Origin of the sequence: Williamsia sp. 1138, from assembly GCF_002095435.2 — a bacterium.
Taxonomy (GTDB): Bacteria; Actinomycetota; Actinomycetes; order Mycobacteriales; family Mycobacteriaceae; genus Williamsia.
The window spans coordinates 227,560-311,134 of record NZ_MJEJ02000051.1 but is presented as its reverse complement, the minus strand read 5'-3'; the positions used below and the strand labels follow the sequence as shown (position 1 = coordinate 311,134).

The following is an 83,575-nucleotide window of genomic DNA, read 5'->3' as shown; positions in this document are numbered from 1 at the left end:
TTCTGGGTGTGGGTCTGTGGCGATGGGCTGCCGTTGGTGGTGAGTTGGCGGGCTGGGGCTTTTGGCCCCGGCCTTTCAGGCCGTTCCTGGGGTGAGGTGTCCGCCTCTGATGGCTTTGAAGAGGTTGTGTACGAGGGCGTGAAACGCGAACTCGGCTGTGGCTCTGTCTAATCCACGGCTGGTGAACCGCCGGAACCCGAGGTTGTGTTTGGCGTGTCCGAACGGGGTTTCAGCGATGTGACCGCGTTGGGCATAGAGGGCGTGGCCTTCGGGTGTGGCCAAGCGGTGTCTCATGGCCTCGATGGGGGTGGCCCCAGGCGGTGGAGGTCCTGTGGTGGGCTGCTCGCGGGCGGTTTTGTTGATACGCCGCGCTTTACCGATGGCGATCAACCGGTCCGGCCCTTGACTGGTCAGGTTCTCGTTGGAGAGGTAGCCGGCGTCGGCGAGGAACACTCCAATTCCCGCGGCATCGCCCTCTGGTGCTGAGGTGGGTCGGTGGTTGGCGATGTCGTCGGCGGCGGCCACTGCTTTGTCGAGCATCGCGGCGAACGCGACGACATCGGCGGGGTTGTTGCCGACGCCGGTCGCCAAGAACAGTCCATCGGAGCTGGTCACGGCCTGGCAGTTGAACCCTTGAATCCAGCCCCCGCCGCGCAGCATCATCAGCCTCGACTCGGGGTCGGTGATGTTGCGTTTGGGATCGGTCAACGTGCGCGGGTGCGTGGCTGCGGCCCGCCGATCAGCCTCCTTACGTGCAGCGGCGTCACGGGTTCGGGTGCCCTCGGCGGCCTGGCGGGCGACCCGCTCGGCAGTGGCCCGCTCCAGCGTGTTTCGCGCGCGCACGACGTCGTAGTGGTCGTCGACCGGCACCGGTCGCGGGCCGGGCTGCCCAGGCCGCCACCGGTCGATCTTGGCCTGTTGGGCAGCGCGTATGCGCTCCAGATTCGCGGTGTGGACCTCGACCCGGATTTCAGTGGGCACCCGGGCTGAACGAGAGCCCGGTGGGTGCTGTTCACGCCACCGCGCGACCTTCTCGGCGCGGGCCTGGCGGGCCTGCTCGGCCGCCGCCTCCCGCGCCTGAGCACGCTCATCGGCGGCGTTGTTCTCGGCGGCCTGCTTGGTGTTGTGGTCCTGCAGATCAGCCAGCGCTGCGGCGATCCGCGCAGACCTCGACCGGGGATCGACCAGATCGCCGGGCACCTCATCACCGCGATCATCGGCGCCGAACATCTCGTCTTCGGCGGCATCGACATCGGCATGCTCGGATGCGGCGCGGGCCGCTTGCGCGGCCATCGCCGCCCGCAGACCGTCTTCGGTGCGGTTGGCGCTCATCGAGGCATTCGAGGCGATCTTGACCCCGTCGAGAGCAACGACCCCGATATTGACCATCCCCAGCCGTGCGCACAACACCAGGACCTGCGCAAACAGGTCTTCAACTGCAGTGGCGCAGTCGGCGCGGAACCTCGAGATCGTCACATGATCAGGTGCATCACCAGCACAGATGATGCGATAAGCGATATCGCGGTGGCACAGCCGCTCGAGCTGGCGTGAAGAACGTTGCCCGTGGGCCCAGCCCCAGATCAGCAGGGTCAGCAACATGTCCGGGTCATACCCGGCCCGCCCCACCCCGCCGGTCTTGCGTTGGGCGTGCAACACGCTGGTATCGAGCGAGGCGACGGTCTCGATCACCAACCACACCGGATCCGAATCGGGCAACCAGTCCCGCATACTCGGCGGCAACAGAAAGTACTGATCACGATCCACTGGACGATAACCCTTGGCCACCAACATATTATCGCCCACAAACCACCACAAACCGGCTAGACAAGCCGACGCCGTACCGGCAAACTACGTTCAAATTGCAACAGCCCGAATGATCCCTCGGCAACCCACCTTGGGGACGAACATTCCCGCCAACTCACTCTGACCGACCAGGTCGGCAACGAAATGCGAAACGGGAGGCAGGCCGCGGTGGCCTGCCTCCCGTCGCTGTCGGCTCTTGCCTACTTCGTGTAGAGACCTTCGATTTCGTCGGCGTGTGAATCGTGGATGACGTTGCGCTTGAGCTTGAGCGTCGGCGTCAGCTCTCCGGATTCGATGGTGAAGTCGGTCTCGATGATCCGGAACTTCTTGATCGCTTCAGCCTTGGACACCAAGGTGTTGGCGGTCTTGACGGCGCCATCGATCTCGGCGAGGACGTCCTTGTTCTCGAGCAGGTCCGCGATCGCTGTGTCCGCAGGAAGTTCGTGCCGCTCGAGCCAGCCCGGAAGTGCTTCGGGGTCCAGGGTGATCAGGGCCGCGATGAACGGCTTGTTGTCACCGACGACCAACGCCTGGCTGACCAGGGGATGAGCGCGGACGGCGTCCTCCATCTGGGCCGGTGAGACATTCTTGCCGCCGGCGGTGACGATCAGTTCCTTCTTGCGCCCGGTGATCGATAGGTATCCGTCATCGAGCTTGCCGATGTCGCCGGTATGGAACCAGCCGTCCTTGATTGCTTCGGCGGTCGCCTGCTCGTTCTTCCAGTAACCACCGAATACGACCGGCCCCTTGAGCAAGACCTCGCCGTCGTCGGCGATAGCGACCGACTGGCCATAGATGGGGCGGCCGACGGTTCCGATCCGTTGTGCGCCTTCGGCGTTGACGGTCACCGCGGCCGTGGTCTCGCTGAGGCCATAGCCCTCGTAGATCGGGATGCCGATGCCGCGGAAAAAGTGTCCGAGGCGCGCGCCGAGGGCCGCGCCGCCCGACACCGCACTGGTGCATTCGCCGCCGAGGGCAGCACGCAGCTTGGAGTAGACGAGGGCGTCGAACACCTTGTGCTTCGCCTTGAGTACCAGTCCTGGGCCGGACGGGGTCTCCAGAGCCTTGGAGTACTCGATCGCGGTATCGGTGGCCTTGCCGAAGATCTTGCCCTTACCGCCGTCTTCGGCCTTCTGCTTGGCGCTGTTGTAGACCTTCTCGAACACGCGCGGCACCGACAGCAGGTAGCTGGGTTTGAAGGCGGCAAGATCATCCATGAGCGTCGGGCCGACAGTCGTGTGGCCGAGTTGGACCAGGTGCACGATCGATGCGACAGAGATGATGCGCGCGAAGACGTGGGCCAGGGGCAGGAACAGCAGGGTGGAGCTGCCCTCGGACATCAGGTCGCCGAGCGTCACCCGCACGGCGTGGCACTCGTGCAAGAAGTTGGCGTGGGTCAGCGCAACGCCCTTGGGCTTGCCGGTGGTGCCGGAGGTGTAGACGAGGGTCGCGATGTCGCTCGACAGCGTGTTCGCATGTCGCTGGTCCAGTTCCGCATCGTCGATCGTCTCGCCGCGCTTCTTCAGTTCGTCGATCGCACCCGAATCGATGACGAGGGTCTCTTTCAGGCTCGCCGCCTCTAGGAGAGCGGGCGAGTGCTCCGACTTCTGGCCCTCGGTCTCGACCACGAGTAGCGAGGTTTCCGAGTTCTCCACGATGTACTGGACCTGCGACGAGGACGAGGTCTCGTAGATGGCGACCGTGGTGCCGCCGGCGCGCCACACGGCGTAGTCGATCACGGTCCACTCGTAACGGGTTGCGCTCAAGATCGAGACCCGGTCTCCGGGGCCGACGCCGGAGGCGATGAAGCCCTTGGCCACCGCGTCGACGAGGTCCGCGAATTCTTTGGTGCTGATGTCGGCCCACGCGCCGCCATCAGTGCGTCGTTTGAAGAGCGCCTTGGTCGGTGATTCGTCGCGGTGCCGCAGCATCGAATCGACGATGGATGCCTTGTCCGGCACTACGAAGTCGGACGGGACGGTGATCTCTTGCACGTAGGCCTCCTGCGGCATGGAATGCGGAGAACCGGTGACTGACCAAATCGGACACCGGCAACTGTGCGATAGATTACCTTTTGTCATTACTCGTCAGTAAGGGACCTGCGAAGCCGCTACCGCCGGTTGCGGCACCCTACGCTGCGAATAACGGATTTGGGCTGTTCACGGCTACAGTGGACAGTAATGACCGACAGTATTGATGCGGCCGCCGCGAGTGATGTGGCCGCTGCGAGTGAAGAAACCATCACGTTTGCAGACCTCGGGATGGATGCCCGGGTACTACAAGCGCTCACAGATGTGGGTTACGAGACCCCGTCACCGATCCAGGCAGCGACGATTCCGCCGCTGCTCGAGGGTCGGGACGTCGTCGGTCTTGCCCAGACCGGAACGGGTAAGACCGCGGCGTTCGCCGTTCCCATCCTCTCGGGGATCGATGCGTCCGCCCGCAAACCGAAGGCCCTGATCCTCGCGCCGACCCGCGAGCTCGCGCTGCAGGTCGCCGAAGCGTTCGGCCGATACTCGGCGCACCTGCCCGGCGTGAAGGTGCTGCCGATCTACGGCGGCCAGAGCTACACCGTCCAGTTGTCGGGGTTGCGGCGCGGGGCACAGATCATCGTCGGTACCCCCGGTCGCGTGATCGATCACCTCGACAAGGGCACGCTCGACATCTCCGAGCTCGATTACCTCGTGCTGGACGAAGCCGACGAGATGCTCAACATGGGTTTCGCCGAGGATGTCGAACGCATCCTCAAGGACACCCCCGACACCAAGCAGGTCGCGCTGTTCTCCGCGACGATGCCGAAGACCATCGGCCGGTTGTCGCAGAAGTATCTGAAGGACCCCGTCGAGGTCACGATGAAGGCCAAGACGGGCACCGCGTCGAACATCACGCAGCGCTACCTGCAGGTTTCGCACCAGCGCAAGCTCGACGCCCTGACGCGCGTGCTGGAGGTCGAGCAGTTCGACGCGATGATCGTGTTCGTCCGTACGAAGCAGGCCACCGAGGATCTCGCAGAACGTCTGCGTTCGCGCGGGTTCTCGGCGGCTGCCATCAACGGTGACATCGCGCAGGCTCAGCGTGAGCGCACCATCGCGCAGCTCAAGAACGGCCAGGTCGACATCCTCGTCGCCACCGACGTGGCGGCGCGTGGACTCGACGTCGATCGCATCTCCCATGTGCTGAACTACGACATCCCGCACGACACCGAGGCCTATGTGCACCGCATCGGCCGCACCGGCCGCGCCGGTCGGTCCGGTACCGCGCTGCTGTTCGTGTCACCGCGCGAGCGCCACCTGTTGCGCGCCATCGAGAAGGCGACTCGCCAACCGCTCGACGAGATCGGCCTGCCGAGCGTCGACGACGTCAATGCTCAGCGCAAGACGAAGTTCGCCGAGTCGATCACCCAGAATCTGGGCTCCGAACACCTCGACATGTTCCGCAAGCTGATCGAGGGCTACGCCCAAGAGAACGACGTCACGATGGCCGACATCGCGGCTGCCCTCGCACTCGAAACACGCGACGGTGGCTTCCTCATGTCGCCGGATCCGCCCGCGAGCGAACGCAAGGATCGCGACCGCAAGGAGCGTGCCGAGCGCTCCGGTCGCGGCGGCGACACCGAGTTCGCGACCTACCGGCTCGCCGTCGGTCGCCAGAACAACGTGACCCCGGGCGCCATCGTCGGCGCGATCGCCAACGAGGGCGGCCTCTCGCGGGGCGATTTCGGCCACATCAGCATCCGTGCAGACCACTCCCTCGTCGAGCTTCCTCGCAATCTGGACCGTGAGACGCTGACGCGCCTGCGCGGTACCCGCATCGGCGGCGTTCCCATCGGCATCAAGAAGGACGACGGGGCTCCGCGCTCGCGATCCTCGTATGGGAACAAGGGCGCAGGCGGCGGGAAGTCGTACGGGCGAGAGCGCCGTGGGTCACAGAAAGTTGCAGGCCGGGCCCGTCCGTAGGGCTCGAACTGGGCAGATCACTTCTCCTTATCACCTCTTGTGAGCTGTGAGATCGTCGGGGTGGAATACCTCCCCGGCGATCGGTAGTATCGCCGTCGGCGTGAATCTGGTGTTGCGAAATTAGATTCGGCGTCATCCTCCCGTAACAATTCGGGTGTGGTGAACGACATAACCAGAGCGCACACAAGCTGTAGGTAAGAGGAACGGTGATGAGTCCAGTAGTGATGGCTGATCCGATCTCGGCGCAAGAATGTGCCGAGCATCGCGATCGTGGAGATGCAATTGTGGTCGACATGCGACCCCAGGTTGTCCGGCACCAGGGCAGTCTGCCGGGAGCGGTGGTGGTCGAACCGCATGAGCTGCTTGCAGCCTTCGACCCTTCTTCGCACCGTCGCATCCCTGTGATCGACGATCTGGACACCGAGATCGCGGTTGTGTCGGTGAGTTCTCAGGCGCCACAGATCGCCCAGCGGATCGCCGCGTTGGGATACACCAACGTGCACTATGTCGACGGCGGTTTCCGCGCCTTACGCTCCGCGACAACTGCCTGAGGGGGGTTTGGCGCGGGCGTAGCCAAGTCGAGTCCGACATTCGGCAGCCATCTCGTGAAGACGGTCGCTGCAACGGGTAGCGTTCTGGGTTAGTAATTATCAACCTGAGGCTTAACTCGAGGACATGATGACCGATTCTGTGCCCGGCGACGACCGGCGCGGCAGGGTACTGCGCCTGTTGCAGTTCCTGCATGAGCTGGTCCGGGCCAAATCCTCGGTCATCCGGGACGTCTCAGAGCACGCCGGGGTCGTCTGGCTCGGGCCCGACTACGACATCCCGATCGACCGCGATGCAGCCGTCGGTCAGGTGATCACCGAACTGTCCCGCGGCAATGCACTGCAGAACACCGCGTACGACCTGCTGGCCCAGGCCATCGACGAGTTGGCCGAGCGCCCCGAATCGCTGGAACTCGTGGTCGCGTCGGGGCTGCTCACGGCACACGGGCCTACGTCGATCCGCGAGCATCTTCTCACCCAACCGGTCATCGCCGACCATGACCATGCGACCGGGGTCATCAGCGTCAGGCTCGCCGGAGGGACGCAACCGGAGCTGCACGCAGGTCATCTCCTCACCGGCCTCGACGGGTTCGACCTCGCTGCGTCGACAGAGCTCTCGGACACTCTCGGCACCACGCGCTCGCCGATCGCCGAATCGGTCGAGAAGTTCTTCACGAAATGGCGACGTGCGGTCGTCGATGACCCCGCCTCCGTGACAGTGGACCTGGCACCTGCTCTCGTCCTGCGGCGTCGCGGTTCGGCGCCGCTGCTCGACTACTACGAGGCCATGATGGCCACGGTTCGGGATGAATCCAACGACATCCCCATCGGCCTCGCGCAATTGGTCGAGCCGGTCGAGGCGTCTGAGCGGGTGGCCCGGCTACGCGAGACGGGCGCGATGTCCGCGGCCGAGCTCGTCGAAGACGCGCTGTATCCGCTGCCGTCTAACGTCGAACAGCGCGACATCCTCGCGCAACTCGGTCTCGACAGCGGAGTCGTCGTCGAAGGCCCGCCAGGAACAGGTAAGACCCACACGATCGCGAACCTGATGTCTGCGCTCCTGGCCAAGGGCCAGCGGGTGCTGGTCGTCTCGGAGAAGGCCCAGGCCCTACACGTACTCCGAGACAAGCTTCCCGCCGAACTGCAGGAACTGGCGGTCTCGATCACCGACGTCACCAAGGACGGTTCCCAGTCGCTGATCGACAGCGTCGAGGCGATCGCCACCCGTAAGGGCAGCTTCCAGTCGCGAGTGGCGACCAGTGAGATCAAGAACCTGCGGTCCAAGCGTGATCAGGCGCGCGCCAAGCGTGAGCAGATCTTGCGGGAGATCTGGCAGCTCCGGGAGTCGGAAACCGAGAAGCACGAATGGGTCGCGGCCGGCTACAGCGGAACCGCAGCCCACATCGTGCGCCAATGCAATGAGGTTGCGCACCAACACGATTGGCTACCAGGCCCGTTGAGCAGTGCGCTGCCCCCACTGGAGCCCGCCGAGTTCGAACGGCTACTGGAACTGCTGCGTGCCCGGGGCAGCGGGTGGTCTGATCGACTGGCTCAGCATCTGCCCCCGCTCGACGACGTGCTGCCGGGCACCGTGGAACTGGAGCAGATCTGCAGGCGGGTGCAAGAACGTCCCACCGAAGGCATGGTCGGCAGCGGTTCGCTTCTCGCAATTCTCGCCGATGTGGACAGTGCGCGACTGCTGCGGGTCAAGACCAGGTGTGACCGTCTCGGCGCCGCGGTGCGCGAAGTCCGGACGTTCCCGCCGCACCTGCAGCAGATGGCGCAGCGACTGCTCTCCGGTGAGGCGTCATATCTGTGGAATCGCGTGACGGCGCTATCGGAGGTCATCGATGACGCGACCGAGCGGGACAAGCGCATCGGGACACACACCGTGGAGGTCGACGGTGCTGCCACGGGCGATTCAGTCCTGTTCGAACACGCCGCGGAGTACCTGGAATCGGGTGGTGTGTGGCGCGGTCGATTCCGGAAAGCCCCCCAGCAGAAAGCTGTCGAAGACCTGGGAGCGTCCTACACGGTCGACGGCCGGGTGCCGACTGATGCCCCGTCGCTGAGGCTCGTCGCCGATCACCTCGGAGTGCTCGATGCGGTGGCGCGGGTGCAGTCGATCCTCGCCGAGGTCAACGTTCCGATGGACACCAGCGGAACCCGTTCGGTTCAGCTCGGACGTCTCGTGCGGCTCGACGGACAACTCGCCTGGGTGTCCGAATTGCTCACGGGCCGAGATCAATTGGTTCGCGAGCTGAATTCGATCAGTCCGGGCGGTCCACGTCCGAAGAGCATCGATGAGGTCGAGGAGGTGGCGCGGCAGGCAGGTGCCATCGCCGCTGCGAACGACGGCACGCTGGCGCGCCGCGAACTCGACGACATCGCCCGTGTCTTGTCAGCGGAGATCGAGAAAGGCCCGTCGAGCGAGGGCGATGCGCTGCTCGCGGCCGTGCGTGCCGCCGACCCCGACGCCGTTCTCGAGGCCCGCCGTGCCTTCAACTCAGCTCGTATCGAGCGCGAGAGCCAGGGAGCGTTGGACCTGCTCGAGCTGCGCCTGAAGCACAAGGCCCCGGGCCTCGTGAAACTGCTGAACGAGACCTCCACCGAGGCGATCTGGGATGACCGTCTCACGGACATGGACGCCGCGTGGTCGTGGCGGCGGGCCTATCAGTGGGCGCAGGACCGCAGTGACCCGGAACGCGAGATGAGGCTCGAAGCCGACCTCGATGAGGTCGAAGCCGACATCACGCACTTCACTGCGCGGTTGGCAGCTGCCTGCGCGTGGCGTGAATGCCTCGAGCACATGACCGTCAGCCAGGTTCAGGCGCTGCAGTCTTACAGAGATCACATAACGAACATCGGTAAGGGCTCGGGTAAGCACGCAGAGCGCTTCAGGCTCGCCGCCCGTTCCGCGATGGCGCAGGCGCAGACCGCCGTGCCGGCATGGATCATGCCCATCTCGCAGGTGCTCAGTTCTGTCGCACCGCAACAGAATTCATTCGATGTGGTGATCGTGGACGAGGCCAGCCAAGCCGACATCTCCAGTCTGTTCCTGCTGTGGCTCGCGCCCCGGGTGATCGTCGTCGGCGACGACCGACAGTGTGCTCCCGGCGGTTTCGGGGGTTCGGGCATGGACGAGGTCTTCACCAAACTCGACACCTACCTGTACGACATCCCGCAGTACATGCGGGACAGTCTCACGCCGCGTTCGAGCCTGTTCTCGATGCTGCGCACCCGATTCGGGCACGTGGTGCGGCTCCGCGAGCACTTCCGGTCGATGCCCGAGATCATCGAGTTCTCCAGCAGGCAGTTCTATCCCGATTCCCCGCTGATCCCGGTGCGGCAGTTCGGTGCAGATCGGTTGCCGCCGTTGCAGACCCGGCACATCGAAGGAGCGAGGAGTTCTGGGTCGAACTCGTCGCTCGTGAATCCGGACGAAGCTGCCGCACTGGTGCAGTTGTTGAAAGAGGCCGACGTCGATCCGCGATATGCGGGCATGTCCTTCGGCGTGGTGGTGCTGCAAGGGCAGCGCCAGGTCGACCTCGTCAGCCAGTCGCTGCGCGATGCGCTCACTCCTGAGATCTGGCGCGAGCGGGCCCTTCGGGTGGGAACACCGCCCGACTTCCAGGGCGACGAGAGACACGTGATCTTCCTGTCCATGGTGGTGTGCCCGGAGACGAACGTCAACGCGCTGACCCGCAGCGAATCCCAGCGCCGGATCAACGTGGCGGCCTCCCGGGCCATGGAACAGCTTTGGCTGATCCATTCGGTCGAGGCAGGTGACCTCAAAACGAATGACTTGCGGTACTCACTGCTGACGTACATGCAGAAAACCGAAGGCGCACTGGTTGATCCGATGCCCGTCGGCATCACGACCACCTCGCGCAACGAACCGTTCGACTCGCTGTTCGAGCAGCAGATCTTCGTCGATCTCACCGAGCGCGGTTTCTACGTGAATCCAAAGGTGGTCGTCAACAACCGCGTCATCGACCTCGTCGTCACCGGCAGCGACGCCAGGCTCGCCGTCGAATGCGACGGTGACGAGTTCACCAGCACGCCCGAACAGGCGCGAGCCGACATGGAACGCGAACGCGAACTGCGCCGCTGCGGCTGGCGTTTCTGGCGAGTGCGCGAGTCGGAATACCTGCTCGACCCAGAACTCGCGATGCGCGGACTGTGGGATGAACTGGAAAGACGTGGCGTCTCACCGAACTCGGTGGCACCAGAGCTGGCCGGTTCCTCAGATGTCGAGCCCTGGCAACCTCTCGAATTGAGCGGCGGGGACTAGACCTCCGCCAAGCGCGCCCATATCGCCGTCGACCGTGCCGTTGTTCGCGTCGATCGTGCCGTTCGGCTCACCGATCGTGCCTTTGTGCGGCAAAGGTTTTCGGAAGGGCACGGTCGGCGTCTAGAAGGGCACGGTCGGCGTCTGGAAGGGCACGGTCGGCGCTTGGAAGGGCACGATCGGCGCCTGGAAAGGCACGATCGGCGGTCAGTCCGCGGGCGGGACGTGCTCGAGCAGGGCCGGTAGACCTCGGCCCGCAGTGGTCTGCAGGAAATGCGTGACGGATGAGCTCAGAGGTGTCGGGTCCGGGTTGATCTCGATCACCGGGATGCCGGCGGCCAGAGCCCGTTCCGGGAGCGAGGCGGCCGGGTACACCAGTCCCGATGTCCCCACGACGATCAACAGGTCGCATCCGGCTGCGGCATCGGCGGCCCGGTCCCAGGCACCCTGCGGTAGCGGTTCGCCGAACCACACCACGCCCGGCCGGACAGGGGAGAGGCAGCGCGGACAGGCCGGCGGTTCGACGCGCAGGGTCTCCGTCGCCGTGTCCGGGTCGGCATCAGTGCCCTCGTAAGGGGTTTCGCAGTTCGAACAGCGTGGCGCGAAGAGACTTCCGTGCAGATGAGCGGTGACGGCGCTGCCCGCGCGTTCGTGTAGGTCGTCGACATTCTGGGTGACCACCATCAGAGTGCGCCGCTCGGCCCACTGCGCCAGCGCGCGGTGGCCTGCGTTGGGTTCTGCGCCGCGAACGAGGCGGGCGCGCCACTGGTACCAGGCCCAGACGAGGGCGGGGTCGGCCGACCACGCCTCGGGCGTCGCGAGCTCGGTGGGGTCGAAACGCTCCCACAGCCCGGTCTCCGCGTCGCGGAAGGTGGGGATCTTGCTCTCGGCCGACATGCCGGCGCCCGAGCACACGGTCACCCAGTGCGCCTCGCGGACCAACGCAGCGACGGCCGGATCGAGGTGCGTGGCGCCCATCGGCGTCAGGATCCCTGCAGTTCGGAACGCAGGATCTCGGCCGTACCCGGCAGGTCGTTGTCGCGCCGGGTGAGCAAACTCTTCGCGAGGACCAGCTTGTCCCCGTTGTGTCGCGGCACCACATGCAGATGTGAGTGGAAGACGGTCTGGAACGCTGCGCGGCCATCATTGACGAGCAGGTTGACGCCATCCGCGGCGATCGCGGAGCTGCGTTGGGCGGCGGCGACGCGTTGGCCGGCCTGGAACAGTTTGCCGCCCTGTTCAGGACTGAGTTCGGCGAGATCGGCGGCGTGGCGTTTGGGGATCAGCAGGGTGTGGCCAGGTCGTACCGGACGGATGTCGAGAAAGCCGAGAACATCGTCGTCCTCGTAGACGACGTGGGCCGGAGAGGATCCGGCGACGATCGCGCAAAAGACGCAGTCACTCATACAGGCCACCCTAGTGCCGCCTCTTCGGAGAGCCCGCGCACCGGGAGTGACATATTTGTTTGTCACGATTGGGTAACGGTCGCGACAGCCCGTCGTTTTCCCAGGTGAGCGCTCGTTCGGTCGGTGTGATCTGCCTATTCAACGATCGCTTGCGGTACTTCGCGTACTGCTGGACCCCCTGTGGCGGATGTTACTGACGGGTATACCCACGGGTCACTTTGAAACATGAGGAAAACCTCATTTTTGTGTGCCAACATGGTGTTCGAGCGCATCTGGAGAGGGCGGGCAATGTTGCCTGTCTGTCGAGATGAAACGTAGTGGGCCGCAGGGGAATTCGCAATGCGAGTTCGTCAGGCCCACCAGCGGATGGGAATCTCCGGGCTGCGCCGTCCACAGACAGCGCGGTCCTCACATCCGCAGAAACACACGCAACCAGCTACATGAGGGAGCCTCGTGACCATTCACCAGTTCCGCACCGGATCCGAAGAAAACTCTGCTTGGGCCACCCGGCCCGATGGATCCCTGATCGACCGACTGCGGGATGGTGAGTCGTACGCAGTGAGCTTCGGTGGACAAGGTGGCCCCTGGTTGCCCGTCCTCGCCGAGTTGGTCATCGACGCCGATCTCGATCGCAGCACTGCCAAGATCGTCGAAGCTGCCGAGCGGCTCATCGAGCCGGTGGCCGACCGCTTGTCCGCAGTGCGCCCCGACGGCTTCCATCCGCTGAGCTGGGTGCGCGCCTACAACGCCGAAGAAGCCACTCCGGGCGACTCCGCGCTGGCTGCCGCCCCCGTCTCCGTGCCGGGCATCCTGCTCGCCCAGTTGGCCGCTGTGAGCGCGACGCGCAAGCAGGGTCTCGACCTCGCCGCAATGCCTCCCGTCGCCGCCATCGGACACTCTCAGGGGGTTCTCGCCACCGAAGCGATCAAGGCGGCCACCATCGAGAGTGGGCTGGGTGACGGAGCCCTGCTCGCGGTCGCGCATCTGATCGGTGCCGCGGGCGCACTGGTGGCTCGTCGTCGCGGATTGACCGCCGAGGCCGCCGGAAGCCCGATGCTGTCGATCGCGAATGTCGACCCGGCCCGGATCCAGGCACTGGTGCACGACTATGCCCAGACGCTGCGCGAAGGCGACCGCGAGTCGGCCCCCGTGCTCTCCATCCTCAACGGTCGCCGCTCCGTGGTTCTGTCGGGCGCTCCCCGGCACCTCGCCGCGTTCGTCGCCCAGTGCGAGACCATCGCCGACGCCGAGGCAGCCGAGCGCAAGAAGAAGACCACCGGCGGGTCCGCCTTCGCGCCGGTCTTCGACCCCCTCGCGGTGTCGATCGCGTTCCACCATCCGGCGCTCGACGCCGCGGCCGACCTGGTCGCCGAATGGGCGCAGGCCTGCGACATCGATCCGGTGGCCGCGCGTCGCCTGGCGGCAGCCGTGCTCGTCGACCGCGTCGACTGGGTGGATGCACTCGACGACGTCGTCAGCGCCGGCGCCAAGTGGATCCTCGATCTGGGTCCCGGCGATGTGGCCACTCGTCTCAGCGTTCCCGTGGTTCGCGGCCAGGGTGTCGGACTCATCTCGGTGAGCCAGCGAGGCGGACAGCGCAACCTGTTCGCCCCCGGCGGTATCCCCGACGTCCAGCGGCCGTGGAGCAGCTACAGCCCCCGCATCGTCGAACTGCCGGACGGACGCCAGGTCGTCGAGACCTCGTTCACCCGGTTGACCGGCCGGTCCCCGATGCTGCTCGCAGGCATGACGCCGACCACTGTCGATCCCGCGATCGTCGCTGCTGCCGCCAACGCAGGCCACTGGGCCGAGCTCGCCGGCGGCGGTCAGGTGACCGAAGCGATCTTCGCAGACAACATCGCCAAGCTGACCGAGCTGCTCGAGCCCGGTCGCCAGGCGCAGTTCAACACGCTGTTCCTCGACCCGTACCTGTGGAAACTGCAGATCGGCGGCAAGCGTCTGGTGCAGAAGGCGCGTGCGAACGGCGCGCCCATCGACGGCGTCATCGTCTCGGCCGGCATCCCTGAGCTCGACGAGGCGGTGGCCCTGGTCTCGGAGCTCGCCGAGGCCCAGATCCCGTACGTCTCGTTCAAACCCGGCACCATCGGTCAGATTCGATCGGTGATCCGGATCGCCGCCGAGGTCCCGCACTACCCGGTGATCGTTCAGATCGAGGGCGGCCGCGCGGGCGGGCACCATTCCTGGGAAGACCTCGATTCGCTGTTGCTCGCGACCTACGCCGAGCTGCGTGCGCGGCCCAACGTCGTGATCTGCGTCGGCGGCGGTATCGGCACGGCCGAGCGCGCCAGCGAGTACCTGACCGGTGTCTGGTCTGCCGCACACGACTACCCGCTGATGCCCCTCGACGGCATCCTCATCGGGACCGCGGCGATGGCGACCAAAGAAGCGACCACCTCACCGGCGGTCAAGGAATTGCTCGTCAACACCCCGGGTTGCGACGAGTGGATCGGCGCGGGCTACGCCAGCGCCGGAATGGCCTCGGGTCGAAGCCAACTCGGTGCAGACATCCACGAGGTCGACAACGCCGCGTCACGTTGTGGCCGCCTGCTCGACGAGGTGGCCGGCGATGAGGACGCAGTGGCCGAGCGCCGCGACGAGATCATCGAGGCCTTGACCGGAACCGCGAAGCCGTACTTCGGCGACGTGGCGCAGATGACCTACCGCGAGTGGCTCGACCGTTACGTCGAGCTCGCCGTCGGGGAGGCCACCGGACCCGACACCTGGGTCGACATCACCTGGCGTCAGCGCTTCATCGAGATGCTGCAGCGCGCCGAAGCCCGTCTGAACGACGCCGATCGCGGCCACATCCCGACGCTGTTCGGGCACACCGCGGCCACCGACAACGCCGGCGCCGCCATCGACGCGCTTGTGGCGGTCTACCCGGCTGCGGACACCGATGTGCTGCACCCGGCCGACTTGCTCTTCTTCCTCGAGCTCTGCCGTACGCCCGGCAAGCCCGTCAACTTCGTGCCCGTCATCGACAAGGATGTGCGGCGTTGGTGGCGCAGCGACTCGCTGTGGCAGGCACACGATGCCCGCTATGGCGCCGACGAGGTCTGCATCATTCCCGGCCCGGTTGCCGTTGCGGGCATCACCCGCGTCGACGAGCCGGTGGGCGAACTGCTCGACCGCTTCGAGGCGCAGGTCGTCACCGACCTGCACGGGATCGGTTCTGAACCGTTCGCAATAAGTGCACGGCTGCGGGCCGGGCTGGTCGATGTAGACGGTGTCCTGGGCAGCGCGATCGAGGCACTCAGCGTGCAGTGGTCGGGCCGGCTCGTGCCGAACCCGATTGCGCAGCTGGGTGATCGCGATGCGTGGGAGTTCCCGTCCACCGAGCGTGGCGAACACGAACCGACCGGTGCCGTTCTGGAGCGCACCGACGACGGCGTGCTGCTGAGCGTGCCGATCGGTAAGGCCACGGTCTCGATTCCGATGATCGTCGACAACTCCATCTTCGACGGCGGAGCACCGACGGTGACCGTCGATGCCGCGGCCGGCGCCATGCGTCAGCTCCTGGCCGTTGCGGCAGGCGGATCGCTGGCGGAGGTGACCGATGGCAGCGCAACACGCACCGCCACCTGGGATCCCGACCTGGTCGCCGACCATGCGGCCGTCACCGCCTACACCCTGCCCGAGCACCTGAGCGCATCGATTCCCCAGGGCGTCACCGGTTTCGCCAACCCGGACACGCTGGTCGGCCTCTGCTGGCCCGCTGTGTTCAGCGTGATCGGCGCGGCGACCAGCACTGATGGCGCACCGGTCGTGGAGGGTCTGCTCGACCTGGTCCACCTCGATCACGTGGCGACCACGGTCGGTGAGCTGCCCCGCACGAAGGCCGAGTTCACCGTCACCGCGGCGCTGTCCGACGTGACCGACACCGACCTCGGTCGGGTCGTGACCGTCGATGTCACCCTCGCCGAGGGTGATCGTCAGGTCGCCACCATGACCGAGCGCTTCGCGGTTCGCGGACGCACCGGCAGTGGCGAACTCGGCGACCCGAAGCGTGCGGGCGGCGCACTGAGTGCCCGCACCGGCGAAGCCACCCGCAAGAAGATCCGTCAGGCGACCATCACGGCGCCGTCGCGGATGAACGGGTTCGCGCTGGTGTCCGGTGACCACAACCCCATTCACACCGACCTGTCGGCTGCGAAGATGGCCGGCCTGGGCAGTCCCATCGCCCATGGCATGTGGCTCTCGGCCGCCGCCCAGCACGTCGCCACCGCCACCGATGCGAAGAACGCCATCCCGGTGCCGCGCGCACTGATCGGCTGGACCGCCCGCTTCCTCGGGATGGTCCGTCCGGGCGACGAGATCACCGTCCGCGTCGACCGCGTCGGCATGGACGCCGGCCGCGACGTCATCGAGGTGAGCGCCAAGGTCGGCGACCAACTCGTGATGAACGCCACCGGTCTGCTGGCCCCGGCCAAGACCGTCTACGCATTCCCGGGTCAGGGCATCCAGAGCAAGGGCATGGGGCTCGACGCCCGCTCGCGGTCCAAGGCCGCCCGCAAGATCTGGGACCGCGCAGACAAGCACACCCGCGACGCCTTGGGCTTCTCGATCCTGGCCGTCGTCCGCGACAACCCGACCACGCTGTCGGCCGGTGGTACCACCTACCAGCACCCTGACGGCGTGCTGTTCCTGACCCAGTTCACCCAGGTAGCGATGGCAACACTCGGCGTCGCGCAGATCGCCGAGCTCAAGGAGTCCGGCGCATTCGTCGAGAACGCCATCACCTGTGGTCACTCGGTCGGTGAATACAACGCACTGGCTGCATGCGCGGGCGTTCTCCCATTGGAGGCAGTCCTCGAGGTCGTGTTCCAGCGCGGCGAGGCCATGCATCACCTGGTTCCTCGAGATGCCAAGGGACGCAGCGACTACCAGATGGCTGCCATTCGTCCCAGCCAGTTCGGTCTGGCTGACGACGATGTCATCGATTTCGTTTCCGAGATCGGTGAGCGCACGGGCGAGTTCGTCGAGGTCGTCAACCTCAACCTGCTGGGCTCGCAGTATGCGATTGCCGGCACGGTCAAGGGCCTGGAGGCACTCGAGGCCGAGATCGAGATCTTGCGCGCGAAGACCGGTGGCAAGCGGTCGTTCATCGTCATTCCGGGCATCGACGTGCCTTTCCACTCCACCGTGCTGCGGGCCGGCGTGCCGGACTTCCGGCTCCGTCTGCAGGACCTGTTGCCCGAGCACATCGACCCCGAGATCCTGGTCGGGCGCTATGTCCCCAACCTGGTGCCCCGGATGTTCAACCTCGGCCGTGACTTCGTCCAGGAGATCGCCGACCTGGTGCCGTCCGATCCGCTGAACGAGGTTCTGGCTGACTGGGATACCTGGAGTGCCAAGCCCGGTGAGCTGACGAGGGTCATCCTCGTCGAGTTGCTGGCCTGGCAGTTCGCCAGCCCGGTCCGCTGGATCGAGACCCAGGATCTGCTGTTCACACCCGCCGAACGTGGCGGCGCGGGCGTCGAGCGATTCGTGGAGGTCGGTGTCAAGTCGGCTCCGACGCTCAGCGGTCTGGCAGGCAACACCCTCAAGCTCGACGACTACGCGCAGTCCGCTGTGCAGGTTCTCAACATCGAGCGTGATTCCGACGTCATCCTGGCCAAGGACACCGCGCCCGACGTGGACGAGGACGAGGCGACCGAAGAAGCGCCCGCAGCAGAGGCAGCTTCCCCGGCTGCCGAAACCGCCACCGCGGCACCGGCTCCGGTCGCTGCGCCGGTGGATTCGGGCCCACGTCCCGACGACATCTCCTTCACCCCGGCCGACGCCGTGGACGCGGTGATCGCATTGTGGACCAAGATCCGCATCGATCAGATCGGCGCGGCCGACACGATCGAAGCGCTGTGTGACGGCGTGTCCTCGCGGCGTAACCAGCTGCTGCTCGACATCGGCGGCGAATTGGGTCTCGGTGCCATCGACGGCGCCGCGGAGGCCGAGATGCCTGCGCTCGCGTCGACCGTGAATGCACTTGCCCGCGGCTACAAGCCGTTCGGTTCGGTGCTCACCGATGCGATCGGCGACCAGATTCGCAAGGTCTTCGGACCGGTCAACAAGCGCGCGTCGTACATCGAGGACCGGGTCACCTCGGTCTGGCAGCTCGGACCCGGCTGGGCGCTGCACACGAGCCTCGCGGTCGCTCTCGGCAGCCGCGACGGTGTAAGTGTTCGCGGCGGTGACCTCGGCGACCTGATCTCCGCGGCCCCGGCCAACGCCGACGCGATCGATGCGTTGATCGACGCTGCGGTCTCGAAGGTCGGTTCAAACAAGGGCATCTCGGTGTCGAAGCCGGCAGTCGGCGGAGGCGCCGGTGGTGGCACGGTCGACGCTGCAGCCCTGGGTGAGTTGACCGAGCAGTTCATCGGTCGCTCGGGCGCTCTGGCATCCGCTGCACAGACGATCCTGACCAAATTGGGTCTGGCCGAAGAGCAGGAGGTCGGCGCTCCGGCTGAAGACAACACCGCAGTCCTCGAACGCGTCAGTGCCGAACTCGGTTCGGATTGGCTCCGGGTCGTGGCACCGGCATTCGACGAGCGCCGCGCGGTGCTGATCGACGACCGGTGGGCCAGTGCCCGCGAGGATCTCGCCCGGATCTGGCTCGAGGACGAACACGTCGTCGACAACGATTTCTACGACATCAGCGCCCGCTTCATCGGCGCCGGCGAGACGGTGTGCCACCAGGCTTCCTGGTGGCAGGGCAAAGCGCTGGCGAACGGACACCGGGTGCATGCCCGGGTCTACGCCCAGATCGCTCACGCCGCACAGGATCCGCAGCCCGAGACCTATGCCAAGGACGTTGCTGTCGTGACCGGCGCCAGCAAGGGTTCGATCGCCGCCGCGGTGGTCGAGCAGTTGCTGGCGGGTGGCGCGACAGTGGTGGCAACCACCTCGCGTCTCGACGACAACCGACTGGCGTTCTTCAAGGCGCTGTACCGGCGAAGTGCTCGCGGCGATGCGGCGCTCTGGGTCGCCCCGGCGAACCTGTCGTCGTATACCGATGTCGACGAGCTGGTCGAGTGGATCGGCAGTGAGCAGACCGAGAACCTCGGTGGCAAGACCGGAGTCGTCAAGCCTGCCCTCAAGCCGACCCTGCTCTTCCCGTTCGCGGCACCGCGGGTCGCCGGTGACCTCACCGACGCCGGTGCTCGCGCCGAACTGGAGATGAAGGTCCTGCTCTGGTCGGTCGAGCGGCTGATCGCCGGACTCGGCGACATCGCGGCCAATCATCACCTCGCCGCTCGCCTCCATGTCGTGCTCCCGGGTTCACCCAACCGCGGGATGTTCGGTGGCGACGGTGCGTACGGCGAGTCCAAGGCAGCCCTCGATGCACTGGTGAAGCGTTGGGCGGCAGAGGATTCCTGGAACTCGAAGGTCACCCTGGCGCACGCTCTCATCGGCTGGGTCACGGGAACCGGCCTCATGGGACACAACGACGGTCTGGTCGAGGCGGTCGAGGCCGCAGGCGTGAAGACCTGGTCGACGAACGAGATGGCGACGGAGTTGCTCAAGGCTGTCACCCCCGACAGCCGCACGCAGGCGCGCACCGAGCCGATCCAGCTGGATCTGACCGGTGGGCTCGCCGACGCGACGCTCGACATGAAGGCGCTGGCGCAGGCTCAGGCCGATGCGGTCGCACGCACGGAGGACGACGACACCGACGACGAGCCGACGCTGGCAGCTCTGCCCGCACCGGCCCGCGCGCCGGAGGCGACCACCCCGAACTGGGGCGAGATCGATGCTCGACCGGAAGACCTGGTCGTCATCGTCGGTGCCGGCGAACTCGGCCCGTACGGCAGCTCGCGTACCCGTTTCGAGATGGAGGTCGAAGACGAACTGTCGGCCGCCGGTGTCCTCGAATTGGCGTGGAGCACCGGGCTCATCGTCTGGGAGTCCACGCCGAAGCCGGGCTGGTATGACGCCGAGACGTCGGACCCGGTGGCGGAGGCGGACATCGCCGACCGCTATCACGATGCGGTCGTCGAACGCTGCGGCATCCGGAGGTACGCGGACGACGGCGACATGATCGACAACACCTCACCGTTGCTCACGTCGGTGTTCCTCGACGACGACCTCACCTTCACGGTGTCGTCGGAGACCGAGGCCCGCGCGTTCCAGTCGTCGAGCCCCGACAAGACCAAGATCAAGGTCGACGCCGAGAGCGGTGAATGGCAGGTGACCCGCCTGGCGGGCACCGAGATCCGCGTTCCGCGCCGATTCAACCTGACGCGCACCGTGGGTGGTCAGATTCCGACCGGCTTCGATCCCACCCGCTGGGGCGTCTCGGCCGACATGGCCGAGTCCGTGGACCGGGTTGCGCTGTGGAACCTGATCGCCACCGTGGACGCGTTCCTGGCCTCGGGCTTCGAACCGTCGGAACTGATGCGCTGGGTGCATCCCGGACTGGTCGCCAACACTCAGGGCACCGGTATGGGCGGCATGACGTCCATGCGATCGCTCTACCTCGACACCTTCACCGGCGAGGCCAAGGCGAACGACATCCTGCAGGAGGCACTGCCGAACGTCGTTGCCGCACATGTCGTCCAGTCGTACATCGGTAGCTACGGCGCGATGATCCACCCGGTCGCCGCGTGCGCCACCGCCGCAGTGTCGGTGGAAGAAGGTGTCGACAAGATCAAGCTGGGCAAGGCATTGTTCGCGGTCGCCGGCGGGTTCGACGATCTCGGCATCGAGGGCATCGTGGGCTTCGGCGACATGTCCGCCACCGCGGAGTCGGCGAAGATGGAAGCACAGGGCATCGACGCCCGCCGGTTCTCCCGCGCCAACGATCGCCGCCGCGGCGGCTTTGTCGAATCGCAGGGTGGCGGCACGATCTTGCTGGCCCGCGGTGATGTCGCGGCCGAGATGGGTCTGCCCGTCCTCGGTGTGGTCGGCTGGGCGCAGAGCTTCGGTGACGGCGTCCACACCTCCATCCCGGCGCCCGGTATCGGTGCCTTGGGAGCGGCTCGTGGACAAAAGGATTCCGGCTTCGCCAAGTCGTTGCGTCAACTGGGTGTGAGCCCTGACGATGTGGCGCTGGTGTCCAAGCACGACACCTCCACCAAGGCGAACGATCCCAATGAGGCGAACTTGCACGAGCGCCTCGCCGAGGCACTCGGTCGTAGCGAGGGTGCACCGCTGTTCGTGGTGTCGCAGAAGTCGCTCACCGGCCACGCCAAGGGCGGCGCCGCGGCCTTCCAGCTCATCGGGCTGTGCCAGGTGCTGCGCGACGGGGTCATCCCGCCGAACCGCAGCCTGGACTGTGTCGACGAGGCGATGGAGGAGTACAAGCACCTCGTGTGGCCGACCGCCCCGTTGCGTTTCGGAAAGCGGTTCGCGCTCAAGGCCGGTCTGCTGACCAGCCTCGGATTCGGGCACGTATCAGGCCTCATCGCGGTGGTCCATCCGGAAGCCTTTGTCGCAGCCCTGGATCCGGCGCAGCGCGAGCAGTACCGGGCGGCTGCGGCCGAACGGTCACGACTCGGACAGCAACGTCTTCTCGAGGCCATGTTCGGTGGCAAGCCAGCCTACCAGCGTCCGCCGAACCGTCGGTTCGACGACAGCGCCTACGAGGGTGATCAGGAAGCGGCCATGCTGCTCGACGGTGACGCACGGTTGTCGGCGACGGGCCATTACGGCGCCGGCGAATGAGCGCGTGCCACGCATATATGAGAACGTCTGACGTATGACGGTAATCGGAGTGGGGATCGACCTCGTGTCGATCCCCGGCTTCGCCGAGCAGTTGAAGCAACCGGGCACCACGTTCGCGGACCGGTTCACGGTGGGGGAGCGGCGCGACGCTGCCTCCGGTACCGGCAGCGAGGCGAGGCATCTGGCGGCCCGCTGGGCGGCGAAGGAAGCGGTCATCAAGGCCTGGTCGGTGAGCAGGTTCGCGCGTAAGCCGTTGCTGCCCTTGATTCGTCACGGCGACATCGAGGTGGTGACGGATACGTGGGGACGGCCTGCGATCAGGCTCGGCGGCGAGATCGGAGATCTGCTCGCGGGCACGGTCGTCCATGTCTCGCTGACCCACGACGGTGACATGGCCGGTGCGGTCGCGATCATCGAGGATGCGCCGCCGGAAAGCTGAGAGGTCAGCGGCTGTTCTCGGGGTCCTCGAGCATCATGTAGCGACCGAGCATGAGCTTGAGTTCGGCGACGGTGTCGGTGTGATTCTGACCTTCCTGCACCGAGAAGCTCAGCAGTGAATAGGCCGTGTGGACCAGCAGCTCGGACATCAGGGCCCGACGGCTGCGCTCTGGCGTCAACGGGGCGATGATCCGGGCGACCAGTGCGGCCAGTGCCTTCTCGTGCACCATTGCGGTCGCCCGCGTCGCCGGGGTCGACTGCACAGCGAGCCATACCGCGCGCCTGGACGGATCGTCGTGCCACAGCTGGGCCAGGTGGTCGATGAACTTCTCGAGCAGGCGCGGCCAGTCGAGCGACGGAACCTCCGCCGCGAAGGTCGCCAGCTCGCTCTGCACGCCGGTGGCGTCCTGACGATCGAGTTCGCAGACCACCACGTATTTGTTGGCGAAGTACTGGTAGAGCGTGCCGATGGGGACATCGGCGCGCTGTGCGATGTGCTCGCAGGTGAGCGACTCGAATCCGACTTCGATCAGGAGATCTCGCGCCGCCGCCAGCATCGCGTCGAAACGTAGTTGGCTGCGCTGCTGGGTCGGCCGTTTCCGGGGTACCAGCGGCTCTGAACTGAGCAACCGCGACGCCCCCGGCTTCAGGGCATCGCGAGTCCCGCTGTCGGGTTCGGAGTGCACCTGTGCCATGGGGGTCGCACGCTTCCGATCAGACGGAGAGGTCGCGGCGGAGTTTCGCCACGTGGCCTGTGGCCCGCACGTTGTACTGGGCGAGTGCGATCTTGCCGTCGGCATCGACCAAGAACGTCGACCGGATGATCCCGGTGACGGTCTTGCCGTACATCTTCTTCTCTCCGAAAGCACCCCACGCGGTCAGCACGGACTTGTCGACGTCGGACAGCAGCGGGAAGGTCAGCTCTTCCGCGTCGCGGAACTTGGCGAGCTTCGCCGGCTTGTCCGGCGAGATCCCGACGACATCAATGCCCTCGCCGCCGAGTTCGGCGAGGTTGTCGCGGAAATCGCACGCCTGCTTCGTGCACCCCGGGGTACTGGCCGCGGGATAGAAATAGACGATCACCTGCCGTCCGCGGAAATCGTCCAGCGAAACGGTGTTGCCGTCGGCGTCGGGGAGGGAAAAGCCTGGGGCGTTGTCGCCTACCGCGAGTCGTGTGTTCTCAGTCATCGACTTCAGGCTAGCGGAGTGGGCAAACGTGTGGCGGAGCACTGCCGATCGCCGCGGTGAACTACCGTAGAGCCGATACTGACCGGCCGAACACGCACCTGGCCACCGGCGAGGCGGCGCAGCACTAGATGGAGGACCTGTGGGACGCGACACCGACGGAATCGAACGCGACATCGAGCGGGCCCGCGACGAACTCGCCGGCACCCTCGATGCCCTGGCCACCCGGGCCAGCCCAGCGCGGCTGGCCGAGGACGCCAAGTCCACGGCGCTGACAACACTGCGCAAGCCTGCGGTGGCGGGATCGCTCATCGCGGTCGGTGTCGTCGTGCTGGCCGTGGTGTTCAAGAAGATCGCGAGCTGATCGGACGAGTTCGTCGAATGGGGGTCGCGATGTCGCGGCCCCCATTTTCAGCTCTGTGACCGAGCGAATCCGCGTGCGTGGCAGCTTGTGTCGTCATCCGAGTGGATGAAATGTTCGGCACACAGAAAAATCCCCGGAGCATGCTCCGGGGATTCTCTTTCGTTGTGCGCCATCAGGGACTCGAACCCCGAACCCGCTGATTAAGAGTCAGCTGCTCTGCCAATTGAGCTAATGGCGCTCGTTCTTTCGAGTTGGAACGGTAGCAGGCCGAACCCGAGAAATGAAAATCGCGTGGTTCGCGCACCGTGAATCCAGGGCTTTTGCGGTGGTTCGCGGTTCCCGGTTGTCCGGCTTTGCACGTAGACTCTCGCGCAGATGGTTTCTTGCCCGCGTCGTCGGGCCTTAGGCAGATGTTTGGAGTGAGATGGGGTTCCGGCAGGCCTCCATGGGCAGCAGGGTTGGCAAGCCCGCTGTTCTGGTGATTTTCCTCGTGACACTCGCGGGTGTCATGTCAGCGTGTTCGTCGGATCCGACTCCGCCGAAGTACAGCGACCAGGTGGTCAGCACGACACCGTTCGATGATCTCTTGCAGCCCGCGGTCGAGGTCACCGGGTTCGCAGACAAGCCGGTGGTGGACGGCGACGTCGGGTTCGCGCCCGGTGCACCGGTCAAGGTCACCGCCAAAGACGCACGCCTGACGGACGTCACGATCACCAATGCCGGGGGAACCCCGATCCAGGGGACCCTCTCGGAGGACAAGAAGACCTGGACGGTGCCGGCAGGCTCCTTCGGCTACAACAAGAAGTACACACTCGTCGCCGACGCCAAGGGCATCGGTGGCAGCACGCAGTCGACGACCACGTTCACCACCAGTTCGCCCAACAACCTGACGCAGGCCTACCTGCTGCCGGAGAACAATTCGACCGTCGGTGTCGGCATGCCGGTCTCGATTCGCTTCGACGAGGCGATTCCGAACCGCAAGGCAGCGCAGGACGCGATCACCATCACGACCGACCCGCCCACCGAGGGTGCTTTCTACTGGCTCAGTGACACGGAGCTGCGCTGGCGACCGGAGAACTACTGGAAGCCAGGCACCAAGGTGAACGTGGCTGTGAACACCTACGGCATCGATCTGGGCGACGGGCTGTTCGGCCAGGAGAACCTGAAGACCGACTTCACCATCGGCCGCGAGCTCATCGCGACGGCCGATGACAACACCAAGACGATCACGATCACCGAGAACGGCAAGGTCATCAAGACCATGCCGACGTCGATGGGCAAGGACTCCACGCCTACCGACAACGGCACCTACATCATCGGTGACCGTCTCGACTCCATCGTGATGGATTCATCGACATATGGTGTGCCCGTCAACTCTTCGGCCGGCTACCGGCTCGACGTCGATTACGCGACCCAGATGTCCTGGAGCGGGATCTACATCCACTCCGCGCCGTGGTCGGTCTATGCGCAAGGCAGCGAGAACACCAGTCATGGCTGTCTGAACGTCAGCCCGGAGAACGCGCTCTGGTGGGTCCAGAACTCGCTTCGGGGGGACATCGTGACGGTCAAGAACACCGTGGGGCCCGAGCTGTCGGGCACCGATGGGCTCGGCGACTGGAACATCCCGTGGGAGACCTGGAAGAAGGGCAACGCCTAACCAGGTCCGGATCTGCTCCACTTACGTCAATCCGCTCCGCTTCCAGAGCCCTGGAAGCGGAGCGGATTGCTGTAAGTGGAGCATGTTTCGTGATGAAAAGAAGAAGGCCCGCCCCGCGCGATGCGGGACGGGCCTTCTGTGTCGGGGTGGACGACGGGACTCGAACCCGCGACAGCCAGAATCACAATCTGGTGCTCTACCAACTGAACTACGCCCACCATCGGTACCGCTAGCGGAACCAGGGACTTACTCTAGCGGCATGCCGGGCCGGAATTCCAATCGGTTATCTGGCCAGGCGAAATCATGCTGGACCGAGCGTTTTGGTGACCTCTTCGATCGCTGCCGACTCGGGTCCGGGCTGGGGCACGAAGGCTGTCGCCCGGTAGTACTTGAGCTCCCGGATCGACTCGCGAATGTCGGCGAGCGCCCGATGGGACAGGCCCTTCTCCGGCTGACCGAAGTAGATCCGCGGGTACCAGCGCCTGCACAGCTCCTTGATCGAACTGACGTCCACCATGCGGTAATGCAGGTACCCGTCGAGCTTGGGCATATCTCGCGTGATGAAGCCCCGATCGGTGGCGATCGAGTTGCCCGCCAAGGGGGCTGCGCCTGAGCTACCGATCTCTTTGCGCAGGTAGTCGAGGACCATCTTCTCGGCCTCTTCGACCGTCACCGTGGATTTGCGGACCTCCTCGGTGAGGCCCGAGGCCGCATGCATTTTCTTCACCACCGCGGGCATGGCAGCGAGGGCGTCGTCGTCGGCGTGGATGACCACGTCGACACCGTCCCCGAGGATGTTCAGTTCGCTGTCGGTGACAAGGGCTGCGATCTCGATGAGTTTGTCGCTGCCCAATTGCAGCCCGGTCATCTCGCAGTCGATCCACACAAGTTTGTCTTGCACCCTTGCACCTTAGTTCAGCGATAGTCTTTGCCAGCAGACCAGTCACCTGAGAGGACGGCCCACCGTGACCGAGCCAGTTTCGCCTGCCCGAGAAATCGCAGCCGGGTATGCCACCGACGGTGTCGCCCTCGAATTGGGGACAGTGGTCGTCGAGGGCAAGGCCGATGCCTCGGCGAAGGTCCGGATCCCGCTGGCGATGATGAACAGGCACGGGCTGATCGCCGGGGCCACGGGTACTGGCAAGACCAAGACGCTGCAAGTGATCGCCGAACAACTCTCGGCCGCCGGGGTTCCGGTGGTGATGGCCGACATCAAGGGAGATCTCTCCGGGTTGAGCCGGCCGGGCACGACCAACGACAAGGTTGCTGCCAGAGCTGCCGACACCGGCGACGACTGGACGCCGACGGCGTCTACTGTCGAGTTCGTCTCGCTGGGCACCGAAGGCATCGGTGTACCGATCCGAGCCACGATCACATCTTTCGGTCCGATCCTGCTGAGCAAGGTCCTGGGGCTCAACGCGACTCAAGAATCGGTTCTGGGCCTGATCTTCCACTGGGCGGACTCGCGAGGCCTGGCGCTGCTCGATCTGAAGGATCTGCGGGCGGTGATCGCCCACTTGCTCAGCGACGAGGGCAAGGCCGAACTCAAAGGCATCGGTGGGGTGTCCGCGGCGACGGCGGGGGTGATCCTGCGCGCGTTGACCAATCTGGAAGCAGACGGCGGTGACACTTTCTTCGGTGAGCCGGAGATCGACCCCGCTGATCTGCTGCGGGTGACCCCTGATGGGACCGGGGTGATCACACTGTTCGAACTGGGGCAGCAGGCCGCGCGGCCCGTGCTGTTCTCGACGTTCCTGATGTGGATCCTGGCCGACCTGTTCGAGTTCCTGCCCGAGGCGGGTGACATCGACAAACCCAAGTTGGTGTTCATCTTCGACGAATCCCACCTGCTCTTCACCGACTCTTCGAAAGCCTTCGAAGAGCAGGTGGTGCAGACCGTCAAGCTGATCCGCTCCAAGGGAGTGGGGGTCTTCTTCTGCTCGCAGCAGCCCACCGACATCCCCAACGATGTGCTCTCACAACTCGGTGCCCGGATCCAGCACGCGTTGCGCGCATTCACTCCAGATGACCAGAAGGCACTGTCGAAGACGGTCCGGACGTACCCCACCACGAAGACGTACGACCTCGAAAAGGCCCTGACGTCTCTGGGTACAGGAGAGGCGATCGTGACCGTCCTGTCGGAGAAGGGGGCGCCGACGCCGGTGGCGTGGACGATGTTGCGCGCACCACGATCGTTGATGGACACCATCGGGCCCGAGGCGATCGGTGCCGCCGCAACGTCGAGTGCACTGCAGGCCAAGTACGGGCAGACGATCGACCGTGAATCAGCCTACGAGAAGCTGAATGCGAAAGTGCTCGTCGAGCAGGCTGTGCCGCAGGCTCCGGTTCCGGCTCCGCACGCTCCGGCTCCCACGGCAAAGAAGGAGAAGGAAGAACCCGGGATGGTGCAAGAGGTGCTGGGCAACTCTGCGGTGAAGAGTTTTCTGCGCTCGGCAGCGTCGGCGGCGGGCCGGGAGATCACGAGGTCGATCTTCGGCACCGCTCGCCGCAAGCGCTGAATCAGTCGCCGAACTTGCGGTAGAAGCGGCCGACGATCGGGGCGGTCAGGTTTCTGGGAATGTAGCCCCCGGCGACGGACATCGACTTCGACAGCGCGCCAGGGACCACGCGCATCTTGTTGCGCTCCAGGGCATCGAGACTCGACTTCGCGACGTATTCGCTCGAGTTCCACAGGAAGTCGGGGACCACACGGTCAACGATGCTGGCTTCCTCGGGGGTGGGTGTCTGGGTCCGGACAGGGCCGGGTGCGAGCAGTGTGACGTGGACACCGTGGGCGGCGACCTCGCCGCGCAGAGATTCTGACAAGCTGTTCACGAACGCCTTGGACGCCGCATAGGTGGCGTTGTTGGGGATGGGCATGTTGCCTGCGGCCGAACCCACCATCAGGATCCCACCGGAACCCCGCTTGACCATCTGGGGGATCACCGCGAGGGTGAGATCGTGCACCGCAATGGTGTTGAGGCGGACCTGCGCCCGCTCGTATTCCGCGTCGAGCTCGGCCAGGGGGCCGAACGTGGCAATGCCGGCGTTGTTGCACAGGATGGAGATCTCACGACCGGCCAGCGCAGAGCACAGAGCGGTCGTGGCGTCCGGGTCGGACAGGTCGGTTGCCATCACCTCGACCTCGACGCCGAATCGTTTGGTCAGATCGACGGCCGTGTCCTGCAGGATCTCTTCCCGGCGGGCCACGAGGATCAGTGAATGACCACGGCGGGCCAATTCGGTGGCCAGAGCTTCACCGATTCCCGATGACGCTCCGGTGACCACGGCCCTGGCCGACGATGACGGTGCTGGAATACCCATGTCGCAGATCGTAACCGGCGGCGCGCCCACAAAGTCATCGCAATCGCTCTGGAAACCGGTACGAAAGGCCTCCGAGGGTCTATCCGCCCCCGGAGGCCTCCGGCATCACCAGTCTTGGAAAGACCGGTCAGACGATACTTGCCGCTACCTCTGTGCCCTGCCGGATCGCGCGCTTCGCATCGAGCTCTGCAGCGACATCGGCCCCGCCGATGACGTGGGTGTTGACGCCGCCCAGTGTCAATGGATCGACGAGATCGCGTACAGATTCCTGACCTGCGCAGACCACCACGGTCTCGACGTCCAGCACTCGGTGGATGCGCTCACCACCCTCTTCCTTGGGCGCGAAGCTCAGGTGCAGGCCCTCGTCGTCGATCTTGTCGTAGCTGGCGCCCGAGATCTGTTCCACGCCCTTCATCTTCACGGTCGCACGGTGCACCCAACCTGACGTCTTGCCGAGTGTTTTACCCTGGCGGCCGGGTTTGCGCTGCACCAAGAACACCGTGCGAACGGCGGGGGTGGGTCGCGGTCTACCGACGAAACCGGGGACGGTCAGATCGTCGGTGATGCCCCATTCGTGCTCCCACTCCTTGATGTTCAGGGTGGGGGAGTCGTCGACCGTCAAGAACTCCGTGACGTCGAAGCCGATACCCCCGGCGCCGATGACGGCGACGGTCTTACCGATTTCCTTGTGCCCCAAAACCGCTTCGGCGTAGGAGAGCACCTTGGGGTGATCGATACCCGGGATGTCGGGCATGCGCGGCGTCACGCCGGTGGCGACGACGACGTCATCGAACTTCTGCGCGATGAGGTCGTCGGCGCTCGCCCACGTGTTGAGGTGAACCTGCACTCCGGTGACAGTCAGCGCGGTGGTGAAATATCGAATCGTCTCCGAGAACTCTTCTTTACCCGGGATGCGAGCGGCGATCGAGAACTGACCTCCGATGCTCGGACCCGCTTCGTAGAGATGCACTTCGTGCCCACGTTTGGCCGCGGAGACTGCAGCGGCGAGTCCGGCGGGGCCCGCACCGACGACCGCGACCCGCTTGGAACGCTTGGTGAGGCCGAGGGTGAGTGTGGTCTCGCGGCCTGCCCGCGGGTTGAGCAGGCACGACACCTTCTTCCCGACGAACGCATGGTCGAGGCAGGCCTGATTGCAGGCGATGCAGGTGTTGATCTCGTCGCCGCGCCCTTCCTTGGCCTTGTTCGCGAACTCAGGGTCGGCCAGCAGTGGCCGGGCCATCGAGATGGCGTCCACCCGCCCGCCTTCGAGGATCTGCTCGCCGAGTTCGGGGGTGTTGATGCGGTTGGAGGCGATCAGCGGGATCGACACCTCTTCACGGAGCCGCTCGGTGTAGCTGACGAAGGCGCCGCGGGGGACAGAGGTAACGATGGTCGGCACCTGCGCCTCGTGCCAGCCGATGTCGGTATTGATCGCGTCGACGCCGTGCTGCTCGAGTTTGCGCGCGAGCAAAGCGATTTCGTCCCAGGTCTGGCCATCCTTGACCAGGTCGGCGATGGACTGGCGCATGATCACCATGAAGTCGGGCCCGACTCGCTTGCGAATCTCTTTGACGATCTCGACGACGATTCGCTGGCGATTCTCGGTGCTGCCGCCCCATTTGTCGGTGCGATTGTTGGTGCGAGTGCACAGGAAGGTGTTCAGTAGATAGCCTTCGCCGCCCATGATCTCGATGCCGTCGTAACCTGCGTCCTGGGCGAGTTTTGCGCACCGGCCGAACGACCAGATCGCGTGTTTGATGATCGCGTTGGTCATCTTGATCGGCTGGAACGGGTGAACCGGTGATTTCTCCCAGCTCACACCGAACTTGAACGGTGTGTAGCCGTAACGGCCGGCATAGAGGACCTGCATCGCGATCTTGCCGTCTTCTTTGTGCACTGCGCTGGTCAGTCGGCGATGCCGGATCACGTCGATCTTGTTGGTCAGCTTGCCGCCGAAGGGCATGAGCAGGCCGGCGCGGGTCGGGGCGATGCCGCCGGTGATGATGAGTCCGGCTCCGCCGCGGGCGCGTTCGGCGTAGTACGCGGCGAGTTTGTCGACGTCCCAGATCCGGTCCTCGAGGCCGGTGTGCATCGAACCCATGATGACGCGGTTCTTCAGTTCGACTTTGTTGATCGTCAACGGTTCGAACAACTTCGGGTATGGACTAGTCATGTGAGACCTTTCTTCGTCCGCGGGGGCTGGCCGCGATGTTCAGACTTGAGGCGTTCGGCTGACGACACTCTCGAGCGCGCTGATCACTTCGTCGCACCACTCGATGAAGCCGGCTTCGATGCGCACGCCACCGCGCAACACGAGGTACTGCTTGAGCTTGCGCAAGTTCAGGGAATCGGGATCGGGATAGTCGTCTTTCTCGAATTCTTGGTACAGACGCAGGCGCTCCTCATGGAGCGCGCGGTGACGCCGTAGTTCGGCGATGAGGTCAGGGAGGTCGGCGGCTTCGGCGGCGCGGATCTTCACGCCCAGCTCGTCGCGCAACTGGCGGGGTTCGGTGGGGGAGCTGACCCATTCCCTAAGGGCCACACGACCTTCCGCGGACAACGTGTAGACCTTCTTGTCCGGCCTTCCGTCTTGGGCGACCGATTCGTAGCTGACCAAACCATCGGCGTGCAGCTTTTTGAGCGTTCGGTAGATCTGCTGATGGGTGGCAGACCAGAAGTGGCCGATCGACCGGGTGAACTGCTGACCGATTTCGTAACCGGTCCCGGGTCGCTCAGCCAGCGAGGTCATGATCGCGTGTTCGAGGGCCACAGCAGCACCATACCAATGCAACAGGGCACTATGCAACAGTGTTCATATGCCCGAGGTGCATAGTTAGCGCGGTCGGTTCTACGCGGCGACCAGCTCACGCAGATGGGTCTCGACCTGGCTGGCCGAGGACGTGGTCAGCGTCAGAGATCTGACGCTCATCGGTGGGGCCAGCGACGTGTGCCGATGGCCGGTCGGGGTGGTGACGATCACCGAATGCCGGCTGCCCCCTGACGACGTGCTCTCGGAATGCCAACCCGGCGCCTGTTTGGCGTAATTGCATGGTTCACAGAGGCCCTGGCCGTTTTTGCCAGTGGTCGGACCGCCGCGTGCGTGCGGTTCGACGTGGTCGATATGCCGGATCGGAGCATCGCAGAATGGTGTTCGGCAGGTTTGGTCACGAAGCTGGATCAGAAGGGCGAGGGCTTTGGGGAATGTGCGCGCGACTGATTCCATCGCGACCAGGGCGCCTGTCGAGGGTCGGGCGTAGAGGCGACGCAACGCGAGTTCGGTGTCGCGCCCGGCGGCGGTGGCTATGAGTTGGCGCGCGATCTCGGCAGGGATGGGCCCGTAGTCCTGGACATGTGCTGCGCCGTTCGTCTTGCCCATCAGCGCAGAGTCCGACAACACCAGGTTCACCGTGATGGGAGGTCCGTCGACCGCGGCGCATCCGGTGACTCGCTCGAACAGGACGTCGGCCATGATCTGATCTCGCGAGCGTCCATCCCCCTCGGCGGTGTGGAGGTCGGCGGCACGGCGCAGCGCGGCGATCACCCCGACTCCTTTGGTGACTGGCAGCAAGGCGGTGACCGAGGCCATGCAATCAGGTGCGGGGCGTGAGGTGACCCTGCGGTCTTTCTCGGCTTTGCCGACGCGGGCGACCACTGCGTGTGGATCGAGCTCATACGCCAGGGCTTTCGCTCGCGCCTCGAGTTTCTTGTCGCCGATCCCGTGGAGGGCGGCTGGATCGCGGCACAGTTCCGCGTCGATGGCCTGTCGGTCGGCGAGGTCGAGGTATGCGGTTTCCCTGACGAGAATGGTGGCGCGCCATTCCGAGAGCAGGCCGGATCGGAGTGCGGCCATCGTGTAGGGCATCTCGTCGACCAGGGCGCGGGCGAAGCCCAGCATCCGACTCCCACGGCTGGGTGAGACGCGCGCGGCGAGTCCGACCTCTGAGGCCACACCCATTCCGATCTTGTTCTCCGGAAGTCCCTGCGCGCGATGCTCTGCGCGGCGTTTGACATCCAGATTCATAACCGCGCCGGCTTGCGCCGCCGCACATGATGCCTTGAGTTCTTCGGGGGCGGTGAGCTGGTCGACCGACTCCGTCGGCGATACGTCGAAGTCCAACTCTTGCAACAGCGTTCGCAGCCGCGATACCTCCCGTACATCGATCATGTTGCCCCCTGATGCTCGACATCGAATCTTTGTTCGAAGCCTAGATCAGTGGTCTGACAACACGTGCTATCCGGGAGGGGCGGCCATCAGGAAATGGCGTGATGGTGCTCGATGACACGGACCTCGTCGGTCCGCTCGCACGTGGCGTAGCCGCGGCGCTTGGCGAACAGTTCCCAGGATGGACGATTCGGGTCGGTGGGCAGGTCGATCGAGCTGCCGTCACCGAACTCGAGATGTAGTGCGCCATGATCGTCGCACTCGGCTACCTCGCAGTGGTGGCCGAGCATGGTGAAAATGGGGCGCTGCTCGGGGATCACCTGTGCGGGATCGATGTCGTCGTGGTCGATGCCGCGCCCGCCGACCGGTGGTGAGGTGAGTGAGAACGGCACCCACAACACCAGCTCGTGATGACCGTTGAAGAACAGGGTCAGATTGTCGTCGAACGTCAGGCGCTCGACGAAATGGCCTTGTATCCACAGTTGCATGGCAACCTCCGTGTGGTGGACGTCACATCCGACGGTATCACCGCAGTTCGGTTGTTCGTACTCGTGAGATCTCGCCGAGGTTGACCACCCGTGGACGGGTAGTCGTCGAACGCGGTGCCCCCGGCAGGACTCGAACCTGCGACCTAGAGATTAGAAGGCTCTTGCTCTATCCACCTGAGCTACGGAGGCATGCCGGTACAACCGGCGCGAGTGAGTATATCGGCCCCCGCTCGAGCGGGCGGACGCAAGTCACACCGGCGTGGTGCCTACCCTGAAAGAGTGAGTACGCCGAGCGCCGATTCGATCGACATCCGCCGTAGTGCCGCGGCGAGCATCGGTTGGGTGCTGGCCTGGGTCGCGGCCGCCGTTGCCATTGCTGTCACCGCCATCTCCGCGAGCAAGGCGCTGGATCTGGCCGGCGTCGGTGACCCCGGCGCGCTGACCCGCTACGGACTGCCCACCGTGCAGACGATCGGCGAGATCGGTGCCGTGGTGGCCGTGGGCGGGGCGCTGTTCGCAGCGTTCTTCGTTCCGCCGCAGCCCGACGGGGTTCTCGACGTCGGCGGGTACCGCGCAATCCGGTTCGCATCGGTGGGCGCGCTGGTCTGGGCTGTGGCGGCCCTGCTCATGATCCCGCTGACGATCTCGGATGCGTCCGGGTTCCCGTTGTCGGAGACCCTGACCGTCGATCGCATGACCACCGCCTTCGATCAGGTGGCCGACGCGCGATCGTGGTTGTGGACGGCGATCTTTGCGCTGATCTGCGCGATCGTCGCCCGGATCGCGTTGCGATGGACCTGGACCCTCATCACATTGCCCTTGGCGTTGCTGACGCTGATGCCCATAGCCATCGCGGGACACTCGTCGACCGGTGGAAGCCACGACGTCGCCACCAACAGCCTGATCCTGCACATCGCCGGCGCCTGCCTCTGGATGGGTGGGCTGTTCGCCCTGCTGGCCTACGCCCGCGGAGGCGGACAGTTCACCGCGCTGGCTGCACGGCGGTACTCGCGGGTCGCCTTCTGGTGCTTCATCGTCGTCGGAGCCAGTGGTGTGATCAACGCTCTGGTTCGCGTGCACCTCGACCAGCTGTTCACCGAGACCTATGGACAACTGGTGCTCGCCAAACTCGCTGCATTGATCGTCCTGGGCGGATTCGGAGCGTGGCACCGTCGCACGACGATCCCCGCCTTGTCCGGAGCCGACGACCGCAAGCCGCTCGTCAGATTCGCCTTCGTCGAATTACTCGTGTTCGCCGCGACCTTCGGCATCGCTGTCGGTCTCTCACGCACCCCGCCGCCGGCCAACGTCAACCCTGCCGACATGCCGGCCGCCGAACTGGTGCTCGGTTACCGGATCAACGAGGCGCCGACCTTCGGTGCCCTGTTGACCGACTGGCGCTTCGATCTGCTGTTCGGCACCCTGGCGATCGTCATGGCGGTCGTGTACCTGCGCGGCGTGATCAGGCTGCGTCGGCGCGGCGACTCGTGGCCGATCGGACGCACGATCACCTGGATGCTCGGCTGCGCAGCGTTGTTGTTCGCCACCTCGTCGGGGCTGGGGAAATACGCACCCGCGCTGTTCAGCATGCACATGATCGCGCACATGGTCTTGTCGATGCTGGTGCCGGTGCTGCTCGTGCTCGGAGGTCCGGTGACCCTGGCGCTGCGGGCGCTGTCGCCTGCCGGCCGGAACGCACCCCCGGGCCCTCGCGAGTGGATCCTGACCCTCCTGCACAGTCCGTTCTCCAGATTCATGACTCACCCGTTGGTTGCTTCGGTGCTGTTCGTCGGGAGCTACTACGTGCTCTACCTGGGTGGTTTGTTCGAGCTGCTGGCGGACTATCACGCGGCGCACGTCGCCATGAACTTGCACTTCATGGTCAGCGGCTACCTCTTCTACTGGGTCGTCATCGGGATCGACCCGGCGCCGCGGACGCTGTCCCCGGTGGCGAAGCTCGCGATGGTGTTCGGCTCACTGCCGTTCCACGCGTTCTTCGGTGTCGCTCTGATGAGCACCGACAACATCATCGCGCGCAACTACTACAACAGCCTGATGCTGCCGTGGAACCCCGACCTGATGAGTGACCAGCGCCTCGGTGGTGGCATCGCCTGGGCGGCGGGTGAGATCCCGCTGGTGTTGGTGATGCTCGCGCTGTTGGTGCAATGGAGCCGGCAGGATCAGCGTCAGGCGAAGCGATTCGACCGACGCGAAGAACGCGACGACGGTGCCGAGCTGGCAAGCTACAACGCGATGCTCGCCCAACTCTCCGGCCGGTCTCAGACCGCTGAGCAGACCAGCGCCCCTGATGAAGCGCAAACCCCCGGTCAGCCCCGGTCTACCGATCCCGCCGACGAGGTCGCGGAGACCGATGTCGACTCCTCGGGGACCCGCACCTGACGTCGCGATCTGCCGAGTTGTCCACAGTCGTGCGGACTTTCCACAGCAGACCTTGTTGGGCCCTCTGACCTCTCCGCGAGCGGTCATGCTGATCAGGCGAGTCAGTTCGTCGACCGGTGCAAGCCGGGACAATCACCAGGGGGAGAACATGTACGAGACATATACGACCGTGATCGGCACCGTCATCTCGCAACCGCGTCGTCGTCAGACGGCGGCGGGGGAGGACGTCTTCTCGTTCCGGATGGCGTGCAATTCACGGAGGCTGGACAAGCGCAACGGTGAGTGGGTAGACGGTCCCACCCTGTATCTGACAATCAGTTGCTGGAGGAAGCTCATCGACGGGGTGGTGTCGGTGGTGGCCAAGGGCAGACCGGTCATCGCCCATGGGCAGATCAAGACCAACGAGTACGTGGCCGACAACGGCGAGCGGCGGGCCGATCTCGAGATGACCGCGACGACCGTGGGGTTGGACCTCAGTCGCTGCGAGGTGACCTACGTCGGGGCCACCACCCGCGGCGGTCCGGGTCAGACTGTCACCGGACCGCCGGAGGCTGTGACGCAACCCGCTGCCGGGCACACCGACGCGGCCGCCGCCTGATCTCACTCCGCAGCGACCGGTACTTCCGGAGACAGTCGCCGCAGGCCGAGTGATCCGAACCCGACCACGTAGAGCAGGGTCCACAAGACCAGCCAGTCGATGAAGCCCAGGGCGTTTCCGCTGATACCGGGTGCTGCGGCCGGTTCGTGCAAGATGTGTTCGGCGGCGAATCGGTAGTAGAAGACGAAGGTCGCGACGGCCAGCGCCAACGTGACGCCGGTCCGGATCGCGAGGTTGGTGGCCGTGCCGAATCCGGTGGGACGGTTACCGAAAGCGTTGGCCCAGAAGATCATCCAGAAAGCCCAGCACACGCCCAGTTGGGCGGGATATTGGTGGAGGGTGTCGCCGAGGCCGTCCACGGTGAGAGAACCGAGCAGCACCCTGACCAGTGGTAGGGCGGCGAAATAGAGGAGCGTGCCGAACGCGACGTTGCCGATGGTCGCGGCCAGCGCAACGCGACCGGGACTGCCCGCGAGTCGCCACGGCCAGTTGTCCAGGGTCTGTCCGGTGAGGATGACCGAGACGATGATCGCGTAGAACCAGCCGAGCACGGTGTCGACCGACATCAGGGGGTCACCGCTACTCAGGGACACCGACGGTAAACCGATGACGAAATACAAGACCATGGTCGGTCCGGCGACGGCCGCGATCTCGGCGAGGCCTACTGCGGGTTGTTTCAGGCCGAGCTGGGGCCAGGGCCAGTGCTGCCAGTTCAGAACGGCCATCACGAAGGTCCCGAAACCGAACAGCACGAACAGTGCTCCCGTGAAATAACCGAGTCCACCGTCACGGCCGACTGCGAAGTCGGGATCGATGTGTCCCAGACCCTGGGCGAGCACCAGCGTCATACCGACTGAGAACAGCCCCGTCGCTGCGGCGATCGCGAGGCCGCGCCACGGCTGCCGAATGCGGTCGAAGCCGGCGAACTCGGCGTTGAAGCCGATGAACACCACGAACAGGATTGCCCAGAACAGTGCGGCGTTGAACGGGAGGGGATAAAAACTCCACGGACTGAGCTCGGGGTCGGCCAGCAGGTACCAGCTCGCCACCGACACCACCACCACAACCACAAGATTTGCGAGTCCGAACAAGACCCAGCGCGAAGGGACCTCGGCGCTGCCTTCCGGCGCGGGCGGATCGGGTGTCGGGTCCGCAGCGGGTGCGGGTGATCCCGCCGCCGGTGGTGTTCTTGTCGCCATCTCGATCTCCTTTGGTTGGTCAGATCAGCGCCGTAACCATGATCTGGATCACACCCGGGCCGGCAGGGTTGCGAGGGGTTGCAGTGGCGACGTCGTGCCGGACCGGTCGAATGCAACGCCCTGCAACCCTGTTGGGTTGTGCGCTGGCTCACATACCTTCAGCCCATCGATGGCATCCGCCATCGCCGAGCAAGGAGGCAGTGATGCAAGCAGCCGTCTACTACGGGCCGAACAAGCTCGAGGTCAACGACGTGCCGGAGCCGCACCCAGGGCCAGGTGAGGTGAAGATCAAGGTCGGATTCAACGGGATCTGCGGAACCGACCTGCACGAGTACTACGCCGGCCCGATCTTCATCCCGACCGAGCCCCATCCGTTGACGGGTCAGCAACTGCCGCTGGTGATGGGTCACGAGTTCTCGGGCACGATCACCGAGGTGGGCGAGGGGGTCACCGGCCATTCGCCGGGTGATCGGGTCGCCGTCGAGCCGCTTTACCGTTGCGACAACTGTCACTCGTGCCGTGCGGGCAACTACAACATCTGTGCGCAGATCGGCTTCCACGGTTTGATGTCCGACGGCGGCATGGCCGAATACACGGTGGTGCCCCAGCGGATGCTCCACAAGCTCCCCGACAACGTCTCGCTCGAACTCGGCGCTCTCGTCGAACCGATGTCGGTGGCGTACCACGCAGCGTCGCTGGGCGATGTGCATCCGGGTGAGACCGCGATGGTCTTCGGGGCCGGCCCGATCGGCATCGGTCTGTGGTTTGCGCTTACCGGGATGGGTCTGGAGGACGTCTACGTCGTCGAGCCATCGTCGACCAGACGTGCGGCGATCGAGGTGCTGGGAGCCCGGACGCTCGACCCCACGGCGGTGGACGTCCCCGGATTCATCGCAGACACCACAGGTGGCCGTGGCGCGGACGCCGCCTACGACGCCGCCGGTGTGGAGCCTGCCGTGCAGACGGCTCTCGCCTGCATCGGCGCCCGATCCCCGATGGTGAGTGTCGCCATCTACGAAAAGCCCCTGACCACACCGCTTCTCAATCTGGTGATGAACGAGTCCCGGATCCAGGGTTCGTTGTGTTACACCTCTGCCGACTATGAGGCCGTGATCGGCCTCATGTCCCAGGGCCGTTACGACACCACCGGATGGGTCAGCACGATCGCTCTGGAGGACGTGCTCGACGAGGGCTTCGAAGCTCTCCACGCCGGCACCAAGATGAAGGTTCTGATCGATCCGTCTGCGCAGGTGCTCCGATGAGCCTGGACGGAAGGGTCGCCCTGATCACGGGCGGGGGCCAGGGGATTGGTCGCGGTATCGCCCTGCGTCTCGCCCGCGATGGCGCCGACATCGCTCTGGTGGACGTGAATGCCGAAGGCATCATGTCGGTGGCCGCCGAAATCCGCGAAATCGGCAGGAAAGCGGAAACGATCGAGGCGGATGTGGCCGACCGCGATCAGGTGTTCGCGGCGGTCGATTCCGCTGCCGTCGCGCTCGGCGGTCTCGACATCGTGGTGAACAACGCTGGCATCGCCCAGGTCTCACCGCTGGACGACGTGACACCGGCGCAATTGTCGAAGATCTGGGCGATCAATGTCGACGGTGTCCTGTGGGGTATCCAGGCTGCGGCGGCGAAGTTCCGACAACTCGGCCATGGCGGCAAGATCATCAATGCGTCGTCGATCGCGGGCCACGACGGGTTTGCGATGCTCGGTGTCTACAGCGCGACGAAGTTCGCGGTTCGAGCGCTGACCCAGGCCGCAGCGAAAGAGTATGCCTCGGAGAAGATCACGGTGAACGCCTATTGCCCTGGCGTGGTGGGCACGGACATGTGGGTGACCATCGATCAGCGCTTCGCTGATCTCACCGGTGCACCGGTCGGCGCCACCTACGAGAAGTTCGTCGAGGGTATTGCACTCGGGCGCGCGGAGACCGCCGAGGACGTCGCGTCTTTCGTGTCGTATCTCGCCGGAGCCGACGCGGACTACATGACGGGACAGTCGGTGATGATCGACGGCGGACTGGTCTACCGCTAGGTGGGTACCGACATCGAACCGGCAGTTCCCGCAGGCGAGGACCCGCGCAGTTACGCGCAGGTCCTCGCCGAGGTCTACGACGCGACGATGGCCGGCGGCAAGTCGCCGGCACGGCCGCGGGATCTGATCAGCGCCTCCTGGCTCCGGCTGCGGCGCGGAGGGGTCGATCCCGACGCGGTGCGGCCGCGACCGATCGTCGCCGACCTGGAGCTGCGACGACGCGAATCGGGGTTGGCGCCGCTGCTGCCCGATCTGATCGGAGGCCTCGCCGCTGCGACCGCGGGCGGTGACAACATCGTGGTGGTCACCGACAGTCATGGAAAGGTGCTGTGGCGTCGTGGTGCTCGGGCAGTCCTGCACCGGGCCGATCGGCTCGGCTTTGTCGAAGGAGCCGATTGGGCCGAAGACTCCGCGGGAACCAACGCGATCGGGACGGCGCTGGTGTCCCGCACAGCTGTCCAGATCTTTTCTGCCGAACACTTTCTGCGAAGTCATCATGCCTGGACCTGCTCAGGTGCACCCATCCGGGATCCGCGCGATGGCCGGCTGCTGGGTGCGATCGACGTGAGCGGGCCGGCGAACACGGTGGCGCCGATCGTGCTGGCCCTGGTGGACGCGGTGGCCCGACTCGCCGAGTCGAGCCTTCGAGAACAGCACCGTCGTCAGCTGGACGGTCTGCGGTCGGTCGCTGCGCCGCTGCTCGCCTCGGCACACCGGCCGGCGCTGGCCGTGGACAACCATGGGTGGGTCGCGGCGGTGGGTAGGACCGTCGATCGTGGTCGCATTGCGCTCCCGACACTCGTGCAGGCCGGTACGGCGTGGCTGCCGGAGCTCGGCGTGTGTGATGTGGAGCCACTTCCCGGGGGTTGGCTCGTGCTGCCCACCGAGGACGATCCGGGGACGATCGGCGCTCGTTCCCGGGTGCGTCTGGATCTCCGCGATCCCCACCACAGCAGCGTCCACGTCCAGACGGAACTGGGGTCGTGGTCGCACGAGCTGTCGCCACGGCACGCGGAGATCCTCTTCCTGCTGGCGGTGACGCCTGGCGGGACCTCGGCCGCCGAACTCGCCGCGGACATCTTCGGCGACCGGGGCCGGGCGATCACCGTACGCGCCGAGATGTCGCGGTTGAGGAAGTACCTGGTCGGCGTTCTCGCTGCGCAGCCCTACCGGTTCGCAGACGAGGTGGCAGTGGATCTGGTGTTTCCAGCCGACCGTTCGCGCCTGCTCCCGCACTCCCTGGCAGTGACGATCGGGCGCCACCGATCTGTCATGGCCGACGAGTAGGCTCGCCCGGGCCGGCGGGGCAGCGATGACCCACTACGCTGGAGGAGTTGCCGATTGCTGCAGGCGCAGTCGATCGGCCCGCCAAACCGCGGTGACACTTGCGATCAGGTAGAGAGGCCATAACGTGGCAGAGTTCATTTACACAATGAAAAAGGTGCGAAAAGCACACGGCGACAAGGTGATTCTCGACGATGTCACCATGTCGTTCTATCCCGGCGCCAAGATCGGGGTGGTGGGTCCCAACGGTGCCGGTAAATCGTCCATCCTGAAGATCATGGCCGGCATCGACCAGCCGTCCAATGGTGAGGCGTTCCTCGATCCCGGCGCGAGCGTCGGCATCCTCATGCAGGAACCCAAGCTCAACGAAGAGAAAACTGTCCGGCAGAACGTCGAAGAGGGCATGGGCCTGATCAAGGAGCAGCTCGATCGGTTCAACGAGATCGCCGAACTGATGGCCACCGACTACTCGGACGAGCTCATGGAAGAGATGGGCAAGTTGCAGGAGGCGCTGGACCACGGTGACGCCTGGGACCTCGACTCCCAGCTGGAGCAGGCGATGGACGCTCTGCGGTGCCCGCCCGCAGACGAGCCCGTCACCCACCTGTCCGGTGGTGAGCGTCGCCGTGTCGCCCTGTGCAAGCTGCTGCTGCAGAAGCCTGACCTGCTGCTCCTCGACGAGCCCACCAACCACTTGGACGCCGAGAGCGTGCTGTGGCTCGAGCAGTACCTGGCGTCATACCCCGGCGCGGTGCTGGCCGTCACTCACGACCGTTACTTTCTCGATCACGTTGCGCAGTGGATCTGTGAGGTCGATCGCGGCAAGCTGCACCCGTACGAGGGCAACTACTCCACATACCTGGAGAAGAAGGCCGAGCGCCTCGAGGTCCAGGGCAAGAAGGACCAGAAGCTGCAGCGCCGCCTCAAGGAAGAGCTCGCCTGGGTACGTTCGGGATCGAAGGCACGTCAGACCAAGAACAAGGCGCGCCTGGGTCGGTACGAGGAGATGGCCGCCGAAGCCGACAAGATGCGCAAGCTCGATTTCGAGGAGATCCAGATCCCGACGCCGCCGCGTCTCGGCGATGTGGTCGTCAACGTCAAGAACCTCGACAAGGGATTCGACGGCCGGGTACTCATCAAAGACCTGTCGTTCACTTTGCCCCGAAACGGCATCGTCGGCGTCATCGGACCGAACGGTGTCGGTAAGACCACGCTTTTCAAGACCATCGTGGGTCTGGAAGAGCCGGATTCCGGCGAAGTGAAGGTCGGCGAGACGGTCCGGCTCAGCTATGTCGACCAGAACCGCGCCAACATCGACCCCAAGAAGAACGTCTGGGAGGTCGTCTCCGACGGACTCGACTTCATCGAGGTCGGCCAGAACGAGATGCCTTCGCGCGCCTACGTCAGTGCGTTCGGCTTCAAGGGCCCGGATCAGCAGAAGAAGGCCGAGGTGCTCTCCGGTGGCGAGCGGAACCGCCTGAATCTCGCCCTGACCCTCAAAGAGGGCGGAAACCTGATCCTGCTCGACGAGCCCACCAACGACCTCGACGTCGAGACCCTCGGCTCGCTGGAGAATGCCCTCGAGCTGTTCCCCGGGTGCGCCGTGGTCATCTCGCACGACCGCTGGTTCCTCGACCGGACGTGTACCCACATCTTGGCGTGGGAAGGCAACGTCGAAGAAGGCAAATGGTTCTGGTTCGAGGGCAACTTCGAGGCGTACGAGGCGAACAAGATCGACCGTCTCGGTGCGGATGCGGCCCGTCCTCATTCGGTGACACACCGGAAGCTGACCCGGGATTAAGCATCCCGGGCCGGTGGCCATCACTACCATTTGAAGTCAGACCCCACGGAGATCCCGTGGGTGACCGATCAACTGCGGGAGTGACGGCGATGACCGGATCGACACAGTCTGATCTGACGGATTCTGTTCTCGAGAATTTGTCGGCGCCTGTGAAAGGCCTTCTGCCACAAGCGATCAGGGGGTACTTTCACAGGCCTGGCGCTCGCAGCGGCATGGGATGGGACGAACTGGAGCCCACGCAACGATCCCAGCTCGTCCGCCATCTCGACGTCGCGTACGCGCGGACCGATGGCGCGGCCATCGATATGATCATCGATCGCGGGATCCTGTCGCTGGTTCTCGTCGCGGACGACATGCCGCTGCTCGTGGAGTCCGTGGTTGCGGTGCTCGAAGCCGCGGGTCTGACGGTGGTGCGCATCGATCACCCGATCATGGACGTCCGGCGTGGCGCCGACGGAGTGCTGCTCGAGGTCGGCGAGCAGCAGCAGGCCGAGGCCCCGCAGTTCTCTGCCGAATCGTGGATTCACGTCGAGGCGACACCCACCGTCTCTGCAGTCGACGTCGACGAGATCTCCCGTGAGCTCGACATCGTCGTGGGGCGTATCGCGGACGTCCACCGCGACCGCACCGCGATGTTGTCGGTGATCACCGATCTGGCCGGTGTCTTCACCGCGTACACCGGGGAGACGGCGCCCGACGGCCTGGACCCGGTGGTGGCAGGCGATTACGGCCGCATGTTGTCGTGGCTTGCCGAGTACCACTTCGCACCGTATGGATACGTGTATTGCGCCGGCTCGGCTGCCGGCGGTACGACCCCGGATCCGGACTCCGGTCTCGGGGTCTGGCGCAGCGGCGCTGTGGCGCACCGGGCTACCGGTGTCGCGGACGCGGTGTCGGTGCGCCAGCTGTACCTGCCCACCCGTATCCAGCGGTCCAACTTCCCGAGTCTGATCGGGGTCGCGGACTACGACGGAGCGGGCAGGCGGGTGGGCGAGCACGTGTTCGTCGGTACCTTCACGCCCACCGCCCTCCACGAGAACATTCTCGAGATCCCGGTTCTCGACGCCAAGGTGGCAGCGATCCTGGCGGCCGCCGACGTCCAGCCCGATTCGTACACCGGTATGGCCATGCTGGAGTTGCTGCAGACGTTCCCGCGGTCCGAACTGTTCTCGGTGGACGCCGATGAGATGGCGAAAACGCTCACCGAGGTCCTCGAGGCCGTCCCCAACCGGCAGGTGCGGGTGTTCCTGCGCCCGGACCCGGCCGGTGAGATCGTCTCGGCTCTGGTCTACCTACCGAGAGATCGCTACACGACCCGACTTCGCGAAACGCTCCAGAACCTCTTGCTCGACGAACTCGGTGGTGACGCACTGGAATACACCGCGCGGGTCAGTGAATCTGCGCTCGCGCTCCTGCACGTCATGATGCGGGTGAAGACGTCCGACTGTGACCGGTTGGGATCTCTGGCGCTCGGGTCGGCAGGGCAGGTCGAGATCCAGAGGACACTCATCGAGGCGGCCCGGGGCTGGGACGAGAGGTTGCGGGAGGTCGCGGCGGCAGCGCCGACCCCAGACGTCGTCGACGAGGTCTCGTTCTTCACGTCCACCCTGCCGGACAGCTACAAGGACGTGCGCGATCCACAGGAGGCGTTCGAGGACATCGAGATCGTCCAGTCGCTGGCCGCCGGCGATTTTCATGTCCGGCTGCACCGCGCGCCGGGCGATGACGACGGTCCGTCCGGACAGGCCGACTGGTTGTTCTCCTTCTACCTCTGCGGCAGGCCGGCAACGCTGACCGAGGTGTTGCCGGTTCTGCACAGTCTGGGGGTGAACGTCCTCGACGAGCAGCCGTTCGAGATCCGCAGGCAGGACGGCGAGCAGTGTTATGTGTACGAGTTCGGTCTGACGCTCGCGGGTGGGATGATCGTCGACCCCGGCAGCCTCGCGGATGTCGAGCATCGATTCACCGAGGCGTTCGCGCAGATGTGGCGCGGGCATGCCGAAGTCGACAACTTCAACGAGCTGATCTTCCGCTGCGGACTCTCCTGGCGCGAGGCCGCGATGCTCAGGGCCTACGCGAGGTATCTGCGTCAGTGCGGCTCCTCGTACAGCGTCGCCCACGTCGCCGCGGTGCTCGGAACCAACGTTTCGGTGACCAAGTCGCTGGTCGAACTGTTCCGGGCGTCCTTCGATCCGGAGTCGGCCGACGATGGTAGGCGCACGGAGGTCCTCGATGAGCTGACGGCCTCGATCGGCGCCATCATCAGCATGGACGTCGACAGGATTGTCACCGCGTATGTCTCCGCGCTTTCGGCGACCGTGCGCACCAACTACTACGGCACGGACAATCAGGGACTTCCGCACAAGGTGCTCAGTTTCAAGTTCCGCCCGCGTGACATCCCGCAGACCCCGCAGCCGCGACCACTGTTCGAGATCTATGTGTACTCGCCTCGCGTAGAGGGCGTCCATCTGCGGTTCGGGTCCGTCGCCCGCGGCGGTTTGCGCTGGTCGGATCGCCAGGAGGACTTCCGAACCGAGATCCTCGGTCTGGTCAAGGCGCAAGCCGTGAAGAACGCTGTCATCGTGCCGGTCGGTTCCAAGGGCGGGTTCGTGGTGAGGCGGCCACCGATTCCCACCGGCGATCCCGCGGCAGACCGAGATGCGTTCCGCGCGGAAGGCATCGAATGTTATCGCCGGTTCATCGCCGGATTGCTGGACCTGACCGACAACATCGATCAGATCTCCGGTGAGACAGTCGGGCCCGCCGAGGTGGTACGCCGCGACGACGACGACCCGTACCTGGTCGTGGCCGCGGACAAGGGAACCGCCACCTTCTCCGACATCGCCAACGACGTTGCGGGCCAATACAACTTCTGGCTCGGCGACGCATTCGCGTCGGGAGGTTCGGCAGGCTACGACCACAAGGCCATGGGGATCACCGCCCGCGGCGCGTGGGAAGCGGTCAAACGTCACTTCCGCGAGATGGGCATCGACACCCAGACCGAGGACTTCACCGTCGTCGGCGTCGGGGACATGAGTGGTGACGTCTTCGGCAACGGAATGCTGCTCTCGAAGCACATCCGGTTGGTCGCCGCCTTCGATCACCGTCACGTCTTCATCGATCCCGATCCCGATGCGGCGGCATCGTTCATCGAACGGCAGCGGCTGTACGACCTGCCGCGGTCATCGTGGGCTGACTACGACACCGATCTGATCAGCACGGGTGGCGGGGTGTGGCCACGCGATCAGAAGTCGATCCCGGTGAGCCGACAGGTGGCCACCGCGCTGGGGCTGTCGGAGGACATCGGTCACCTCTCACCGCCGGACCTGATCAGGGCAATCCTGCTGTCTCCGGTCGATCTGCTCTGGAACGGCGGCATCGGCACGTACGTCAAGGCCAGCACCCAATCGCACGAAGAGGTCGGCGACAAGGCCAATGACGCCATCCGTGTCGACGGAAACGAGTTGCGTGCCAGGGTGATCGGTGAGGGCGGCAACCTCGGAGTCACCGAGCTCGGCCGCATCGAGTTCGATCTGAGTGGTGGTCGGATCAACACCGACGCGATGGACAACTCAGCCGGAGTCGACTGTTCCGATCACGAGGTCAACATCAAGATCCTCCTCGACTCTCAGGTGTCCGCCGGGAATCTCGCCGCAGCGCAGCGAAATCCGCTGCTCGAATCGATGACCACCGAGGTGGGTGATCTCGTCCTCGCCGACAACGTCTCGCAGAACGCCGAACTGGGGACCAGCCGGGCCGGCGCGGCGGGTACCGCCGGTGTCTACACGCGGCTGCTCAAAGACCTGGCGGCCCGCGGGGTGGATCTTCGACTCGAGGCGCTGCCTCGGCCGGCCGACCTGATCAAGCGCGGAAACTCGACGGGCAGAAGCGGACTGACCTCGCCGGAACTCGCGACTGTGATGGCGCATGTGAAGCTGGGCCTGAAGGGGGAGATGTTGGCCGGCGATCTGCCTGACAACGATGTCTTCTCGCCGCGTCTGATCGATTACTTCCCGCAGCCGCTGCAGGAGCGCTTTGCGGATGGGATCGCCGCGCATCCACTCCGCCGCGAGATCGTCACGACCGCGGTGGTGAACGATCTGGTCGACAACGCCGGTATCACTCACGTCTTCCGTCTGTGCGAGGGCAGCGGATCCGACCCCGTCGACGTCGTGCGTTCCTATCAGGCGGTCACCGACATCTTCGGGTTGCATGCGCTCTGGCGTGACATCGCCGCCGCCCCGTGCGACATCCCGACGACCAATGCGATGGTCGTCTATACGCGCCGGCTGCTCTTCCGGGCCTCGCGGTGGATGATCGCCGGACGGCCCCAGCCGTTGGCCATGGCGGCAGAGGTGACCCGGTACGGGGAACTCGTGGCCGAACTGTCACCGCGACTGCCGAACTGGCTCCGCGGCATCTCCGAGGGAGGAGTGGGGGAACGCGCGAGTGACCTCGTCGACGCCGGCGTGCCGGAGAAGACCGCCCAGGCCGTCGCGGTGAGTCTGCACCGCTTTTGTCTCCTCGACATCATCGATGCGGCCGAGATCGCCGACCGTGACCCGGAGGAGGTGGGCGAACTGTACTTCGCGGTGATGGACCACCTCGGCGTGGAACAGCTCCTCAACGCGGTTTCGGACCTCGATCGCAAAGATCGGTGGCATTCTCTCGCGCGGTTGGCGTTGCGTGACGATCTGCACGGCGCGCTACGTGCGTTGTGTCTGGTGATCCTCGATTCGGGGGAACCCGAAGAATCGGCCGACGAGAAGATCGCCGACTGGGAACTCGGCAACGCCTCGCGGCTGTCCCGTGTCCGGGGGACCCTGTCGGAGATCGCGGAGTCCGGCGAGCTGGACCTGGCCACGCTGTCGGTGGCGGCGCGTCAACTGCGAAGTACGATCCGCTGATGGCAGAGCTCACGCTTGCCGCGCACGACCGCGTCGACCTCTCGACGTTTGCCGCGCGGGCGCTACGGGGTGACGACATGGCCGTGCTCCGCATCCGAGTCCGACCTGACGGACTGCTCGGAGTGTGGGTCAACACCGGATTCGACGTGCTGGCGAGTCGAGTCGTGGTGGGGTCCATCTCGGGCGACGACGTGGTCTGTGGCGCGGCGGAACTGCGGTCGGCATTGCAGGCCGCGGCATCGAATCCCGGCAGGGTCACTGTCGACACCGGGTTCGCTCTCGACAGCGCCTGGCACGGAGCGCTGCCGCCGGTTGACGGATTCTCGCATCTCGACGATGTACCCGCTCGCGTCCTGGTGGAGCTCTCGCGCAGCGGTGCCGAAGTCGCCCGCACCCAGGGCAGCGGACACGGCCCACCGACCTCGCTGCTGAATCAACAGGTGCTGGACGTTTCCGCTGAGGCTTCTGACGAGGTCGTCGGGATATCGATGCGCTCGATCTTCGCGCTGACAGCGATGGGTTTCGTCCGGCAATCCGACAATCGCGACGTCACCGAGGATTCACCCCTCGAACTGATCGATGCTGATGAGGTCGTGCGGGTGCGGTACACCGCTGTCTGGGCCCGCCTCGACGCCCGGTTCGGGTCCGTCTATCAGCGCCGGACGATGTCACTCTCGCTGTCGGTCAACTGACCGGGCCCGGAAGTGGTGGGTTGTGGTGATGCCGACCTGGGAGAATGCCCGCCGGAACCCACCAGAACCGGCTCTCAGATCAACCAGGCCGCGGAGTTCGGCGCCAGTTTGCCATCGATCAGCGGCGTGCTGCTCAACAAGAGGTCACCGGGCGGCAGTCCGATGGGGGTCGGGCCGGCGTTGAGAGCGCAGACCAACTTGCCCATCGTTCGCCGAAATGCCAGGCAGCCCTCGGGTGCGCCGTACCACTCGATACCCTCACCCGCGAACTCCGGACGACTCTTCCGCAGCTCTATGGCCTGCCGGTAGAGCGACAGGGTGGAATCGATGTCCTCGAGTTGGGCCTCGGCGGTCAGCCCGGTCCATTCCGCCGGAATCGGCAACCAGGTGTCGGGGTTGGTGGAGAACGCGAACGGCGGCGAGGTGCCTTCCCAGGGCAGCGGCACACGGCAGCCGTCGCGGCCACGTTCTGTGTGACCTGAGCGTTCCCAGACCGGATCCTGGAGCACGTCATCGGGCAGGTCGGCGTTGGGCAGTCCCAACTCGGCGCCGTTGTAGATGAACGCCGCGCCCGGCAGCGCCAACTCGACGAGGAGCATTGCGCGCGCCCGGTCGGTGCCGGCCGTGGGGGAGTCGTGCTCTGCGTAGCGGGTCACCTCACGCTCGACATCGTGGTTCGACAGCGTCCAGGTCGGGGTGCCCGACACCGAGGCAACCGCTTCCAGGGAGTGTTCGATTGCGCCGCGAATCTCCTCGGAGTCGAACTGAACCTTCGCGAGGCGGAAGTTGAAGCCGAGATGGAGTTCGTCAGGACGCACGTACTCGGCGAAACGGACGTTGTCCTTCACCCAGATCTCGCCGACTGTCATGGCGTCCGGATAGTCGTCGAGCACGCCGCGGATCTTCCGATGGATGTCGTGTACGCCGGCATTGTTGAAGCGGGGATCGTCGTCGTCGTTGCTGAGCAGACCGGCCGCCTCATGGTCCATGTCGGGCAGGCCTGCAGGCTTGGCCATCCCGTGGGCGACGTCGATCCGGAATCCGTCGATGCCGCGGTCCAGCCAGAAGCGAAGGGTCTTCTCGAGGTCGGCGAAGACCTCGGGATTGTCCCAGTTCAGGTCGGGCTGCTCGGCGGCGAAAATGTGCAGGTACCACTGCCCGGGCGTTCCATCGGGCTCGGTGATCCGGGTCCATGCCGGTCCACCGAACACGCTGGGCCAGTTGTTAGGGGGTTCGGCACCGTCGGGGCCCTTGCCGTCTCGGAAGATGTAGCGTTCGCGAGCCTGGCTACCGGGTTCGGCTCCGAGGGCTTCGAGAAACCATGCGTGCTGATCGCTGGTGTGGTTGGGGACCAGATCCATGGTCACCTTGATGCCGCGACTGTGTGCTTCGGCGACGAGGGTGTCGAGTGACTCGAGGCCGCCGAACAAGGGGTCGATGTCGCGGGGATCGGACACGTCGTAGCCGTGGTCGGCCATCGGGGACTTCATCACGGGGCTCAGCCACAGGGCATCTATACCGAGAAGTTCGAGGTAGCCGAGTTTGTCGATGACCCCGGGTATGTCGCCGACGCCGTCACCGTTGTGATCTGAGAACGACCGTGGGTAGATCTGGTAGAAGATCGCGTTTTGCCACCACAGTGGGTATTCAGCCGTCCTTGCAGGCTGAACACCCTGTGCCGCATCGGTTTCGGCTGCGGATAGATCGTCTTTCTGCGTGTCACTCACACCACTCATCTTGCCTCACGTACCAGTGGAGGACGTGATCACACCGCCGCGTGCGTCGCACGGCTCACATAGGTGCGTTCACCATGGATTCGGCGGCCATCTCCATGTACTCGGTGAGGGCCTGCCGATGCTCGTCATCGAGGCGCTCCGAATCGATGGATGCGATCGCGATGTGCATGCACCGCAGCCACGCCGCCTTTTCCAGCTGCCCGATCCGGAAGGGGTTGTGTCGCATCCGCAACCGAGGGTGTCCTCGCTCGTCGGAGTAGGTTCGTGGACCACCCCAGTACTGCTCGAGGAACATGCGCATCCTGCGTTCGGCAGGGCCCAGATCTTCCTCGGGATAGAGCGGCCGCAGGATCTCGTCCCGGGCGACCTCCTCGTAGAAGCGCGCGGTCAGATCGTGAAAAGTCTGTTCGCCGCCCACTGCCTCGTAGAACGTCTGCGGAGAAGTACTCACCACCACATTGTTCCATCACCTGCGATCGGGCACCCGGGCGCTGGGGTCTCCCGGGCGATCGGGGCCGACACGCAGTGTTCACCGAAACGACCTCCGCCGAGGCTTCATATTGTCGTGCATTAATCGCATTTCCATGTTGAACTGAATCGTTCCCACCGAGGTCGGTTGTTTGGCCGGGAGGTTAGATGTCGCGGACGAAGACGCAGCGCGAGAAGGCACGCGCGGGGCAGGAAGGCGTCGCGGCCCGTGCTGACGCGCGCGTCAGGACACGCGGCGAGGCCAGCGTGTCCACCCTCGACCCCCGTTCCGGGGCGACCGACGCGGTCATGGCCCCACCCACAGGTGCAGGGTCCCGATGGGGAAAACACCGGGTCCTGCTCCTCAACGCGACCTACGAACCGCTCGCAGCCATATCGATACGTCGTGCGATAGTCCTGGTCCTTAGAGAGCGGGCCGACGTCATCCACGAGGACGGCGCCGGCCCACTCATCCACTCGGCGGACCTCGCACTCGCCATCCCGTCGGTGATCCGGCTGCGCAACTACGTCCGGGTCCCGTATCGCGCGGTCATCCCGATGACGAGGGCTGCGCTCATGCAGCGCGACCGGACGAGATGTGGCTACTGCGGCGGCAAGGCGGACACCATCGACCATGTGGTCCCGCGCAGTCGCGGTGGCACCCACACCTGGGACAACTGCGTGGCCTGCTGCGCCTCGTGCAACCACAAGAAGGCCGACAAGCTGCTCGGTGAGCTCGGGTGGACGCTCAAGGTGCCGCTGACCGCGCCCAAGGGCAGGCACTGGCGGTTGCTGGCAACCGTGAAGGACTTCGATCCGGCGTGGATGCGCTACCTGGATGTCGGGGCAGCTTAGGTCTGAGCGGCGACAAGGTCCGGCCGGAACACGGGCGACCTGACGGCGCATCCGTCGGGGTCGTCGGCTAAGTTTTGAGGCAAGAGGTCGAGCGGAGACGAAGCGAAGCGCAGCTCGACCAACTGAGCAGTCTGAAGGGCGGATGCGATGGAAGGCCTGATAGTGGCGATCGGCATGCCGGTCATCATCATCACCATCATCTCGGTGGTCATGGTGATCGGGGCACTGGTGGTCACCAGTGGGGTCAAGTACCCCAAGGTGCAGTACTACAAGATCGACCAGAAGTGGGAGCACGGTCCGCTGCTGCTCAGCGCCACGGAGGCGAATCCGGTGGCTCCCGGTTACCACGGGCACGGCCACGACGATCTGATCGGAGGCTCGGCAAGTGGCAAGTGGTGACCTGATCAAGTCCAATGTCGATGCGGATTCGCTCCCGATGGGTGCGGTGCTGACTCCGAGCGGTCGCGTCTCGGCCGCACGCTTCCCGGGTGACGTCCCGGCGACCCCGCCGTTCCACACCGACGAATTGGTGGCGCTGGACGAAGCGCTCGCCGACGCGACCGACGAGACCGGCATCCGGTTCTCGGTGTTCATCGGTGATCTCGGCGAAGACGCCTTCGCGGGCGCTTCCGCCATACTGCCGAGTGCGCCCGAGCCCGAACATGCGGTTCTGATCGCGATTGCTCCCAACACCAAAGACGTTGTGGTCGTCTCCGGAAAAGAGGTGGCTGCCCGCCTCAACGACCGGGTGGCGCAACTCGGTGTGACTGCTGCCATCGCCGGAATCCGTTCCGGCGATCTCGTCGACGGCATCATCTCTGCGATCCGCGTCATCGCAGCAGCGGCGACCATTCGCTGATCTCTTCAACTCCAGAAAAAAGGCGGGGTGACCTTTCGGTCACCCCGCCTTTTTCTATCGGCTCAGCTCTTGTCGAACTCGCGTGCCCGTAACGCGCGGGCCACGGTGTCCCGGCCTTCGGAGATCAGCCGCCGCAATGCCGAGGGATGGTCGCCGGCCAGGAGTTCGTCAGCCAGTGCCAATCCGCGCTCGTCGGCTGCCCAGTTCGGGTACAGACCGACCACGACCGTCTGCGCCACCTCGCTCGAACGGCGCGCCCAGACCTGCGGCACCGCCTCGAAGTACTTTGCGGTGTAGGGGGCGAGGAGTTCACCCTGCCCCGGACGCGAGAATCCGGCGATGATCGACCTGCCCAAGGTGTTGGACAGCGAATCGTCTTCGACGGCACGTGACCAGGCATCTGCTTTTGCTTCGGCCAGCGGCCGGGCGGCCCTCGCCCTGGCAGCCTGACGGCTGCCCGCCGAGGTGTTGTCCCGTTCCAATTCTGCGTCGATCACCGGCGTGCTCGCCGGATCGGTGTCGATGGCGCCTGCGGTCGCCAAGGCGTTGACGATCGACCAGCGCAGATCGGTGTCCACGGTCAGTCCCTGCAGACCCTGGTCGGCGGGGTCGCCGTCCAGCAGCGCGGCGACCACGTCGGTCTGCTCCGGTGCCAGTACCCCGGACAGCAGCGAGTTCACGAACGCCAGCTGATGATCCGAGCCGGCCTCGGCCGCTCGGGCGAGTTCGAGGAGGCGGGTGCTGAACTCTGGCCAGCCGGTCGTGGTGGCCCACTCCGGATCGGCGTAGGCGTCGATGGCGGTCTGGGCCTGCAAGAGCACCCGCTGCACCACGCCGATCTCCGATTCGGATCCGATGCCGTGGGCGACCAGGGCCGCGAAGTCACGGGCGCGCATCTCGGCCTGCCGCGTCATCTCCCACGCGGCCGACCACGCCAGTGTCCGCGGCATCGATTCGCCGATGTCGCCGATCCGGCTGGTCACCGTCGCCAGCGAGTCGGGGTCCAAGCGCACCGAGCAGTAGGTCAGATCGTCGTCGTTGAGCAGGATGAGTTGCCCGCGATGGACTCCGACAAGCTCGTCCACCGAGGTGCGGTCTCCGGCGACGTCGAGTTCGACTCGTTTGGTACGCACCAGCTTTCCGTCCACGTCGTCGTAGACGCCGACCGCGAGGCGGTGGGTGCGGGTCTCGCCGGCACCGGGGGCCGCGCCGTCCTGGAGGATGTCGAACCGGGTGATCACCCCCGACTCGTCGAGATCGAAATCCGGCCGGATGACGTTGATCCCGGTCGTCTTGAGCCATTGCGAGCCCCAGTCCGACAGGTCGCGTCCCGACGACTTCTCGAGGGCCCCGAGCAGATCACTGAAGGTGGCGTTGCCGAACTTGTGTGCCTGGAAGTAGTCCCGCAGGCCCGCCAGGAAGTGGTCGAGACCCACATAGGCGACGAGCTGTTTGAGTACGGATGCGCCTTTGGCATAGGTGATCCCGTCGAAGTTCACCTCCACCGCAGCGATGTCGGGGATGTCCGCGGCCACCGGGTGAGTGGAAGGCAACTAGTCCTGACGGTAGGCCCAGGACTTCTCGACGTTGGCGAAGGTGGTCCAGGCGTTCTTGTATTCCGTGGCCTCTGACTGGCAGAGCACAGAGGCGAAGGTGGCGAAGGACTCGTTGAGCCACAGGTCATCCCACCATTGCATCGTGACCAGGTCGCCGAACCACATGTGGGCCATCTCGTGCAGAACGGTCTCGGCGCGCCGCTCGTAGAGATACTTCGTCACCTTGGACCGGAAGACGTAGTCCTCCAGGAAGGTGACCGCGCCGGCGTTCTCCATCGCTCCGGCGTTGAACTCCGGAACGAACAGCTGATCGTATTTGCCGAACGCATAAGGGATGCCGAAGTTCTTGTGGTAGAACTCAAATCCCTGCTTGGTCTCGGTGAACAGCCGTTCTTCGTCCATGAACTCCGCCAAGGACGAGCGGCAGAAGATGCCGAGGTCGATCGTGCCGTGCTCGTCGGTATACGCGTCAGTCCACTGCGTGTACGGGCCGGCGATGAGAGCGACCAGATAGGTGCTCAGCAGGGGAGTCGTCGCGAACGTGTGTGTGCCCGGCGATGTTTCGGTACCGGCGCCGTTGGAGATCACCTTCCAATCGGTGGGCGCGGTGACGGTGACATCGAATGTCGCCTTCATGTCCGGCTGGTCGAAACACGCGAACATCCTCTTGGCGTCGGCAGTCTCGAACTGTGAATAGAGGTAGACCGCGTCATCTGTCGGGTCGACGAAGCGATGCAGGCCCTCACCGGTGTGCGAGTACACACAATCGGCGACGATCTCGAGAGTGTTCTCGGCGGCCAGGTCCGTCAGTGCCAGCCCGTCTTCCTCGGAGTACCCGGCGATGTCCAATGCCGACCCGTTCAGCTTCGCTGTGTGGACCGTCTCGGCGATCAGATCGACGAACGACGACGAACCCGCGGTTGCGCTGAAGGTGATTGTGACCGCCGACCGGAAGGTCTTCTCGCCGGGTTTGCCTGCGCCGTCGGTGAGGTCGAGATCGATCGCATAGTTGGAGACCGAGATGTTCGCCGACCGCCGGCCCGCGAGATCACGGGTCAAATTTGGTGCCGCCACGTGGGTTGCCTCGCCTTCGCAGAGATGTTGGATTGCGGATGTTGATGGTGGATTGCGGATGTTCGTGAAATTGTGGAGGTTCGTGGGAAGTCCTGCTGACCAGTACACAACTACCGTATGGCCTCTCGCAGTGGTGGCGCGCGTGTACCGGACCGGGAATGCTGGAGGCCGACGGTTGTTGGTCTTGGTGAATGGTCACATCGGTTGACGCTGACGTCGACCCTGAACAAGGAGTGTTCTGCGCATGACTGACTCGATCGATCGTGTTGATTTCTGGTTCGATCCGCTCTGCCCGTGGTGCTGGATCACCTCACGCTGGATCCTCGAGGTGGAGAAGGTCCGGACCATCGAGACCAACTTCCACATCATGAGCCTGGCCGTGCTGAACGAGGGCAAGGACGTCCCGCAGGAATACCGGGAGGGTCTCAAGCACGCGTGGCGTCCGGTACGGGTGATCGCCAAGGCACAGTCCGAGCGGGGTGACGAGATCCTGTCGCCGCTCTACACGGCGTTCGGCACGCTCATCCACAACAAGGGCGTGAAGGACTTCGACGAGGTCATCCCCGCTGCCCTGGCCGAGCTCGGCCTCCCCGCGGAGTGGGCGAAGGCGGCCGACGAGACCACCTTCGACGACGTGATCCGCGAGAGTCATCACGCCGGGATGGACAAGGTCGGTGACGACGTGGGAACCCCGACGATCCACATCAACGATGTGGCGTTCTTCGGCCCCGTGCTCTCGCGTATTCCGCGTGGCGAGGATGCAGGCCGCGTCTGGGACGGGTCGGTCGCGCTGGCGAGCTACCCGCACTTCTACGAACTCAAGCGGAGCCGGAACGAGGACCCTCAGTTCGACTGAGCGCTGCTCAGACTCCTTGGTCGCCATCCCGGTCGGTCTCGGGCTTGCGGAGATCGACCGGTGGGCCGGGTGGCGTGCGGGGCGCGGCCTGCTGCGGTGGGTGGTACGGCGGGTGGCCGGGTGCCACCAGTCCGCCGAACTGTGGGGGTGACCCGATGGGCGCGAGCTTCTGGACGTGCCCGCTGCCGATGCCGCGCACGATGTTCTTGGGACGGAAGAACATCCGGCCCGCCCCGGTCCGGTCGCGGAGTGCAGCCGCACGCCAGGTGAGAACCGGATGGCTTGCCTGCAGGTTGGTCACCCAGGTGAAGAACCCTTTTTCGTGGGTCGCGCGATCGGCGAACTCGTCGAAGCTCACCGAGGTCAGCATGTACTTACCCGCTGCGAGGACGCCGATGGCGCCGGGTGATCCCGACGGCTGGTGATAGTAACCGTGGTTGTCCGCCGTGTACTCCATCGACCGGGACAGGGCCTGGCCGAGGACCGGGATGTTCATGCCGACGACCGAGCCGAGTTGGCGCCAGTACGACACGTGCCCGGCGGCGATGTGCCCGACTTCGTGCCCGATGATGAAACGGAGGGCTTCCGGGCTGCGGGCCTGACCGCCGATCTCGAAGAGGTCCGAATACACCACCACGAACCGGCGAAAGCCGTGGCCCGAGGCATAAGCGTTGATGGTGCCGTTGCCCAGGACCACGTACGCGTCGGGCACTTGTTCCAGCCCGAATCGTCGGGCTGCCTCGACCACCATCTGATGGCCTTCGGGAAACTGGGTGGGGCTCATCTTGACGCCGTTGACCCGCGGCATCGCGTAGGTCAGACCACGGATCAGGTAGATCAGCAGCGGCGCGACGAGGATCAGGATGAACCACGTGTCGAGGTAGCCGAGCGACACCATCACCACCCCCAGGAGATATCCGCCGACGCCCACCAGGATCACCAGGACCAGCATCGGGATCTCCCACGGATGGCGCCGCGGCTGCCCGGCGTAGGGCGCGGGTGCGAGCCAGTTGGTGACCGGTGGTCCGAACGCCGGCGGCTGCTGTGGATTCACGAGCACCAATCTAGTGCCGCGCGGTCCCCGGGTGATGGGTGGCTTTCTCTGCACCCGTCACCTCTGACAGACTGGGCGGCATGCGCGTGTATCTGGGTGGAGACCATGCCGGCTTCGAGCTGAAGGGGCAGATCGCCGAACATCTGACCTCTGCAGGACATGAGGTGATCGATTGCGGGGCTCACGAATACGACGCCCTGGACGACTACCCGGCGTTCTGCGTCGAGGCTGCGCGCCGGACCGTCGCCGACGAAGGCAGTCTCGGCATCGTGCTCGGCGGCAGCGGTAACGGCGAGCAGATCGCCGCGAACAAGGTCCCGGGCGCCCGTTGCGCCCTCGCCTGGAGTGTGGAGACCGCGCAGCTCGCGCGTCAGCACAACAACGCCCAGCTCATCGGCATCGGCGGACGGATGCACAGCAAGGATGAGGCGCTGGCCATCGTCGACGCATTCGTGTCGACGGCGTGGTCGGAAGAGCCGCGCCACCAGCGGCGCATCGACATCCTGTCCGAGTACGAGCGCACCGGGACGCCGCCGGCGCTGCCCGGCGACTGAATTCCCGGGCGACGTTGTGCCCGAAGGACATACGCTCCACCGGCTCGCGCTTCTGCATCAACGTCGTCTTGCCGGCCGGCCGGTGTCGGTGACGAGTCCGCAAGGTCGATTCGCGTCGACGGCCGAGCGTCTCGACGGTCAGGTGTTCGCAGGTGCCGAGGCGTGGGGCAAGCACCTCATCCATCGCTACCGTAGCGGCGACCTCGTGCACGTGCACCTCGGTCTGTACGGGTCGTTCTCCGACGGAAAGGCACCGCTGCCCGCGCCGGTGGGCCAGGTGCGGATGCGGATAGAGTCCGATGACTACGGCACGGACCTGCGGGGACCGACGGCCTGCGAGCTGTACACGCCCGAGGATCTTCTCGCCCTCACCGCCAGACTGGGGCCGGACCCCCTGCGCACAGACGCCGAACCCGAGGTCGCCTGGTCGGCGATCAGCAAGTCGCGCAAAGCGATCGGCGCGCTGGTGATGGATCAGAAGGTGCTGGCCGGCGTCGGGAACGTCTACCGGGCCGAGGTGTTGTTTCGCGCCAACATCAATCCGCATCGTCCTGGTATATCCGTCGATCGCAGCGAGTGGGACGGCCTCTGGGACGATCTGGTGACACTCATGGCGATCGGGGTTCGCCGCGGCAAGATGCACGTCGTGCGGCCCGCGGACGATCACGGTGCGCCGGCGTACGGCCCCGGCCGGCCGCGTACCTATGTGTATCGGCGTGCCGGAGAACCCTGTCGCGTCTGCGGCACCGAGGTGTTGATGGGTGAGATGGTGGCGCGCAAGGTCTATTGGTGCCCGACCTGTCAGCCGATGTGAGCCACCACCTCAGCGTGACCTCAGGTCGACCTCAGGTTGCGCCGTCACAATGGACGGATGGCCATGGTGACAGTGTTGACGGTCGGGGGAACAGGCGAGTCGTATCCGGGGGATGCCCGGTCGGAGGTGTCCGGCCTGCTGGCCGCCGTCACCGATCGTCTCGATGACCGATTCGTGAGCCGTTGGGTCGGTTACCCGGCCAGCTACGGTCCAGTCCCCAGTGCAGGGGGCGTGAGTTACCTCGACAGCGTGCAGACGGGAGTCGACCACCTGGCGACCGCGATCGCCGAGACCCCGGGCCCGATCATGCTGATCGGCTACTCGCAGGGTTGCGTCGTGATCAGGGAACTACTGGCTCGCGATGGACTCCTTCACAGTGGCGTGGTGGCGGCGGGATTTGTCGCCGACCCTCATCAGCCTCCCGGCGCGGTCGACGGATGCGATGGTTTCGGGCTGGCGGGACCGGGTGCACCGCTGCCGCGCGAGCTGCCCGCACTGTGGATCGCCGACCCTGACGATGTCATCTGCAACGCCAGCGACGACTCGTTTCTCCGCGACGTCGCAGATCTGACCGCGGCTTTGTCCGTACGTGATCTGCGCGGCTGGCTGCGTAGCCTCTGGCAGGTGCTGACCAGCAACAGTTTCCAGAACGCGGCGCGTACCTCGATACGCCCGAGGCAATGGCGCAAGGACATACAGCGTCTGCGGGTGGTGGCGGTGGAGATAGCGGGCTACCTTCCGGCTCGTCTGATGCTCGGCGGCCTGAAGGTGGTCAACCGTCGAGGGGGCCGACACACCGCGTATGCCGCGGAGCCGATGGTCGGCAGTGAGCTGACCGGATGTCAGACCCTGGTCCAGTGGCTTCAGGTACAAGCGACGTTCAGGGCCGTGCACGCTGCGGATCTGGGTGCCGCCTGATCACTGATGAGCCGCCGGTTCTCGTCGGCGCCGGTAACAATTCACCCGTCTGAAATGTGCGGCGGGCCCAGGTGGGCGACACTGATTCGCAGAACGATCAACCCCTGGGAGAAATAATCGTGGATCACTACGATCTAGTTGTCATCGGCTCGGGCCCTGCCGGACAGAAGGCGGCAATCGCCGCCGCCAAGCTCGGTAAGAAGGCCGCCGTGATCGAGCGTCGGGACATGGTCGGTGGAGTGTGCATCAACACCGGCACCATTCCGTCGAAGACCATGCGCGAGGCGGTGCTCTATCTCACGGGTCTCAACCAGCGTGAACTCTACGGCCAGTCGTACCGGCTCAAGACCGACATCACCGTCGGCGATCTCTCGGCACGCACCTCGCACGTCGTCGGCAAAGAGATCGACGTCATCCAGAACCAGTTGTCGCGCAACCGGGTTGCTCTGCTCATCGGCAACGCGAGGTTCCTCGGTCCGCACGAGATCGAGGTCGAATCGACAGGGGGCGACCACAAGAACATCACGTTCGACCATGCGGTGATCGCGGTCGGGACCAAGCCCGCCCGGCCGGCGAGTGTCGAATTCGACGGCGCGACCATCGTCGACTCCGACCAGATCCTCGGGATGAACCGGGTGCCGCAGTCCATGGTGGTGGTAGGCGCCGGGGTGATCGGGATCGAATACGCCTCGATGTTCGCCGCGCTCGGGACCAAGGTGACCGTCGTCGAGCGTCGCGTCAGCATGCTCGACTTCGTCGACCGTGAGATCGTCGAGGCCTTGCAGTATCAGCTGCGTGACCGCGGGGTGACGTTCCGTTTCGGGGAGTCGGTCAAGATGGTCGAGAAACACACATCGGGCACGGTGACGATTCTCGAGTCAGGAAAGAAGATCCCGGCCGACACCGTGCTGTATTCGGCAGGTCGACAAGGGGTCACCGAGGAACTCGGGGTCGCGGCGGCAGGTCTGGAAGGCGACAACCGAGGCCGCCTGGAGGTGAACGACTGTTTCCGCACCGCCGTTCCGCACATCTATGCCGTCGGTGACGTCATCGGCTTCCCAGCGCTCGCTTCGACGGCGATGGAGCAGGGACGCCGGGCCGCGTACGACGCGTTCGGTGAACCCGTCGGTGAGACGGACTCGTCGAAGCACCCGATCGGTATCTACTCGATCCCGGAGATCAGCTTTGTCGGAAAGACCGAGGATGAGTTGACCGCTGCGAACGTGCCGTTCGAGGTGGGGGTCGCCCGATATCGCGAGTTGGCCAGGGGAGCCATCATGGGCGACGCCTACGGGATGCTCAAGTTGTTGGTCGATGCGCAGGATCGCAGCATCCTGGGCGTGCATGTCTTCGGCTCCAACGCCGCCGAGCTCGTGCACATCGGTCAGACGGTGATGGGATGTGGCGGGACCATCGACTACCTCGTCGACGCGGTGTTCAACTATCCGACGCTGGCGGAGGGATACAAGGTCGCCGCCCTCGACGCCGTGAACAAGATGCGGGCCATCGCGCGGGTCACCGGTGCCGGCAACGGCTACGAGCTCGGCGCGGAGTAGAGCCCCGACCGCAACGAGGAACGGCGCCGAGAAAATCCTCGGCGCCGTTCTCTGTTCTGCTCGGGGTGAATCTAGCTTCCGGGAACGTACTGTCCGCCGATGGTGCCCTGCACCACGATCGGGGTGCCCTCGGGGAAGTTCTCGTAGACGAACTGTGCGTTCTCAGGGCTGAGGTTGATGCAACCGTGGCTCACGTTGGTGTTGCCCTGCTGTTCTACCGACCACGGTGCGCCATGGACGAAGATGCCATCCCACGACATACGGACCGCGTACTCGACGTAGGTGCGGTACCCCTCGGCCGAGTCGACCGGGACGCCGTACGTGGACGAATCCATGTACATGTCGCGGTACTTCTCCTTGGTGTAGTACGTGCCGTTCGGGGTCGGGTGGTCGTTCGAGCCCATCGAGATGGGCATCGTGCGTACGACCTTGCCGTCCTGCCAGATGGTCATCTGATGGGTGGCGTCGTCGGCGAGTGCGACCCAGCCGGTCGTGGTGGCGACCGGGGGTGCGGGCTCGACCGGCTTCGGCGGCTCAGGCGCCGGCTCCGGGGTGGATGGCGCCACGGGCGGTGCCGGGGCCGGGGTGAAGACTCCGGGGATGGTCGGCAGCGGTACGCCGGGCAGTCCGGGAATGGTGGGTGCGGGTTGCGCGGACGCGGTGGCCGGAATGGCCAGCGTCACGACGATGACGCCGAGAACGGCGGCCACAAGGCGGGTGACGGTGCGCCCGAAGGAGCTACCGCGGGCGAGCTTGTTGGTCGACACTATGTTGAACCCTAACGTTGGCGACGTTCTTCGGTACGCTCCCCGAAAGCGCGGATTCAATAGTTGCATGAGGGACCCCAGGTGCCAAACGGAAAATGCGCATCTGTGACTGGAGTTGCTGATGTGACGGATGGGTTTGGACATGCGCCCAAACGTGACCGATGTCTCAGCATGTACTGGGCGCCCCTGCGCCCGCGAATCGATCGCTGAGCCACTGGAAAGCGCCGGGAAGGCCCAGGGGATAGGCGGCCACGTGGTTGGGGGCGGGCGTCGACAAGCTGGTCACGCGGACCCCGGCCCGGCAGTAGCGGTCGTTGGTCGCGACAATCGAATCGACTGGAATGAGTTCGTCTGTGGGACTGTGCCATTCGAACACGGGTGAGTTGGGAACGCCTGGGTAGGCGTCGAGACCGTTGGCCGCGACCACCCTGCGTGCGACCGGATCGTCGAACACCTTCACGTCGGGAGTCATCTCATCGGCGCTGTGATCTTCACCGATCTCCAGGATCTCGGTGGTACAGGCATTCTGCATCTGCAGGTACATCGATCGGCCGAGCGGGGTGAGGTTGTCCCACATCTCGATCTCGTTCGGGTACTCGCGAGACAGGCCGACGGCGGCCGCGTACGCGAGCCCGAACGCCGGGTGCGGCTTGTTGTAGCCGAGTCCCTCGGCCATCTTGATGAGGTTCATCGGCGCACCGCCGTAAGCGCTGCCTGCAAGGTCGAGGTCGGGCGCATAGGTCGGTGCCAGGGCTGCAGCCCACGCGGTCGCCATGCCGCCGCCGGAGTAACCGATGAGGCCCACAGGGCTGCGTGAGATGTTCGCGGTGCGCAGGTTCTGCGCCGCTTTGATGCCGTCGAGGGTGATGCGCCCGCCGAGCTGGGCGGCGCCATAGGCACTGCGGGGGCCGAGATGATCGGGGACCGCGATCACCCAGCCTTGCGCGAGCAGTCCGCCCAATGCGGGGACCTGGCGTGCCGTGAGGCTGTTCGTCTGCGTGAACAGAGTGCGCGATGGGGCGCACTCGAGACCGAGTGCGTTGACGATGTCCTGAAAACTCAGAACCGGTGCATCGACCCGCCGGTTTTTCGGCAGCAGGAGGGTGGTGACCGCCGCGATGGGCCGCGCGTACATGTCTGTGCTGCGGAACTTGAGCTGCCAGGTGTCGAGGTCACTTAATCCGGGCGGGTTCGGCATCTTGCGCTCGGCGACGATCGCGCCGTTGGCGTAGTCGCCGAGGTTCGCCGGCGCAGCGTAGAACGGATCCGCCAGCGGCGTCGGCAGGGCCGCCTCGTCGGCGTTCGCGATGCCCGGCGTGACTGCCAGCACCGCCAGCGCCATCGCCACGATGGCCGAGGTGGTGGTCAGCAAGCGAACGCGGTGGACGGCGCGCCGCGGTCGCACACGGTCGGACACAGGGGCACTTCTCACGGACACTTCGCCTCCGGGGCATCGGATCGACAGATTCCGTCGGCCTCCCCGTCGACGTGACCGAAATGAAACATGGCGCCGCTCACGCTGTCAACAAGTCGAGTTATGTTGCCGACGGGCTCACCCCGCCAGGCGGGTGTTCAGACGACGAAAGCCCCGGCGAGCAATGCTCTGACCGGGGCTTTCGCGGATTGAGCGGGTGACGGGAATCGAACCCGCGTAGCTAGTTTGGAAGACTAGGGCTCTACCATTGAGCTACACCCGCGTGCATACGACATCAGTGGGATCGCCATTGCTGTCGCTGCGAAAAGGACTGTACCGCCTCGTGCCCGCCGATCAGAAATCGGCTGGAAACGGGGGTGTTCGAGCCGATGTGAGTCACCGGTTTAGGTGCGGGGCGAGCTGGCACGTAGTATTTGCGTTCGGTTCTGCAGGCGCCGCCGGACGCGGCAGAACGACCTACACGGGATGTGGCGCAGCTTGGTAGCGCATCCGCTTTGGGAGCGGAGGGTCGCAGGTTCGAATCCTGTCATCCCGACTCACGAGAACAGCAATAAAGGGAGTCAAGTGAAGAGCACCGTCGAGCAGATCAGCCCGACGCGGGTCAAACTCAACGTCGAGGTTCCGTTCGAGGAACTGGAGCCGGAATTCGCCCGCACCTACAAGACGCTGGCCCGCGACATCCGGATCCCCGGGTTCCGTCCCGGCAAGGCCCCGGCCAAGCTCATCGAGGCCCGTGTCGGCCGCGACGCAGTGCTGGCGCAGGTCGTCAACGAAGCGCTTCCCGCGAAGTACAGCGAGGCCGTCGACGAGACCGATATCAAGGCGATCGGTCAGCCGGAGATCGACCTCGCAGAGCTCGAGTACGGCAAGAGCATCACCTTCACGGCCGAGGTCGACGTCCGCCCCGACATCGAGCTGCCGGATTACTCGACTCTCGAGATCGAGGTCGAGCCCTTGGAGGTCGCCGACGAGGCCGTCGACGAGCAACTGCAGGCACTGCGTGCCCGCTTCGGCACCCTCACCGGTGTCGATCGTCCGGTTGCCGATGGCGACTTCGTCTCCATCGACCTGTCCGCCACCATCGACGGCAAAGAGGTCGAGGAAGCCGCCACCAGCGGACTCTCCCATGAGGTCGGTTCCGGTGAGCTCATCGACGGGCTGGACGAGGCCCTGATCGGACTCAAGTCCGGCGAGGAAAAGACCTTCACGAGCACGTTGGTCGCCGGCGACCACAGTGGTGACCAGGCCGACGTGACGGTCAAGGTCCTCTCTGTGAAAGAGCGCGAGCTGCCCGAGGTCGACGACGAGTTCGCCCAGCTGGCAAGCGAGTTCGACACGGTCGACGAGCTGAAAGCTGATCTGAGCGAGCGTGTCGCCCGGTCGAAGCGGATGGAACAGGCCAACGCCATCAGCGAAGGTCTCGTCGCCAAGCTTCTCGAGACCGTCGATGTTCCGCTGCCCGAGGCTATCGTCACCGCCGAGGTCGACAGCCAGATCCACCAGGTCGTCCACAGCCTCGGCCACGACGACGCTGCGTTCGAGAGCCTCCTCGAGGCACAGGGCACGACTCGCGAGAAGTTCGAGGCCGATGCCCGCGAGGTCGCCGAGAAGTCCGTGCGGACCCAGTTGCTGCTCGACGCCATCGCCGATCAGCAGGAGACCGAGGTCGGCCAGGACGAGCTCATGCAGCAGATCATGTTTCAGGCCCAGCGCTACGGCATGCAGCCGGCAGAGTTCGCTCAGCAACTGCAGCAGGCCAACCAGGTCGGCGCCGTGTATGCCGAGGTGCGCCGGAGCAAGGCACTGTCGCAGATCGTCCCTGATGTGACGGTCAAGGACACCGCGGGCGAAACCGTCGACACGACGGAGTTCTACCCGCGTCCAGAAGCCGCCGAAGACGCCGGCGATGCCGACGAGTCGGCAGACGACAAGTCCTAACAGGCAAAACGCCAGCACAATTTCTGCTGTCAGCGAATAGGGGCGACGCCGAGCCATCGGCGTCGCCCCTATTCGTTAGTGTCGGAGAGAGCAATCAAATGACTGTGAGTCCGTTGAACGAAAACCCCGGATCGATTTCCGGGACGTCGAAGGTAGGTACCGTGACTGAGCCGAAGATCCACACCCCCGCGCTCTCCGGAGCAACCGCGAGTTCGGGTGTGGCCGGACTGAACTTGACCGACTCGGTGTTCGAGCGTTTGCTCCGTGAGCGAATCATCTTCCTGGGCACCCAGGTGGACGACGAGATCGCCAACCGTCTGTGCGCGCAGATCCTGCTGCTCTCGGCCGAGGATCCGACCAAGGACATCAACCTCTACATCAACTCGCCCGGCGGTTCGGTGACCGCCGGCATGGCGATCTTCGACACGATGCAACTCGCACCGTGCGACGTCGCCACCTATGCGATGGGCATGGCCGCCTCGATGGGCCAGTTCCTACTCGCCGCAGGAACCAAGGGCAAGCGCCACGCCCTGCCGCACGCGCGGATCATGATGCACCAGCCGTCGGCGGGCATCGGCGGAACAGCTGCCGACATCGCCATCCAGGCGGAGCAGTTCGCGCAGACGAAGAAAGAGATGAACCGGCTGAACGCCGAGTTCTCGGGTCAGACGCTGGAACAGATCGAATTGGACGCCGATCGCGACAAGTGGTTCACCGCCGAGCAGGCCAAGGACTACGGCCTCGTCGATCACGTGATCACGCGCGCCTGATCAATTCCATGGTCGAGCTCCGCTCCGCTTCGTCTCCGGCCCGTCGCAACCTCATCGGAAAGTAATGAGAACCATGAACAACCTTTCACCCCAAGCTCGGTACATCCTGCCCTCGTTCATCGAGCACACCCCGAACGGTGCACGCGAGTACAACCCGTACGCAAAGCTTTTCGAAGAACGAATCGTCTTCCTCGGCACCCCGATCGACGAGACCGTCGCGAACGACATCATGGCTCAGCTGCTGGTGCTCGAGTCGCAGGATCCCGACCGCGACATCATCATGTACGTGAACTCACCCGGTGGCAGTGTGCCGGCGATGCTTGCCATCTACGACACGATGCAGTACGTGCACTGCGACATCGCCACGGTCTGCCTCGGCGAAGCAGCGTCCGCCGCCGCGATCGTGCTGGCCGGTGGAACCCCGGGTAAGCGGGCGGCCCTGCCGAACGCGACCATCCTCATCCATCAGCCCCGCACCGGCGGTGCCTACCAGGGTCAGGTCTCCGACCTCGAGATCCAGGCCGCCGAGATCGAACGCATCCGCCGCAAGCTCGACGACATCTTGGCCGGCCACACCGGCCAGCCGGCCGACAAGATCCGCAAGGACACCGACCGCGACAACATCCTGACCGCCGAGCAGGCCAAGGAATACGGCATCATCGACGAGGTCTTCGAGTACCGCAAGAAGTCCGGACGCAAGAAGTAGATCGATGGGTTGCCCTTTGCGCGATGCGCAAAGGGCGGCCCGAGGGTCGCGGGCTTTGAAAGAGGCCCGCGACATTTGGCTTTATCGGTCGAAGTTCGGGTCACCTACGGGTACGGTCGTGGTTACCGAACTCCGGGTGAGCTGGGCGGACCGCGCGAATTCTTTGAATTTTCTGGGCAGCAGGGTAAGGGAAGTAGGTACAGCGACAGATGGCACGTATCGGAGATGGTGGCGATCTGCTGAAGTGTTCTTTCTGCGGAAAGAGTCAGAAGCAGGTGAAGAAGCTGATCGCTGGTCCCGGTGTGTACATCTGCGATGAATGCATCGACCTGTGCAACGAGATCATCGAGGAAGAGCTCGCCGAGACCAGCGACGTCAAACTCGATGAGCTCCCGAAGCCCATGGAGATCCGGGATTTCCTCGAGAACTACGTCATCGGGCAGGACACGGCGAAGCGGACCCTGGCCGTTGCGGTGTACAACCACTACAAGCGAATCCAGGCGGGCGATCGTAAGGATTCCCGTGGGGTGGAGCCGGTGGAATTGGCGAAGTCGAACATTCTGATGCTCGGCCCGACAGGCTGTGGAAAGACCTATCTCGCCCAGACCCTCGCGAAGATGCTGAACGTCCCGTTCGCCATCGCCGACGCGACGGCACTGACCGAGGCCGGGTACGTCGGTGAGGACGTCGAGAACATCCTGCTGAAGTTGATCCAGGCCGCGGACTACGACGTCAAGCGCGCAGAGACCGGCATCATCTACATCGATGAGGTCGACAAGATCGCCCGCAAGAGCGAGAATCCGTCGATCACGCGCGACGTCTCGGGCGAAGGTGTCCAGCAGGCACTGCTGAAGATCCTGGAAGGTACGCAGGCTTCTGTTCCCCCGCAGGGCGGACGGAAGCATCCGCACCAGGAGTTCATCCAGATCGACACCACCAACGTCCTCTTCATCGTCGCCGGTGCCTTCGCCGGACTCGACAAGATCGTCTCCGATCGAATTGGCAAGCGAGGCATCGGTTTCGGGACAGAAGTTGCAAAGAACGACGACGACAGCGCCGATCATTTCGCCGAAGTCATGCCCGAGGATCTGATCAAGTTCGGCCTGATCCCCGAGTTCATCGGACGTCTGCCGGTCATCGCATCCGTGACGAACCTCGACAAAGAGTCTCTCGTCAACATCCTGTCGCAGCCGAAGAACGCGTTGGTCAAGCAATACGCGCGGTTGTTCGACATGGACGGTGTGGAACTCGAGTTCACCGACGATGCGCTGGAAGCGATCGCTGATCAAGCCATCCACCGCGGCACCGGTGCACGTGGGCTTCGCGCGATCATGGAAGAGGTCCTGCTGCCGGTGATGTACGACATCCCGAGCCGCGACGATGTTGCGAAGGTCGTCGTCACCGGGGAAACGGTGCGCGACAACGTTCTTCCGACCATCGTGCCTCGCAAGCCGCGCCGCGACGAACGGCGCGACAAGAGCGCCTGACCCGATTCTCCAGACAACGCCGGTGGGAGCGATCCCACCGGCGTTCTGTCATTCCAGGACCCGGTGACCGCCGGAGTAGACGTTCATCGATTCGCCGCGCAGAAAACCGATGACCGTCAGGTCCGTTTCGTTTCCGAGGTCGACGGCAAGCGAGGATGGGGCGGAGACAGCCGCCAGGATGGGAATACCGGCCATCACGGCCTTCTGTGCGAGTTCGAAGGACGCGCGACTAGACACCATCAGGATGGTCTCACGTAGTGGCAGCAGTCGTTCCTGTACCGCCCAGCCGATCACCTTGTCGACCGCGTTGTGCCGTCCCACGTCTTCCCGTGCCACGAGCAGGGTTCCGTCGGTGCGGAACAGGGCGGCGCCGTGAACACCACCGGTGAGGTCGAAAGTCTTCTGGGCGTTGCGAAGTTGCTCAGGCAGGCCGGTGAGCGTCCCCACCTCGACGGTGCAACGGTCGTCTGCCGGCCGATGATCTGACTTGAGGCGCACCGCGTCGAGTGAGGCCTTGCCGCAGACCCCACACGATGAGGTCGCGTAGAAGTTTCGGGTCGCGGTCTCCGGGATCGATTGTTGATCACGCATCGCCACGTCGAGGACGTTGTAGGTGTTTCGACCCTGGTCGTCGACACCGTCGCAGTAGCGGATGACGCTGATGTCGTCGGCGCCGGAAATGATGCCTTCGGTCAGCAAGAAGCCGTGTGTGAGCTCGATATCGGAGCCGGGGGTGCGCATGGTCACCGCCAGGGATTCACCGGCGATCCTGATCTCCAGTGGCTCTTCGACGGCGAGGGTGTCGGCCCGTGAGTCCGTGCTCCCCGGACGGATGCGCCGAACTCGGGTTCGGCTGCTGACCCGGCCCATCAGCAGGCCTCGATACGGACGGTGATCGCCTTGGAGACGGGTGTGTTCGATTTGGCCGCAACGTGTTCGAGGGGGACGAGTGGATTGGTTTCGGGGTAGTACGCCGCAGCGTTGCCGCGCGGGGTCGGGTACGCGACGACGCGGAACGCGTGGACCCGGCGTTCTTCGAGGCCCCCCGGCCCATCGAACTCGGAAATGAGATCGACGGTCTGTCCGTCGGCCAGGCCGAGGGCCGTGATGTCGTCGGGATTGAGCAGCACGACGTTGCGATCACCCTTGATCCCGCGATACCGATCATCATGACCGTAGATCGTGGTGTTGTACTGGTCGTGGCTGCGCATGGTCTGCAGGATGACGCGCCCAGACCGAACGCGCAGCCACTGAAGCGGATTGGTCGCGAAGTTGGCCTTCCCGGTCGTGGTGGGAAAGGTTCGCGTGTCCCGCGGCGGGTGCGGCAACACGAAGCCGTCTGGGTGGCGCACCTTGGTGTTGAAGTCCTCGAATCCTGGTATCACCCGGGAGATGTGGTCGCGGATCGCGTTGTAGTCCGCCGGGAAACGGCCCCAGGGCACCGGATGATCCGGTCCGAGCGTGGCCTCTGCGAGCCCACTGATGATGGCGACCTCACTCCGCAGCTCGGTACCCGAGGGTGGAAGCGAACCTCTGGACAGGTGAACCACCGACATCGAGTCCTCGACGGTGACCTCCTGCTTGCGGCCGTCGCAGATATCCCGATCGGTGCGTCCCAGCGTGGGAAGGATCAGGCCTATTGAACCCGAACGTAAGTGTGAGGCATTGATTTTCGTGCTCACCTGCACCGTGAGGCGGCAGGTTCCCAGGGCAGCGGCAGTGGCGTGGGTGTCGGGGGAGGCGGAGACGAAGTTGCCGCCCATGGCGATGAACACCTTGATGTCGCCCGCGGCCATGGCGCGGATCGTGTCCACGGTGTCGAACCCGTGTTGCCGCGGCACCTCGAGGCCGAACTCGCGATCGAGAGCGTCGAGGAAGTGGTCCGGCATCTTCTCCCAGACCCCCATGGTCCGGTCACCCTGGACGTTCGAGTGACCACGGACCGGACACACTCCGGCACCAGGTTTGCCGATCATGCCGCGCAGCAGCAACACATTGGTGAGTTCTTCGATGGTCGCGACCCCATGCGCCTGCTGGGTCAAACCCATGGCCCAGCAGATGATCGTGCGATGCGAGCTGATCAGTTTGTCGGCGGTGTCGCGCAGTTGCGCTTCTGTCAGGCCGGTGGCTTCGGCGATCTCTTCGAGGTCGACGGTGGCCACCTCTGCGAGGTAGTCCTCGACCCCGAGACAGTGCTGCTGGAGGAAGGCGTGATCGAAAATCGTTCCCGGACTCGATTGTTCGGCGTCCAGCAACAGTTTGGCCAGGCCCCGGAACAGGGCCATGTCCCCACCGATCCGGATCTGCAGGAACTGGTCGGCCAGCGATGTGCCTTTACCGATGACACCGCCGACCTTCTGTGGATCCTTGAAGCGCAGGAGCCCGGCCTCGGGCAGGGGATTGACCGCAACGATGGTGGCGCCCCGCTCCTTGGCCTTCTCGAGCGTCGAGAGCATCCGGGGATGATTGGTGCCGGGATTCTGTCCCGCGATGATGATCAGGTCGGCGTTCTCGAGATCAGGTACGGACACCGACCCCTTGCCGATCCCGATGCTCTCGATGAGGGCGCTACCAGATGACTCGTGGCACATGTTCGAGCAGTCGGGCAGGTTGTTCGTACCGAAGGATCGTGCGAAGAGCTGGTAGAGAAATGCTGCCTCGTTGCTCGTTCGACCGGAGGTGTAGAACGCTGCCTGGTCAGGGTGCTCCAGCCCCGTCAGTTCGTCGGCGATGAGGGTGAATGCCTGGTCCCACCGGATCGGCCGGTAGTGGTCGTCCCCCTCGGTGAGCACCATGGGATGGGTGATCCGGCCTTGCTGGGACAGCCAGTACTCGGACCTCTCGCGGAGATCGGAAATGCTGTGTGCAGCAAAGAAGTCGGGCCCGACGGTGCGTGTGGTCGCCTCTTCGGCGACGGCTTTCGCGCCGTTCTCGCAGAACTCTGCGTGCTTGCGGTGGCCGGGCGTCTCGGGCCAGGCGCAACCGGGGCAGTCGAAACCCTCACGCTGATTGAGCGCGGTGAGAGTGCGTGCCGTGCGGGTCGCGCCCATCTGCCTCACCGAACGTGCGAGCGCCACAGCCACCGCAGGTACCCCTGCCGCCCAGACCTTGGGCGGATGCTGTTCGACGTCGTGCGCCTTCGGTTCGGGTACGGATTCGACGTTCATGGCATCCATCATCACCCTCTGCATCCGTTTTCGCCCACAGCGCTCTCGCGCTCGCGTTAACTGTGTCCTATGGATGTTGCACAGATTGGCGCAGTGGTCTTGGCAGGCGGCGCGTCGAAACGAATGGGTAGCGACAAAGCGGCATTGGAATGGAACGGGGAATCGATGCTCGGGCGCATCACCCGGATCGTCGCCGAACGGTGCGACCCGGTGCTGGTTGTCGCTCGGGAGGGATCACCGGCCTACCGGGGTCTGAGCGAGGGGCAGTCGGGGACGGGACAGATCAACTGGGTCACCGACGAGAAGCCCGGGGCGGGTCCCCTCGGTGGTCTCGTCACCGGTCTGGTCGCCGCGGCGGCTGCGGGGCGCGAGGTGGTGTTCGTCTGCGCCACCGACATGCCCCTGGTGAGCGCGGAGATGGTGGACGAGTTGCTGCGCGGGCTCTCTGAGTCCGACGACGCCGCGATCGCGGTGGACTCGCAACGGGCGCACCCCCTGGCGGGCGTCTACCGCACCAGGGCATCGGGGACCCTCGCCGATCTCGTCGCTTCCGGTGAACGTCGCATGCTCGCAGCAGTCGACGCGTTGCGCACCAACCGCGTCACACTGACCGATTCCACCTGGTTGACCAACGTCAACGCGCCGGAAGACCTGCATCGCCTCCGGGTGCCCTGAGCCGCACACCACCTGCGGCTTCGTCGCCCCCGAGGCGACTGCCTAGAATTGGCCGGTGACCGAATCGTCCCCGCACGCCGAAACCAGTTCCGCCGCCCTGCCCAAGACCTGGGATCCCGGGGTACACGAGGCTGAGCTGTACCGGACCTGGGTAGATGCCGGGTACTTCACCGCGGATGCGACGAGTGACAAGCCGCCGTTCTCGATCGTGCTGCCGCCCCCCAACGTGACGGGCTCGCTGCACATGGGGCACGCGCTCGACCACGTCTTGATGGACGCCATGTGCAGGCAGCGCCGGATGCGTGGCTTCGAGGTCCTGTGGCTCCCGGGCATGGACCATGCGGGCATTGCCACCCAGTCGCTCGTGGAGCGACAGCTGGCCACCGAGGGCATCAACCGTGGCGACATCGGCCGCGGGGACTTCATCGATCGCGTCTGGAAGTGGAAGGCCGAGTCGGGCGGCACCATCGGCGCGCAGATGCGCAGCCTCGGCGACGGCGTGGACTGGTCTCGCGAACGGTTCACGATGGACGACGGGCTCTCGCGCGCGGTGCAGACGGTGTTCAAGCGAATGTTCGACGAAGGTCTAATCTATCGGGCCGAGCGACTGGTCAACTGGTCGCCGGTCCTGCAGACCGCGATCAGCGACATCGAGGTGAAGTACTCCGACGTCGAAGGCGAGCTGGTCAGCTTCCGGTACGGCTCCCTCGACGACACGCAGCCGCACATCGTGGTCGCCACGACCCGGCTCGAGACGATGCTCGGCGACACCGCCATCGCGGTGCACCCCGACGACGACCGCTACCGGCACCTGGTGGGCACAGAGCTGGACCATCCTTTCGTCGATCGCCGGATCCCCGTGGTCGCAGACGACTACGTGGACCCGGAGTTCGGTACCGGTGCCGTCAAGATCACCCCGGCGCACGACCCCAACGACTTCGCCCTCGGCTCCCGGCACAATCTGCCGATGCCGACGATGATGGACGAGACCGCGCACGTCACGGGCACCGGAACCCAGTTCGACGGCCTCGATCGCTACGAGGCCCGCGTGAAGATCCGGGAAGTCCTCGCCGAGCAGGGCCGCATCGTGAAAGAGGTGCGGCCGTACCTGCACAGCGTCGGACACTCGGAGCGCAGCGGTGAGCCGATCGAGCCCCGCTTGAGCATGCAGTGGTGGGTTCGGGTGGAGAGCCTCGCCAAGGCCGCCGGTGACGCGGTGCGCTCCGGCGACACCGTGATCCACCCGAAGTCTCTCGAACCACGGTGGTTCGCCTGGGTCGACGACATGCACGACTGGTGCATCTCCCGGCAGTTGTGGTGGGGGCACCGGATCCCGGTCTGGTACGGCCCCGACGACGACATGGTCTGCGTCGGACCGGATGAGGAGGCGCCGGCGGGCTATGTGCAGGACAACGACGTCCTCGACACCTGGTTCTCGTCGGGACTGTGGCCGTTCTCGACCATGGGCTGGCCGGAGGTCGGCGACGATCTGAAGAAGTTCTATCCGACATCGGTACTGGTCACCGGTTACGACATCATCTTCTTCTGGGTCGCCCGGATGATGATGTTCGGCACGTACGTGGCGAAGTCGCTGGGCGAGCAGACCGGCACCGACACACCCGTGCCCTTCCGGAACGTGTTCTTGCACGGGCTGGTGCGTGACGAGCACGGCAGCAAGATGTCGAAGTCCAAGGGCAACGGTATCGACCCGCTGGACTGGGTGAACCAATACGGCGCCGACGCCCTCCGGTTCACCCTGGCGCGTGGCGCGAATCCGGGCGGCGATCTCTCGGTGGGAGAAGGTCACGCGCAGTCGTCGCGCAATTTCGCCACCAAGCTGTTCAACGCCACCAAGTTCGCGCTGATGAACGGTGCTGCCGTGGGTGAGTTGCCACCGCGTGATCAGCTGACGGACACCGACCGCTGGATCCTCGATCGGCTCGAGGAGGTCCGCGCCGACGTCGACGCGGGTTTCGAGGCCTATGAGTTCTCCAAGGCGTGTGAGGCGCTGTTCCACTTCGCATGGGATGAGTTCTGTGACTGGTACCTCGAGCTGGCCAAGGTGCAGTTCGCGCGAGGTGACGAAGCCGTCACGGCGGCAACAAAACTCGTGCTCGGAACCGTCCTCGACTCCCTGATGCGGATGCTGCACCCGTTCATGCCCTTTGTCACCGAGGTGCTCTGGAAGACCCTCACCGGGGGCGAGTCGGTGGTCATCGCCGACTGGCCGGAAGGATCGGGCGAGGCCGTGGACCTGACCGCCCGGCATCGGGTGGAGGACACTCAGCGGCTGATCACCGAGATCCGCCGGTTCCGTAGCGATCAAGGTGTCAAGGACTCGCAGCGGGTGGCCGTTCAACTGGAGGGGCTCGCCGAGGCGGGCCTGACAGCCCAGCGCGACTACCTCGATTCGTTGGCGCGGCTCGACCCCGCCGACGCGGACTTCTCGGCCACCGCCACGATCGAGGTCCGATTGCGGGACACGACAGTGGTCGTTCGCATCGACACCTCCGGGACCATCGACGTCGAGGCGGAGAGGCGGCGGCTGACCAAGGACTTGGCGACCAACGAGAAGGAACTCGCCGGGACCACGGCCAAACTGGGCAACGAGCAGTTCCTTTCCAAGGCTCCCGATGCCGTGGTCGACAAGATTCGCGGACGTCAGCAGGTGGCGCGTGACGAGGTCGCCCGAATCACAGCGGCGCTGGCAGCGCTGGAAGGCCAATCGTGACCCAGCCGGATCCGACGCAGCCGACCGCGGATGATCTCGCCGAATTGGGCGAGGTCGAGGCCTCCCTCGATACCCGCTGGCCCGAGACCAAGATCGATCCGTCCTTGGCGCGCATCTCGGCGCTGATGGACCTGCTGGGTTCCCCCCAAAAGGGGTATCCGGCGATCCATGTTGCGGGGACCAACGGCAAGACGTCGGTGACGAGGATGATCGATTCTCTGCTCACCGCCTTTCACCGGCGGACGGGCCGGATCACCAGCCCCCATCTGCAACTCGCCACCGAACGCATCTCCATAGACGGGGTCCCCGTCACGCCACGGGCCTATGTGGACACGTACCGCGAACTCGAGCCGTACATCGACATGATCGACGACCGCTCCTTGGCCGCCGACGGGCCCCGGATGAGTAAATTCGAGGTACTGACCGCGATGGCGTACACCGCGTTTGCCGAGGCGCCGGTCGAGGTGGCCGTCGTCGAGACGGGCATGGGTGGACGATGGGACGCCACCAACGTGATCGACGCCACGGTCGCCGTGATCACCCCGATCGCCCTCGACCACGCCGACTATCTCGGCGACACGCTCACCGAGATCGCGGGGGAGAAGGCCGGGATCATCAAGAAGGCGCCGGACTCGTTGGTACCGACCGATCCGGTGACGATCCTCGCGGTGCAGGAGAAGGAAGTTGCGGACGTCCTCTTGCGAGCAGCTGTCGAAGCCGACACGTTCGTCGCCCGTGAGGGCTCCGAGTTCGCGGTGCTCGAGCGGCGGGTCGCTGTCGGGGGACAGTTGCTGACGCTGCAGGGACTCGGCGGCGAATACCCCGAGATCTTCCTGCCGCTACACGGCGCCCATCAGGCGTCCAACGCGGCTTTGGCTCTCGCAGCTGTCGAGGCGTTCTTCGGCGCCGGCGCGGATCGCCAGCTCGATTCGGAGTTGGTCCGTGCCGGCTTCGCCGCGGCGACGAGTCCGGGCCGACTCGAGCGAGTGCGTTCGGCGCCAACGGTATTCCTGGACGCCGCCCACAACCCGCACGGCGCGGCGGCGCTGGCGGCGGCGTTGGAGGACGAGTTCGATTTCCGGCGACTGATCGGGGTGGTCAGCGTGCTCGCCGACAAGGACGCTGCGGGTTTGCTCACCGCGTTCGAGCCGGTGTTCGACGTCATCGTGTTGACGCACAACGGATCCCCCCGCGCGATGGACCCCGAGAGTTTGGCGGAGGTGGCCACCGCGATCTTCGGCGAGGACAGGGTGAAGGTTCACGGATTCCTGCCCGACGCCGTCGAGGCCGCGATCGAGCTCGCGGAGGAAAATCTCGACGACTCCGAGGGGATGTCCGGGACGGGCGTGGTGATCACCGGCTCGGTCGTCACCGCGGGTGCGGCACGCACGCTGTTCGGAAAGGACCCGGCATGAGCGACGAATCTTCCGAGTTACCAGCGAGGTTCACGCCGCCCACCGTCGATCCGTGGCGCGGCCTGCGCGGGGTGATGGCAGGGACGTTGATCCTCGAAGCGATCGTGGTGTTGCTGGCATTTCCCATCGTCGTGCGGGTCGGGGGCGGTCTGACCGTTGCTTCGGGGACCTACCTCGGTGTGCTCACGCTTGCGATGATCCTGGGTTCGGGATTGCAGGGCCGATCGTGGGCGTTGCCGTATGACCTTGCGCTACAAGTGATCACGATCGCCGGTTGGATCGTCCACTGGTCCATCGGAGTCGTCGGGATCGTCTTCATGATCGTGTGGCTCTACATCGCCTACATCAAACGGGATGTCCGGCTGCGCATGGAACGCGGCTTGCTGAACGGGCAGGAACGCATCGCCGACTGACCGCTCGCCGGTGTGGGCTGGTCAGGAGGAGTCGCGCGGCGATGTTGCCGGAACGTGACCTGAAAAGTCGCAAATCGGGTTTCGCCCGGCTCGGGGTGCTGACAAGATCGCAGGCACACCACACCGTGAAGCACTCGAAAGGTACACATATATATGTCACGCTCCGCAAAGTTCGTTCCTGCCGTACTCGCCGCCGCGGGTGCCGCCTGTGTCATCGCAGGAACTGCGACAGGAGCTGGGGCTGCTTCTGCTGAGGCGAGCTCGCCGATGCCGGTGGGAGACAGTCAGTTCGGTTACATCGCGACTCACGCGCTGACTCAGCGCGCAGCTGACATGAACCTTCCGGAGTTCGTCGCCTCGATTCCGGTGCCTGCGGAGTACAAGCCGGCGAACCTCGCGCTCGCGGCCCGCTTCGACATCGTCGTCGATGAAGCTCTCGCATCGCCCGGTGGTTGCGTCCAGGTCGTCATCGACCCCGCGCCCACGTCCGGAGGCGTCTTCAGCTATGGATTCTTCGCCGTCGAAGGACAGTACTGCCAGCCCTAGCCCGGATCGACGCCCCTGGCTCGGTTCGACGCCCCTGGCTCGGTTCGACGCCCCTGGCTCGGTTCGACGCCCCTAGCTCTGTTCGACGCACAGTCGGGTCCACGTCTCGAAGTGCCGTCGGGTTAGTCTTGTCGGGTGACTGAACGGACTCTGGTACTGATCAAGCCCGACGGCGTCGAGCGTGGGCTCGTCGGCGACATCATCGAGCGGATCGAGCGCAAGGGCCTGAGCCTTGTCGCCCTCGAACTCAAGACCGTCAGCGATGACATAGCGGCCGGCCATTATGCCGAGCACGAGGGCAAGCCCTTCTATCCATCCCTGCTCGAATTCATCACGTCGGGCCCCCTGGTCGCGGCTGTCCTCGAGGGCCCGCGCGCAGTGGCCGCATTCCGACAGATAGCCGGCGGCACCGACCCGGTGGAGAAAGCTGTCCCGGGCACCATCCGGGGCGACTATGCCCTCAGTACTCAGTTCAATCTCGTACACGGCTCGGACTCGCCGGACTCGGCAGAGCGCGAGATCGCGCTCTGGTTCCCTGACCTCGGCTGACAGGTCGGCCTGACGCCCGAATCCGGGTGATGTCGGTGGACTCGGCAGCGCCGGGTCGGTTGTGTGGGATACTGACAACGGTTGTCGAGCCCACTGCTCTGTTTAATGGACAAGGGGCGCCGACGACCAGATGATCAGCTCGTGTGCTCGGTCCCCACTCAGGTGGTTTTTCACCTGTCGTGGTGTGGACATCGCGGCACTCGGGCAGTAGTCAAGTCATCACGCCAGGCGTCGCCGGTGAATGCGAGAAGTTCTCGCGGAAACCGGGCGAAGCGAGACCTACAATCCCGGCCCAGGCCGGGTAAATAGCACAGCCCTCGCGTGGCCGCGTTTATCCGCGCCCGGGGGCTCGAGGAGAATACGTGGCCGACAACCAGTCGCCGGACGAAGTCAATACGAATTCGGCGCAAGAGTTTCCGCACAAGATGCGCGTGCATGCGCTGGCCAGAATTCTTGGTCTGAGCAGTCGTGAGGTGCTGGTGCATCTCGCCGACCTCGGGATCGTGGCCCGCAGCCCACAATCGAGCATCGTCAGGAGCACCGCCATCGCGGTGCGCGACAAGATCGCCGCAGGCGACGACCCTGCGAGCGCGGGTGTCACCGGCGAGAGCCCCGTGGCCACCGCGCAGGGCGACGAGAACGTAGAGGCAACTCCGCCCGCCACTCAGGCCGTGGACGAGCCCGCACCTGCTCCGGTGGAGAAAGAGACCACAGACGACGTTCCGGCCGGGGCCGATGAGCCGGTCGTCACCGAGGCGAGCACGGCGGAGGCGTCCGATGAGGTCGCCGCCTCCGTCGAGGTGCTGCCTTCTGTCACCTCCACCCCACATCTTTTCTCGGCGATCGAAGAGGAGCTGCCGCGCACCAGCTCCGCCCCGGCGGCACCCGCCGCCGGTGGTTCGCCGCTGTTCCTGTCGGCGGAGCAATCGGTCCGGTCGACGGAGCAACCGGCCGACACCGATGACACCTCTGATCAGGACGACTCCGATGACGACGGTGACACCGCGTCCCGCAAGCGGCGTCGGGGGCGTCGTGGTCGCGGCCGCGGTCGCGGTGACCAGGGCGGCACCGACGACCAGAGCACCGCGGATGATCAGGACAGCTCCGACGAGGACACCGGTGCCGACTCGGCCACCTCGGATGACGAGGCCGGATCAGCAGACTCTTCCGACCACAAACCCACCTCGGACGACGCCGACACGTCGGACAAGCCGGACATCAAGAGCAGCAAACGCAAGCGGAGCCGGCCGAAGAAGCCCAGGACCGAGAGCGAAGACGACCAGGGCGAGCAGGGCGGAGACGAGGCAGCGACCTCGGATGCCGCGGCCAAGCCGGATACCGAGGAGTCGAAGGAGTCGGAGACCGATCCCGACGCCGACTCGGCGGAGTCGGATGACCAGGACGACTCCGCCGATGGCGGCTCTGCCAACCGTCGGCGTCGGCGTCGCCGTCGTCGCAAGGGCGGTGATGGCGACGACTCCGGACCCTCTGATGATCCGCCCAACACGGTCGTTCACGAGCGCGAACCGCGCAACAAGGCGCGAGGGCGCGACGAAGTCCAGGGCATCTCGGGGTCCACCAGGCTCGAGGCCAAACGACAGCGACGTCGGGACGGACGCGATGCGGGCCGCAGGCGGCCGCCGATCCTGAGCGAATCCGAATTCTTGGCCCGGCGCGAAGCCGTCGACCGTGTGATGGTCGTCCGCGAGCGCTCGGGAGTCGCGGCGACCGTGACCCACGACGCCCACGGTGACAACGGTGGTGACGCGGCGCCGCAGGCCACCCGCGACTACACGCAGGTCGCTGTTCTCGAAGACGGCGTGCTGGTCGAACATTTCGTGACGACCTCGAACTCTTCGTCGATGGTCGGCAACATCTACCTCGGCCGGGTACAGAATGTCCTGCCGGGTATGGAAGCCGCGTTCGTCGACATCGGCAGGGGACGCAACGGCGTGCTCTACGCCGGTGAGGTCAACTGGGATGCGGCCGGACTCGACGGCGGCTCACGCAAGATCGAGCAAGCTCTGCGCCCCGGAGACCCGGTTCTCGTGCAGGTGAGCAAGGATCCTGTGGGGCACAAGGGTGCACGGCTGACCACACAGATCTCGCTGGCGGGACGTTACCTCGTGTACGTCCCCGGGGGTGGATCCACCGGCATCAGTCGTAAGCTGCCCGACACCGAGCGCAAGCGGCTCAAGGCAATTCTCGGCAAGATCGTCCCCGACGACGCCGGTGTGATCATCCGTACCGCCTCCGAAGGGGTGGCTGCGGACGAGCTGACCCGCGACATCGAACGACTCCAGCAGCAATGGGAGACCATCAACGCTGCCAATCCTGCGGCGGGCAAATCGAAATCGGCGGCTCCGCAGACCCTGTACGAAGAGCCGGATCTCTTGGTGAAGGTCGTCCGCGACCTGTTCAACGAGGACTTCAAGAAGCTCGTCGTCGAGGGAAACGGCGCCTGGAACCAGGTCGAGAACTACGTTCGCAGCGTCGCGCCCGATCTGCTCGATCGCACTGAGCGTTTCGACAAGGCCCACGCCGATGCCCCCGACGTGTTCGACGTTCATCGGATCGACGAACAGCTCGCGAAGGCGCTCGATCGCAAGGTCTGGTTGCCCTCCGGTGGAACGCTGATCATCGAGCACACCGAGGCGATGACAGTGGTCGACGTGAACACCGGCAAGTTCACGGGTTCCGGCGGCAACCTGGAAGAGACGGTCACGCGGAACAACCTCGAGGCCGCCGAAGAGATCGTGCGGCAGATGCGGCTCCGCGACATCGGCGGCATGATCATCGTCGACTTCATCGACATGGTCCTCGAATCGAACCGGGACCTGGTGCTGCGCAGGCTCACGGAGGCACTTGGCCGTGATCGCACCCGCCATCAGGTGTCCGAGGTGACCTCGCTGGGCCTGGTCCAGATGACACGTAAACGACTCGGAACCGGACTGCTCGAGGCCTTCTCGACCACCTGTACGTGCTGTAACGGCCGGGGAATCGTCATACATGCCAACCCGGTGGAGATCTCCGGCGGCGGCGACGACCCCGGTCGCGGCGCGGGTGGTGGAGGCGACAACGCGAAGCGTGCCAGGCGTAATCGGCGTAATGGCAAGCCCGACCAGCCCGCCGCTGCGGAGACCAAGCCGGCCGCCCACAGTCCGGCGGAGCACCCGATGTTCCGCGCGATGGCGAGCCACACGACCGATCCCGACGCCGTTGACCCGGAGGCGCAGACGCCGGAGGTCACCGGCGAGGAGCTGAAGGATTTCGAGGTCACCGACTCGGCGTCGAACCCGGCCGCTTCAGACGCCTCCGAGACACCGGACGAGAAGACCGCCCCGGAGGTCGAGCCGAGGACCAACGGTTCTTCGAGGTCCAGGTCGAGGCGCGGGGCGGGGCGAAACGGCAGCAAACCAGCCGCTGCGCCGGACGCCACGTCGTCGGTCGTCGAGGCCACGGAGAGCACATCTCCGGCCGGTTCGGCCGAGCAAACGGCGGTGGCTGCGCCTGAGGCTGAGCCGCCCGCCGGCGACGAGCCGGTTGTCGTGGCCCAGCCCACCACGCCGGAGCCCGAACCGACGGCAGAGACAGCAGCACCCCCGAAGCGGCGCCGTGCAGTCCGTCGCAAGGCGGCGGCGCCGACAGTGACGTCGCCGGATACGGCGGTGATCACCGACGTGATCACTGCGGAGCCGGTGACGACCCCGCCGGTGACGACGTCGGGGCCCATCACGACGTCGGGTTCGACGACACCATCCGATGAGCCGGCGGTCGCCGTACGACGCAAGCCGCGTCGGCGGGCAGCCGGTAGGCCGGCAGGGCCGCCGGTGGAGGAGTGATCGGGGACACGGCGACAGACGCTGGTTTGACCCGGTCGGCCATACTCCCGTAACCTGGATCAGTCGCCATTCGGCGGACGGATAGCGCTGTGTCCTGCAGCGCCCGGCCGGATCGGCAACGGGCAAGAGCCCGAACGAACCACGACAGACAGTAAGAGGTAGCTCTCCGATGGCAACGTACGCAATCGTCAAGACCGGCGGTAAGCAGTACAAGGTCGCTGAAGGCGATCTGGTGAAGGTCGAGAAGATTGACAGCAAGCTGGGCGACACCGTCGCGCTGCCCGTGACGCTTGTCGTCGATGGCGCGGACCTGACGACAGACGCCGACAAGCTGGCGAAGATCTCGGTGACCACCGAGGTCGTCGAGCATGTCAAGGGACCGAAGATCAAGATCCACAAGTTCAAGAACAAGACCGGCTACCACAAGCGCCAGGGGCATCGTCAGAAGCTGACGGTTCTCAAGGTCACCGGTATCAAGTAAACAGCCCACCACACTTTTCAGGAGATCTGTCATGGCACATAAGAAGGGTGCATCAAGCTCGCGCAACGGGCGCGATTCGAATGCCCAGCGGCTCGGTGTGAAGCGCTTCGGTGGCCAGCAGGTCAGCGCGGGCGAGATCCTGGTCCGTCAGCGCGGCACTCACTTCCACCCCGGCGTGAATGTCGGGCGTGGCGGCGACGATACCCTGTTCGCTCTCGCTGCAGGTGCTGTTGAGTTCGGTGCGAAGCGCGGCCGCAAGACCGTGAACATCGTGCCGGAACCTGCGCAGGCCTGAACCCGCGTAGCCGGCTTTTCATAGCTCCCAAGGGGCGGGCAGGGTCATTCGATCCGGTCCGCCCCTTAGGAATTCTCCGAACTCTCTCAAGGTGAAAAAATGTCGAGATTTGTTGACCGCGTGACGATTCACGCGACCGCGGGCAACGGGGGACATGGCTGCTCGTCAGTGCACCGCGAGAAGTTCAAGCCGCTCGGCGGACCAGACGGCGGCAACGGGGGCAACGGCGGCGACGTCACCCTGGTCGTCGATCCGCAGGTTCACACGTTGCTCGACTTCCATTTCCATCCCCACGCCAAAGCCGGAAACGGTCGTCCGGGTGCGGGCGCGAACCGTGACGGCGCCAACGGTGAACCGCTGATTCTTCCCGTACCCGACGGCACGATGGTGCTCGACGCGGAAGGCCGCCTGCTGGCCGACCTGGTCGGTGAGGGCACCACCTTCGCCGCCGCGTCCGGTGGTCGCGGCGGGCTCGGCAATGCGTCGCTGGCGTCGCGCGCACGCAAGGCGCCCGGCTTTGCCCTCAACGGCGAAGAAGGCGAGATTCGCGAGCTCGTACTCGAACTCAAGTCCGTCGCGGACGTCGGGCTGGTCGGGTTCCCTTCCGCGGGCAAGTCCTCGCTCGTGTCCGTGCTGTCGGCGGCAAAGCCGAAGATCGCGGACTACCCGTTCACCACTCTGCGACCGAACCTCGGTGTGGTCAACAGCGGCTCGGATGTGTTCACCATCGCCGACGTACCGGGACTGATCCCGGGAGCGTCCACCGGTCGGGGCCTGGGTCTGGACTTCCTCCGGCATCTGGAGCGATGCGCGGTCCTGGCACACGTGGTCGATTGCGCCACCCTGGAGCCCGGCCGCGACCCGATCACCGATATCGACGTACTCGAAGGTGAACTCGCGGCCTACCAGCCTGCGCTGCAGTCCGATACCGGGCTGGGCGAGCTGGCGAATCGGCCTCGGGTGGTGATCCTCAACAAGATCGACGTGCCGGAGGCCGCGGAACTGGCCGAGATGGTCACCGCGGAACTCTCCGAACGCGGCTGGCCGGTCTTCGCCATCTCGGCGGTGACCCACAAGGGTCTGAAAGAACTCACCTACGCCCTCGCAGATCTCGTGCGCCAGTACCGCATCGATCACCCCAAGCCGATTGCGCGACGCCCGGTGATCCGGCCCATCGCGACCGACGACAACGGTTTCTCGATCATCTCCGACCCCGCCGAGCCAGGTGCGTTCATCGTGCGCGGCGTCCGGCCGGAGCGCTGGATCAAGCAGACCCAGTTCGGCAATGACGAGGCCGTCGGATACCTCGCCGACCGGCTCAATCGCTTGGGGGTCGAGGCCGAGCTGATCAAACTCGGTGCCGAAGCCGGCTGTTCGGTGACCATCGGAGAGGTGACGTTCGAATGGGAACCCATGACCCCCGTGGCCGAGGACTTCCCGATGAGCGGACGCGGATCCGACATCAGGCTCGATCGTCCCGAACGTATCGGTGCCACCGACCGAAAAATTGCTCGTCGCCTTCGCCGTGGCCTGGACCCCGAACTCGAGGAACCCGACGATCGTGGATAGCGTTACTCGCCAACGAATTTCGGGTGCACGCAGTGTTGTGGTCAAGATCGGTTCGTCTGCTCTGACGGAGTTGACGACAGGTTTGGACACCGGTCGACTCGATGCGCTGGCGGACGCCATCGAGGCTCGCATGTGTTCGGGTTCAGACGTCATCGTCGTTTCGTCCGGTGCGATCGGCGCCGGCATAGCCCCGCTGGGACTGAGGTCGCGGCCGCAGGATCTGGCGACCAAGCAGGCTGCGGCCAGTGTCGGTCAGCTGGCGTTGGC

59 protein-coding genes, 5 tRNA genes and 1 pseudogene (1 of these 65 cut by a window edge) are annotated in these 83,575 nt (G+C 65.1%); 40 read left to right on the top strand and 25 right to left on the bottom strand.

Features of this window, described 5'->3' with window-relative positions; all coding sequences use genetic code 11:
- Window positions 1-75: 75 nt before the first annotated feature.
- Window positions 76-1,791 carry a transposase gene (locus BH683_RS23575; protein ID WP_210405139.1) on the bottom strand — a complete coding sequence of 572 codons (1,716 nt, stop codon included), beginning with the start codon at window positions 1,789-1,791 and terminating at the stop codon, window positions 76-78.
- 212 nt (window positions 1,792-2,003) lie between these two features.
- Window positions 2,004-3,815: a long-chain fatty acid--CoA ligase gene (locus tag BH683_RS23570; RefSeq protein ID WP_084838677.1), complete on the bottom strand. Its 1,812-nt coding sequence runs from the start codon at window positions 3,813-3,815 to the stop codon at window positions 2,004-2,006.
- Between the two features lie 168 nt (window positions 3,816-3,983).
- On the opposite strand from BH683_RS23570, the gene BH683_RS23565 reads away from it, so the two are divergent.
- The 3 genes from BH683_RS23565 (at window position 3,984) to BH683_RS23555 (ending at window position 10,601) form a co-directional block, all read left to right on the top strand.
- Window positions 3,984-5,759 (top strand): DEAD/DEAH box helicase, encoded by a 1,776-nt coding sequence (locus tag BH683_RS23565; protein WP_084838676.1) that lies wholly within the window; start codon window positions 3,984-3,986, stop codon window positions 5,757-5,759.
- A gap of 224 nt (window positions 5,760-5,983) precedes the next feature.
- Entirely contained in the window at window positions 5,984-6,310 is a 327-nt protein-coding gene (locus tag BH683_RS23560; protein WP_084838675.1) for a rhodanese-like domain-containing protein, read from the top strand.
- Between the two features lie 127 nt (window positions 6,311-6,437).
- Window positions 6,438-10,601, top strand: coding sequence for an AAA domain-containing protein (locus BH683_RS23555; protein ID WP_084838735.1), 4,164 nt, complete (start codon window positions 6,438-6,440; stop codon window positions 10,599-10,601).
- 204 nt (window positions 10,602-10,805) lie between these two features.
- Here the strand turns inward: BH683_RS23555 and BH683_RS23550 are convergent, their stop codons facing one another.
- The gene (locus BH683_RS23550) at window positions 10,806-11,576 is read right to left on the bottom strand and encodes an NAD-dependent deacylase (protein WP_084838674.1); all 771 of its coding nucleotides are present in this window, start codon (window positions 11,574-11,576) and stop codon (window positions 10,806-10,808) included.
- Between the two features lie 5 nt (window positions 11,577-11,581).
- Entirely contained in the window at window positions 11,582-12,004 is a 423-nt protein-coding gene (locus BH683_RS23545) for an HIT family protein (RefSeq protein ID WP_084838673.1), read from the bottom strand.
- Between the two features lie 453 nt (window positions 12,005-12,457).
- Here BH683_RS23545 and BH683_RS23540 point away from each other — a divergent pair, with 453 nt between their 5' ends.
- Both BH683_RS23540 and BH683_RS23535 read left to right on the top strand, forming a co-directional pair.
- Window positions 12,458-21,685: a type I polyketide synthase gene (locus BH683_RS23540; RefSeq protein WP_084838672.1), complete on the top strand. Its 9,228-nt coding sequence runs from the start codon at window positions 12,458-12,460 to the stop codon at window positions 21,683-21,685.
- Between the two features lie 34 nt (window positions 21,686-21,719).
- A complete protein-coding gene (locus tag BH683_RS23535) occupies window positions 21,720-22,124 on the top strand; it encodes a holo-ACP synthase (protein WP_084838671.1) in 405 nt (134 codons plus the stop codon).
- Window positions 22,125-22,128: 4 nt separating this feature from the next.
- Here BH683_RS23535 and BH683_RS23530 read toward each other — a convergent pair whose 3' ends face one another.
- Both BH683_RS23530 and bcp read right to left on the bottom strand, forming a co-directional pair.
- Window positions 22,129-22,818, bottom strand: a complete 690-nt coding sequence (locus tag BH683_RS23530) for a TetR/AcrR family transcriptional regulator (protein ID WP_246833541.1) — start codon at window positions 22,816-22,818, stop codon at window positions 22,129-22,131.
- A gap of 19 nt (window positions 22,819-22,837) precedes the next feature.
- Window positions 22,838-23,311 carry a thioredoxin-dependent thiol peroxidase gene (gene bcp / locus BH683_RS23525; RefSeq protein ID WP_084838670.1) on the bottom strand — a complete coding sequence of 158 codons (474 nt, stop codon included), beginning with the start codon at window positions 23,309-23,311 and terminating at the stop codon, window positions 22,838-22,840.
- 139 nt (window positions 23,312-23,450) lie between these two features.
- On the opposite strand from bcp, the gene BH683_RS23520 reads away from it, so the two are divergent.
- Window positions 23,451-23,672: a DUF3618 domain-containing protein gene (locus BH683_RS23520; protein WP_084838669.1), complete on the top strand. Its 222-nt coding sequence runs from the start codon at window positions 23,451-23,453 to the stop codon at window positions 23,670-23,672.
- Between the two features lie 165 nt (window positions 23,673-23,837).
- On the opposite strand, the gene BH683_RS23515 is transcribed toward BH683_RS23520, so the two are convergent.
- Window positions 23,838-23,910 (bottom strand) — tRNA-Lys (locus BH683_RS23515).
- A 207-nt stretch (window positions 23,911-24,117) separates the two neighbouring features.
- Here BH683_RS23515 and BH683_RS23510 point away from each other — a divergent pair.
- On the top strand, window positions 24,118-25,329 hold the full coding sequence (locus BH683_RS23510) for an Ig-like domain-containing protein (protein ID WP_084838733.1): 1,212 nt from the start codon (window positions 24,118-24,120) through the stop codon (window positions 25,327-25,329).
- A gap of 145 nt (window positions 25,330-25,474) precedes the next feature.
- Here the strand turns inward: BH683_RS23510 and BH683_RS23505 are convergent.
- Together BH683_RS23505 and orn are read right to left on the bottom strand one after the other, a co-directional pair.
- Window positions 25,475-25,547 (bottom strand) — tRNA-His (locus tag BH683_RS23505).
- A gap of 83 nt (window positions 25,548-25,630) precedes the next feature.
- A complete protein-coding gene (gene orn / locus BH683_RS23500) occupies window positions 25,631-26,230 on the bottom strand; it encodes an oligoribonuclease (RefSeq protein ID WP_084838668.1) in 600 nt (199 codons plus the stop codon).
- A gap of 64 nt (window positions 26,231-26,294) precedes the next feature.
- On the opposite strand from orn, the gene BH683_RS23495 reads away from it, so the two are divergent.
- Window positions 26,295-27,848 carry a helicase HerA-like domain-containing protein gene (locus tag BH683_RS23495; protein ID WP_084838667.1) on the top strand — a complete coding sequence of 518 codons (1,554 nt, stop codon included), beginning with the start codon at window positions 26,295-26,297 and terminating at the stop codon, window positions 27,846-27,848.
- Window position 27,849: 1 nt separating this feature from the next.
- On the opposite strand, the gene cmrA is transcribed toward BH683_RS23495, so the two are convergent.
- The 6 genes from cmrA to BH683_RS23465 all read right to left on the bottom strand — a co-directional run bounded on the left by cmrA (window position 27,850) and on the right by BH683_RS23465 (window position 33,492).
- Window positions 27,850-28,653 carry a mycolate reductase gene (cmrA, locus tag BH683_RS23490; protein ID WP_084838666.1) on the bottom strand — a complete coding sequence of 268 codons (804 nt, stop codon included), beginning with the start codon at window positions 28,651-28,653 and terminating at the stop codon, window positions 27,850-27,852.
- A 127-nt stretch (window positions 28,654-28,780) separates the two neighbouring features.
- The gene (locus tag BH683_RS23485) at window positions 28,781-30,826 is read right to left on the bottom strand and encodes an NADPH-dependent 2,4-dienoyl-CoA reductase (protein WP_084838665.1); all 2,046 of its coding nucleotides are present in this window, start codon (window positions 30,824-30,826) and stop codon (window positions 28,781-28,783) included.
- Window positions 30,827-30,865: 39 nt separating this feature from the next.
- Entirely contained in the window at window positions 30,866-31,423 is a 558-nt protein-coding gene (locus BH683_RS23480) for a PadR family transcriptional regulator (protein ID WP_084838664.1), read from the bottom strand.
- Window positions 31,424-31,501: 78 nt separating this feature from the next.
- Window positions 31,502-32,818 carry an HNH endonuclease signature motif containing protein gene (locus BH683_RS23475; RefSeq protein ID WP_084838663.1) on the bottom strand — a complete coding sequence of 439 codons (1,317 nt, stop codon included), beginning with the start codon at window positions 32,816-32,818 and terminating at the stop codon, window positions 31,502-31,504.
- Window positions 32,819-32,904: 86 nt separating this feature from the next.
- Entirely contained in the window at window positions 32,905-33,303 is a 399-nt protein-coding gene (locus BH683_RS23470) for a DUF6188 family protein (RefSeq protein WP_084838662.1), read from the bottom strand.
- Window positions 33,304-33,418: 115 nt separating this feature from the next.
- A tRNA-Arg gene (locus BH683_RS23465) sits at window positions 33,419-33,492 on the bottom strand.
- Window positions 33,493-33,645: 153 nt separating this feature from the next.
- Here BH683_RS23465 and BH683_RS23460 point away from each other — a divergent pair.
- Window positions 33,646-35,703, top strand: a complete 2,058-nt coding sequence (locus BH683_RS23460) for a cytochrome c oxidase assembly protein (RefSeq protein WP_246833552.1) — start codon at window positions 33,646-33,648, stop codon at window positions 35,701-35,703.
- Between the two features lie 148 nt (window positions 35,704-35,851).
- Entirely contained in the window at window positions 35,852-36,301 is a 450-nt protein-coding gene (locus BH683_RS23455) for a single-stranded DNA-binding protein (RefSeq protein WP_084838732.1), read from the top strand.
- A gap of 2 nt (window positions 36,302-36,303) precedes the next feature.
- Here the strand turns inward: BH683_RS23455 and BH683_RS23450 are convergent, their stop codons facing one another.
- On the bottom strand, window positions 36,304-37,500 hold the full coding sequence (locus tag BH683_RS23450; protein WP_084838660.1) for a hypothetical protein: 1,197 nt from the start codon (window positions 37,498-37,500) through the stop codon (window positions 36,304-36,306).
- Window positions 37,501-37,703: 203 nt separating this feature from the next.
- Here BH683_RS23450 and BH683_RS23445 point away from each other — a divergent pair, with 203 nt between their 5' ends.
- From BH683_RS23445 to BH683_RS23420, 6 genes are all read left to right on the top strand, one after another.
- The gene (locus tag BH683_RS23445) at window positions 37,704-38,762 is read left to right on the top strand and encodes a 2,3-butanediol dehydrogenase (RefSeq protein WP_084838659.1); all 1,059 of its coding nucleotides are present in this window, start codon (window positions 37,704-37,706) and stop codon (window positions 38,760-38,762) included.
- Window positions 38,759-39,538: an acetoin reductase gene (locus tag BH683_RS23440; RefSeq protein ID WP_084838658.1), complete on the top strand. Its 780-nt coding sequence runs from the start codon at window positions 38,759-38,761 to the stop codon at window positions 39,536-39,538. Before BH683_RS23445 ends, BH683_RS23440 begins: the two co-directional genes overlap by 4 nt.
- Complete coding sequence (locus tag BH683_RS23435) at window positions 39,539-40,825, top strand: GAF domain-containing protein (RefSeq protein ID WP_246833540.1); 1,287 nt, start codon at window positions 39,539-39,541, stop codon at window positions 40,823-40,825. It abuts the gene before it with no gap.
- 124 nt (window positions 40,826-40,949) lie between these two features.
- The gene (ettA, locus tag BH683_RS23430; RefSeq protein WP_084838657.1) at window positions 40,950-42,623 is read left to right on the top strand and encodes an energy-dependent translational throttle protein EttA; all 1,674 of its coding nucleotides are present in this window, start codon (window positions 40,950-40,952) and stop codon (window positions 42,621-42,623) included.
- A 212-nt stretch (window positions 42,624-42,835) separates the two neighbouring features.
- Window positions 42,836-47,530: an NAD-glutamate dehydrogenase gene (locus BH683_RS23425; RefSeq protein WP_246833539.1), complete on the top strand. Its 4,695-nt coding sequence runs from the start codon at window positions 42,836-42,838 to the stop codon at window positions 47,528-47,530.
- Complete coding sequence (locus BH683_RS23420) at window positions 47,530-48,222, top strand: hypothetical protein (protein ID WP_084838656.1); 693 nt, start codon at window positions 47,530-47,532, stop codon at window positions 48,220-48,222. Before BH683_RS23425 ends, BH683_RS23420 begins: the two co-directional genes overlap by 1 nt.
- A gap of 74 nt (window positions 48,223-48,296) precedes the next feature.
- Here the strand turns inward: BH683_RS23420 and BH683_RS23415 are convergent, their stop codons facing one another.
- Both BH683_RS23415 and BH683_RS23410 read right to left on the bottom strand, forming a co-directional pair.
- Window positions 48,297-49,958: a glycoside hydrolase family 13 protein gene (locus BH683_RS23415; RefSeq protein ID WP_084838655.1), complete on the bottom strand. Its 1,662-nt coding sequence runs from the start codon at window positions 49,956-49,958 to the stop codon at window positions 48,297-48,299.
- A 55-nt stretch (window positions 49,959-50,013) separates the two neighbouring features.
- Window positions 50,014-50,409 carry a globin gene (locus tag BH683_RS23410; RefSeq protein WP_084838729.1) on the bottom strand — a complete coding sequence of 132 codons (396 nt, stop codon included), beginning with the start codon at window positions 50,407-50,409 and terminating at the stop codon, window positions 50,014-50,016.
- Window positions 50,410-50,735: 326 nt separating this feature from the next.
- Between BH683_RS23410 and BH683_RS23405 the strand changes: the two genes are divergently transcribed.
- The 3 genes from BH683_RS23405 (at window position 50,736) to BH683_RS23395 (ending at window position 52,140) form a co-directional block, all read left to right on the top strand.
- On the top strand, window positions 50,736-51,281 hold the full coding sequence (locus BH683_RS23405; RefSeq protein WP_094647705.1) for an HNH endonuclease: 546 nt from the start codon (window positions 50,736-50,738) through the stop codon (window positions 51,279-51,281).
- A gap of 147 nt (window positions 51,282-51,428) precedes the next feature.
- Window positions 51,429-51,680 carry a hypothetical protein gene (locus BH683_RS23400; RefSeq protein WP_084838653.1) on the top strand — a complete coding sequence of 84 codons (252 nt, stop codon included), beginning with the start codon at window positions 51,429-51,431 and terminating at the stop codon, window positions 51,678-51,680.
- Window positions 51,667-52,140, top strand: coding sequence for a DUF5130 family protein (locus BH683_RS23395; protein ID WP_084838652.1), 474 nt, complete (start codon window positions 51,667-51,669; stop codon window positions 52,138-52,140). The genes BH683_RS23400 and BH683_RS23395 overlap by 14 nt, the downstream gene beginning before the upstream one ends.
- Window positions 52,141-52,202: 62 nt before the next feature.
- On the opposite strand, the pseudogene pepN reads toward BH683_RS23395, so the two are convergent.
- A pseudogene (gene pepN, locus BH683_RS23390) lies at window positions 52,203-54,770 on the bottom strand (aminopeptidase N).
- A 244-nt stretch (window positions 54,771-55,014) separates the two neighbouring features.
- On the opposite strand from pepN, the gene BH683_RS23385 reads away from it, so the two are divergent.
- Window positions 55,015-55,626: a DsbA family protein gene (locus BH683_RS23385; RefSeq protein WP_084838651.1), complete on the top strand. Its 612-nt coding sequence runs from the start codon at window positions 55,015-55,017 to the stop codon at window positions 55,624-55,626.
- A gap of 7 nt (window positions 55,627-55,633) precedes the next feature.
- Here the strand turns inward: BH683_RS23385 and BH683_RS23380 are convergent, their stop codons facing one another.
- Window positions 55,634-56,680, bottom strand: a complete 1,047-nt coding sequence (locus BH683_RS23380) for a M48 family metallopeptidase (protein WP_084838650.1) — start codon at window positions 56,678-56,680, stop codon at window positions 55,634-55,636.
- 80 nt (window positions 56,681-56,760) lie between these two features.
- On the opposite strand from BH683_RS23380, the gene BH683_RS23375 reads away from it, so the two are divergent.
- From BH683_RS23375 to sthA, 4 genes are all read left to right on the top strand, one after another.
- Window positions 56,761-57,234, top strand: a complete 474-nt coding sequence (locus BH683_RS23375) for a ribose-5-phosphate isomerase (protein ID WP_084838649.1) — start codon at window positions 56,761-56,763, stop codon at window positions 57,232-57,234.
- Window positions 57,235-57,250: 16 nt separating this feature from the next.
- Window positions 57,251-58,048 carry a DNA-formamidopyrimidine glycosylase family protein gene (locus BH683_RS23370; protein WP_084838648.1) on the top strand — a complete coding sequence of 266 codons (798 nt, stop codon included), beginning with the start codon at window positions 57,251-57,253 and terminating at the stop codon, window positions 58,046-58,048.
- A 57-nt stretch (window positions 58,049-58,105) separates the two neighbouring features.
- Window positions 58,106-58,966: a PE-PPE domain-containing protein gene (locus tag BH683_RS23365; protein ID WP_084838647.1), complete on the top strand. Its 861-nt coding sequence runs from the start codon at window positions 58,106-58,108 to the stop codon at window positions 58,964-58,966.
- Window positions 58,967-59,085: 119 nt separating this feature from the next.
- Complete coding sequence (gene sthA / locus BH683_RS23360) at window positions 59,086-60,522, top strand: Si-specific NAD(P)(+) transhydrogenase (protein ID WP_084838728.1); 1,437 nt, start codon at window positions 59,086-59,088, stop codon at window positions 60,520-60,522.
- Window positions 60,523-60,593: 71 nt separating this feature from the next.
- On the opposite strand, the gene BH683_RS23355 is transcribed toward sthA, so the two are convergent.
- The 3 genes from BH683_RS23355 to BH683_RS23345 all read right to left on the bottom strand — a co-directional run bounded on the left by BH683_RS23355 (window position 60,594) and on the right by BH683_RS23345 (window position 62,986).
- Window positions 60,594-61,289 carry a L,D-transpeptidase gene (locus tag BH683_RS23355; RefSeq protein WP_246833537.1) on the bottom strand — a complete coding sequence of 232 codons (696 nt, stop codon included), beginning with the start codon at window positions 61,287-61,289 and terminating at the stop codon, window positions 60,594-60,596.
- A 166-nt stretch (window positions 61,290-61,455) separates the two neighbouring features.
- A complete protein-coding gene (locus tag BH683_RS23350) occupies window positions 61,456-62,706 on the bottom strand; it encodes a lipase family protein (RefSeq protein ID WP_246833536.1) in 1,251 nt (416 codons plus the stop codon).
- A 209-nt stretch (window positions 62,707-62,915) separates the two neighbouring features.
- Window positions 62,916-62,986 (bottom strand) — tRNA-Gly (locus BH683_RS23345).
- Window positions 62,987-63,185: 199 nt separating this feature from the next.
- Here BH683_RS23345 and BH683_RS23340 point away from each other — a divergent pair.
- From BH683_RS23340 to clpX, 5 genes are all read left to right on the top strand, one after another.
- Window positions 63,186-63,259, top strand: a tRNA-Pro gene (locus tag BH683_RS23340).
- Between the two features lie 29 nt (window positions 63,260-63,288).
- The gene (gene tig, locus BH683_RS23335) at window positions 63,289-64,662 is read left to right on the top strand and encodes a trigger factor (protein ID WP_168187103.1); all 1,374 of its coding nucleotides are present in this window, start codon (window positions 63,289-63,291) and stop codon (window positions 64,660-64,662) included.
- Window positions 64,663-64,823: 161 nt separating this feature from the next.
- Window positions 64,824-65,432, top strand: a complete 609-nt coding sequence (locus tag BH683_RS23330) for an ATP-dependent Clp protease proteolytic subunit (protein ID WP_084838726.1) — start codon at window positions 64,824-64,826, stop codon at window positions 65,430-65,432.
- A gap of 73 nt (window positions 65,433-65,505) precedes the next feature.
- Window positions 65,506-66,138: an ATP-dependent Clp protease proteolytic subunit gene (locus BH683_RS23325; RefSeq protein ID WP_094647676.1), complete on the top strand. Its 633-nt coding sequence runs from the start codon at window positions 65,506-65,508 to the stop codon at window positions 66,136-66,138.
- 209 nt (window positions 66,139-66,347) lie between these two features.
- A complete protein-coding gene (clpX, locus tag BH683_RS23320; RefSeq protein WP_084838643.1) occupies window positions 66,348-67,625 on the top strand; it encodes an ATP-dependent Clp protease ATP-binding subunit ClpX in 1,278 nt (425 codons plus the stop codon).
- Window positions 67,626-67,673: 48 nt separating this feature from the next.
- On the opposite strand, the gene fdhD is transcribed toward clpX, so the two are convergent.
- On the bottom strand, window positions 67,674-68,495 hold the full coding sequence (gene fdhD / locus BH683_RS23315; protein ID WP_084838642.1) for a formate dehydrogenase accessory sulfurtransferase FdhD: 822 nt from the start codon (window positions 68,493-68,495) through the stop codon (window positions 67,674-67,676).
- The gene (locus tag BH683_RS23310) at window positions 68,495-70,792 is read right to left on the bottom strand and encodes an FdhF/YdeP family oxidoreductase (RefSeq protein WP_084838725.1); all 2,298 of its coding nucleotides are present in this window, start codon (window positions 70,790-70,792) and stop codon (window positions 68,495-68,497) included. Before BH683_RS23310 ends, fdhD begins: the two co-directional genes overlap by 1 nt.
- Before the next feature lie 69 nt (window positions 70,793-70,861).
- Between BH683_RS23310 and BH683_RS23305 the strand changes: the two genes are divergently transcribed.
- From BH683_RS23305 to proB, 11 genes are all read left to right on the top strand, one after another.
- Window positions 70,862-71,467 (top strand): molybdenum cofactor guanylyltransferase, encoded by a 606-nt coding sequence (locus BH683_RS23305; protein ID WP_084838641.1) that lies wholly within the window; start codon window positions 70,862-70,864, stop codon window positions 71,465-71,467.
- Window positions 71,468-71,522: 55 nt separating this feature from the next.
- Window positions 71,523-74,198 carry a valine--tRNA ligase gene (locus BH683_RS23300; protein WP_084838640.1) on the top strand — a complete coding sequence of 892 codons (2,676 nt, stop codon included), beginning with the start codon at window positions 71,523-71,525 and terminating at the stop codon, window positions 74,196-74,198.
- Window positions 74,195-75,613, top strand: coding sequence for a folylpolyglutamate synthase/dihydrofolate synthase family protein (locus tag BH683_RS23295; protein WP_084838639.1), 1,419 nt, complete (start codon window positions 74,195-74,197; stop codon window positions 75,611-75,613). Before BH683_RS23300 ends, BH683_RS23295 begins: the two co-directional genes overlap by 4 nt.
- On the top strand, window positions 75,610-76,026 hold the full coding sequence (locus BH683_RS23290) for a DUF4233 domain-containing protein (protein WP_084838638.1): 417 nt from the start codon (window positions 75,610-75,612) through the stop codon (window positions 76,024-76,026). The genes BH683_RS23295 and BH683_RS23290 overlap by 4 nt, the downstream gene beginning before the upstream one ends.
- Window positions 76,027-76,179: 153 nt before the next feature.
- Window positions 76,180-76,572: a hypothetical protein gene (locus BH683_RS23285; RefSeq protein ID WP_084838637.1), complete on the top strand. Its 393-nt coding sequence runs from the start codon at window positions 76,180-76,182 to the stop codon at window positions 76,570-76,572.
- A 135-nt stretch (window positions 76,573-76,707) separates the two neighbouring features.
- Entirely contained in the window at window positions 76,708-77,121 is a 414-nt protein-coding gene (gene ndk, locus BH683_RS23280; protein WP_084838636.1) for a nucleoside-diphosphate kinase, read from the top strand.
- Between the two features lie 362 nt (window positions 77,122-77,483).
- Complete coding sequence (locus tag BH683_RS23275; protein WP_084838635.1) at window positions 77,484-80,963, top strand: Rne/Rng family ribonuclease; 3,480 nt, start codon at window positions 77,484-77,486, stop codon at window positions 80,961-80,963.
- Between the two features lie 169 nt (window positions 80,964-81,132).
- The gene (gene rplU / locus BH683_RS23270) at window positions 81,133-81,444 is read left to right on the top strand and encodes a 50S ribosomal protein L21 (protein WP_084838634.1); all 312 of its coding nucleotides are present in this window, start codon (window positions 81,133-81,135) and stop codon (window positions 81,442-81,444) included.
- 31 nt (window positions 81,445-81,475) lie between these two features.
- On the top strand, window positions 81,476-81,739 hold the full coding sequence (gene rpmA / locus BH683_RS23265; protein WP_084838633.1) for a 50S ribosomal protein L27: 264 nt from the start codon (window positions 81,476-81,478) through the stop codon (window positions 81,737-81,739).
- A gap of 99 nt (window positions 81,740-81,838) precedes the next feature.
- Window positions 81,839-83,308, top strand: a complete 1,470-nt coding sequence (gene obgE, locus BH683_RS23260; RefSeq protein WP_084838632.1) for a GTPase ObgE — start codon at window positions 81,839-81,841, stop codon at window positions 83,306-83,308.
- Window positions 83,298-83,575, top strand: the 5' portion of a protein-coding gene (proB, locus tag BH683_RS23255) for a glutamate 5-kinase (protein WP_084838724.1). It continues 829 nt past the right edge of the window; the window shows 278 of its 1,107 coding nt (coding positions 1-278); its start codon is at window positions 83,298-83,300; its stop codon lies off the right edge, out of view. Before obgE ends, proB begins: the two co-directional genes overlap by 11 nt.

Excerpts from the sequence above, each read along its gene's own strand:
- BH683_RS23575 (WP_210405139.1), bottom strand. The coding sequence starts at position 1,791 with ATGTTGGTGGCCAAGGGTTATCGTCCAGTGGATCGTGATCAGTACTTT.
- BH683_RS23570 (WP_084838677.1), bottom strand. The coding sequence starts at position 3,815 with ATGCCGCAGGAGGCCTACGTGCAAGAGATCACCGTCCCGTCCGACTTC.
- BH683_RS23565 (WP_084838676.1), top strand. The coding sequence starts at position 3,984 with ATGACCGACAGTATTGATGCGGCCGCCGCGAGTGATGTGGCCGCTGCG.
- BH683_RS23560 (WP_084838675.1), top strand. The coding sequence starts at position 5,984 with ATGGCTGATCCGATCTCGGCGCAAGAATGTGCCGAGCATCGCGATCGT.
- BH683_RS23555 (WP_084838735.1), top strand. The coding sequence starts at position 6,438 with ATGACCGATTCTGTGCCCGGCGACGACCGGCGCGGCAGGGTACTGCGC.
- BH683_RS23550 (WP_084838674.1), bottom strand. The coding sequence starts at position 11,576 with ATGGGCGCCACGCACCTCGATCCGGCCGTCGCTGCGTTGGTCCGCGAG.
- BH683_RS23545 (WP_084838673.1), bottom strand. The coding sequence starts at position 12,004 with ATGAGTGACTGCGTCTTTTGCGCGATCGTCGCCGGATCCTCTCCGGCC.
- BH683_RS23535 (WP_084838671.1), top strand. The coding sequence starts at position 21,720 with ATGACGGTAATCGGAGTGGGGATCGACCTCGTGTCGATCCCCGGCTTC.
- BH683_RS23530 (WP_246833541.1), bottom strand. The coding sequence starts at position 22,818 with ATGGCACAGGTGCACTCCGAACCCGACAGCGGGACTCGCGATGCCCTG.
- bcp (WP_084838670.1), bottom strand. The coding sequence starts at position 23,311 with ATGACTGAGAACACACGACTCGCGGTAGGCGACAACGCCCCAGGCTTT.
- BH683_RS23510 (WP_084838733.1), top strand. The coding sequence starts at position 24,118 with ATGGGCAGCAGGGTTGGCAAGCCCGCTGTTCTGGTGATTTTCCTCGTG.
- cmrA (WP_084838666.1), bottom strand. The coding sequence starts at position 28,653 with ATGGGTATTCCAGCACCGTCATCGTCGGCCAGGGCCGTGGTCACCGGA.
- BH683_RS23485 (WP_084838665.1), bottom strand. The coding sequence starts at position 30,826 with ATGACTAGTCCATACCCGAAGTTGTTCGAACCGTTGACGATCAACAAA.
- BH683_RS23475 (WP_084838663.1), bottom strand. The coding sequence starts at position 32,818 with ATGATCGATGTACGGGAGGTATCGCGGCTGCGAACGCTGTTGCAAGAG.
- BH683_RS23470 (WP_084838662.1), bottom strand. The coding sequence starts at position 33,303 with ATGCAACTGTGGATACAAGGCCATTTCGTCGAGCGCCTGACGTTCGAC.
- BH683_RS23455 (WP_084838732.1), top strand. The coding sequence starts at position 35,852 with ATGTACGAGACATATACGACCGTGATCGGCACCGTCATCTCGCAACCG.
- BH683_RS23450 (WP_084838660.1), bottom strand. The coding sequence starts at position 37,500 with ATGGCGACAAGAACACCACCGGCGGCGGGATCACCCGCACCCGCTGCG.
- BH683_RS23445 (WP_084838659.1), top strand. The coding sequence starts at position 37,704 with ATGCAAGCAGCCGTCTACTACGGGCCGAACAAGCTCGAGGTCAACGAC.
- BH683_RS23440 (WP_084838658.1), top strand. The coding sequence starts at position 38,759 with ATGAGCCTGGACGGAAGGGTCGCCCTGATCACGGGCGGGGGCCAGGGG.
- BH683_RS23425 (WP_246833539.1), top strand. The coding sequence starts at position 42,836 with ATGGGATGGGACGAACTGGAGCCCACGCAACGATCCCAGCTCGTCCGC.
- BH683_RS23420 (WP_084838656.1), top strand. The coding sequence starts at position 47,530 with ATGGCAGAGCTCACGCTTGCCGCGCACGACCGCGTCGACCTCTCGACG.
- BH683_RS23415 (WP_084838655.1), bottom strand. The coding sequence starts at position 49,958 with ATGAGTGGTGTGAGTGACACGCAGAAAGACGATCTATCCGCAGCCGAA.
- BH683_RS23405 (WP_094647705.1), top strand. The coding sequence starts at position 50,736 with ATGGCCCCACCCACAGGTGCAGGGTCCCGATGGGGAAAACACCGGGTC.
- BH683_RS23400 (WP_084838653.1), top strand. The coding sequence starts at position 51,429 with ATGGAAGGCCTGATAGTGGCGATCGGCATGCCGGTCATCATCATCACC.
- BH683_RS23385 (WP_084838651.1), top strand. The coding sequence starts at position 55,015 with ATGACTGACTCGATCGATCGTGTTGATTTCTGGTTCGATCCGCTCTGC.
- BH683_RS23375 (WP_084838649.1), top strand. The coding sequence starts at position 56,761 with ATGCGCGTGTATCTGGGTGGAGACCATGCCGGCTTCGAGCTGAAGGGG.
- BH683_RS23365 (WP_084838647.1), top strand. The coding sequence starts at position 58,106 with ATGGCCATGGTGACAGTGTTGACGGTCGGGGGAACAGGCGAGTCGTAT.
- BH683_RS23325 (WP_094647676.1), top strand. The coding sequence starts at position 65,506 with ATGAACAACCTTTCACCCCAAGCTCGGTACATCCTGCCCTCGTTCATC.
- clpX (WP_084838643.1), top strand. The coding sequence starts at position 66,348 with ATGGCACGTATCGGAGATGGTGGCGATCTGCTGAAGTGTTCTTTCTGC.
- fdhD (WP_084838642.1), bottom strand. The coding sequence starts at position 68,495 with ATGGGCCGGGTCAGCAGCCGAACCCGAGTTCGGCGCATCCGTCCGGGG.
- BH683_RS23310 (WP_084838725.1), bottom strand. The coding sequence starts at position 70,792 with ATGAACGTCGAATCCGTACCCGAACCGAAGGCGCACGACGTCGAACAG.
- BH683_RS23305 (WP_084838641.1), top strand. The coding sequence starts at position 70,862 with ATGGATGTTGCACAGATTGGCGCAGTGGTCTTGGCAGGCGGCGCGTCG.
- BH683_RS23290 (WP_084838638.1), top strand. The coding sequence starts at position 75,610 with ATGAGCGACGAATCTTCCGAGTTACCAGCGAGGTTCACGCCGCCCACC.
- BH683_RS23285 (WP_084838637.1), top strand. The coding sequence starts at position 76,180 with ATGTCACGCTCCGCAAAGTTCGTTCCTGCCGTACTCGCCGCCGCGGGT.
- rplU (WP_084838634.1), top strand. The coding sequence starts at position 81,133 with ATGGCAACGTACGCAATCGTCAAGACCGGCGGTAAGCAGTACAAGGTC.
- rpmA (WP_084838633.1), top strand. The coding sequence starts at position 81,476 with ATGGCACATAAGAAGGGTGCATCAAGCTCGCGCAACGGGCGCGATTCG.
- obgE (WP_084838632.1), top strand. The coding sequence starts at position 81,839 with ATGTCGAGATTTGTTGACCGCGTGACGATTCACGCGACCGCGGGCAAC.